A 95,912-nucleotide genomic window follows, 5' to 3' on the forward strand; every position below is an offset into this window, starting at 1 on the left:
TCAAAACCGGCACGCTCTACGACGAAGCGACCGCTTGGTCGCATCACGTCCAGAGTGCCACGGCTTGACATTAAAACTCCTGGGATGTCTTTCAGCGCTCGCGCTGGTGGCGGCGTCCGCGGCGCAGCCGGTGGGTACGGCGGGCGCGGCCACCGCCTCGGACGGGCCCGCCGCGTCTGCCACTGGGGCTCCCCGCTGGGAGACGCGGTGGAGTCCCAGCCCGTGGCGCGACGGCGTCAACGCGTTCGAGGCGCTCGAGGACGACCGGCGCGGCTCGCACCCGGAGGGACTGCCGCACGTGCACGCCGAGAAGGGCGTGTGGCGCTTCGACGCCCATCTCGCGGACCGCGACGGCTCCGACCGCATGCGCAACGAGGTACGCGGCATGCGCGCCTCCGACGGCAACCCGCTGGAGATCCGCAAGGATGAGACCTGGCGGATCACGTACCAGATGTACATCCCGGACACCCTCGACGCGACCACGAGCTTCACCCACATCTGGCAGCTGAAGAACTCCGACGTCGGCACCCCGATCGCGCAGATCTCGCTGCCGGTCGTGAACGGCGTGCAGAAGATCGCGGCCCGCTACTGGACGCTGGCGGACAACAAGTCACACGACTTCGCCACGGCAGACCTGGAGCCGATCCAGAACAAGTGGGTCACGACCACCATCGAGTTCAGGTCCGGAGACGCGGGCTACATGCGGTGGGTGCTGCGCGACGGGCTCCGGACGATCGTGGACCAGCGGGTCGGCGACATCGACCTCTGGTGGACGCAGGAGCAGTACAACCGGCCCAAGTGGGGCATCTACCGCAGCATCAAGAGCGCCGGGCTGCAGGAGACGTACCTGCTGGTCAAGGACCTGAAGGCGGAGCAGCTCGGGTCCGCGACGCCGCCGGTGAAGCTACCGCCGCCGGACCGGAGCCCGGGGACGTACGAGGCCGAGCGGGCCGGGAACGTCTTCGAGGGCGCGGCCGAGCCCGCCTACTGCACCGTCTGCTCCGGCGGGCGGAAGGTGATCCTCGTGGGCGGCAACATCTACGACTACGCCGTCGTCAGGGGCGTGCTGTCGGAGACCACCGGGACCCGGCAGATGACCGTGCACGCGCTGGTGGACGGCTCGCAGACGTTCTCGGTCAGCGTCAACGGCGGCGACGCCGTCCAGGTGCCGATGACCGGCGCCAAGGACACGGTGACGACCGCGACGGTGCCGGTCGACCTGGTGGCCGGGGTCAACACGATCCGGTTCTTCGGCCTCACCGCCCGCGGGCCCGAGCTCGACAAGATCGTCATCAAGTAGGTGAACCATGGCACATGACCTCAGCAGACGGGCGATGCTCGCCGCGGGCGGCGCTCTTGCGCTGGCCGCCGCAGGTGCAGGACCCGCGAGCGCCGCCACGCTCTGGCAGTCTCGCCTTGTGCGCTACGACCGGCGGGGACGGCTCGTGTACGAGCAGGACGGGGAGGGCAACCGGATCCCGGACTTCAGCCACGCCGGCTACCGCAACGGCGAACGGCCGATCCCCCACGTGCCGGTCGTCAAGACGATCCGCCCGGTGGCGGGCGACAACACGGCCCACATCCAGTCGGCCCTCGACGAGGTGGCCGCGCTGCCCCGCGAGCGGCGCGGCGCCCTGCTCCTGCTGCCCGGGCTCTACCCGGTGGCGGGCACCCTGTACGTACGGGCCAGCGGCATGGTGCTGCGCGGCACCGGCGACGGCGATGACCCGGCGAGCAACACGATCATCAAGGCCACCGGCAACTCGCCCGAGGACCGCGACGTGATCGTGGCCGGCGGAAGCGCGGGCGGCGGCTGGGCGGGCGAGGTCCCCGGCACCCGCACCGAGATCACCACCGACTTCGTGCAGGTGGGATCGCGGGAGTTCGAGGTGGCGAGTCCCGGCGCGCTGCGGCCCGGCGACAACATCGTGATCACCCACCCCTGCACCGAGGAGTGGCTGAAGGCCATCGACTACGGCGGCCACGACGTGGGACCGGCCTGGAAGGTGGGCGAGCAGCCCATCATCTACAACCGGTACGTACGCGAAGTCTCCGGAAATGTCGTGAAGATCGACGTTCCGGTCTTCAACCACCTCAACCGCGCGTTATCCCCGTCCTTCCTCTACAGGTGGGACAGGGCGGGGCTCGTCACCCAGGTGGGCGTGGAGCGGCTGCGCGTGGGCATCGAGTATCACGGCGACCCGGAGCAGGACGAGGAGCACGCTTACAACGCGATCGTCCTGCTGCGCACCGAGGACTCGTGGGTGCGCGACTGCACCCTGCTCCACTTCACCCAGGCCGGGGTCGCCACCCAGGAGACCACCCGCGCCACGGTCGAGAACTGCCGCGCCATCGATCCGGTCAGCATCGTGACGGGGAGCAGGCGCTACAACTTCAACACCTACGTCTACTCCCAGCAGGTGCTCTTCCGCGACTGCTACGCGTACAAGGCCCGGCACGCGTTCGTCTCCAACGGCCACAGCACGGTCTCGGGGGTCGTCTTCCTGCGGGGCACGTCGGAGTACGCCCTGAACTCCAGCGAGGGCCACCGCCGCTGGTCGCAGGGCCTGCTGTTCGACGGGCACAAGGACATCGACCCGCACTACGACTACACGCTCGGCCTCTACAACAGAGGCCGCTACGGCACCTCGCACGGGTGGTCGGCGGCCCACTCGGTGGCCTGGAACTGCGACGTGTCGACCAGCAAGCTGATCGTGCAGAAGCCGCCGACCGCCCAGAACTACGCGATCGGCTGCAGTGGCACGATCACGGGCGACGGGCCGTTCCAGCAGCCGGCCGGATACATCGAGGGCGCGAACCAGCCCGGGCTCTTCCCGCCCTCGCTCTACCAGGCGCAACTCGCCGACCGCCGCCACCCCTGAACGGGACCGGGCGCAGCCGCTGACCCCCGGGCGCTCGAGCGGCTGCGCCTCCCCGCCTGGCGAGCGGTTCCGGCTGTGCGCACGCCGCATCGACGCAGCGCCGCCACCGCGTCCGGCCCGGTGGACGGAGGACGCATGGCGCCGGTCCGGTGGCCGGACGCGGCGTCAGCGCTCCAGCTGGAGCAGGCCGCCCTCAGGGACGGTGACCTGGGTGACGCCGGGGCGCAGGGTGAGGGTGCTCTCGCTGACAATCCGGCCCCGGCAGTCATGGATGGTGGCGCGGGCCGTACCGGCGTCGAAGACCTGGAGGAGCACGTCGGCGGAGGCGTCGCCGTTGGCCAGCCACAGCGTGCCGGTGGCGGGGACCGCCACGGGCACCGGCGCGTAGCGGGCGGTGATGACAGTGCCCTCCGCCTGGGCCGTCACCTGCGGATAGGCCAGATCGGGCCGGGCGGGACGGAAGGAGCCCCGCTGCAGCACCTCCGCGTGCTCGCGGAAGAAGCCCAGCCAGAAACGCAGCACCTCGGCCTGCTCGGGCGTCTGGGAGTTCAGGTCCACCGAGATCTGCGGCACCGCGAAGAGCACGTTGATGAGCTGGACGGCCACGCGCGAGGGCCGCTCGCCGGGATGCCACATCAGCATGTCCGCGTGCACGGCCAGCGGCCCGGCGATCAGCCGCAGGTCCACGGTGCGCTGCCGGTTGTGCGCCGGGCTGAGCGGGCAGTCCGAGGCCCGGACCATCGTGGCGAACGGCCACAGCCCGGGGCTCACGTACGGCTGGCGCAGCTCGACCAGGCAGTCGCGGGGCACCTGGGCCAGCAGCCTGCGCACCCCCTCGTTCACCGTCTCGCAGTCCGCCTCGGGACCGGGCGGCGGCGGGTCCGCCACGGCGAACTGGTCGATGAAGTCGATCTTGAGCCCGTCCATGCCCCACTCCGTGACCGCCCGGGTGAGGTGGCCCGCCAAGAGGTCGCGGATGTGCGGGTAGCGGGGATCGACGATGGCCGCGTTCATGTGCTCCTTGTACGCCAGCGTGTACGGCTCCACGCGATCCCAGAGCGCCGTGTGGCGGCCGACGAACGGCAGGGCGTACCAGAGCAGGTAAGCCAGCCCCTCACCCCGGACCTTGGCCACGTGTCCGGAAATATCGGGAAAAGTGGTCGGGGACGGCTCCCACTCGCCGACGTAGCCGTAGCCCCGCCCCCGGTCGTCGCTGTGCCAGCCGTCGTCCACGATGATCGCCTCGCAGCCCAGCTGGGCCGCCGGCCCCGCCTGCCGCTCCACGCTCTCGGCGCTGACGTGCTGCTGCATGGCGTACCAGGTCGAGTAGGCGGGCATCCGCGCCGCCCTCGGCACGTCGGCGACGGGGCCGTGCAGCGCGCGCCACCAGTCCGCCACGCCGGCCAGCGTCGCCGCGAAGTGCCGCCGGGTGAGGTCGAGCCGCAGCAGCAGCCCCGTCTCCGGCGTGGCCTCGTACTCCACCCAGAACCCGAACTCGCCGCTCTCCTCCACCACCCCGGTGCGCGTCCGTACCGGGCTGACGACCTCGCCCCCGGCGAACGTGCAGATGGCCACGTCACCGGCCCCCACCAGGCAGCCGACGGGCGCGTTCTTCTCCAGCGCCGCCGTGCGGGGACGGCGCCAGAACGGCGGCAGCCCCCGGTGCTCGCCGCCGTCGGCGGCCCAGAAGGCGGTCGCGTCCACACACGGCACCCGCCAGGCCACCCGCACCTCGGCCCTCCTGTCGGGGGTGACGCGGAGCTCGAGGAGACCGGGGGACGGCTCAGTGGCCGCCCAGGTGAGCGCGGCAGCGGCCGTGCACTCGAACTCGAGCCCCGCCGCCGCGAACCGCACCTCCTCCGGCTGCTCGAACGCTCGATCGTGGGGCTGCCAGATGCCGGGTGCCGCGGTCACTCATCCCTCCCGAAGGGTGAACTGCTGCTGGATGGCGACCGCGGCGGCGCCGCGGGCCCACTGCTCGAAGGACCTCGGGCGCAGCAGCAGGCGGCAGTCGGCCGCCGCCCCGAACGCCTGGGCCGTGAACGACCGGTTGAGCTGCTCCTCGAACAGCTCGTACGACAGCAGCCCGGGCACGTCACCGGTCACGATGATCCGCTCGGGCCCGAACAGGTTGGCCATCGCCGCCATGGCCAGGCCGATCGCGTGCGCCGCCCGGGCGAACACCTCCCGCACCGCCGCGTCCCCCGCGTGGGCGGCGCCGATGGCCGCGTCCACGGTCAGCGACCCGTCGCCGGACGCCGCGCGTGCGGCGGCCAGCAGGGGCGCGGTCCCGGCGATGGCCTCGACACAGCCGCGCCCGCCGCAGTGGCACTCGGGCTCGTCGCCTCCGACGGGAACGTGGCCGATCTCCCCGGCCACGCCGTGCGAACCGGCCACCACCCGGTCGTTCACCACCAGGCCGCAGCCGATCCCCACCCCCACGGTGACCAGCGCGAACGACGACGCGCCCACCCCGTCGCCGAACCACTGCTCGGCCACGGCGAGCGACTTGACGTCGTTCTCGATCGTGACGGTCAGGCCCGTCGCCTCGGCGGCCAGCCGGGCCAGCGGCACCTGACGCCAGTGCAGGAAAGGCGAGTAACGCACCATCCCGTGGGCCTTGTCGACGTCGCCCGACACGGCCAGGCCCAGCGCGTGGCAGCGCTCGCCGTACGCGGGGTCCGCGGCCAGCAGCTCGGACACCAGCTCGGCCAGCGCCGACACCACGCCCTCCGCCGACGTCGTGTCCAGCGGGCGGTGCGCCGAAATGAGCGGCTGGGCCCGCAGGTCGGTGACCACGCCGATGAGCTCCTCATGGGTGATCTTCATGCCGCAGAAGAACTCCCGGTCCGGCCGGATGGACAGGGGACTGGCCGGTCGCCCCGCACCCGGTGCCGTACGCTCGGTGGCCTCGAGCTCCTCCAGGTAGCCTGCCTCGATGAACGGCCGGGCGGCCTTGGTGACGGCGGCGGACGACAGCCCGCTCCGCCTGGCGATCTCCACCCGGGAGACCGGCCCCTGTGTCAGCACCATGGTGAACACGGTGGCCGCCGCCGGAGTCGTGGTGAGCCGAGCGTGCATGAGTGCAATAGTAGCAGTAATTAACTTCGTCAAGAATTGAATTCGGGAAGGGGCGTGCTTAGGCTCGCGGCATGCGATCGGTGACCTTCGACGCCTCCAGCCGCAGGTGGTTGCTGCGTACCCCGGCCACGAGCTACGTCGTCGCCCTTGCGGACGACGACGCCCCGCGCTGCCTGCACTGGGGGCCGGTGCTGACCGCCGAGCAGGTCGCCGCCCTGCCCGCGCCCGCCGCGTTCGGGGCCAGCAGCTTCGACAGCACGGCGGGGGAGGAAGAGCTGGCCACCGAGGCGGGTGCGCGCTTCGAGACGCCGTCGCTGCAGGTCGTCTTCCCCGGCGGGGACCGGGGGATCGAGTGGCGGTACGAGGGCCACGACATCGACGGTGGCCATCTCACGCTGCGCTTCTCCGACCGCCGCCAGCCGTTCCTGATCGAGCTGCACTACCGGGTGCACGAGGACAGCGACGTGATCGAGCGCTGGACGGCGCTGCGCTCGCAGGTGCCGGTGAGCGTGCTGCGGTGCGACTCGGCGGCCTGGAGCGTTCCGATGCTGGGCGGCTACCGGCTCAGCCACGTCACAGGCGGCTGGAGCTCCGAGCACGCGCTGAGCCGTACCGAGCTGGTGGTGGGGGAGACGACGCTCACCAGCAGGCGCGGGCTGAGCAGCCACCACGCGAACCCCTGGCTCATGATCGACGGAGGTGACGCGGGCGAGCGGCACGGCGAGGTGTGGAGCTGCGCCCTGGCCTGGAGCGGGAGCTGGCGCGTCACGCTCACCCGCACGCCGTCCGGACGGGCGAGCTGGACCGGCGGGTTCGGCCACGAGGGCCTCACCTGGCGGCTGGAGCCGGGCGAGGAGTGGGTGACGCCGGTGTTCGCCGGCGTGTACGCGCCCGACGGGTACGGCGAGGCCAGCCGCCGCTGGCACGACCATGTCGCCAGGCACGTGCTGCCCGAGCCGGACGAGCTGCGCCCGGTCGTCTACAACGCCTGGGAGGCCGTCGGGTTCGACGTGAACGAGGCCAACCAGAAGGACCTCGCGCGGCTGGCAGCCCGGGCGGGCGTGGAGCTGTTCGTGATGGACGACGCCTGGTTCGGCGGGCGCACCGGCGACGGCGCGGGGCTCGGCGACTGGTGGGTCAACGAGGACCGATTCCCCGACGGGCTGAACCCGCTCATCGAGGAGGTGCACCGGCTCGGCATGCGCTTCGGCCTGTGGGTCGAGCCCGAGATGGTCAACCCCGACAGCGACCTCTACCGCGCCAAACCGGACTGGGTCCTGCACATGCCGGGCCGCGCACGCACCCTGCTGCGCAACCAGCTCGTGCTGAACTTCGCCCGGCCCGACGTCGCCGACTGGGCGCACAAGTGGCTGCACCGGCTGGTCTCCGAGCACGCCGTCGACTTCCTGAAGTGGGACTTCAACCGCGCCTTCACCGAGGCGGGCCGGCCCGGCGAACCGGACCAGGACCGGCTCTGGATCGACCACGTCAGGGCCGTCTACTCGATCATGGACCGGCTCCGCGCCGACCACCCGCACCTGCGCATCGAGGCGTGCGCGGGCGGCGGCGGCCGTACCGACCTGGGCATCCTGGCCCGCACCGACCAGGTGTGGACCTCCGACAACACCGACGCCCACGACCGCATCGCGATCCAGCGCGGCTTCAGCCAGATCTACCCGGCCCGCGTCATGGCCGCCTGGGTGACCGACAGCCCCAACCCGCTCACCGGCCGGTCCGTCCCGCTGCGCTTCCGCTTCCACGTGGCGATGGCCGGGGCACTCGGGCTCGGCGGCGACCTCACCCGCTGGAGCGAGGCCGAACTGTCCGAGGCCGCCGAGCTGGTCGCCGTATACCAGGACATCCGGCCGGTCGTGCAGCTCGGCCGGCTGTGGCGGCTCCCGTACGGGGTGCAGTACGTCCACGGCGACCGGATCGTCGTGCTCGCCTGGCACGGTCCCGCCGCCTTCGGCACGCCACTGCCTCCGCTGCGGCCGGCCGGGCTCGACCCGCTGGCCCGTTACCGCGACGAGGACACGGGCGCGGTGCACCACGGCGCGCTGCTCATGTCCCGCGGCCTGCCGCTCGACCTGCGCGGCGACTACGCCAGCGCCCTGGTCCGCCTGCGCGCCTGCTGAGGCCCCGCCCGCTCCTGGAACAGGTAGAACAGGTGGATGGGATTCGGCGTACGGGAGTTCGAGCTGTCCTTGATGCACCGGATGCGTGACCTCAACCCCGAGCGGGTGGAGGAGGCGCTGGGCGACATGGGCGCGTCCAGGGCGGAGCTGCGCGCCGCCCACGCCCAGTGGACGCGGATGCTCCACTCGCCTCGGCCCCCGAAGGGACTGCGCAGGCTGCTCGGCCCCCCGTCGTACGCCGGCACGACCGCCATGGGCAGCCTGACCTGTGACGTGGCCCGCTGGGCCCTGCCCGCCTGGCCGGGGCTGGAGTTCGAGGTCCTGACCGGCCCCGGCGGGGAGATGTGGAACCAGTGGTTCGTCCGCCCCGCGGGCCCAAGGGCGTTCTCCTTCGACGAGCTGACTCCCTGGGGATGCGTCGTCGGCGACGTCGGCGCGAGCTTCCCCGGCGCCGTCCACCTCGAAGGTCAGGCCCCGCACCACTGGGCGGTCGACTTCACCCACGACGGCGCGACCTACCGCGCCCGCTTCGTCTACGGCCTCTGCCAGCGCGTCGACGTCCTGTAGACAGCTGGCGGGGCCGGATGATCGATCGCATGATGATGTTGCGAACCCGCCGTCCCGGCCCCACGGGGGCGGGACGCTTTCATGCCCCGGTCAGGAAGGTGACGAGCATGCCCCCCAAGCCAGAGTCCCGTCTTCCCCGCTGCCTCGCCGTCGTGGCGGCCGTGATCTCGGGAGTCCTCGCGTTCTGGGGACTGTCCCCGGCCGCCTCCGCGCAGGAGGACCTCGTCTGCGCGCCCGAGGCGACGGTCTGCCAGGAGATCCGGGGAGTCCCCGCCGACTACCGCTATTGGTTCATGATCCGGCCCGCGCCGGTGACGGCCACCTTCTCCTTCACCGTCAACGACGTCCCCACCCCTGGCTCCCTGGACACGACCGTCGCCGGCACGGCGTTCGAAGGGGACTTCCGGCCTGCCGTGGTGCTGGTCAGCGGGGACCGGGTGTGCATGCGCCACAGCGGCGGCACCGGCGAGTACTGCGCCACCACGCCATAGCCGTTCTTTACTGACCTGTACAGAATGAGCTAGCCTCCTGCCATGGGCAGGCCGCGTGAGTTCAGCGATGAGGCAGTCGTCGACGCCGCGATGGCGGTGTTCTGGGAGAAGGGGTACGAAGCGACCAGCACTCAGGATCTGTGCGAGCGCACCGGTCTCGGCCGCGGCAGCCTCTACAACGCCTTCGGCAGCAAGCACCGCCTGTACGAGGAGGCGATCCGCCGCTACGCCGAGACCAAGGCCGAGGCGCAGCTGGCGATGCTGGCCGAGACCGGGTCGGTGCGCGAGCGGCTCAGGGATCTCATGCTCGGCGTGATCGACGCCGACATGGCCGACCCCGGGCGGCGCGGGTGCCTGGCGCTCAACGCCGCCACCGAGTCCAGCGGGCGCACCACGGCCGTCGCGGGGCTGGTGCGGCGCCAGTTCGCCGACCTGGAGCAGGCACTGTGCCGGCTGGTGGAGATCGGCCAGAGCACGGGCGAGCTGTCATCTGAGCGGGCGCCGCTCCAGGTGGCGCGCGCGTTCCAGTGCGCCTACTACGGCCTGCGCGTGCTCGCCAAGGTCACCGACGACAGGAACGCCCTCCTGGACGTCGTCGAGGGGGCCATCGCCGCCCTGTAGAGATCCGGCCGCGGTCCGTCGAGCCGCGGCCATTTTTTGCGCCCTCATTTTGTACTGATCTGTAAAGAAGGAGAGAGTGACAGGCTGATGAGACCCACCGTGCCGTCCCTGATGCTGTGCGTCTTCGGGATCACGACTGGCGAGTTCGTCATCGCCGGGATCCTCCCGGACATCGCCGCCGACCTGGCCGTCTCGATCCCGGCCGCAGGGCTGCTGGTGACGGCGTACGCCATCGGGATGATCGTCGGCGGGCCCGTGCTGACGGCGCTCACCGCCCGCTTTCCGCGCAAGCCGCTCATTCTGGTCATGCTCGGGATCACCGTCGCCGGCAACCTCGCCTCCGCGCTCGCGCCCACGTACGGCGTGCTCTTCGCGGCCCGGATCGTCACGTCGCTGGTGACGTCCACGTTCTTCGCGAACGCGATCGTCATCGCGGTGTCCACCGCCCCGCCCGGCAAGCAGGCCTCCACGGTCTCCAAGCTCGTCTTCGGGATGAACCTGTCGATGATCCTCGGCGCGCCCATCGGCACGTTCATCGGCGCCGACCATGGCTGGCGGGCCACGTTCCTGGCCGTCGCGGCGTGCTGCGCGGCCGGGTTCCTACTGGTGTGGCGGGTGGTGCCGGACGTGCGCGACGCGGTGGCCGGGACGTCGGCCGTGGCCGAGCTGCGGGTGTTCCGCGCCCGCGACGTGCAGCTCGCCATCGCGGTCACGGCCGTGGGCAACGCGGGGCTGTTGATGGTGTTCACCTTCTTCGCGCCCCTGGTCACGGACGTCACGGGCTTCCCGGCCGCGGCGGTGGCCGTCCTGCTGCTGGCGTACGGGGTCGGCGCGGCCGCCGGCAATTTCGCCGGCGGCCGGCTGGCGGATCGGGCGCCGATGCGGTCGCAGCTCGGGCTGCTGGGTGTGCTCGCGGCGGCACTCGTCCTCATGTGGGCGGTCAGCGGCAGCATGGTGATCACCGCGGTGATGGTGTTCGTGCTCGGCGCGGTGGGGTTCGCGGTCATTCCCGGCATGCAGGCGCGCGTCCTGTCCACGGCCTCGGCGGCGCCGACCCTGGCCATGGCGGTGAACGCCTCCGCGTACCAGCTCGCCGCGGCCTTCGCCGCCTGGCTCGGCGGCCGTGTCATCGACGGCGGGCTCGGGTTGCGCTCCCTCTACGTCGTGGGGGCCGCCGTCACGCTCGTGGGCATCGCGGTGAGCGCGTACGCCTGGCGCCGCGCCCGCGTCCCGGCCTGACCGCACCCGCGCGGCGCTGGCCTGATGGCGCCCCGCGCCCGATCAAGGTGTGCGGAAGGCCGCCTGCACCGCGTCGGCGATCTGGCGCTGGATCGGGTCCGCGTCCGGGCCGAACAGGAGCTCGTCCACCCCGGCCACCGCCTGTTGCGCCGCCTCGAGCAGCCGCGCGCCCTCGGGCGTCACCTCGATCGTCGAGGCCGACCCGGCGCGGGCCGTGCTGTCGCGCACCAGCCCCGCGCCGGCGAGCGCCTTGACCGCGGTGTGCACGCTCTGCACCGTCGTCCCCGACATCCGCGCCAGCTCGCTGAACGACACCCCTGGCACGCCGGAGATGTGACCGAGCAGCGCCAGCCGGCTGACCGTGAGATCGAGCGGGGCCAGCGCGGCGCCCAGCTCGGTCTCGATCCGGCGTGCCAGCGTGAGCAGGATGATGGAGGTGCTGGTCACGGGCGGGCCGGGGCGATCGTCGTTCTCGATGGTCACCCCGCTAGTCTCCCGCACCGGCGGCTCGCGGCCACACCACCTGGTGTTTCCGGAAATGTTTCGGCGGTGGGCATCACTGAGATGGGGCCACGTACGCGGGAGAACGCGAATGACCGATTCGGCAATGGTGCGGCATTACAGGGACAACGGTTACCTGCTGGTCAAAGGGCTGCTCGGCAAGGGTGAGGCGCGGACGTACCGGGAGGAGTGCCACGGGGTGCTCGCGCGGTTGCGCCCGACGGACCCGACCTGGGGGAGCGCGCGGCAGCTCGGCGGGGGCGCGACCGAGCTGCGGCACTGCCACGACGCGCAGTTCTACTCGGCGGCGTTCGCCCGGCTCATGGTCGATCCGCGCTTCACCGACGTGGCGGCGGCCCTGATGGGCTCGGAGAACGTCCAGCTCCACCACACCAAGATCTTCGTGAAGCCCGCCGAGAAGGGCTCGCCGTTCCCCATGCACCAGGACGCCGCCCACTTCCCGCACACCCGCCACACCATGGGCGCGGCCATCTTCCACTTCGACGACGCGCCCGAGGAGAAGGGGTGCGTGCGGGTGGTGCCGGGGAGCCACAGGAACGGGCCGCTGCCGCACATCGAGGAGGGCGGATGGCACCTGCCGCTGTCGGAATGGCCGCTGGAGTCGGCTGTCCCGGTCGAGGCCGAGGCGGGCGACGTGCTGTTCCTCAGCTACCTCACCGTGCACGGGTCTGGCGTCAACCGGGCGGACGAGGCCCGTACGACCCTGCTCATCCAGTACCGCGACCCGCAGGACCTGCCCGCCGACGGCGTGCACCGCTCCAGGGGGCAAGGGATGATGCTGCGCGGGGTCGATCCGGCGCGCTACGCCTGAGCTCAACGCGCGCCTAGACATGGCGCACTTATTGCGAGCTTCTTGCAATAGCGAGATATGCGCCTTAAGGTCGCCTGCATGAGGCGAAGATCGGCCCTGTTCGGGGTAATTGTCCTGGCGTTGACGGCGTGCTCAGCTCCCTCGCAGCCCGTGGCGGCGCCCGCGCAGGACACGGCCGTGCTGGGGCTGGGGTCCGAGCCCGACTCGCTCAACCCGGTGCTCGGTTACGCCCCGGACGGCGGGGCGCTGGTCTTCGACGGCCTGGTCCGCCGTACGCCCGACCTGGAGCTGGAGCCCGCGCTGGCCGAGTCGCTGCCTCCGGTGGACGGCGAGAAGGTCACCTTCACGCTGCGCCAGGGTGTCACGTTCCACGACGGCAAAGCGCTGACCAGCGCCGACGTCGTCTACACCTACGAGCAGGTGTTGAAGCCCGCCAACAACTCGCCGATCAGGGGCGACTACGCCGCCATCGAGAAGGTGGAGGCGCCCGACCCGCGCACCGTCGTCTTCCACCTCAAACACCCCTACGCCCCCATCCTCCAGCGGGCCACGCTCGGCATCGTCCCCGACGGCTCCGCCCTGTCCGGCACGCCCGTCGGCACCGGACCCTACGCGTTCGTGTCCTGGACCAAGGGCGACAAGATCACGCTCAAGGCCAACGAGCGCTACTGGGGCGACGCCCCGGCGATCAAGAACCTGGTCCTCGCGTACACCTCCGACGACAACGCGCGGGCGACCAGGATGGCGGCGGGCGAGTTCACCGCCACCGAGCTGCCGCCCAAGGCGGTCGCCCGGTTCAGGAACCAGCAGGGGATGACCGTCCACGAGGTGCCGACCGCCGACTACAGAGGGGTGATGTTCCCGCTCGAGCAGCCCGTGACCGGCGACCTGGCCGTCCGCAAGGCGCTCGGACTGGCCGTGGACCGCGCCGCGATGGTGTCGGCGATCCTGGCCGGCGCGGGCAGGCCGGCGTTCGGGCCCGTCGCGCCCGATACGAGCTGGCACAACCCCGCCGTGGCCGGCTCGCCCGCTCCCGACCGGGCCAGGGCCGTGGCCACGCTGGAGCAGGCCGGATGGAAGGCGGGCGCGGACGGCATCAGGGTGAAGGACGGCACGGCGGCCAGGTTCACGCTCATGTACCCGGCGGGTGACTCGCTGCGCAAGGAGCTCGCGCTGGCCGTGGCCTCGGACGCCAAGCAGGTCGGCATCGACGTGCGGCTCGCCGGGCTCGACTGGGACGCCATCGACCAGCGGCTGTCGAAGGACGCGCTGATCATGGGCTGGGGCAGCCCGTTCGACCCCGACTACACCAACTACGAGCTGTTCCACTCGTCCTTCTCCGGCCAGGGCTACTTCAACCCCGGCCACTACAAGAACCCCGACGTGGACCGCCTGCTCGACACGGGCCGCCGCTCCTCCGACCAGACCGCCCGCAAGAAGGCCTACGACGAGGTGCAGAGGCGCATCAGCGACGACGCCGTCTGGCTGTACCTGGTCTACCTCAAGCACACCTATGTCGTACGCGGGAACTGGACCGGCCTCACGCCAGGCGTCGAGGCGCACGAGCACGCCACCGGCGGCCTGCTCGGCACGGTCGTGAGCTGGAAGCCCGCCTCGTGACCTGGGTCAGGATCGTGGCCTGGCGGCTGGCGTTCGCCGTGCCGCTGCTGCTGGCGGTGACGTTCGGGATGTTCGCGCTGGCCAAGGCGTCCCCGTTCGACCCCGTACGGCAGTACCTGGGCGAGCGGGCGATGGTCACGAGCCCGCAGATCATGGCCGAGATCAGGGCGAACTGGGGCCTCGACCAGCCCCTCGTCGAGCAGTACGTCACCTGGCTCGGCAACCTGCTCGGCGGCGACCTCGGCGAGTCCCGGTCGCTGCGGCTGCCGGTCGCCCAGGTGATCGGCGAGCGGCTGGGCTGGACGCTGCTGGTCGTCGGCTGCGCGCTCGTGGTGATGCTGGCCGCCGGCCTGGTCGTGGGCACGCTGGCCGCCTGGCGGCGCGACTCGTGGCTGGACCGGCTCGTCACCGGGACGGCGTTCACCAACGAGGCGGCGCCGGTCTTCTGGGTCGGGCTGCTGGCGATCTGGGTGTTCTCCGTGACGCTGGGCTGGCTGCCCGCCGGCGGGCTCACCGACGCCGCCTCCGCCACCGTCACCCTGCCGGACCTGCTGCGGCACATGGTGCTGCCGGTGGCCGTGCTGGCGTTCTCGCAGTCGTCGTGGCTGCTGCTGTTCGTGCGGGAGTCGGTCATCGGCGTGCTGCGGGAGGACTTCGTGACCGGGGCCAGGGCGCGTGGGCTGCGCGAGCGCACCGTGCTGCTGCGGCACGCGCTGCGCTCGGCGCTGCTGCCGTTCATCACGATCGTCGGGGCCCGGGTGCCCGAGCTGGTGACCGGGGCGATCCTGGTGGAGTCGGTGTTCTCCTGGCCGGGGGTGGCGGGGACCACGATCAAGGCGGCGCTGGCGGTGGACTTCCCGCTGCTGGCGGCGCTCACGCTGCTGGCCACGGTCGCGGTGGTGGCCGGGAACCTGCTGGCCGACCTGGCCTACACGGTGGCCGATCCGCGCGTACGCGTGCTGGGGGTGGGCTGATGACGCCGGGTCGCCGTCTCGCCGTGGGGACGATCGCCGTGCTGGTCCTGGCCGTGGTGCTGGTGCCGCTGGCCGTACGGCTCGACCAGCAGCTGGTGGACCTGCGGTCCGCCGGGCTGTCGCCTGCCCCCGCCCATCCCTTCGGCACCGACGAGGTCGGCAGGGACGTGCTGGTCCGCTCGATCTACGGGCTGCAGGTCTCGCTCCTGGTGGGGCTGGTGGCCGCCGTGGCGAGCGTGACGATCGGCGGGCTGGTCGGGCTGGTGGCGGGCGCGGCGGGCGGGTTCGCGGACCGCCTGCTGATGCGGGTGGTGGACGGGTTCAACTCGCTGCCGCACCTGCTGTTCGGGATCTTCATCGTGGCGCTGTTCGCGCCCAGCACCACCGCCGTGGTCGTGTCCGTGGCCGTCACTCATTGGACGACGGCCGCCCGGATCGTCCGCTCCGAGGTGCTGTCGCTGCGTGGCCGGCCGTTCGTGGACGCGGCGATCTCCGGCGGGTCGAGCCGCCTGCGGATGGTGCTCCGGCACTTCCTGCCCAACCTGGCGCCGCAACTGCTGCTGGCGACCGTGCTGATGATCCCGCACGCGATCTGGCACGAGACGGCGCTCAGCTTCCTCGGGCTGGGACTGCCCGCCCACCTGGCCTCCCTCGGGAACATGATCAACGACGGCCGGCGGTCGCTGCTGGCGGGCGACTGGTGGTCCAGCCTCTTCCCCGGGCTGCTGATCCTGGTGCCCACGCTGGCGGTGTCGGGGCTGGCGCAGCACATACGGGACCGCGCGAACCCGCGCTGGAGATCGGAGCTGGCGCTGTGAACCTGCGCGTGGACGGGCTGTCGGTACGTTTCCGCATCCCCGGCGCGGTCGTGCACGCCGTCACGGACGCCCGGTTCGAGCTGCGCGAGGGGCGCTGCCTGGCGGTGGTGGGCGAGTCCGGATGCGGCAAGTCCGTGATGGCGCACGCCCTGCTCGGCCTGCTCCCCGGCAACGCCACCGTCACGGGTCACGCCTGGCTCGACTCGCTGGACCTGGTGGCCGCACCGGAGAAGGTGCTGGCCAGGCAGGTGCGCGGCCGGTTGATCGGGCTCGTCCCGCAGAGCCCGGCGGCCCACCTCACCCCGGTGCGCACGGCCCGCGCCCAGCTCGCCGAGACCCTGCGCGAGCTCGGCCGCGCCGAGACCCCGGACGCGCTCGCCGAACGCGCGGGCCTGCGCCCCCAGGACCTCGACCGCTACCCGCACCAGCTCTCGGGCGGCATGGCCCAGCGCGTCGCCAACGCACTCGCGCTGGCCGGCGACCCGCCGCTCATCCTGGCCGACGAGCCCACCACCGGCCTGGACCGGCCGCTCGTGGACGCGACCATGGCCGAGCTGCGCCGCCTGTGCGACGAGGGCCGCGCGGTGCTGATCATCACGCACGACCTGCGCGCCGCCGAGCAGGTGGCCGACGACATCGCGGTCATGTACGCCAGCCGCATCGTCGAGCGGTCCGAGGCGGGCGCGTTCTTCGCCGGGCCCCAGCACCCGTACGCGAAGGGGCTGCTGGACGCGCTGCCGTCACGGCGGTTCGCGCCGATCCCCGGCCAGCCGCCCGAGCTCACCCGGCTCCCGGACGGCTGCGCCTTCCGGCCCCGCTGCCCGCTGGCCACGCCCGCGTGCGAGGACCAGCCGGACATGAACGAGAAGGGAGTGGCCTGCCACCATGCTTGACGCCACCGACATCACGCTCTCGTTCGGCCGCCGCCGGGTGCTCGACGGGGTGTCGCTGTCCGTACGGCCCGGCGAGGTCATCGGCCTGGCGGGCTCCAGCGGCTGCGGCAAGTCGACCCTGGCCCGCGTGCTCGCCCTGCTGCTGCGCCCCTCGGCGGGCACGGTCACCGTCGACGGCGAGGCCGTGACCCGGTGGCGGCACCGGGCGCCGCAGCGCACCTCGATCGGCCTGATCTCCCAGCAGCCCCGGCTCGCCGTCGACCCGCGGTTCACGCTGCTGAACGTGATCGCCGAGCCGCTGCGCGCCGCGCGGCGGCCGGTGGGCAGGGCGTACCGGCTGGCGGAGGAGATGGGACTGACGCCCGAGCTGTACGGCCGCCGCCCGCACGAGGTGTCGGACGGGCAGCTCCAGCGGGCCTGCGTGGCCCGGGCGCTGGCTCTCGAACCGCGCTACCTGATCTGCGACGAGATGACCACGATGCTCGACGCCTCCACCCAGGCCCACCTGGTCACCAGGATCGAGGCGTACCGGAAGGACACAGGGGCGGGCGTGCTCGCCATCAGCCACGACGCCGAGCTGCTCGAACGTTGGACAGGCGGGAACGCGCTCCTCGTCCCGGGCACCGCGTAACTCATTCACAGTGTTACTCATGCCACGGACCCGGCGGAGGGCCGCCGTACACTGACGCGCCGCCCTCCGCCATCGCGCGCTCAGCGTCGTCGGGTGGACATGAAGCCGAGCGCGGCGCAGGCCAGGCCGGTTGCGAGGATGATCGCCCCCGTGATCACATTGCTGACGATGGAAGCGGTGCTGGCCGAGTGTGGAGGCAGCACCCATGGGGCGATGACGGTCCAGACGCCGATGATCGGCATGACCCAGGTGATGCCATGTATACGGCCGTAAGCCGAGGCGATCCCGGCCCCCACCAGCGCCACCGCGATTCCGGTGACGAGGTTGTTGACGGTCAGGGTTGTGTGGCCGAACATGCCCACCACCCATGGCGAGATGGCCAGGTAGAGGCCGCTCAGGAAGGCGAGTCCGCTGACGGACTGCCCTGAAGGTCTTTGGGAAACCCAGTCGTAGCGAGCGCGGAGCGCGGCTATGTCAGGGTGCTGGTCCATGTCGAACGTCGGACGCGTCGGCTGGTCAGCCATGTCGCACACCACCTTTCTCGTCTCGAAGAGAGGTGTGGATATTGATCACCTGCCCGCTCCGTCACGCCAACACCCCTGGTCGGGTAACGTTTCTTTAAATCATTCCTCCACATCCGCGACCCCCGCGGGAGCCTGCCTCAGAGCTCCAGCACGTGGTCCAGGAGCGACTGCAGCGTGACCGCCCCCACCAGCCGCTCGCCGTCCACCACGGCCACCAGCGGGCTACGCGTACGGGCCATCAACGCGGCCAGCTCCAGCACGGTGGCCTTCATGTCGGCCACCGGCAGCTCCCGTGGCTGCTCGGGCAGGCACTCCCGCACCGTCCTGCCCCCGAGCCGCCGCAGGAACAGGTCGGCGTGTGCCTCGTCCACCACCCGGGCCAGCGCCGGATCGTCCTGGCAGTAGGCCGGGACCGCGAGGCGCAGCACCTGGGTGCCGGGCAGGATGCTGAGGGGGCGGCCGTCCTGGTCGACCAGGATGAGCCCCGGCAGGTCCTGCTCGGCCAGCAGCTTGGCCGCCTCGAGCGCCGGGGTGTCGAGGGTGACCGTCGGGAACTCGACGGCGAGATCGCGTGCGCGCATCAGTGGCCTCCGTGATCCACCCTACTTCGCCGCCCTCTTGTCACTGGAGGGCGTAGAGAAAGAGTGGCTTTCGCGTCAAGGAGGCGTAAGTGCGCTGGCGCCGCCCGGGCCTGTTACGGTAGTGCGCGGTGCGCCGGGAAGTCTGGTCGGCAGGGGTTGCCGGCTGGAGTTCGACGGGGGAGGCGTTCTCGATGCGAGACCTGTGCGGCTGGGCCCGGTGATGAGCGTGCTGCCGCCGTTCTTAACCCGTTTCCGGCACCCCGCCCAGGTCGTGGCCGCCGGGTTCGGGCTGGCCATCACGCTGGGCACGGTGCTCCTGGCCCTGCCCGTCTCCACCACCGAGCGCGATCCCGCGGACTGGGTGGTGGCCCTGTTCACCGCCACCTCGGCCGTCTGCGTCACCGGGCTGGTGATCGTGGACACCGAGTCGCACTGGTCGGTGTTCGGCGAGGTGGTGATCGCCGGGCTGGTGCAGGTGGGCGGGCTGGGCATCATGACGATGGCCACCCTGTTCACGCTGCTCGTCTCCGGCCGGCTGGGGCTGCGGGCCAGGATCGCGGCGCAGGCGGAGACCAAGACGCTGAGCATGAGCGACGTGCGCCGCGTCGTGCGCAAGGTGGTCATGTTCAGCCTCGCCTGCGAGGCCGTCGCCGCCGTCCTGCTCACCGGCCGGTTCATGATCGGGTACGGCGAGCCGCTGGGCCGTGCCGCCTACCTCGGCGCGTTCCACTCGGTCACGGCGTTCAACAACGCCGGCTTCGCCCTCTGGCCGGACAACCTCATGCGGTTCGTCACCGACCCGTGGATCTGCCTGACCGTCGCGATCGCGGTCATCGTCGGCGGGCTGGGCTTCCCCGTGGTGTTCGAGCTGGCCCGGACCTGGCGGCGCCCGCACAAGTGGACGGTGCTGACCCGGGTCACCGTGGGCGTGACCGTGACCCTGCTGGTGCTGGGCACGCTCGTCTTCCTGATGACCGAATGGCGCAACCCCAGGACACTGGGCGCGCTCGACGATCCCGGCAAGCTGCTGGCGGCGTTCTTCACCGCGGTCATGCCACGCTCGGCCGGGTTCAACACGCTGGACATCGCCCAGATGTACCCGTCGAGCTGGCTGGCCACCGACCTGCTGATGTTCATCGGCGGGGGCAGCGCGGGCACGGCGGGCGGGCTCAAGGTCACCACACTGGGGCTGCTGGCGTTCGTCGTCTGGGCCGAGATGCGCGGCGAGAGCCGGGTGAACATCGGCCACCGCAGGCTCCCGGAGGCCACGCAGCGCCAGGCCGTCACGATCACGGTGCTGGGCGTCGCGCTGGTCGCCGTCTCCACGTACGTGCTGCTCGCCCTCACCCCGCACGGCCTGGACCAGGTGCTGTTCGAGGTGGTCGCGGCGTTCGGCACGGCGGGCCTGTCCACCGGCATCACCGCGAGCCTGGGCACGGCCGGCCACCTGCTGCTCGCGGTGCTGATGTTCATCGGCAGGATCGGCCCGCTCACCATGGGCTCCGCGCTGGCCCTCAACCGGCGCTCCCGCCACTACGAGCTACCCGAGGAGCGAGTCATCGTTGGCTGAGAACAACCCTGTGGTGGTCATCGGCCTGGGCCGGTTCGGCACGTCGCTGGCGCTGGAGCTGACCCGGCGCGGCACCGAGGTGCTGGCCATCGACCACCGGGCCAAGATCACGCAGAGCCTGGCCGGGCGGATCACCCAGATCGCGACCGCGGACGCCACCGACATGGAGGCGCTGCGCCAGCTCGGCGTGCCGGACTTCTACCAGGCGGTGGTGGCCGTCGGCGGCGACATCGAGGCCAGCATCCTGACCACGTCGCTGCTGGTCGAGCTGGAGATCAACGACATCTGGGCCAAGGCGATCAGCACCCAGCACGGCCGCATCCTGAGCCGCATCGGCGCCCACCACGTGGTCTTCCCCGAGCACGACATGGGCGAGCGGGTGGCCCACCTGGTGAGCGGGCGGATGCTCGACTACATGCAGGTGGACGAGAACTTCGCGCTGGCCAAGACCAGCCCGCCCAAGGAGTACGTCGGCGTCCCCCTCGGCCGGTCCAACCTGCGCCGCAAGTACGGCGTCACGATCGTGGCCGTCAAGCCGCCCGGAGAGGAGTTCACGTACGCCACCGCCGAGACCGAGCTGTCCTACGGCGACGTCGTGCTCGTCTCCGGGCGGACCGAGGAGGTCGAGCGCTTCGCCGAGCTGCCCTGAGCGCCGTCAGGTCAGTGACCGGAAGAACTCCCGCAGGTCGGCCACCAGCACGTATGGCGTCTCCAGCGCCGCGAAGTGGCCGCCCTGGCCGAACTCGGACCAGCGCACCATGTTGTGCGCCCGCTCGGCCAGCGGCCGCACCGAGAAGTCCGTGGGGAAGACGGCCACCGCGGTGGGCACCGTGCCGCGCTCCCGCGGCCCCCACATGCTGAAGTCGTTGAACCGCTCGTAGTACGTGTGCGCCGTCGAGCCCGCCGTCTGCGTGAACCAGTAGATGCTGACGTCGGTGAGGATGCGGTCCCGGTCCACGGCGTCCTCGGGCAGCTTCGCCGCCGGATCCGTCCAGTCCTTGAACTTCTCCACGATCCAGGCGAGCTGCCCGGACGGCGAGTCGTGCAGCGAGGCGGCGATGGTCTGCGGCCGGGTCCCGTGCAGCTGCATGTACGCCCCGAGCTTGTCCTGCCACTCCTTCATCCCGGCCAGCCGCGCCTGCTCGGCCTCCGTCAGCGACCCCATCACGGCCGGGTCCGGGAAGGTGAGCAGCCCGTTGACGTGCACGCCGATGACGTGGTCCGGCGCGGCCCGCCCCATGAGGGGCGCGATGAAGGCGGAGACGTCCCCGCCCTGCACGCCGTACCGGTCGTACCCCAGCCTGGACATCAGCTCGACGAGCGCGGCGGCCGTGCGGCCGTCCGTCCAGCCGGGGCCGGGCAGCGGGCCGGAGAAGCCGTAGCCGGGCAGCGACGGGATCACCAGGTGGAAGGCGTCGGCGGCGGAGCCGCCGTGCGCCGCCGGGTCGGTGAGCGGGCCGATCAGGTCGAGGAACTCGACGACCGAGCCGGGCCAGCCGTGCAGGAGCAGCAGCGGGGTGGCGTCCTGCACGGCCGAGCGGACGTGCAGGAAGTGCACGCCGGCGCCGTCGATCGCGGTGGTGAACTGCGCGTACGCGTTCAGCGCCGCCTCCTCGGCGCGCCAGTCGAAGCCGTCGGCCCAGTACTCGGCGAGGGCACGCAGGTAGCCGGTGGGCACGCCGCGCTCCCAGCCGGTGCCGGGCAGCTCGGGGGCCCAGCGCGTACGCCGGAGCCGGTCGCGCAGGTCGTCGAGGTCGGCCTGGGGGATGTCGATGCGGTACGGCGTGATGGCGGTGTTCGTCATGTCTGCGACAGTAGGAGGGATTGGTGACAGGTCCTGGCACCGATGGCGGGCAGAATGGCCGTCATGTTGGAGACTTCGGCGCGGCTGCTCCGCCTGCTGTCCCTGCTCCAGTCGCGCATGGACTGGACCGGCGCCGAGCTGGCCGAACGGCTCGAGGTCGGCCTGCGTACCGTGCGGCGTGACATCGACCGGCTGCGCGAGCTCGGCTATCCCGTCAACGCGACCCCCGGCGTGGCCGGCGGCTACCGGCTCGGTGTCGGGGCGGCGCTGCCGCCGCTGCTGCTCGACGACGAGGAGGCGGTGGCCGTGGCGATCAGCCTGCGGACGGCCGCGACCGGCAGCGTGGCGGGGCTGGGGGAGGGGGCGCTGCGGGCGCTGGCCAAGCTGCAGCAGGTGCTCCCGTCGCGGCTGCGGCACCGGGTGAGCGCGTTCCAGGAGGCCACGGTGCCGCTCGCGGGCGCGGCGGCACCGCCGGTGAGCGCCGACGTGCTCACCGGTCTCGCCGCCGCCTGCCGGGACCACCGCCGCCTGCGGCTGCGCTACCGGGGCCGGGACGGGGTCGCGACGCGCGAGGTGGAGCCCCACCGGCTCGTGCACACGCCCCGCCGCTGGTACCTGCTGGCCTGGGACGTGGCCAAGGAGGACTGGCGGACGTTCCGCGTGGACCGCGTCGAGGGCCCGCTGGGGGAGCAGGGCGCGCGGTTCACGCCGCGTCCGGTGCCGGAGCAGGACGCGGCCACGTACGTGTCGCGCGCCATCACCTCCGCGCCCTACCGCTACCAGGCCCGCATCCTCTTCCACGCGCCCCTGGAGGCGGTCGCCCCACGCACGTCGCCGGGGGCGGGGCGGCTGGAGGCGGTGGACGCGGGGACGTGCCTGTTCCTCGCGGGGTCCAATTCGCTGGACGAGCTGGCGATCTGGATCGCGGTCAAGGGCTTCGACTTCGAGGTGCTCGACCCGCCGGAGCTGGTGCCGGTGCTGCGCGAAATCTCCGAGCGCCTCGGGAGAGCCGCCTCGTAGGGTATGGCCATGCTCCCCATGACCGTTACGGAGGACGGCCACACGTACGCCTCGGCCGAGCACTACATGATGGCGCACAAGGCGTGGCTGTTCGGGGACGCGGAGAGCGCGGACAAGATCCTCGCGGCCGGCCACCCGAACGAGGCGAAGTCACTCGGGCGGACGGTGCGGGGCTTCGACCAGGCGACGTGGGAGGCGCGCAGCTTCGACATCGTGGTGCGCGGCAACGTCGCCAAGTTCGGGGCGCACGAGGAGCTGGCGGAGTTCCTCCTCGGCACGGCGGGCCGCGTCCTGGTGGAGGCGAGCCCCGTGGACCGGGTGTGGGGCATCGGCCTGGCGGCCGCGGACGAGCGGGCGGCGTCCCCGGCGACGTGGCGCGGCGCCAACCTGCTCGGCTTCGCGTTGATGGCCGCCCGCGACACCCTCCTCGCCCGGAGTCAGGAGGGGAACCGGAGGTAGCCGGGCGGCACGTGATCGGCCAGCCACACCCCGTTGGCGCTGACGTGGAACACGTGGCCGTCGGCGTGCATCGCCCCGGCGGCCACCACCAGCACCACGGGGACACCCCGCCGGGCGCCCACGCGGGTCGCGGTCCGGCGGTCGGCCGACAGGTGCACGTGGTGCCGGTTCATCGGCCGCAGGCCCTCGGCCCTGATCGCCCCGACGACCCGGCCCACGGTGCCGTGGTAGAGCACCTCGGGCGGCTCGACGGCGGGCAGGCCGAGGTCCACCGGCACCGAGTGCCCCTGGTTGGCCCGGATCCGGCCGTCCTCGATGGCGTAGCGCCGCTTGTCGTTGGACTGGACGACCTCCCACAGCTCCGCGGCCGTGATCGGGAACCCGTGCTCGGCGGCGGCCCGCAGCAGCACGTCCACCGGCACCCACCCGTGGGCGTCCAGCGTGAGCCCGATGCGCTGCGGATCGTGCCGCAGATGGCGGGCCAGATATTTGGAAACACGCACCATGCGCCGCTCGTCCATCACCGCCATCATCCCGCCCCCGTCAACCGGTTTCCTGAGCCCGGACCAGCACGTCGCCGGTCTCCGTGCGGTAGTAGAGCACCGAGCGGCCCGAGCGTCTGCGGCCCACGAGGCGGGCCTCCAGCAGGACTTTCAGATGGCGGCCGACCGAGCCCAGGCCCTGGCCGGTGAGGGCCACGAGCTGGGTCGTGCTCTTCGGGGAGTCCAGCAGCACGAGGACGCCGGCCCGGGCGGGGCCCAGCAGGCGGCCCAGCGCCTCGGGCGGCCGGGCCGGTGTGTCGGCCAGTGTGCCCGAGCACGGGTACACCAGCGCGGAGCGGCCCGAGTCGTCCCATGAGCTCCACGCCTGGCGGGGCGTGACCGGGACGAACATCAGCCGCGCGCCCGAGAGGTCCCGCGGCGGGTAGTCGTAGGCGTTGATGCGCAGCCGCCCGTCCCCGAGCCAGCGCATCCCGGGGCGCAGGCCGTCCAGGGCGGCGGCCCAGCCGCCCCGGCTCAGCCGCGCCGTGCGGGCGACGACGTCGGCCTCGAGGACGCGGCGGCGCCGCGGCCAGTAGGGCAGCACCGACTCCCGCCACACCCACTCCACGTGGCCGGCAAGGCGTTCCGGCAGGTCGGACCGGTGCAGGGCGGGCGGGAGCGGGCCACCGAGCGACACGGTCAGGTTCTCGCGGGCCTGGCCGGGCGGCGTCTCGCGGATGCTCGCCAGCTCCTCCTCGAAGGGGGACTCCTCGCCGGTGGGCGTGGGGGTGAGGAAGTCTGCGTTCCAGGTGGCCCCCAGCGCGGCCCGTACGAGCAGGGCCGTGATCGGGTCGGCCGCCAGCCGCGCCCGGTAGGCGGGCAGGTGGGCGTCGAGCCACGCGCGCTCGCCCGGGTGCGCGGCCGTGCCCCGCTCCAGCGCCTTCAGGGTCGCGATGGCCTCAGCCAGTGGCGAGACGACGAAGCGTCCGTTCGCCAGCGTGTCCGCGCTGATCTGCCAGAAGCCCAACGATGTTTCGCCTCCCCGCGAAACATTACCGGCCCGGCCCCGCCGCCATCGAGACTCCCGGCCTATGCGCACATATCGGGAGTTGTTCGGCACTAAGGAGTTCACGCCCCTCTTCGTCTCCTCCGCGGCCCAGGTGGCGGCTCAGACGGTCAGCGGGCTCGCCCTCGGCACGCTCGTCTACTCCGCCACGGGGAACCCGCTGCTGTCCGGGCTGGCGATGTTCGGCCCCTCCCTGGCACAGGTGGCCGGGGCGGCGACGCTGCTGTCGGCCGCCGACCGGTTACCACCGCGCGCCGCGCTGGCCGGGCTGGCGCTGGTCCTCGCGCTCGGCACCGCCGCCCTGTCGATCCCCGGCCTGCCGGTGTGGGCGATGCTCGTGATCCTGCTGGCGCAGGGCTTACTCGCGTCGCTGGGCGGCGGCGTCCGGTACGGCCTGCTCAACGAGATCCTCGCCGGCGGCGGTTACCTGCTGGGCCGCTCCGCGCTCAACATGGCCAACGGGGCCATGCAGATCGGCGGGTTCGCCGTCGGTGGCGTGCTGGTCTCCGTCCTGTCGCCGCGTGGCACGCTGCTGACCGGCGCCGCCCTCTACCTGGTGGCGGCCGCCGCCGTGGCCGGGCTCAGGAGACACCCGCCCCGCGCGACAGGACGGCCCTCGCCCGCCGAGACCTGGCGGAGCAACGCCCTGCTGTGGTCGTCCAGGCCGCGCCGCCGCGTCTACATCGCCCTCTGGTTGCCGAACGGGCTGGTCGTCGGCTGCGAGTCGCTCTTCGTCCCGTACGCCCCCCAGCACGCCGGCCTCCTGTTCGCCTGCGCGGCCGCCGGCATGCTGGCCGGCGACGTGCTGGCCGGGCGATTCATCCCGCCGGCGTGGCGGGCACGCCTCGTCACCCCGTTGCACCTGCTGCTCGCGGTCCCGTACCTGATCTTCGTCCTGAGCCCGCCGACCCCGGTCGCGGCGGTGGCCGTCACGCTCGCCTCGGTCGGGTACGCGGCGACCCTGCTGCTCCAGGACCGCCTCATGGAGCTGACCCCGGACGAGCTGAGCGGGCACGCGCTCGGCCTGCACTCCTCCGGCATGATCGCCATGCAGGGCGTCGCCGCGGCCCTCGCCGGCGCGCTCGCCCAGCGGACCTCGCCCGCGGCGGCGATGGCCGTGCTCGCCGTGGCCTCCGTCGCCGTCACGGTGTTCCTTCCGGCACGCCCTGAGCCGTCCCCGGGTGTCGCATCCGGACCGCGACGCCGCTCAAGCGGGGCCGAGGGCTGAACACCCTGTTCCCAGTCCCACACCACGGTGTGGGACTGGTGTCGTTCGGGTCAACCCTGGCCGTGCCTGCACCGGGGCGGGGCTCTGCCGGGAGAGATTGGCGGACGTAGTCGGAAATACCCTCCCGAGGAGCCCATGGAGTCGCTGCTGGTCCTGCACGCGGTGGCGGCGGTCTGCGCTCCCTGGCTGGTCAGGCGCGCGTCCCTGGCCGTGCTCGCGCTCCCTCCCGCCGCCGCCTTCCTCGTCACGGCGCTGGGCCTGCCCGTGCGGGAGAGCCGGACCTGGGCGCCCTCGATCGGGCTGGAGCTGGCCTTCCGCGTCGACGCGCCGGCCGTGCTCATGATGTCGCTGGTCACCGGCGTGGGCGCGCTCATCATGATCTACAGCGCCCGTTACTTCCCCCGGGGCGACGAGGGGCTCGGGCGCTACGGCGTCTTCATGTCGGGCTTCGCCGGCTCGATGCTGGGGCTGGTGGCCGCCGACAACCTGCTCCTGCTGTACGTCTTCTGGGAGCTGACCACCGTCTGCTCCTACCTGCTCATCGGATACGACCCCGGGAGCAGGGCGAGCAGGCGGGCGGCGATGAAGGCGCTGTGGGTCACCACGTTCGGCGGGCTCGCCATGCTGGCCGGGTTCGTCCTGCTCGGGCAGGCCGCGGGCACCTACCGGATCTCGGACATCGTCGCGCACCCGCCCCACGTGAATCCCGTCGCCGTCGTGCTCATCCTGGCCGGCGCGCTGTCGAAGTCGGCGATCTTCCCGTTCAGCACGTGGCTGCCGGCCGCCATGGCCGCCCCCACGCCCGTCTCCGCGTACCTGCACGCGGCCGCCATGGTGAAGGCGGGCGTGTACCTGCTGGCCAGGCTGGGGCCCGCGCTCGGCGATGTGGCGCCCTGGCGCGAGGTGGCCGTGCCGCTCGGCGTGGTCACCATGCTGCTGGGCGGGTGGCGGGCGCTGCGCGAGACGGATCTCAAGCGGCTGCTCGCCTACGGCACGGTCGGTCAGCTCGGCCTCCTCACGGTGCTGTTCGGCTCGGGGACCGGCGGCGCGGCGCTGGCCGGGGCGGCCATGCTGCTGGCGCACGCGCTGTTCAAGGCCGCCCTGTTCCTGGTGGTGGGCATCGTCGGCCACATGGCGGGCACCCGCGACCTGCGCGAGCTCAGCGGCGTCGGCCGGTCGATGCCGTGGGTGTGCGCGGTCGCGGTGCTGGCCGGGGCCTCGATGCTGGGGCTGCCGCCGCTGGCGGGGTTCGCGGGCAAGGAGGCCGCGCTGGAAGCGCTCGTGGACACGCCGCTCGCGCTGGCGGGCGTGGTGGCCGGGTCGGCGTTGACGGCGGCGTACACGCTGCGGTTCCTGTGGGGCGCGTTCTGCGACAAGCCGGGGGTGGCGGCGCGGGAGACGCGTCGCGTGCCGGCGGCCATGTTCGCCCCCGCCGCGCTGCTGTCGGTGCTCGGCCTGGCGCTGGCGCCGTTCGCGCCGTGGTACGGCCGCGCGCTGTCCGGATATATCGCTACTTTTCGTGAGCAGGGGCACGTCACGCACCTTGTGCTGTGGGGCGGCTTTTCCTGGCCGCTCCTGCTGTCGGCCGGGTCGGTCGCGGCCGGAGTGGTGCTGTTCCTGGCCAGGGAGCCCGTGGCCAGGGCCGGGGCGGCGCTGCACGTGCTCGACTCCGGGCAGGTCTTCTGGTCGCTCGTACGCCGGCTCGACCGCTTCGCCATCCAGCTCACCGGCTTCGTCCAGCGCGGATCCGTGCCCGACTACCTCATGCTCACCCTGCTCGCCGCGATCGGCGTCGGCGTGTTCTCCCTCGTGTCCGGCGGCCCGCCCCGCCTCGACGTGCCCGTCGTCGCCTGGCAGCGCCCCGAGCAGCCCGTCGTCGCCGGGCTCATCGTGGCCTCGGCCGCGCTGGCGCTGTTCGCCCGCCCGTACATACTCCTGGGCGTCGTCGTGGGCCTCATCGGGTACGGCACGGCGCTGCTGTTCCTCGTCCACGGCTCGCCCGACCTGGCGCTCACCCAGTTCCTGGCCGAGACGGTCAGCCTGGTCGTGTTCGCGCTGGTGCTGCGGCGGCTGCCGATCGGCCCACCGGTCAGGGGGCGGCTGCCGTTCTGGTTCAGGATGGGGCTCGGGCTGGCCGTGGCCGTGGTGGTCACGGGCGCCGGCATGCTGGCGATGGGCGCGCGGAGCGCCCAGCCGATCGGCGCGCTCATGGGGCCGGCGGCCGAGCAGGCGGGGGCCAGGAACATCGTCAGCGCCCTCATCGTCGACATCCGCGCCTGGGACACCATGGGCGAGAGCACGGTGCTCATCGTGCTGACCCTGGGCGTGACGAGCCTGGTGTTCCTGCGGCGCAGGTCGTACCACATCGAGCCGAGCCCGCACGTGCCCGCCGAGCGGACGCGCTGGCTGTCGGCCAGGCTCCCGCGCGGGCAGCGGGCGCTGGCCTTCGAGGTGGTGGCCAGGCTGACGTTCCACACCGTGCTCGTGCTGTCGGTGTTCCTGCTGTTCACCGGGCACAGCGCGGTCGGCGGCGGGTTCGCGGGCGGCATCGTGGCCGGGATGGCGATCACTGTGCGCTACCTGGCGGGCGGGCGGAACGAGCTGGCCGCCGCCGTCCCGGTGCACGCGGGCGTGCTCATGGGCGTCGGGCTCACGCTGTCGACCGGCACGGCGCTGGCCGGGCTGCTGTTCGGCCGGGCGGCGCTGGACCTGCTGGCCACGGACGTGACCGTGCCGCTGGCAGGACACCTGCACCTGAGCACCGGGCTCTTCTTCGACCTCGGCGTGTACGTGTCCGTCGTCGGCATGGTCCAGGACCTCCTGCGCGGCCTCGGCGCCGAGCTGGACCGGCAGATCGACGCCGAGGAGAGCGCGTGACCGTCACCCTGCTGCCGTTCCTGGCCTGCTGCGCGATGATCGCCACCGGGGTCACGCTGCTGCTGGAGCGGAGCCTGGTACGCGTGCTGGCCGGCGTCATCGTCCTGGGCAACGGCGTGAACCTGCTGATCGTCACCGCGGGCGGCGGCGCGGGCGGCCCGCCCTACGTGGGCGCGCGCGGGATCGCCGACCCGCTGCCGCAGGCCATGGTGCTGACCGCCATCGTGATCACCCTGGGGGTGACCGCGTTCCTGCTGGCCCTGGTGCACCGGTCGTGGCAGCTGTGCGGGAGCGACGAGGTCCAGGACGACACCGAGGACCGGCGCGTGCGCCTGCGCGCCCGCCGCGGCGAGCTGAGCGACGCCGTACGCGCCAGGCAGAACGCCTACCGGCGGCTGCTCGCCGAGCAGCGGGCCGAGCTGGCCCGGCTGGAGGCCGAGCAGGCGGAGCGGGAACGGCTGCAGGAAGCCGACCTGGAGCGGCGCATCGACAGGGTGCACACCGAGCTCGAGCAGTGGATGCGCGACCGCCGGCAGGAGGGGCTGTCGGAGGAGGACCTGCACCGGCGCCTCGAGGAGGCCGGGCTCCGGGACGACACGGTCATGGACAACCTCGAGCGCATCGAGGAGCTGCGGGAGCAGTACACGCGGGGGCGGGAGGAGCAGGCGGCCAGTGAGCGGGCGCTGCGGAGGAGGCTAAAGGCGCGCCAGCGGGATGCGCGCAGGCAGATGCGGGCGGCCATCAGGGAGGAGCGGGAGCGCCAGGCTCTCGCCCGGGACCCCGAGCTGGAAGGCGAGGACTGACCCCATGCACCGGGGGAGGAGGGGCGGGAGTGCGCGGCCGGTCGCGCACTGCGCGCTCTGCAAAGGGCCGCGACCCGCGACGGCGGGCGAGTGCGCATCCCGCCGTGAGGGGTCGCGGTGGTCTGGAGGGCCGGTGGGGCGGGGGTGATGGAGAGCCTGGTGTGCGTGCCCGTGCTGCTGCCGCTCCTGGCCGCCGGCGTGAAGCTGGCGATCGGCGGGCGGCTGCGCCGGTTGCAGTCGCTCATCAGCCTGGCCACCCTGGCCGTCTCGGTCGTCGTGTCCGCGCTGCTGCTGGCCGCGGCCGAGGCGCGCGGGCCGCTGGTCACCGACCTGGGCGGGTGGCCGGCGCCGATCGGCATCTGCCTGGTGGCCGACCGCCTGTCCACGCTCGTGCTGCTGGTGTCGTCGGCGGTGACGTTCTGCGTCATGGTCTACTCGGTCGCGAACGCCTACGCCGAGCAGGAGCACGACGCCCCCATGGCGATCTTCCACCCGGCCTTCCTGGTCATGGTGGCCGGGGTGGCGGACGCGTTCCTGTCGGGCGACCTGTTCAACCTGTTCGTGGCCTTCGAGCTGCTGCTGAGCGGCTCGTATGTGCTGCTCACGTTCGGCGGCACCGAGTCGCGGATCCGGGCGGGCGCCACGTACACGCTGATGGCCCTCGCCTCGTCGATGCTGTTCCTGATCGCGCTGGCCGTCACATACGCCGCCACAGGGACCCTGTCGATGGCGCAGCTCGCCGAGCGGTTCGCCAGGCTGCCCGGCCAGGTGGCGATCCTGGTGGAGCTGATGCTGCTGCTGGCCTTCGCGATCAAGGCGGCGATCTTCCCGATGTCGGCCTGGCTGCCCGACTCCTACCCCACCGCGCCCGCCCCGGCCACGGCCGTGTTCGCCGGGCTGCTCACCAAGGTCGGCGTCTATTCGATCATCCGGCTGGAGGCGCTGCTGTTCCCGGGCGGGCCGGTGTCCACGCTGCTCATGTGGGTGGCGCTGGCCACGATGCTGACGGGCGTGCTGGGCGCGGTCGCGCAGACCGACCTCAAGCGGATGCTCTCGTTCACCCTGGTCAGCCACGTCGGCTACATGGTGTTCGGCGTGGGCCTGTCCACGGTGGCCGGGCTGGCGGGGGCGATCTTCTACATGCTCCACCACATCACCGTGCAGACGAGCCTGTTCCTGGTGACCGGGCTGGTCGAGCGGCGCACCGGCACCACGTCGGTGTCGAGAATGGGCGGTCTGATGACGACCGCGCCGCTGCTCGCCGTGCTGTTCTTCGTGCCTGCCATGAATCTGTCGGGCATCCCGCCCATGTCGGGCTTCCTCGGCAAGCTGCTGCTCGTGCAGGCGAGCCTGGCCGACGGCCGCCCCCTGCCCGTCGTGTTCGTGGTGGCGGGCCTGGTGACCAGCCTGCTCACCCTGTACGCCGTCGCCAAGACGTGGGGCAAGGCGTTCTGGCGCGGCCCGCGGGCCGAACGGGTGGGCACGGTCGTGGAGAGCGAGGAGTACACCGGCGAGGACGCGACCGTCACGACGACCGCGCTGCCGGTGGCGCTGTCGGCCGCGGTGGCGGCGCTGGTCGCGATCGGGCTGTCGTTCACGGTGCTGGCCGGGCCGCTGACGGCGCTGACGCACCGGGCGGCCGTCGAGCTGTCGGCGCGCGAGCCGTACATCGCGGCCGTGCTCGGGAGGCGGCCGTGAAGCCCCGGCTGGCGCTGGTCGCCTGGCTGGCGGCGGTGTGGGTGACGTTGTGGGGCGACCTGACGGCCGGCAACGTGCTCGGCGGCCTGGTGGCCGGGCTGGTGGTGACGTCGCTGCTGCCGCTGCCCGTCCTCGACCCGGGCATCAGGATCCACCCGGTGGCGCTGGTGGGCTTCCTGCTCTGGTTCGGGCGGGACCTCGTGGTCTCGACCGCGCGCGTGGTGCTCTGGGTGGTGCGGCCCGGGGTGCCGCCCACCCAGATCGTCCGGGTACGGCTGCGCACGTCGTCGGAGTCCATGACCGTAGTGATCATGATCGCGCTGTCCACCGTGCCGGGCAGCCTCGTGGTGGAGGCCTATCCCGCGGAGCGCGAGCTGGTGCTGCACGTGCTGGGCCGCCCGGGCGACGTCACCGAGGCCGTGCGGGCGGACGTGGCCGGGCTGGAGTCGCGCGTCGTGGCGGCCTTCGGCACCTGGCGCGACAGACAGGAGCTGCCATGACGGCGGTGTACGCGGGACAGGCGGGAGCGGCCATGACGGCGGCGTACGGGGACGGGCGGGAGCTGCCATGACGGCGGTGTACCTGGTGACGCTCGGGCTGCTCGGGTGCGGGGCGCTCGCCACGCTGTACCGGGTGGGGCGCGGGCCCACGATGCTGGACCGGGCGGTGGCGTTCGACGTGCTGACCTCGCTGTCGATGTGCGTCGTCGGGGCGTTCGCCGTGGTCATGGACGACTATTCGGACCTGCCGATCCTGCTGGTGCTGTCGCTGCTGGGCTTCGTCGGGTCCGTGTCGCTGGCCAGGTTCTTCTCGGGGCGGTCACGATGAGGCGGTCACGATGAGGCGGGCACGATGAGGCGGGCACGATGAGGCGGAAACGGTGAGCGCGCTCGACGTGGCGGCGGCGGCCTGCCTGCTGCTGGGCGCGGCGCTGGCGCTGTCGGCCGGGGTGGGGCTCGTCCGCTTCCGCACCACCTTGGACCGGATGCACGCCGGCACCAAACCGCAGGTGCTCGGCGTGCTCCTGGTGCTGCTGGCCATGTGGCTGCACAGGCCCACCTGGGCGAACGCCGGGCCGCTGCTGCTGGCGGGCGTCTCGCAGGTGATCACCGTGTCGGTGGCGGCGTACGTGGTGGCGCGGGCGGCCTACTCGCGCGAGCGGGCCGACGACGACACCGAGCTTCCGCCCGAGGACTGATCCGCTCCGTCGCTCCCGCCCGAGGACTGATCCCCTCCGTCCGACCGGTTGAGCGCCGCCTGGCCGAACCAGGTCCACAGGGCCAGCGCCGCCAGGATCCCCGCCGTGGTCCAGCTCAGCGCCGGGCCGAACAGGTAGTCGATCACGAGCATGGTGGCCGTGGTCATGGAGATCGCCAGCGCGAGCGCGCCCACGATGCCGTAGAAGTTGGAGCGCCGTACCAGCGTCTCCTTGCGCCCCTGCCTGAACAGCACGCGGTGCTGCGCGGTCGGCGCGATGTAGCAGATCGACGCGACAGCGGCGCTGACCAGCGCCACGTAGAACAGCCAGCGGTCGGCCAGGTCCAGCTTGGTGAATCCGGGCGAGAAGGGCACGGTCAGCAGGAATGCGAACAGCACCTGCACCCCGGTCACCGCCACGCGCGCGCCCTGCAGGAGTTCCACGAAGTTCCGGTCCGCGCGCTCCTGGTCCGACTCGTTCTTCACGCCGCCTCCCACCTCTGGAACGAGGGAATCCTCCTTCCTTGGTAAAGCGGGCTAAAACATCAGATCAAGAACCTTGGCCGGGGTGATCGGGAGGTCGCGCACGCGATGGCCGGTGGCGTGGTACACGGCGTTGCCGATGGCGGCAGCCGTGCCGACGATGCCGATCTCGCCGATGCCCTTGCTGCCCATGGGGTTGAGCCCGGCGTCCTCCTCATCCAGCCAGACCGCCTCGATGTCCGGCACGTCCGCGCAGGCCGGGACGTGGTACTGGGCCAGGTCGCGCCGGAGGAAACCGCCGAACTCCTCGTCGGTGAACGTCTCCTCCATCAGCGCCATCCCCATGCCCATCGTCATGCCGCCGATGAACTGGGACCTGGCCAGCTTGGGGTCCACGATGTGCCCCGCCGCGAACACGCCGAGCAGGCGCGACAGGCGTACCTCGCCGGTCACGGAGTTCACCCGCACCTCGGCGAACTGGGCGCCGAAGGCGTGCCTGGCCAGCTCCGCGTCCCGCTTGATCTCCTCGGTGGTGTCCGCGCGGCCCTCCGCGCCGTTGACCTTGAGCGCCTCGCAGGCGCGCACGATCGCCGTGCCCCACGAGGCCGTGCCCATGGAGCCACCCGCGAGCGGCGCGTCCGGCAGGTCGCTGTCGCCCAGCTCGACGTGCACCCGTTCGGGCGCGACGCCCAGCGCCTCGGCCGCGATCCCGGTCAGCGCGGTACGCGCGCCGGTCCCGATGTCGGCGGCGGCCAGCTGGACCAGGAAGTCGCCCTCCCGCATGGTGACGCGGGCCTTCGACGGCCGGCGCACGGCCGGGTAGGTGGAGGAGGCCACGCCGGTGCCGATCATCCACTCGCCGTCCCGCCGCAGCGCGGGCCCCGCGTCGCGCCGGTCCCAGCCGAAGCGGCGGGCCCCCTCGCGCAGGCAGGCGACCAGGCTGCGGGAGCTGAACGGCCGGCCGCTGTCCGGCTCCGTCTCCGGATCGTTGATGACGCGCAGCTCGATCGGGTCGAGGCCGGCGGCGTAGGCCAACTCGTCCATGGCGGACTCCAGCGCGTACATGCCGGGGCACTCGCCCGGGGCGCGCATCCACGACGGGGTGGCTACGTCCAGCCGGACGAGCCGGTGCGCGGTGCGCAGCGCGGGCGTGGCGTACATGACGCGGGCCGGGGTCGCGGTCTGCTCAGCGAACTCCACCAGCGTCGAGCTCTGCTCGTAGGCCACGTGCTCCACCGCCGTCAGACGGCCCTCCGCGTCGGCGCCGAGCCGCAGCCGCTGGATTGTCGGCGTACGGTAGCCGGTCACGTCGTACATCTGCTGCCTGGTCAGCACGATCTTGACCGGGCGGCCGACGGCCCTGGCGGCCAGGGCGGCCAGCACGGCCTGCGGCCTGGTCGTGCCCTTCGAGCCGAATCCGCCGCCGACGTGCCTGGACACCACGCGGACCTGCTCCCTGGGCAGGCCGAGCGTCTTCGCGATGAGGTCGCGGCTCGAGGACGTGCCCTGCGCGGTGTCGTACACCAGCAGCCGGCCCTCGGCGTCCCACACCGCCAGGGCGGCGTGCGGCTCCATCGGGTTGTTGTGCAGGACAGGGGTCGTGTAGATCACGTCGATGCTGGTCTCGGCCGCGTCGAGCCCGGCCTCGACGTCGCCTTTCACCGTGTCGCACGGGAAACCGGGGTTGACGGTCTCCGGCTGGTACAGGTTGGGGTGGTCGGCGCGCAGGGTCACGTCGTGGAGGTCCTGCTCGTACTCGACGACGATCGCGTCCGCGGCGGCGCGGGCGTTCTCGTACGTGTCGGCCACCGCGGCGGCCACGAACTGGCCCCGGTAGGCGACGTCGCGGCTCTGGAACAGCGCGAGCTCGCCCTCCGCCTCGCGGGCCAGCCGGGGCGGGTCGTCGCTGGACAGCACGGCCAGCACGCCCGGCATGGCGAGCGCGTCCCGCCCGTCGATCCTCTTGATCCTGCCCTTGGCGATCCGCGACTGCACGGGATAGGCGTAGGTGACGCCCTCGACCGGGTATTCGGCCGCGTACGTGGCCAGCCCGGTGACCTTGACGCGGCCCTCGATGCGGTTCACTGTGCCAGCTCCTCGAGCGTGCGGACGATCAGGTTGCGGGCCAGGGGCACCTTGAACGCGTTGCGCGGGAGCGGCCGCGCCTGCTCCAGCTCCGCCTCGGCGGCGGTGAGGAAGGCCTCACCCGTCGGGGGGCCGCCGATCAGCACCTGCTCGGCACGCTCGGCCCGCCACGGCGCGTGGGCCACGCCGCCGAGCGCGAGACGGCAGCCGGCGACCACGCCGTCGCGCACGTCGAGCACGGCGGCGATCGACACGAGCGCGAACGCGAACGACGCCCGCTCGCGGACCTTCCGGTAGATCGAGGCGCCCGCCGGCGGCGCGGGCAGCTCCACGGCGGTGATCAGGTCGCCCGGCTCCAGCACGGTGTCCCGCTCCGGCGCGTCTCCCGGCAGCCGGTGCAGCCCCGGGATCGGGATGATCCGGTCACCGCCCGGGCCGGTGACGTGCACCTCGGCCCCCAGTGCGGCCAGCGGGACCGCCATGTCCGACGGGTGGGTGGCCACGCAGGCGTGCGAGGTGCCGAGGATGGCCAGGTTCGTGTGGTCGCCCTCGATGGCCGGGCAGCCGGAGCCGGGCTCGCGCTTGTTGCACGGCCTGGTCACGTCCTGGAAGTACGGGCAGCGGGTGCGCTGCAGCAGGTTGCCGGCGACCGTCGCCATGTTGCGCACCTGGCCGGACGCGCCGCTCAGCACCGCCCGCGCCAGCATCGGGTAGCGGGAGCGCACCAGGGGATCGGCCGCCAGATCGCTGTTGCGGACGGCGGCGCCGACGCGGACCCGGTCGCCGACCTCCTCGATCGTGTCGAGCGGCAGCCTGCTGACGTCCACCAGGTGGTCCGGCTGTGCCACTCCCAGTCGCATGAGGTCCACCAGGTTGGTGCCGCCGCCCAGATACATGGCGCCCGGCCCGAACCTGCGTACCGCGTCCGACGGGCTCTCGGCGCGGGCGTACTCGAACGTCTTCACGGCGCGACCTCGGCGATCGCGCTGACGATGTTGACGTAGGCGCCGCACCGGCACAGGTTTCCGCTCATCCGCTCTCTGATCTCCTCCGGGGTCAGTCCGGGGTCGGCGCGCATGTCGTCGGTGATGGCGCTCGGACCCGGCTCGCCCAGCATCCCGGCCGCCGAGCAGAGCTGCCCCGGCGTGCAGTAGCCGCACTGGAACGCGTCGTGCTCGATGAACGCGGCCTGCAGGGGGTGCAGGTCGTCCTCGTGGCCCAGCCCCTCGACGGTGGTGATCTCCGAGCCGTCCACGGCGACGGCCAGCGCCAGGCAGGAGTTGGCGCGCCGCCCGTCGATCAGGACCGTGCAGGCCCCGCACTGCCCGTGGTCGCAGCCCTTCTTGGCGCCGATCAGGGCCAGTCGTTCGCGCAGCAGGTCGAGCAGCGACATCCGGGGGTCCACGTCCACAGCGCGGGACACGCCGTTCACCTGCAGGGTGATGTCCATGGCGCACGCCTACCCGAGGTCCAGACGGGACAACCCCTGACGGGAGTAAAGCGGGCGCCCCGGGTTTCGTCCCGTTTTGTGGCTTCGTCGGCGGGTAGCCGAGCGGGCATGAGCCGGGCGATCGACGAGCAGGTGACGGAGTCGGCGGCGGTGCTCACCGTCAACGCCGGCTCGTCGAGCCTACGCCTCGACCTCGTGGAGGGCGGTTGCGTGCTGGACAGCGCGCACGCCGAGCGTGCCATCGACCCGGGCTCGGCCAGGGAGGAGCTGTCGGGGTTCCTCGGCGGGCATTTCGGCCGCGACATCCGTGCCGTGGCGCACCGCCTCGTGCACGGCGGCGACCTCGTACGCGCGCCGGTCGTGGCCGACGACGAGACGGCTGCGGCGCTGCGCGGCCTGACCAGCCTGGCGCCGCTGCACCTGCCGCCGGCGCTGGCCCTGCTGGAGGCGGCCCGCGAGGAGCTGCCGGCCGTGCCGCACGTGCTCTGCCCGGACACCGCTTTCCACGCCGGGCTGCCGGAGGAGGCCGCGCTCTACGCGCTGCCGCTCTCCTGGCGGGAGCGCTTCGGGCTGCGCCGCTACGGCTTCCACGGCCTGTCGTACGCGTGGGCGGCCGACCGGGCGGCCGAGCTGATCGGCAAGCCGCTGACCGAGCTGGACCTGGTGCTGACGCACCTGGGCGGCGGATGCTCGGTGTGCGCGGTGTCGGGCGGGCGCAGCCTGGACACCTCCATGGGCTTCACGCCGCTGGACGGGCTGCCCATGAGCAAGCGCTCGGGCAGCGTGGACCCGGGGATGCTGCTGTGGCTGCTCTCCGCGGGCCATCTGACGCTGGAGGAGCTGGGCGAGGGGCTGGAGCGGCGCTCCGGCCTGCTCGGGCTGTCGGGCGGACTCTCGGGGGACACGCGCGACCTGGTGGCGGCCGCGCGGCAGGGGAACGCCGCGGCAGAGCTGGCGCTGGGCGTGTTCAGCCACCGGGTGAGCAGGGAGATCGCCGCCGCGGCCACCGCGCTGGGGCGGATCGACGCGCTGGTCTTCACGGGGGAGATCGGCTGGGACCAGCCTGAAGTACGCGAGGCCGTCTGCGGCCGGCTGGGCCTGCTCGGCATCGAGCCTCCCGCCATGGGCAACCGCCACGACGACGGGCCGGTCAGCGCGTTCGGCGCGGCCGTCCCCGTCATGGTGATCCAGGTGCGGGAGGAGCTGCAGCTGGCCCGCGAATGCCTGCGGATGCTCGCGGAGGAGGACGAATGACGGTTCTCGACGAGGTACGCCGGTCGGCGGTGCCGCTGATCGGCCCGGGGGACCTCGACCCGCTGCTGGAGCGCGTGGGCGAGGCCAGATTCGTGCTGATCGGTGAGGCCAGCCACGGCACGCACGAGTTCTACGCCTGGCGGGTGGAGCTGACCCGCCGCTTGATCGCCGAGAAGGGATTCGGGTTCGTCGGGGTCGAGGGCGACTGGCCCGACTGCGAACGGGTGCATCAGGCCGTAACCGGCGACACCGATCCTTTCGAGGCGCTCTACGCGTTCCAGCGCTGGCCGACGTTCATGTGGGCCAACCACGAGGTCGTGGAGTTCTGCCGGTGGCTGCGGCGCTGGAACGCCGGTTTCCCGCCGGAGGAACGCTGCGGCTTCCACGGCCTGGACGTCTACAGCCTGTGGGAGTCACTGCGCGCCGTGCGCCGCTACGCCGCCGCCCAGCTGCCGGACGAGATGGACTCCATCATGGACGCGCTGTACTGCTTCGAGGCGTACGGCCACGACCCGCAGCAGTACGGCCTGGACACCCGGCTGATCCCGGAGACCTGCGAGGACGAGGTGGTGGCCCTGCTCAAGTCGGTGATCCGGGCGGCTCCCGAGGACGAGCAGGGATTCAGCGCCCGGCAGAACGCCGAGATCGTGGCCGGGGCCGAGCGCTACTACCGGGCCATGGTGCGCGGCGGCCCCGAGTCCTGGAACGTCAGGGACGTCCACATGGCCGACAGCATGGAAAGGCTCGCCGACTTCCACCGCGCCAAGGGCGTGGTGTGGGCGCACAACACGCACATCGGCGACGCCCGCGCCACCGACATGGCCGCCGCGGGCATGACCAACCTCGGGCAGCTCGCCCGGGAGCGGTACGGCGAGGACGCCGTGCTGGTGGGGTTCGGCACCCATCACGGGTCCGTGGTGGCCGCCGACCGGTGGGGCGCCCAGCACCACGTCATGCGGGTGCCGCCCGCGCGTCCCGCGTCCCTGGAGTCGCTGCTGCACGAGGCCGCCGCCGCGCCGGAGGCCCTGTTCGTGGTGCCGCCAGAAGGATCCAGGGCCGATTTCTACGACGAGCCGATGGCGCACCGGGCGATCGGCGTCGTGTACCACCCCGAGCGGGAGCGCTGGGGCAACTACGTGCCCACGGTCGTCGGCCGCCGCTACGACGCCTTCATCTGGCTGGACGCGACCAAGGCGCTGCACCCGCTGCACGGCGAGCCATGGGGCGACACCGAACCGGAGATCTATGGTGGACCGCGTCCAGCGGTCCACCACAGGTAGCGGAGGCGCACACTATCCGGTTGCCGTGTGACCGTTTGTCGGCGGTGGGTGGTTGGATCTCTCGTGTGGAGGCGTCGGTCGAGCAGCTCGTCTACGTCCGCGAGGACGAATACACCGTCGCGCGCATGAGCGCAGACGGCGAGCCCGACTTCGTGGCCACCGGGCGGGCGCTGGCCGGCGTGCAGCCGGGCGAGACGCTGCGGCTGTTCGGCGAGTGGGGCAGGCATCCGCGTTTCGGCCGCCGGTTCGCGGTGAGCGGGTGCGAGCGGGTGGCGCCCTCGTCGGTGCGGGCCATCCGGATCTACCTGGGGTCGGGGCTGATCAGGGGGATCGGGCCGCGGCTGGCGTACGCGATCGTCGACCACTTCGGCGAGGCCACGCTCAAGGTGATCGACAGCGAGCCCGCGCGGCTCACCGAGGTCGTCAACATCGGGCCGCAGCGGCAGGGCCAGATCGTCCAGGCGTGGCAGGAGCAGAAGGCGATCGCCGCGCTGATGGTGACGCTCCAGGGGCTCGGGGTCAGCCCGCTGCTCGCGGCCAAGATCTACCAGGCGTTCGGGCAGGACGCCGACGAGGTCCTGGCCACCGACCCCTACCGGCTGATCGGGCGGGTGCGCGGGATCGCGTTCCGCATCGCCGACAAGATCGCGCTGCAGTCGGGGGTGCCCGAGCGCAGCCCGCAGCGGGTCAAGGCGGCGCTGCTCGACCGGCTGGAGGCGGCCGGCAGCCGCGACGGCCACTGCTACGTGCCGATGTCCACGCTGGTCAGGGAGACGGCGGAGCTGATCGAGCAGGACCAGGCCCTCGTGCGCCCGATGATCGACGCGCTGGTCGCCGACCGCAGGGTGGTCGTGGAGGCCGGCCCCGACCAGGCGGGCACGCCGGTGGTTTACGCCAAGCACGTGCACAGCCGCGAGGTGGCGCTGACCGAGCAGATCACCCGGCTCATGCGGGCCCGCTCGACCCTGCCCCTGCGCTCCTTCCGCGACGACCCAGCGCTCCACGACGACCAGCGCGCCGCCGTCAACATGGCGTTGACCAGCACCGTCTCCATCATCACCGGCGGCCCGGGGTGCGGCAAGAGCCACACGGTGAAGGCCATCGCGACCACGGTCAGGGCCGCGGGCGGCACGGTGACGCTCACGGCGCCCACGGGCAAGGCGGCCAAGCGCCTGTCCGAGCTGACCGGGCTGCCCGCGATGACCATCCACCGGATGCTCGCCCAGCAGCCCGACCCCGACCCCGAGACGCTGTTCGACGAGAGGCCGTCGCAGGCCGATCTGATCGTGGTCGACGAGGCGTCCATGCTCGACCTGCACCTGGCCACCCGGCTGGCCGCGGCCGTGCCGTCCGGGAGCCACCTGCTGCTCATCGGCGACAGCGACCAGCTGCCGAGCATCGGGCCCGGCGACGTGCTCGCCGACCTGCTGCGGGCCGAGGCGATCCCGCGGGTGCGGCTCACCCACGTCTTCCGGCAGGCGGGCGGCAGCGGCATCATCGACGCCGCCCACCGCATCCGCGCCGGCCGGCTGCCGGTCCGCACGGCGGGCGGCGGGTTCTGGTTCGAGGAGCTCGACGATCCCGCCCAGGTCGCGCGGCGCGTGGCCCACCTGGCGATGGTGGCGATCCCGCGCAAGCAGAACGTCGAGCCCGGTCAGGTGCAGGTGCTGTGCCCGATGCGCAAGGGCGAGACGGGCGCCACGGCGCTCGGCCGGCTGATCCAGGACCAGCTCAACCCGGCGGCCGACGACAAGCCGGAGCACTGGTCGGGCGCGTCGGTCTTCCGGGTGGGCGACCGGGTCATGCCGATCCGCAACAACTACGACAAAGGAGTCTTCAACGGGGAGACCGGCACGGTCACGGCGGTCGTGCCGGAGGAGCGCATGATCGAGATCCTGACCGACGACGGCGAGAGCGTGCGCTACGGGTTCGACGAGCTCGACGACCTGACCCACGCCTACGCGATCAGCGTGCACCGGTCACAGGGCAGCGAATACCCGTTCGTGGTGGCGCCGATCGTCGCCGAGTCCGGCGGGATCATGCTGCGCCGCAAGCTCCTTTACACGCTGGTGACCAGGGCCAAGGCGTGGGTGGTGCTGGTGGGCCAGCGGGAGGCGCTGGAGATGGCGGTCCACCGGCTGGGCCACCGCAGGAACACCGGCCTGGCCCGCCGCCTCACGCTGGCTCTCGACGACTAGCCCGGCGCAGCCCCAAGAGCCGGGCGGGTCTCCGCAAAGGCGGGCTCAAGCCGAAAGGCGCCTGGCCACCTCGTCGGCCAGGCGGTCGAGTGAGCGGTCGAGCAGCTCGCGCACCTCGTCGGCCCGTGCCCCCGAGTCGGGCTCGTCGAGGAGCGATATGTGCACGGTCACCTCGCTCGTGCCGCCGGCCGCGTCGGACACCTGGAGCCAGCCCGCGTAGTCAGGGTGGTCGCGGCCACCCCACTCCACCCGAAGCTGCTCCTCGGAGGCGCGGAACAGCCCCTCGTGCGGCCCCGGTCCTGGCACCAGATCGCCGGCGGCCTCCAGGGTGCCGGGGCCGGCGTCGGCGACCGAAAGGCCCTGTGGGAGCCATCTGTCCATGATGTCCACATCGGACGCGACGCCGTACACGATTGTGCTGTTCGCGGGCATGCCACGCGTCGCCTCGAACTCCGCCACCCCAAGCCCCCTTCCAATGCCACCGCCGTACCCGTGTGATCTGCTCGCAAACCGTGGCCGTCGCGCGGGGGCTTCCCGCTATGGTGCGCGCGTGGCAATCGTGCGGCGAGGGGAGCGGGTCGATGGCTGAGCAGCCACGGGTGCCGCCGGAGATGTTCCGGTTCGCCACCACCGAGCGGGCCGACCTGCACACGGCGGTGCTCTACGCCTTCGGCGAGGCCGGCGAGCGGCTCGAGACGGCGCTGACGGTGGACGAGGTGCGGGACCGGCTGCGGACGGTGGGGTGGTACGCGCCGGTCGGCGAGCAGGAGCTGACCGGGACGCTCAAGCAGCTCGCGGGGTGGGGGCTGCTCGACGTCATCTTCAACCACGCGGGCAGCTTCGCCACCGCGGAGGAGTACGAGCGCAAGAACCTGCAGTACGCGCTGACCAGGCGGGGCGAGGCGGCCTTCGCCGGAGCGCGGCACGCGATGGCCGTGCTGACCTCGTCCGGAGCGCTGCAGACCGCGGTGCTCGACGCGATCGCCGACCGGCTGGGAGAGCTGGACGGGCTGCTGCGCGATCCCGACCCCCGGCGCAACCGGCGCATTTTCGCCGCCCTGCAGGAGCTGGAGTGCCACCTCGACGGGCTGCGGGACAACACCAAGTGGTTCAACGGCGAGCTGCAGCGGCTGCTGCGCGTCGAGGCGGCGGAGCTGAGCACGTACCACGAGGTCAAGGGCGCCACCGTGGCCTACCTGCAGGAGTTCGCCGGCAATCTGGAGCAGCGCGGCGACACCATCGCCGCCGCCCTGGACGCGGTGGCCGGGCACGGCGTCGACGTGCTGCACGCGCGGGCACTTGACGGCGCCGATCTGCCGCAGGCGCCCGGCACGGACCACGCCACGGCGTGGCTGGCGGCCAGGGCGGCCAGGTGGGAGGGGCTGCGGCAGTGGTTCGCGCCCGACGACGGCGGGGTCCCGCGGGTGCGGCTGCTCCATGACGTGGCGCGGCGGGCCATCGTGTCGCTGCTGCAGGTGCTCGACCGGATCACCGACTCCCGCCGCCGCTCCTCCAGTGCCGCGGCCGACTTCCGTACGCTGGCCCGCTGGTTCGCGGGGGCGCCCAGCGAGGACGACGCGCATCGGCTGTGGGACGCGGCGTTCGGGCTGGGCTCGTCCCGGCACGCGCACCTGGGGCACGCGGACGCCGAGCTGATCCCGGCAGGGGTGCCGTGGTCGGAGGCCGAGCCCGTGGAGGTGTCGGCGCTGCTGCGCGCACGCGGGCGCAACGAGCGGATGGGACGCACGGGAAGGGTGCGCGACGTCGACTGCTTGCGGGCCGAGCGCCGGGCACGGGCCGAGAAGGAACGGGCGGAGCTGGAGGCCGCCTGGTCGGCGCTGGCCACCACCGGGGCCATGCGCCTGTCGCAGATGGGCGAGGTCGACCACGACACGTTCGGGCGGCTGCTCGATCTGCTTGGGAGGGCCCTGGCCGAGCGGCCCGACTCGACCGGGTTCCGGCGGGCGGTGACCTCCGACGGGCGGGTGGAGATCGTGCTGCGGGCTCCCGACGACGGGGCGGTGGCGGTGTTGCGCACCTCTGATGGGTGGTTCCGGGGACCCGACTACCTCATCGACGTGCGCTCGCTCGAGGGGGCCCGCGGCCGGATGTCCGAGGAGCATGGCCGGCCGCCGCGCAGACGGGCGGCGGGCGCATGAGCAGCCTGGCCAACCAGCTCGTCAGGGCCGAGAAGGAGGAGATCGCCCGGGCGATCAGAACCCTGCTCCGCCGGCCCCTCGTGTCCCAGCACGACGACCCCGCCGCCTTCGACCTGATCACGAAGCGGCGGCAGCCGCTGATCCAGTGGTTCGACTACTTCTGCGGCTGGCGGCTGGTCGTGGAGCCGCGCCAGGGGTACGCCCGCCTGGTCAAGGTCAGGTCCGAGGCCGACGCCACCCGGCCCGCCCGGCGCCACCGCGCCACCAGGGCTCCGTTCGACCGCCGCCGCTACACGCTGCTCTGCCTGTGCGCGGCCGAGCTGCTCACCTCGCCGGTCACCACGATCGGCATGCTGGCCCAGCGCGTCGTCCAGGCAGCCGCGGTGGAGGCGGAGGTGCCCGCGTTCGACCCGGTCAGGGGCGAGGAGCGGGCCGCGTTCGTGGACGCGCTCAAACTGCTCGAACACCACGGCGCGATCATCGCCATGGACGGCGCGACCGACGCCTACCTCGACGACGAGGGGGCCAAGGTGCTCTACCGCGTCGACACCACCCGCGTGATCAGGCTCCTCGCCGCCCCGGTGCCTCCCACCAGGATCGCCTCCGGGGAGGGGGACCGCTGCGGCGCGCTCACCACCGAGGCGCGGTACGGCGGCGAGGAGCCGACAGAGACCCAGCGCAACCTGTGGGCCAGGCACTCGCTGCTCCGCCGCCTGCTCGACGAGCCGGTCGTCTACCGCGACGAGCTGACCCCCGACCAGGCGGCCTACGCGGCCTCGCTCACCGGTCGCAGGCTCATCCGCCGAGCCGCGGAGGAGGCCGGTTTCGTGCTGGAGGAACGTGCCGAGGGCCTCCTGCTCGTCGACACCGACGCCACCGCCACGGACACCAGATTCCCCGACGACGGCAGCCACGCCAAGGTGGCCGCCCTGCTCATGCTCGACCTGCTGGTCTCCGCCGGACCCGTCACCGCCGCCCGCCTCGACGCCGAGGCCACGGAGCTGCTGCGCCGCTTCCCGCTGTGGGCCAGGGCGTACCAGTCCGACGAGGGCGGGCCGCGGCTGGCCGGGGACGCGCTGGAGGTGCTCACGATGTTCGGGCTGGCCCGCCGTACGGGCGACCGGATCGCCGCCCTGCCCGCCGCGGCCCGCTACCGGGTCGACCCGGCCGTCCAGGAGGATTCATGACAGTCACCGAGCTCACCGCCGCCGCCCGCGCCGCGCACGGAATGGACGCCCGCTGGGTCCCCGTACGCGCCGGCATCCTCAACGTGTGGCGCTACTACGACGAGGTGTTCGAGTTCCACCGGGGCAGGCTGCTGCTGCGCGGGCCCAACGGCAGCGGCAAGTCCAAGGTGCTCGAGCTGCTGTTCCCGTACGTGCTCGACGCCAGCCTCAAGCCGAGCCGGCTGTCCACGTTCGGCGGCACCGAGCGCACCATGCACTGGAACCTGATGGGCGACGGCGCCGGCGGCACCACCCGCGTCGGCTACGTGTGGCTGGAGTTCCGGCACGCCGACGGCCGCTGGTTCACCTGCGGCGCCCGGCTTCAGGCCACCATCCACACCAAGAACGTCACCGCCGTCTACTTCACGACCGAGGCCCGCGTCGACGCCCCCGACGGCATCAGGCTCACCGGCGAAGGCGGTCAGCCCCTGACCAAGGCCCAGCTCATCGAGGAGCTCGGCACGTCGGGCACGGTCCACGAGTCCGCCGACGCCTACCGCGCCGTCGTGCGGCAGACGCTCTACCCGGCGCTTAACGAGCAGCGCTACGACTCGCTGCTCACCGCGCTGCGCCAGCTGCGCACTCCCAAGCTGTCCGAACGCCTCGATCCCGGCCTGCTGTCCGACCTCCTGTCGAGCGCCCTGCCGCCGCTCGGCGAAGGGGAGATCCACGAGATCGCCGAAGGGTTCGAGCGGCTCGACCGGCAGCGCGAGGAGCTGCGGCTGCTCGAGCGCGAGGTGGAGGAGGCCGACCGGCTCGCCACCCGGCAGCGCGGCTACGCCCAGCGCGTCCTGCGGGCCGCCGCTGCGGCGGTGACGTCCGCAGGAGACGCCCTGGACTCGCTGGCCGCCGAGGCCGAGGCGAAGCGGGAAACGCTCAAGGAGGTCGAAGGCGAGCTGGCCGCCACGACCGCGCGGCTGGGCGAGGAGGAGGCGCAGGAACTGGCGCTGGCCGCGCAGATCGACGGGCTCAAGGAGAGCCAGGCGTACCGGACGGGTGCCGAGCTGCACCGGCTCCGTACGGAGGCGCAGGCCGCCCACGAGACGGCCGCCCGCCTTCGCGACCAGGCGGGCGCGGCGGCCCGCGCCGCCGCCGCCAAGCAGGAGCTCGCTTCCTCGGCCGACGCCGCGGCCCGCACCGCCGCCGCCCTCGCCGACCGCGCCGGAACGCAGGCCCGCCACGCGGCCGAACGCGCCGGCCTTCTCGCCGCCCACGAGGAGTCCGAGCGAGCGGGCTCCACCTGGGCGACCGGCGACCCCGACGGCGCCCACCCCGAGGATCTCCCGGACGCGCCCCGGCCCGGCGTCACACAGGCCGGACCTGGTGGCGCGCAAGCCGGTGCCACCGGAGCCGCCGCGCCGGACGTCGGCCGCGCTTCCGAGGGCGGCCGCGCTTCCGACGGCGAGGACGCCGTGCATCGGGCGCGGGAGCTGTTGCGGGCCGCCGTCACCAGCCGGGCCGCGCAGATCCGCGAGGTACGGGCCGGAGCCGTCGAGCACCACGAGGCGATCAAGCGCCGCACCGCCGCCGAGCAGGACCGCGACCGCGCCCGAGACGCCCACGCCGCCGCCCGTACGGCCCACGACCAGGCGGAACGCCTGCGCGACGAGCGAGCCCGCGACCTGGCCGCCGCCCTCACCGACTGGGCGGGCGGCTGCACGCAGCTCAAGCTCGACCCCGAAGAGCTGGCGGGCACGGCCGAACTGCCCGAGCAGGCCGACGAGCTGGTGGCCGCCGCCCGCACGGCGGCGGCGGTCCGGCTGGCCGCCCGCGAGCAGCACCTGATCGGCCTGCGCGACAAGCTGCTGGCCGAGCGCACCGAGCTGACCCGCGAACGCGAACGGCTCAACGACCAGGGCGTCGTCCAGCCACCGCCGTCGCACGCCCGGGACACCGCCGCCAGGGAGGGCCGCCCCGGAGCCCCGCTGTGGCGGGCCGTGGCGTTCAGGTCGGGCCTCGACCCGGTCGCGCAGGCGGGCGTGGAGGCGGCGCTGGAGGCGGCGGGCCTGCTGGACCTGTGGCTGCGCCCGGACGGCGGGTTCGACGCGGGGGAGCATGACGCGTTCGCCGTGTCGGCGCTGGCCAAGCCCGCACCCGGCTACAGCCTGGCCCACGTGCTGCTCACCGAGGCGGACTCGCCGGTGCGGGCCGACACGGTGCTGGCGGGCATCGCGTTCGCGCCCAGCGCGATCGGCGTCGACCATCCCGCGGTCGTCGGCGCCGACGGCACCTGGCGGCTCGGGCCGGCGGCGGGCCGCTGGGTCAAGCCCGAGCCCTCCTACATCGGCGCCACCGCCCGGGAGCGCGCCAGGCGCCGCCGCATCGCGGAGCTGGACGACCGGCTCGGCGACCTCGCGGGCACGATCGCCGAGTGCGACCACCTGCTCGCCGTGGTCGACGCCGACCGCGACACGCTCTCCGCCGAGCTGCGGCGCAGGCCCGACAGGCGGCCGTACACCGGCGCGGTCGAGGCCCTCGACGGCGCGGTGAAGAAGGTCGCGCTGCTGGAGGACCAGCTGCGGGCGTACGAGCAGCGCCTGCACGAATGCGAGAAGGAGGTCGGCCGTTCGCTGCGGCGGCTCACCGAGCTGGCGGCGAGCCACGCCCTGCCCACCGCGCCGGCCGCGCTCGACAACCTGGACGAGGCGCTGCGCGCCGCCGAGACGGCCGGCGCCGCCTGGCACGACCGCCGGGCCGACGCCCGCGCCGCTGGGGAACGCGCCCGGCACACCGCCGGCACCGCCGCCGAATACCAGGACCTCGCCGTCAGAGCCGTCGAGCGCGCCGAGAGCGCCGCGGCCGCCGCCGTGGTGGTGGCGGAGAAGCTCGCGGCCGTCGAGTCCGCGGTCGACGCCGAGGACGCGCGCGTGCTGGAGCAGCTCCAGGAGACGCAGCTCGCGTACCAGGCCTGCCGCCGCCTCATCCGCTCCGTCAACGACGACCTGGCCCGGCTCAACGCCCGGCTCGGCCGCCTGCGGGGCGAGCTCGGCACGGTCGCGGAGAAGCACGCCGAGGCGGGCCGCGTGCGGGAGGAGGTGTCGCAGCGGTTCCGCCGCCTGATGGCCGGGCACCTGCCGGCGGACGCGCGGGTGACTGCCGGGCCGGTGCGCGACACCGGGGTGCGGGCCGTGCTGGAGTCGGCCAGGGCCGTGGCCGGGCAGCTCGCGGCGGTGCCGTACGAGCACAAGAACGTCAAGGAGGCCGAGGCGCGGCTGCAGGACGCCTTCCACCACGCCAGGGAGATCCTCGCCGGCCGGGCGGACCTGGAGCTGGCGCCCGACGAGGACGTGCAGGTGCTGACCGCCACCGTCGGCGGCGTCCGGGCGGGGGCGGCGGCGCTCAGCGAGGCGCTGCGGAAGGAGCGCGACGAGCGGCGTTCCGACATCACGGAGGCGGAGCGGGACCTGTTCGACCGGACGCTGGCCGGCGACACGCGGCGGCACCTCGCCGACCGGATCAGGCAGGCGACCGCCCTGGTGGAGAGCATGAACCAGCGCCTGGAGCGCGTCCGCACCGCCTCCCGGGTCGCCGTCCGCCTGGTCTGGCAGGTCGATCCCACCCAGCCGTCCGGCACGCGGGCCGCCCGCGACCTGCTCCTGCGCGACCCGGCGGGGCTGAGCGAGGCCGACAAGGAGGCGCTCTACGCCTTCTTCAGGGACCGGGTGGAGGAGGCCAGGGCCGGCGACTGGTCGGCCGGCTGGGAGGACCAGCTCATGAAGGTGCTCGACTACACGGCCTGGCACCGCTTCGTGGTCAAGCTCGACCGCGGCGACGGGCAGGGATGGCAGGAGCTCACGAGAAAGCTGCACGGGGCGCTGTCCGGCGGGGAGAAGGCGATCGCGCTGCACCTGCCGCTGTTCGCCGCGGTGGCCGCGCACTACCAGACCGATCCCGCGTGCCCGCGGTTCATCCTGCTGGACGAGGTGTTCGTGGGGGTGGACAAGGCGAACCGGGGGCAGGTGTTCGACCTGCTGGTGGACCTGGGGTTGGACCTCGTGCTCACGTCCGACCACGAGTGGTGCGAGTACCGCGAACTCGACGGGATCGCGGTCCACCAGCTCATCACGGGCGACGGGGACGACGCGGTGACAACCGCCCGTTTCGTGTGGAACGGCTACCGAATGGTGCCGTCGGAATGACCGCTCCCGAGCCTGGCTGTCGCTATTACCTCCTAATCACGGTGAATGATCACACTTCGGGTCTGCCCCATGTCGTCGATGTCCAGGGTGGCGTCCAAGCGGTAGGCCGCGAGAAGGCGCCGGATGTCGTTGTCGCCTCCGGCGCCGCTGGGATCGATGAGAACGCTGAGTCTAGCCAGGGCCGGCGAATTGTCTCCCGCCAGCCTGAACAGCAAGGAGACGCCGGGCGCGCCGGCATAGGTCTCGGGCTCGGTCAGCCAAGGGATCTTGGCGGTGAGTTCTGGATGCGCGAACAGCACGGCCGCCATCGCGTATGGGTCAGGTCTCCTGCCGCGGCCGATCCGGGCCATCCACTCGACGACGTCCGCCGCCGAGTCGGTCGTCAGCATCCGGCTGCACTGTTTGAGCAGCATCGCCAGCCGATTCAGCACCTCCGCGAGCTCTTCGTCGTCGACATCGTCGTCCGGGTCGACCAGCAGCAGGCTTCCCTGCCAGTCGGAGGGCATGTTGAGCAGCGCGATGACGGAGCTCTGGATCACGTCGGCCCATGAGTCGCCAGGGCTGGAATAGAGCATGCCCCGGGTCGAGCTGTGGCCGAAGCGAAGCCGCCGCTCCAGATCGTCGTCTCCGACGAGGCGTGCGTACATGACATCAGGGGCGTCCTTCGCCAGATGCACATTGGGGTCCGGCGAAATGCTGACTCTGCTTCGGCGGAAGCTCAACGTGCTGAGGATCGACTGCCTTCCGGCTGTGTCGAGACCTGACATCCACAGCGTCACCATGGATCGCCACTGGACCAGGGGGGCATTGCCCAGCCAGAGATCGTCGAGCCACACCTCGTCCTCCAGCACGATGAGGAGCGTGAAGAGGTTGGCCGAGTAGGCCGCCAGCTGCCGCACCCTGTCGGTCGGGGTCGGCCGGTAGTCGGCGTACCGCTCCGAGCCGAACCTGCAGCGATGGTTCTCGATGAGCGTCGAGAGGGCGCGGATGATCCGCCGCCGCTGCTCCCGGGGCAGCTCGCGGGTCAGCTCTTGCAGGAACGTCAGGATGGTCCGCCGGTTCGTCAGCGGCTCGTGTGACAGCAGCGCGAAGGCCAGGTTGTCGTTCAGGTCACGGGATCCGCGCCGCGCCGTGCTCTCCAGGGCCAGTTCGGCGAGGAGCTCGACGGCCTGTGCGGCCATCAGGTACTCGCCGAAGGTGGCGTGCAAGAACTCGAAGCTCTGCCGCGTGTCGCCCTCGCCGGGCATGCGTGCCTCGGCGGCGTGGACGAAGAAGAACTGCCCGATCAGCCGCCTGCCGAGCTCGTCGATACGGCTCGACGACGAGGGCTCCTCGTCCAGCGCCAGGAGGTCAGCCCCCAACTCGGTGTCCGTGATGTTCTGCCGGCCGCGGTTGAACATCGCGAACGCCGCCACGGTCAGCCTCCAGAGCTGGTCCCGCACGAGGTCCTCGCGCCGGTGGTCGGTCAGCCGCTCGTTGGTGCGTTCGATCTCCCGGCGGGCGAAGGTGTCCAGCAGCCGCCTGTAGAGATCGGCGGTCGAGAGGCCCTCGTCGAGCGCGGGCGCGCCGGGATCGGCGGAATACAGCGCGAGCATGAGCAGCAGCAGCGGCTGCCTGGCCAGCTCCGCCTGCCGCATGGCCACCTCGGGGGTCAGCGCGCGGACGGCGCCGGAGGCGATCGCCTGGCTGTTGGCGGAGTTCCACACCCTCAGCCAGGCCGCGATCTGGTCTTCGCCGAACTCCTCCAGCTTGACGGCCACCGTCCCCTGCGGGACCGTGATCTGGTCGGCGACCACCGTGCGCGAGGTCACGATGACCATGACAGGCCGCCCCTGGTCGGCCTCCTGCCGCTGGAAGGTCACGACCTCCTGGAGGTAGCCGCCGCGATGGCCGGCCGCCTGGAGCAGCTCGTCGAGGCCGTCCAGCAGGACGACGCGGATGGTGGAGCGGCTCTGCTCGGCCAGCTCCCACCAGTTGACCCGGCGGTGGGTCGCCAGGTCGAGCGCCTCCTGGATCTGGTCGTGCACCGGGGCCACAGCATTGACCCTGCGCAGCGGGACCCGCACCGTCGTGAAGGCGGAGGCGGGCAGTCGCGCGGCGAGCATCTTGGTGAGGGAGCTCTTGCCCGCGCCTGGATGGCCGAGCAGCAGCATCGGCGCTCGGGTGGCTCGGGGCGAGGTGAGGTGCGCCGCGAACAGGAGATCGAGATCGCCGGACACCGGCTGGTCCCGCCACCAGTTCTCGCTGGCCAGCCGCTCGTCCCCGCCGCCCCCGCCGACCCGGTACCGAGGATCGATGAAAGCCTCCTCGAGCGTGGGGAAGGCGAGCTCGGGGCTGGCCCGCACGGCGTTCTCCGCGACGATGTGCTCGCGTAACACTCCCCGGTTGGCGCGGCTCATGACCGCGCACAGGTCGGGCTCCGCACGCCGGTCGCCAGCCATCGACTCCAGCACCCGTTCCAGGCGCGACAGGGCGGCCGAGTGGGTGTCGAGCGCGGCGCGGACGTCTTCGCGGACCCCGGTGACCTCGGTCCTCGTGGCAGCGTGCTCACCCAGGCTCGCCCAGACGAGGAACTCCGGCACGGTCGCGCAGAGCGACAGGTAATGGGACCGGTAGCGCTCGGCCGCGGAGATGGGTACCAGCGCCAGGAGCTCATTCCATTCCCGGCCGCCGTCCCTGCTTCGCAGGAGGTGCAGGAGGCGCCCGGTGAGCATGGTCAGCCACGCAAGCACCTCACCGTGGTTCTCCTCGAATCCCCGCGCGGGGGACGGGGTGGGGACCTCGGAGTTGTACAGCAGTTCGATCAGGTTCTCGTGACGATCAGGCGCCTCCCCTGTGACGAGATGCTCCTTGTCGGCCTCCGTGAGGCGGAGCTGCTTGCCCACAAGCTCCTGGAGCGTCTCGAAGAAAGCCGCCGCCACGATCGTGGTGTGCGCGGCGCAGATCAGCTGGTGCCGTTCGTAGCCGGAGGTCTTCAGCAGCCGGTCGGTGGCGCTGTCCAGGGCCGAGCGCAGCAGCGAGATCGCCTCGTTCTTCTGGTCCACCCAGCCCCAGACAGCCGCGAACGCCGCCAGCGGCGCGAGGGCCGTCCCGCCGAGAGCCGCTGCCCCGGCGGCCAGGATGACGCCGCCGAGGAGCTTGTCCAGCCGGGCGATCCGGGGGCGGTCGTGGTGGCCGAGGATCGCCAGTGCGCCCCGGTAGGTCAGGCTCGGCTCGCGGTTCATGCCACCTCCACTGGCTGCATGGGCCAAGTCTGGCCGATCTTCGACCGCTCCGCCTCCCGGAGAGCCCGAAGGGTCAGAGCGCCGCGGCCCAGGGCGGGTTGGCGCCCGCGACCGAGCAGGTCAGGGCCGCCACCCTGGCCGCGAACTCCGCCGCCTCCGCCGCCGTCTCCAGGTCCAGACCGTCCAGGCGGCCGCCCAGGAGGCCCTTGGCGGAGAGGCTGTGCAGGAGGCCGGCGGTGAAGGAGTCGCCCGCGCCGACCGTGTCCACGACCTCGACCTTCGGGGCCCGTACCAGGGCTCGCTTCCCGTCCAGGGACACGAGCGCGCCCGCCGCGCCCCGCGTGATGACGATCAGGCGGGCTCCGGCGGCGTGCCAGATGTCGCAGGCACGTTCCATCGGCACGCCAGGCAGCAGGAAGTCCAGGTCGTCGTCGCTGAGCTTGAGGATGTCGGCCCACTCGCACCAGCGGGAGACCGGGTAGTCCTCCCGGGTGGCGAGGCTGGGGCGGACGTTCGGGTCGATGGAGATCGTGACCTGCCCGGCGGCCTCCCTCACGAACGCCTCCACCGCCGTCCTGCCCGGCTCCCTGACCAGGGCGAGCGAGCCGGTGTGCAGGCAGGCGACCGGGCCGAGCCGCGTCAGGTCCAGCTCGTACGGGCTCCACTGCCAGTCGGCGGTGCCGTCGGCGTAGAAGGTGTACTCGGCCTGGCCTACCGGGTCCAGGGCGGCGACGGCGAGCGTGCTGGGCTCCTTGGCCTCGACGGACGCCGAGAGGTCCACGCCCGACGAGGTGAGGTGCCGGCGGAACAGCTCGCCGAACACGTCACCGGAGATGCGGCCGAGGAACCGGGTGGGGGTGCCGAGCCGCGCCAGCGCCACAGCCGTGTTCGCGGGCCCGCCGCCCGGCAGCACCTGCAACGCCAACCCCGCCGTGCCGCTGGACGAAATCGGGGAGCCGGGGGTGAGGACGGGGGGAGCGCCGGGGGTGGTGGGGCGGGGGCCGAGGGGGTGGTCGCCGGGGGAGCGGGTGGTGAAGCCGTCGGCGACGCACTCGCCCAGGACAGCGATCATCGAGCCTGCCTTTCAGGCAAGTTGCCGATTTGTTACGGCATGGGGGCATTGACGTTTCTCGGATCGGAGTCCATCATCGCAGCACAGCGGATGTCAACGTTGACATATGTCAACGATGACATCGGGTCCCCCCTGATAGGAACCGCCCATGAATGCAAAGCTCTCGGCCGGACTCCTGGCCGCCGCACTTCTCATCACCGGCTGCGGCGGCGGCAACGGAGGCAGTGCCCAGAACGGGTCGTCCACCCCCAAGGTCGGCCTCATCACCAAGACCGAGACCAACCCGTTCTTCGTCAAGATGAAGGAGGGCGCGCAGAAGGCAGCCCAGGCCAACGGCATGGAGCTGATGAGCGCCGCCGGCAAGTTCGACGGCGACAACGCCTCCCAGATCACGGCCATCGAGAACATGGTCGCCGCCGGGGTGAAGGGCATCCTCATCACTCCGAGCGACACCAAGGCCATCGTCCCCGCGATCAAGAAGGCCCGTGACGCGGGCGTGCTCGTCATCGCCCTCGACACCCCGACGGACCCGCAGGACGCCACGGACGCGCTGTTCGCCACCGACAACCTCAAGGCCGGCGAGCTGATCGGCCAGTACGCCAAGGCCGCCATGGCCGGCAAGCCCGCCAAGATCGCCACCCTGGACCTGGCCCCCGGCGTCACGGTCGGCCAGCTCAGGCATGACGGCTTCCTGAAGGGCTTCGGGATCAAGGAGGGCGACCCGTCCGTCGTCTGCTCCCAGGACACGAGGGGAGACCAGGCCAAGGGCCAGACCGCCATGGAGAACTGCCTGCAGAAGGCCCCCGACATCAACGTCGTCTACACGATCAACGAGCCCGCCGCGCTGGGCGCGTACACGGCGCTGAAGGCCAAGGGCCGCGAGAAGGACGTGCTGATCGTCTCCGTGGACGGCGGCTGCACGGGCGTCAAGGCCGTGCAGTCCGGCCAGATCGCCGCCACGAGCCAGCAGTACCCCCTCAAGATGGCCGAGGACGGCGTCAAGGCGGTGTCCGAGTTCGCCAAGAGCGGTAAGAAAGTCTCCGGCTACACCGACACCGGCGTCACACTGATCACCGACAAGTCCGTCTCCGGCGTCGAGGCCAAGGACACGGCCTTCGGCCTGGCGAACTGCTGGGGCTGACATGGCAGTGATGGAAGCGACGCTGCCGCGCCGCCTGATTACCACACCCGTCGCGGGCCCGCTGGCCGCGCTGCTGCTGGCCTGCCTGTTCTTCGGGCTCAATACCGACCAGTTCTTCACCGGCCCCAACTTCTCGCTGATCATCCAGCAGGTCATGGTGGTCGGCACCCTGGCCATCGGGCAGACCCTGATCATCCTCACCGCGGGCATCGACCTGTCGAACGGCGCGATCATGGCGTTCGGCGGCATCGTGATGACCAAGCTGGCCGTGGACAGCGGCCTGCCGCCGCTGCTGGCGCTCGCCGCCGGGCTCGCGATCTGCGCGGGGTTCGGGCTGGTCAACGGGCTGCTGGTGACACGGATCTCGTTGCCGCCGTTCATCGTGACGCTCGGCATGCTGAACGTGGTCTTCGCCCTGACCCACATCTACTCCAACGAGCAGACGATCACGGACCTGCCTCCGCTGCTGACGTTCCTGGGGCAGACGTTCCAGGTCGGGCAGACGAACGTCACCTACGGCTCGCTGCTGACGATCCTGCTGTTCCTGCTGTTCGCCTACCTGCTGGGCTCCACGGCGTGGGGCAGGCACGTGTACGCGCTCGGCAACAGCCCCGAGGTGGCCCGCCTGACCGGCATCAGGACGCGCCGACTGACCGTCGGCGTCTACACCCTGGCCGGCTTCGTGTACGGCATCGCCGCCCTGCTCCTGGTCTCGCGTACCGGAGTGGGCGACCCGCAGGCCGGCCAGACCGACAACCTGGACAGCATCACCGCGGTCGTGCTCGGCGGCACGAGCCTGTTCGGCGGGCGCGGCCTGGTGATCGGCACGCTGGTCGGGGCGCTCATCGTGGGGGTGTTCCGCAACGGCCTGCAGCTGATGGGCGTACCGTCGATTTACCAGACGCTCATCACGGGCATCCTGGTGATCCTCGCCGTCGCCGTCGACCAGATCTCGCGCAGGAGGAACCGATGACGACCCCCGTCCTCCAGGCCCGCGGCCTGATCAAGAAGTACGGCCACGTCACGGCACTCGACGGCGCCGACTTCGACCTGATGCCCGGCGAGGTGCTCGCCGTCATCGGCGACAACGGCGCCGGCAAGACCAGCCTCATCAAGGCGCTGACCGGCGCGCTCCAGCCCGACTCCGGCGAGATCCTGCTCGACGGCGAGCCGGTGCGGCTCCGGTCCCCGATCGACGCCCGCAGGCACGGCATCGAGACCGTCTACCAGGACCTCGCGGTCGCGGCCTCGCTCGACATCGCCACCAACATGTTCCTCGGCCGCGAGCTCCGCAAGCCCGGCATCCTCGGCAGCATCTTCCGGCTGCTCGACAAGAAGCGCATGCGCGAGGAGTCGGCCAGGCACATGGCCGACCTCAAGATCGGGCTGCGCTCGCTCACCCAGCCGGTCGAGTCGCTGTCCGGCGGCCAGCGGCAGGGCGTGGCCGTGGCCAGGGCCGTGGCGTGGGCCACGCACGTCGTGGTCATGGACGAGCCCACCGCCGCGCTCGGCGTCAAGGAGTCCGGCCAGGTGCTCGACATGATCAAGCGGGTCCGCGACCAGGGCACGCCGGTGGTGCTGATCAGCCATAACATGCCGCACGTGTTCGAGATCGCCGACCGCATCCACGTCCAGCGCCTCGGCCGCCGGGTCGCCCAGATCAAGCCGGGCGACCACAGCATGGCCGAGGTGGTGGCCATCATGACCGGCGCGCTCCAGGTCTCCGAGGGCAAGGCGGTAGTGACGGATCAGGGTGCGGCGGAGGCGATCGGGTTGTCCTGATGAGCGGCCACTAACATGGGCGCAATGCGGCGTCCGACGATGACAGATGTGGCGCGTGAGGTGGGCGTCACGGCGAAGACCGTCTCGCGGGTGCTCAACGACGACGGCCCGGTCGCCGTCGAAACCCGCGAACGCGTCATGGCCGCCGTCAGGAAGCTGGGCTACCAGCCCAACCTGATGGCCCGCAACATGCGGGTCGGCGCGCGCGACGCCGCGATCGGCCTGGTCATCCCCGAGATGGGAAACCCGTTCTTCGGCACGGTCGCGGGCGGCATCGAGAGCGCCATCCGCGCCCGCGGGCTCACCCTCATCGTCGGCAACTCCAGCGAGACGGCGGACCTGGAGCAGTCGCTGATAGCGACGTTCCTGGCCCGCAGGGTGAGCGCTCTCATGGTCGTCCCCTCGGCCACCAGCGACCATCGCCACCTGCGCAACGAGCGCGTGGCCGGCCTGCCGATCGTCTTCCTCGACCGCCCGGCCGTCGGCCTGACGGCCGACAGCGTGGTCAGCGCCAACCGGGAGGGCGCCAGGGCCGGCGTCGCCCACCTGATCGCGCACGGTCACCGCAGGATCGGCTTCGTCGGCGACGTGCCCGCCACCCTCTACACCCGCCGCGAGCGGTTCCAGGGCTACCGCGACGCCCTCGAGGCCGCGGGCCTGCCGTTCGAGCGGTCCCTGGTGGAGACGGGCCACGACCAGGAGGCCGCGGCCCAGGCCGCGATGCGCCTGTTAGCGCTAACCAATCCGCCGACGGCGCTGTTCGCGGGCAACAACCTCGCCTCCACGGGCGCGGTGGTGGCGCTGTCGCGGGCCCGCCGCAAGGACGTGGCGCTGGTGGGCTTCGACGACCTGCCCCTGGCCGAGTGCCTGGACCCGCCGCTGACGGTCGTGGCCCAGGATCCGGCAGGGATGGGGGCCGCGGCGGCGGAGCTGGTGCTGTCGCGGCTGGACGGCGACAGGTCGAAGGCGCGCAGGATGCTGGTGCCCACCCGGCTGGTCGTCCGGGGCTCGGGCGAGCTGCCCGCGCCCCGGTGAGCCAGCCGCCGGATTCAGCGCGGGTAGGCGCCGCCGTCGAGGTTGAGGACCTGGCTGGTGAGATAGCCGTTGCGCAGGACGGCCAGGGCCAGGTCGGCGACCTCCTCCGGGCGGCCGAACCGGCCGACCGGCAGGAGGTGCGGGTCGGCCGTGGCCGGGAGCATGGCCGTGTCCTGGATGAGCGCGGGCGCCAGGGCGTTGACCGTCACGCCGCGCGAGGCGACGTGCGAGGCCAGGAAGTGGAGCATGCCGTGCAGGCCCGCCTTGGAGGCCGCGTAGTGCGGGCCGACGATGCCGCCGGTGAAGGCCGCGATCGACGACATGAACAGCACCCGCCCGAACCCGCGCTGCGCCATCCCCGGCAGCGCCCGCTGCGCCAGCAGGAACGGAGCCCGCAGGTTGACGGCGATCGTGCGGTCCCACGTCACCGCGTCCACCGCGGTGTAGTCCTGCTGGATGGCGTAGCCGGCGTTGGAGATCAGCACGTCGACGGGGCCGAGCGCGTCGGCCGTGGCGCGGAGCAGGGCGGCGGGCACCTGGGGGTCGGCCAGGTCGCCGGGGAGCGCGATCGCGTCCACCCCGGCCTCCCGTGCCTGCGCCACGAGGTCGTCGGCGTGTCCGGAGCGGGTGCCGTACGTGAACGCCGTCCTGACTCCCTCGGCGATGAGCCGGCGTCCGATGGCCTGCCCGATGCCGCCTGACGCGCCGGTCAGCAGGGCCACGCGCCCGTTGAGATCGGTCATGGTCATCTATCTTCCACGTGACGGGCGCGTCGAGGGGAGGTTGGAAAGGGGCGTTTCCGTACGTCTTTCACTGTGTGCTCAGGTGTAACTCGCGGTCCACCTGCGTGGTCTACGTTGCGCGCATGACCATGCGCAGGTTACTCGCGAGCGTCCTGGCCGGTGTCGTCGCCGGCGGTACGGTCGCCGTTGTGCTGACCCAGACGACCCCCGCCACGGCAGAGCGCCGCGGCCACGCTCCCATTGTGATCGGCCACCGGGGCGCGAGCGCCCACCGGCCCGAGCACACCCTCCTGTCGTACGAGGCCGCCATCGCGATGGGCGCCGACTACATCGAGCCCGACCTCGTCTCCACCAAGGACCACGTGCTGGTCGCCAGGCACGAGAACGAGATCTCCGGCACGACCGACGTGGCCGCGCGCCCCGAGTTCGCCGGGCGGCGGACCACGAAGACCGTGGACGGGCGGCCGGTCACCGGGTGGTTCACCGAGGACTTCACGCTGGCCGAGCTGAAGACGCTGCGCGCCAAGGAGCGCGTGCCGGACCTGCGGCCGGACAACACGGCCTTCGACGGGCTGGCGGAGATCCCGACGTTCGAGGAGGTCGTGAAGCTCGCGCTGGAGCACGGCGTCGGCGTCTACCCCGAGACCAAGCACCCGACGTACTTCGACTCCATCGGCCTGTCGCTGGAGGAGCCGCTGCTGGACGTGCTGAACCGCTATCGCGTGCGCAAGGCGTACATCCAGTCCTTCGAGACGGCGAACCTGCGCGACCTGCGCTCCAAGACGAGGCTGCCGCTGATCCAGCTGATCACGTTCGGCGGCGCGCCGTACGACTGGGTCGCCTCCGGGAGCACCCGTACCTACGACGACATGGTGACGCCGGACGGGCTGCGCGAGGTCGCGGCTTACGCGAACGGGATCGGGGTGGACACGCGGCGCGTGGTGCCCCAGGACGCCTCCGGCAGGACCGTCGAGCCCACCACGCTGATCGCCGACGCTCACCGGCGGCGGCTCGCCGTGCACGTGTGGACGGTACGGAACGAGAACTCGATGCTCCCGGCGGACTACCGGCTGGGCAACCCGGCCAGCCCCGTCTACGCGCGGGCCACCGGGAACGTGATGGGGTGGCTGTCGAGGCTGGTCGAGCTGGGGATCGACGGGGCCTTCTGCGACGATCCCGGCATGGGCCGGGCGGTGGTGACCGGACGGTCGGCGTAGGGACGTCGGGCCCTCGGTCGCCGCGCCCTCGAGCGCAGAGCGGCGACCGGGGTCCCCTGGCCCTATTCCCCACCTGATCAGTAGGTACATAGGTACATTGGTCCGGTGACCAACGACCAGCATGGCCTGGCGGTGACCGGTGCCGGCGCCGCCGCGGTACGGCACTACGACCGGGCGATCGACGAACTGCTGCACTTCCGGGCGGAGGTCGACGCCGAGACCGGCGCGGCGCTGGCCGAGTCGCCGGACTTCCCGATGGGCAACGTCCTGGCGGCGTACCTGGGGCTGCTCACCACCGAGGCGGAGGACGCGCGGACGGCGCGGGCGCGCTTCGCCGCGTTCCGCCGCAGGACCGACGAGGCGTCGCTGCTGCCACGCGAGCGCGCGCACGTGGCAGCCGTGCAGGCGCTGCTCGACGGCGACTGGCTGACGTGCGGGCGGCTCCTCGGCGAGATCACCGTGGAGCATCCGCGCGACGCGCTGGCGCTGGCCGCCGGGCACCAGGTCGACTTCTTCACCGGCGACGCGCGCTCGCTGCGCGACAGGATCGGCGGGGCACTGAACGCCTGGCGGGAAGATGACCGGCATTTCGGTCATGTTCTGGGGATGTACGCCTTCGGCCTCGAGGAGGCGGGACACTACGACAGGTCGGAGGAGGTCGGCCTGCGCGCGGTCGAGCTGAACCCGCGCGACGTGTGGGGCATCCACGCGGTGGTGCACACGTACGAGATGCAGGGCCGGTTCGGGGACGGCGTGCGTTACCTCGACGCACGGCTCCCGGACTGGTCGACCGGCACGTTCTTCAACATCCACAACTGGTGGCACTACTGCCTCTACGCGCTGGAGTCGGGCGACGAGGCGCGGGCGCTGGCCATCTACGACTCGGTGCTGGCCGGCGGGCAGTCCTGCATGGAGCTGCTGGACGCCGCCGCCCTGCTCTGGCGCCTCCACCTGGAGGGCTCCGGCCGGCCGGAGCTCGACGGGCGCTGGCGCGCCCTGGCCGACGCGTGGCCGGTCAGGGTGGGGGAGCCGTTCTACGCGTTCAACGACATGCACGCGGTCATGTCGTACGTGGGCGCCGGGCGGATCGGGGAGGCGGAGAAGCTGATCGCCACGCGGGAGGCGTACGTGCTGGATCCGCGTCCCGGCGTCACCAACCAGGACATGACCCTCCGGGTGGGCCTGCCGGTGTGCCGTTCCCTGGTGGCCTTCGGCAAGGGCGACTACGACGCGGTGGTGGATGCGCTGTACCCGATCCGGCACCGGGTCAACGAGTTCGGCGGCAGCCACGCGCAGCGGGACGCCGTGCAGAAGACCCTGCTGGAGGCGGCCCTGCGGGCGGGGCGGCGCGACGTGGCACGGGTCCTGGTGAGCGAGCGCGTCAACGTGCGCCCGTGCAGCCCGTACAACTGGCTCAAGCAGGCGGCCCTCGCCGAGACCCTGGGCGACCGGGGCGCGGCGGCGGCCGCGCGTCTGCGCGCCGGTGAGCTGGCCCGCCAGGGCGGCCAGGTACAAGCAGAGGCAGGAGGCGGAACTGTCGGGGCCTGCGGGTAGTGTTTCGGCCCATGGATCGGCAACTCACCCTCATGGTCGTACACGCCCACCCCGACGACGAGTGCCTGAGCACCGGCGGCATCCTGGCCCGCTATACCGACGAAGGCATCCGCACGGTCCTCGTCACCTGCACCAACGGCGAGCAGGGCGACGACCAGGGCGGCGTGAAGCCGGGCGAGGCGGGCCACGATGACGCGGCGGTGGCCGAGCGGCGGCTGGCCGAGCTACGCGAGTCCGTGGCCCACCTGGGCATCGACCATCTGGAGCTGCTCGGCTACCGCGACTCCGGCATGCAGGGCTGGGACGCCAACGCCCACCCCGACGCGTTCGCCAACGTGCCCGTCGAGACGGCCGCCGCCCGGCTGGCCGCGCTGATGGAGCACTACCGGCCCCAGGTCGTGGTCACCTATGACGAGACGGGCGGCGGCGGTTACGGCCATCCCGACCACGTCCAGACCCACCGCATCACGGTGGCGGCCACCGAGTCGACCGGCATTCCCGACAAGCTCTACTACACGGCCATTCCGCGTTCCGCCATCAAGCGGATGTTCGAGCTGATGCGCGACAGCGGGGTCGACCTCGGCGGCTTCGAGCCGTCCGACGACTTCGGCACGCCTGACGAGCGCGTCACCAGCCTCGTCGATGTCGCGCCTTTCGTCGAGCGCAAGCTCAAGGCGCTCAAGGCGCACGAAAGCCAGGGGGAGAACATCTTCCTGCTCCGCATGCCCGAGGAGGCGCAGCAGCAGGCGTTCGCGCACGAGGCGTTCGAACGGAAGCTGTGCAAGGTGGACGCGCCCGACCACGAAGAGGACCTGTTCGCGGGCCTGCGTGACAGCTAGCCTCGCAGCTCTCGCTCCAGATCGTCACCGAGCCCGGCGCCGCCCTCGAACGGGCGGCCGCCGGCTCGGCGGCGATGGTGCGCGGCGGCTGACCTCCCGCGCTGGCCGGGGTGGTGGGCCAGCTCCCCTCGGAGACAGGGCGGGCCGCCTGCGGTGTGGTGGCCGCCGTCCTGGCCGCGCTGGCGGGGGCGGTGACCGCGTTCGAAGCGCTCATCGGCTTCGCCACGCAGATCTTCCGCGTGGAGAACGGCCAGTGGGGTCAGCTGATGATCGGGGAAGCACACCAGCCGCCGCCGTCCGCGCAGACCGTGCCCGGCGAGAGCGGATCCTGAGCACAGGCCCGCGGTCGCGGGATCAGGGTGCGCCGTCAGACTCCCTGGCCTGTTTCCACAGCTCGTCGAACTGGCCCAGCCAGTGCGTGTACCAGCGCTCGTCGACGTCGCGGGTGAGCTCGATGTGCATGCGCGCGGCCACCGTCTCGTTGCCGACCCCGTGAAACTCCACGATCATCTTGCCGTTGCGCTCGCCGGGGTCGACCGCCACCAGGCTGAACCCGGGGTTGTAGGGGAACATGCGGAAGTCGAAGGAGCCGGCGACCTGCCAGCTCCTCATGTTGCGCAGCTTGCCCGCCACCTGCTCCAGCGCCGTGGCGAACGGCTGCAGCGGCGGGTCCAGACCGTCGTCCAGCTGGCGACCGGCCACAACGACTCCCTCCCGTACCCCGGGATCGAGTACGACGATGCGCAGCACGCCGTCGGGCCGTGCCAGCACCGTGCGGCGTAACAGCTGGCAGTTCTGCTCGGACAGCAGATTCACGCCCGACGGGGCGAAGATCCACACCTGCTTGGCGTCCCCGAACAGCTTGGCCGGCGGCACGGCGTCGAAGGCCGTACGGTCGTGCAGCGCCACCTGCCCCCAGGCCGAACCCTCAGGGACGGTCATGCGGAACACCAGCAGGCCCACCCCGGCCAGCACGCCGGCCCATTTGAGCTGCTCCGGCACGACGTCGCCGACCACCGTCAGTACGGCCAGCACCAGCGCTACCGCCGAGGTCGCGTACGCGTCGATGTTGCGGCCGCGCCTGAGGTCATGAAGGATCCGCTTGATCGTTCACCTCCGATGAGCCAGGAAGCGCCGGGCCTGATCGAGCAGCCTGGGCGGCAGCCGTCCCGCCGCCGTCTCCGCGGCTCGGAGCACGGCCTGCGCCGCGTCGCGGTCGCCGCCGTACCAGTGCACCCACATCGACCGCAGCACCGTGAGCGGGCTGTCGGGGTCAAGGCTTATGGCCAGGTTCAGCTCCTCCTGAGCCTGCCGCGGACGCTCCTCGATGGCGAGCGCCTGGGCGCGGGCCGCGCGGACCTCCGCCTCCACCCCGGTGCCGAGCGGCCGCGTCAGTGCCTTGTCCAGATCCGCCAGCGCCGCCTGGTACTGATGTAACTCGACCCGCGCGAGCCCGCGTCCGGCGTGGACGGCCGGATGCCCGGGGTTGGCGTCGAGCGCCCGGCCGAAGGTGGCCTCGGCGTCGGCGGGAGCGCCGCTCATCCACTGCGCCCGCCCCAACCCGGCCAGCACGTCCGGATCGCCCGGCGCGAGCTGCAGCGCCTCCCGGTACAGGTCGGCGGCCGTGGCGGCGGCGCCGCGATCCAGCTCCAGCTCGGCCATCGCCATCAGCACCTGCGCCCTGCCGTAGGTGTCCTCGATCTGCACAAGCGTGCCCAGCGCCTGCTCGAAGTAGTCCTTCGCCCGATCGGGCTCGCCGCTGACCCGCGAGATGTCACCCTGCAGGACGAGGGCGCGAGCGCGCTCGCGGTCGGCGTAGCCGGCGACGGCCTGCCCGGCGTACTCGTGGGCGGCCTCCAGGTCGCCTCTGGCCAGTGCCGTCTCCGCGGCGTCCCGGTAGTCGCCGGGACCGCGGGGCGGCGGGGCGGGCTCGGCGCGGCCGGAACGCTCCCGCCACTGCGCGTTCGCGCGTTGCAGCGCGGTGACCAACCGGTCGTGGCTGAGCTGGTACCAGGTGAGCCCGGCACGGTACTCGGGGGTCAACACGCCCGCCTCGACCAGGTCGCGGATGGCTTGATGCGCGATGCCCGCGACGTCGAGCGGCCCGCCGTACACCATGGCCCGCGTGCGGTAGGGCGTGATGAACGCGGTCTCCAGCCGGTCGCGCAGCACCCCCTCGTCCACCTCGCGCCGGGCGGCGACCCGGGCGATGACCTCGTCGGAGAAGGCGGTGATGCCGTGGTCCACGTCCCCGTGCCGCCGGACGTCCGCGTCGGTGATGGTGCCGGTGCTCTCCCGCCAGAGCCGCAGGCAGGCGATCTGGAGATGAAGGGGCTGGACGTGGCTCTCGACCAGTGAGACCGGCGTGCCCAGCCGGTCGGTGAGGGCGACGGCGCGCAGCTGGTGGACCAGCAGGCGGGCGGCACCGGAGGCGAAGCCCCGCCCGGCGGCGGACGCCGGCCCGGTGACGGCCTCCTCGGCCGCCTCGGGGTCGAGCGCGCTCAGCCGGAGCCGGGGCAGCGGTTGGTTGCCGAACAGGTCCTCGTACGACGTGAGCGTCCCGAGGTGGTCGTCGCGGACCACCAGCAGCAGCCGCAGCGCCGGCACCGCGGTCAGCGCCTCGGCCAGGGCCGCCATCAGCCGGTCGGCGCTCTCCCGCTGCCAGGGCGGCCCGGTGAACAGGTCCTCCACCTGATCGACGGCCGCCAGGATGGAGTACGGCTGGTCGCCCGCCGTCGGCGGCGGACGGCGCGTGCTGAGGAACTCCGTGAGCGAGTCGCCGTGTCCGCCCCAGCTGCTGAGCAGCGGATAGGCGGGATCCCGCGGCGGGGCCGCCAGGTGCGCCGCCGACAGGTGGCTCAGCCGGCCCACGGGCAGCAGATCGACGTCCGGCAGACCGGCCACGCGCGGCAGCACGCCGGCGTGCAGCAGGGAGGTCTTGCCGGAGGATGCGGGGCCGTGCAGCACCGATATCCGTTCGGCCTGCCACACCGCCGCGGTGTCCCTCGACTCGGCGCTCCTGCCGAAGAACCGGTCGGCCTCGTCGGCGCGGAACGGACGCGGACCGACGTATGGCTCGCTCATCCCGCTGCTCCCCACATGCGCCTGGCCAGCTCCTTGGTGAAGTCCTCGGTGCTCTTCCAGAAGACCGTGATGTTACGCCGCCGGAAAGACTCTTCAAGGTAGTTTCTGGCAGACTCCTCGTTCCCCGTGGTTCTGGGCGTGAGCTGGACACTCACATTCCACGGACGCTGCGTCTCGTCGAGTCCCCGTAACAAGGTCCGGAACAGGACAAGGAATGTCCAGTCGGCGATGGAGTATCCAATGAAAAGGATGGATTTCTTGCGTAAAGCCATGTTTACCACCGGAGGCACCAAGCTTCTCTTGGATGAGGTACGGCTGTCGCCCCCGAGACGGATCAGATATTCGATGTAATCGTCCTCTGCCACAACCATGGATTCGGGCTGTCGATAATGGCCGTGAAGGTGATAGACCAGCGGGCTCTTCGGCGTCGGGGTGTAGTCCTTGGGAAGCGGCGAGCTCACTGAACCTGCGTACCACGGACTGATCTGCTCGTGTGGATCCTTGTTGTGAACCTTCAGGGATCGGGTCAGGAAATCGTCATAGTTGGTCGTGACATAGAGCGGCAGGTCGCATCGCGCGAGCAGGGAGTGGATCTGGTGCTCCGCGCCGAAGTCCGGCAGTCGCGTCCGGTGGAAGACCTCCTGCACCAGGTGCTCCTTCAGCAGGGGGAGGTCGCCGTTGAACTCCATGACGGCGACGTACTGCATGACCCTGGCCAGGTTGGCGTCGTCCTCGAAGGGGTAGCCGTATCGCTCCGCCCAACGGCGAGCGAGCTCGGGACCGAGCGGCAGAAGTCCAGCGCAAGCGCCAGCGCCCAGGAATGGTATACAGCGTCCCTTTTGTAGGTTCGACACCAGGAGGTTCCAATTGCGCTCCTCTGTCACCTGACGACAGTGGCCGAAAAACCGGCGCCAAGTCAAGATCAGGCACCGTGCGAGACGTCCACCAGCGCCGTAGAGTGAGCTTGCCGTAGAGTTCACAAGCGTCTGGAAGCGGGTGCCGCAATGGAGCGATCGCAATCGGATGGGCTCGCCGAGGCTTCGCGCCCGATGCGTCGTTTCCCGCAAATCATGGGGCGGGAGGTGCCGGTGCGAAACCGGCATTTCACTGGCAGAGAGGTCGAGCTCCGCCAGCTGCGAGACCAGCTCGTGGCGGCGTCCTCCGCGCTGATCAGTCAGCCGGCCCAGGCTCTTTTCGGTTTGGGTGGCGTCGGAAAAACGGAAATAGCGGCTGAATATGCTCATCGATGGGCAAGTGACTACGAAGTCATCTGGTGGGTACGCGCGGAGCAGGAACACACCATCCGCAACTCCATCGTCGCGCTCGGACGGCGCATGGGCCTGCAACCGGACCTGGTCGGCAACCGGCGCGACTACTCCAGCCAGGCAGTGCTCGACGCCCTGCGGCTCGGCGAGCCGTACCGCACATACCTCCTGGTCTTCGACAACGCGATGCACCCAGAGCTCGTCCGCAAATATCTGCCGCAGGGGGCGGGACACGTGATCATCACCTCGCGCCTGCAGAACTGGCGGCAGGCCCTGCGCTCGGACGGGATCCAGGTCGCCCAGTTCACGTTGGGGGAGACCGTCGAGTTCCTCCGCAAGCGGGTGCCCGCCCTGGCGCCCGGCGAGGACGCCGAGGAGGAGGCCGGCCGGCAGGCCGCCGCCGAGGAGCTCGCGAACACCCTCGGCAACCTGCCGCTGGCCGCCGAGCACGCCGCGGCCTACCTCACCCAGACCGGTGCCACGGTCAAGGAGTACATCGAGCGGTTCCACCAGAACGCCCACCTGCTGTTCGGCGAGAACGTCGACATCTACTACCCCGACGTCGTGGCCACCACCTGGAGCGTGTCGCGCGAGCGGATCTCCGAGGAGGCCGACGCCCTCTTCGGCCTGCTCGCGTTCTTCTCGCCCGAGCCCATCTCCGAGGCGCTCATCGCCCAGCCCGGACGCGTGCCGGACCTGCCCGGGCCGCTCAGCAAGGTGATCCACAACCTGACCGACTTCCGCCGGGCGGCCCGCGAGCTCGCCCGCTTCTCGCTCATCCAGATCGACGGCATGCGCAACATCGTGCAGATCCACCGCGTGGTGCAGGCCGTCACGAAGAGCCGCATCGAGCAGGAGGACCCCGAACGCGCCCGCGAGCTGCGCGACGCGGTTCACGCGCTGCTGGCCGCCTCCAACCCCGGCGAGCCGGAGCTGGAGGAGAACGACACGAAGTACGAGCGTTCCCGCCAGCACCTCATCCCCTCGGGCGCGCTCGACAGCGACAACTCGCACCTGCGCAACCTGGTGATCCAGCAGGTTCGCCGGCTGGCGATCCGCGGCGGCAACGCCGAGGCGCTCGCCCTCGGCGGGCAGGCGCTCGAGCGGTGGCAGGTCAAGCTGGGGCCCGACCATCTCCAGGTGCTGTCGCTGGCGGCCGAGGTGGCGAGCGTCCTGCGCGAGCTGGGGCGCTACCAGGAGGCCTATGAGCGCAACGCCGAGACGGTGGAGCGGGCCCGCCGCGTCCTGGGCGAGGAGAACGAGGTCTACCTGCGCTGCGCCCGCAGCCTCGGCACCGACCTGCGCATTCTCGGCCGCTACAACGAGGTGCTTGACCTGGAGATGCAGCTGTTGCCGCTGCACGAACGCGTGCTGCGGCCCGAGCACCGATACTGCCTGATCATCCGCAACAACATCGCGCTGAGCCTGCGGTGCCTGGGGCGGTTCGAGGAGGCGCTGGAGTGGGACGAGCACGTCCGTGCAGAAAGAGAGCGCCTCTACGGTCACGATCACCTGGAGACCCTGGACTCCTGGTTCGCCGTCGCCCGCGACTACCGCCGGCTCGGCCGTTACGAGGACTCACTCGACTACATCCGCGAGGTGACCGAGGCCATGGCCCGCACCGGCCAGCCGTGGCACCGGCGCAGGCTGCTCGCCGAGGCCGACCTCGCGGTCGCGCTCCGCCGGATGGGCTTCCACGCCCAAGCCCGCGAGCAGGCCGAGGAGGTCCTGGAGCGCCACCGCGCCCTGCTCGGCGCCGAGCACCGGCAGTCCCTGCTCGTGGCGACCAACACGATCATCGATCGCAAGCTCACCGACGACCTCGCCGCCGCCCAGGACCTGGGTGAGCAGACAGTGAAGGCATGGGAGCAGGCCGCCGGGGCCGGCCATCCCAACATCCTCGCCGCCAAGGCCAACCTCGCCACCGTGCTGAGACACAGGCGCAATCCGCTCGGGGCCAGGCAGCTCAACGAGGACTGCCTGGCCGGGTTCACCGCCGCCTTCGGCGAACTGCACGTCAGCCCGCTGGTCGTGATGACCAACCTGGCCAGCGACCTGGCCGCGCTCGGCGAGGTGCGGCAGGCCAGGGAGCTGGGGGAGCAGGTGCTCCGGCTGGCCAAGCAGGTGCTCCACGAGCGGCACCCGGTGACGCTGGCGGCGATGTCCAACCTGGCGCTCGACCGCCGGGCGGTCGGCGAGCCGGACGCCGCCGACGAGCTGTTCCAGGAGGCCATGGAGGGCTACCGCGAGTCGCAGCTGTCGCTGGAACGCTGGGACGCGAGGCAGGCCATGCAGCGGGGCCGGCTGGACGTGGACATCGAGCCGATGTCGTTCTGACCGGGGCGGGGTGAACGTTGGCATCGAGCCGATGTCGTTCTGGCCACGCGTTCAGGACCAGCTGTCCAGCAGCCGCCGCGCCTCCTCCACGATCACCTGCCCGGCCTCGGTGAGCGCGCCGCTGGCCGCGAGGGTGGCCGTCGCCGCCGCGGTGTCGGCGTAGGCGCCCTCGAAAGCGGCCGTGTCCCGGCCGCCGCGCCAGAACGCGGCCACCGCCAGGTGCGCGAAGCAGCCCTGCAGGACGCCGTCGATCGGGCGGGGCTCGCGCCGCCAGGGCGAGGGGTAACGACGCGCGGCGGGTGCCCGGGTGAGCGGCACCTGGTCCATGATCGCGCTCAGCACGAGGTGCCTGTGCTCGTGAACCAACGACTCGGCCAGCCGGCTCGGCTCGGCGCGAGAGACGGGCAGTCCGATCCCGACCGTTCCGAACGCCCAGCCGGAAGTGGCTCCGCCCGGTCTGGCCGCCAGCGGGACGATCCGGTCGACGGTCACGCTGATGCCCTCGGCCATCCGCCGGTGCCGCGTCACCAGCAGCCGCCAGGCGGCATCCAGCTCTCGCTGCCACAAAGCCACGTCGAGCGGCTCCGCGGTCAGACCCAGGCGCTCCAGGCACGGGTCGCCGGCGTCGAGCGTCACCTCCAGCGCGAGGTCGTCCGCCGATGACCGCAATCTCGCAGGTGCCCGGCCATGGAGCAGGTCGCCGACGTTCACGGGGTCGCCCGCGTCAAGGGCTGCCAGAGCGCCGGCGCACCAGGCGCCGACGCGCCCGTCGGCCACGTCGTTCAGGCTGCTCAACGCCTCTTCGAGGTGGGCTGCCGCGCTGGTGGGACGCTCTCTGCGCACGCGCCGCCGAACGAGCTCCAGCAGCAGTTTGTGCTTGCTCACCTCGCCCCTTCGCAGGCGGACGAGCAGCGCCGGATCGGTCTGCGGGTGCGTCAGGCCACGCAACTCGGCAGCGGACAGCTGGTGCGGGGCCAATGCCTCGATCATCAGGCGGGCGGATCCTGTTGCCACAGGCGCATCGCGTTGCCGTCCAGTGGAGTCAAGACATGGGTGAGCGCACTCTCCAGGGCGGCGTCGTCCAGTTCGGCGAGATCGGTCAATAAGCTTGCCGCGACATCGAGCAGCGGTGAATCCATCAGGCCCCTTCCGGGAGCAGTCTGGACTTTCAACGGTCTATCATCCGAAGAATGTAGGCAAGTGTCCCAATAGTGCGCGTATTAGAGATTATTGCGGCCCTTACTTGTCTTTGAAAGCATGCGCGCCGAAGAGCCGTACGCCTACTCTGCGAAGTCGGCTTCGCCGGCTCGCTCAACCGCGGCGTAGATGGCCGTGCCCATTCGCTGGCTGACTGTGGCCAACCGGTCCGCCGCTGCGCGGACTTCTTCGGCGTCGGCGCTTGCCATGGTGGTCTCGAGGTCCTCGAGAGCGCTCCGCACGTCGGTCACGATGTCGCTGGGGATCTTGTCCGCGTTCTCATGAAGGAACTTCTCCGTCTGGTAGGCCAGTGCGTCGGCGTTGTTGCGGATCTCGGCCGCTTCGCGGCGCTTCCTGTCCTCCTCGGCGTACGACTCGGCGTCGCGCATCATCCGGGCATACTCGTTGTCCGGGGTCACATAGTCGTCGATGCCGATGCGGTCGATGTCCTCTTTCGGCAAGTACGAGGTACTGGTTGAGATGTGACCGAAGACGGTCATCGTCTGCTTCTTGCCGGTGCCCAGGTCCCTGGCGGAGACGTTGACGATGCCGTTGGCGTCGATCTCGAAGGTGACCTCGATCTGCGGAATGCCGCGCGGCGCCGGGGCGAGGCCGGTCAGCTCGAACGTGGCCAGCTTCTTGTTGTACGCGGCGATCTCACGCTCGCCTTGGTAGACCTGGACCTGCACTGACGGCTGGTTGTCCTCGGCCGTGGTGAAGACCTCGGAGCGCTTGGTCGGGATCGTCGTGTTACGCTCGATGATCTTGGTGAAGATGCCGCCTTTGGTCTCGATGCCCAGCGACAGCGGAGTCACGTCGAACAGCTGAATGCTCCTGCTGTCGCCGGTGAGCGCAGCGGTGTGCAAGGCGGCGCCGAGGGCGACGGCCTGGTTGGGCGACATGCCCTTGACGCTGTGCCGACGGCCCACCAGTTTCTCGACCAGTTCGCCGAAGGCGGGCATCCGGGTCGCGCCACCGACGAGCAGAACATGTGCGATGTCGGAGACTTTGACCTTGGCGTCCTTGATGACCTGGCGGAAGGGGGGCATGCAGCGGTCGATGAGGTCGGCGGTCCACGCCTGGAACTCTGCCCGGGTCAGCGTTTCGCTCAAGTGCAGGGGGCCTTCGGACGTGGCCGTGATGTAGGGCAGCTCAATGGTGGCGCGATGCAGCGTCGACAGCTCGATCTTGGCCTTCTCCGCGGCCTCCCACAGGCGTTGGCGTGCCATCGCGTCGCGAGCCAGGTCGACACCGTGGGCGGATCTGAAGCGCTGGACGAGCTCGTCGACGATCCGCTGATCCCAGTCGTCGCCACCTAGGCGGTCGTTGCCGGAGGTGGCTTTGACCTCGACGAAGCCCTCTCCGCCCGTCTCGCCGACGCGGAGCAGCGAGACGTCGTAGGTGCCGCCGCCGAGGTCGAAGACCAGAACGGTCCCGCCCACCTCCCCTTTCAAGCCGTAGGCGATCGCGGCTGCGGTGGGTTCGTTGATCACGCCCAGAATGTTGAGGCCCGCGAGTGAGCCGGCTTCCTTGGTCGCCTGCCGCTGGGCGTCGTTGTAGTAGGCCGGGACCGTGATAAGGGCATCGGTGACCTTCTCACCTAGATACGCCTCGGCGTCCCGTTTGAGCTGCTGCAGCAGTAAGGCGCTGATCTGCTGGGGCGAGAACGTTTTGCCGTCGATATTCTTCGACCAGTTTGTCCCCATCTCCCGTTTGATCGCACGGATCGTACGTTCCGGGTTGGTGATCGCCTGCCGTTTTGCTGGTTCACCCGTCAGGACCTCCCCGGTCCTGGCGAAGGCGACCACGGACGGGGTGGTGAGCGCGCCGTAAGAGTTCGGGATTACTCTGGGCACACCGTTCTCCAGGACGGCGACGACCGACTCCGATGTGCCGAGATCCAGGGCGACTATCCGTGCCATATCCCCATGATGACGTCTACCGGACCACTTCGGGATTCAGATCGGCCTGAATGAGGAAGTCGCGCTTTCGCGCTGCTTTCCAGCTGAATCCCCGGTCGACTCCCTCAATTCGGTCTAACCGGGCTAGCGCGCTGAGCGCGTCGAGCTCCGCCCACGGCAGCCGGGTGTGTACGGTCGCCAGGCGAAGCGCGTGCTCCGCATCGTCGCGTGCGCGTGCGAGCAGGCCGGCATCGTCGCGGGCGAGGGACATGTCGGCGCGGGCCAGCGCGCGCACCACCAGCGCCCTGGCCTGCGCAGGCACCAGACCGCGCGGGATGGTGAGCGTCTTGATCACGTCCCCGCACAGCTGCTCCGCCGTGTCGGGGTTGCCCGCGCGACGGTGGCATTCGGCCAGCAGCGGCAACGTCGCCGCGTACTCGACCAGATAGTCGCCGTCGCGGAAGATGTCGATGGCCGTCTCCAGTCGCTCCATCGCCGCCTCGTGCAGGCCTTCGGCCAGATCGCAGCCGGCCAGGGCCCGGCAGCAGCGTGCCAAGTCGGCGTTCCAGCCCTGCGAAAGGCAGATCTTGTGATTGGCCTCGGCCAGACGGCGCGAGGCCGCGGTGCGTGCGGTCCGCAGCAGGAAGTCACTCCACCAGATGCCATCCACCGAGTACAGGTGGCGCTCGTCGGCCTGTTGCTGGATGCGGTTGGCCTTGGTGAAGCATCCCTCTGCCGCAGCCGTCGCGCCTCCCAGATCGAGGGCGGCCGCGAGGCATGAAAGGGCGTTGCGGAGCTGTTCGGGGCGATTGATGTCCTTGATGGCCTCCAGCGCCTCATCGGCGGCCGCGCGAGCCTTTTCCGCCTCGCCCACCATGACCAGGGACCGTGAGAGATTGCGCAGAGTGATGCTCTTGGCCGTGTACGCGCCCTGCGTCTGGTAGACGGTCGCGGCCTTTCGCAGCAGCGGCACCCCTTGCGTCATGTCGCCGGCATGCATGGCGAACAGCCCGGCCTCGTTGAGATAGAAGCCGAGCATGTTGCCGGGCAGATACGAACGGCGCTGCCCCGACATCACGAAGGCGGAAGCGCACCGCTGTCCCAGTCGAGCGGCGGGCAGCCGCATCCAGACGTATCCGTTCTTGGTCCTGCTCCTGTAGAGCTCATCGGCGTCCCGCGCGAGCCCCACGTCCAGAAGGAGCTCGATCACCTCGATCAACCGCAGTGCCTCCGCTTGGGAGGCGACGGGGCCGTCGGGCAGGTCCTCCAAACTGAGGTCGGAGGCCAGGGTCGCGCTCCTGTCGGTGAGGACCATGGGCCGGAAGGCGGTGCGGACCAGCGGATGCGCCGAGACGGTGGCGTCAGAGTGCCAGGTGAGCAGCCCGCTCAGTCGCTGGCGCACTGCGGACTCGACGTCCTCCGGCGTCCAGCCACGCAGCGGGGCGCCCAGGTTCTCATTGCCGCCGAGCGCCAGGATCGTGGCTGTCCGTTTCGGCCGCTGGAACAGGGAGACGATGGCCACGAGCTGCTTGTCGGCGTGCGACAGGCGTTCGGCGTAGAAGCCCAACACGCGCAGGACCCTGCGGTCCGTACGGCCTGCCGCCTCCAGTTCCTCGCGCAGATCCACAAGATCAGGAGTCGGCGGGCGTTCGCGGACCGCCGCGGCCAGCGCGGCTACGGCGAGCACATGTCCGTCCACCGCCTCCACCAGGTCGGTGAGCTGCTGCTCCGGCAGCCAGGACGCGCCCAGCGTGCGTAGCAGCAGAGCTCCCTCTGCCGGCGTGAACGGCGGCACGTCGAGCATGCGTGCCCGGTCCCCGTCGAAGTTCTCCAGGTCGGCGAAAGGAAAGCGGCTCGTGAGCACCACGAGCCCGTTGTGCTCGATTTGGCACAGCCCCGTCAGAATGCTTCGCAGCACGCCGTCGAGCAGGTGTCCGAAGACTGTCCCGTCCTGTCCCTCTTGAAGGATCTCCACCCCGTCCAGGAAAAGCACCAGCGGTACTTGGCGAACCAGGTCCAGCACCTTCGCCGACAGCGCCTCCCGCTCTGGCCGGTGGCCGAAGTTGGTGGCCGCCCATGCCAGGAGCGCCTCGGCCCAGTTGTCCACTGAGGGGTCTTCATAGAAACTCCAGGCGAACACTCCGCGAGCCCCGTCCCGCCCGCCCGCGTCCTGCCGATAGAGCCACTCGGTCACCGTGGCGGTCTTGCCGGCTCCGCCCCACGCGGTGACACCGATGAGGCTGACGTCGGGGTCCTGGGCCCAGCGCGTCAGACGGCCGAGCTCCTCCTCCCTGCCGGTGAAGTCGGTGTTGCGCTCGCCACCGTGCGCCCAGCGTACGATCAGGCGCCCGTTCTCACCGCCGGGAAGAGAAGCGGGGCCGAGCGCGGGCGGACGTGCGGATGCGGCCTCGGCTGCCCGGTGCGGGTCCTGCGGTTCGGGAACGGCGGGCGTGAACCGCGGATCGGTGAGTCCGGCGAGCAGTGTGGTCAGTGCGCTGTGATCGCCGTCCAGCACGGGGTACAGCACAACGCGGCAGCCGAGTTCGATGCGCGCGAGGTCCTTCAGCACCTCGGGGGCGTGCTCGCGGCCCTCCGTCGTCGGATCCCACGGCATGACGGCGACGTGACGGGCATGGGTATCCGGCTCAAGCTCGGTGCCGGCGGCGTCCAGAACGGACTGGATGATGGATTTGATCCGCTGATCCGCGAAGCTGAACCCGACCCAGACCAGGTGACCGCCATCGATGAGGGTGGCCAGCACCTTGCCGAGCTTGCCCCGGTAGGCCCGGCGGTACTCGGTCGTCGACAACACCATGGAAGTCGGCTGGTTGTGGTGGCCGTGGGCGTACAGGATGGGCAGTTCGCCGCCCTGGAGGACATCGCGGGTGCGCCAGCGGTCCAGGGCATCGTCGTCGGTCCACGAGGCGAACCCGGTGCCGGACACGGAGGGTCTGATTGCCATCCTGGCATTGGCGATCCCTGAGTCGTAGTTGGTGGTTACGACACCCGCGAAGTTGCAGCGAACCACGAGCTCATGCGCCGATGTCCAGGTGCGCCCGGTGAGGGGGTCCCTGCGCACCCGGAAGGCCTCGCGCAGGACCTCGCGGTATTCGGCGGCGCCCAGGTCCCGGCGGATGAGCTCGACCACCGCGTCCGGGCTCTGCGAGGCCAGCGCACGACAGGTGGCTTGCGCGTCCTCAGACAGATGATCGGCGGCAGCGTCGAGGAGATCCTTGATCAGGCCCTGCCAAAGTGGATAGAGGGGAGCAGAGACACCGGCGCCGAGGAAGGCGATCGCCTCGCCGCCCGCGAGGTGGTCCCGCAGCGCCGCGAGCCCGGGCCGGTTGACCCGGGCAAGCCTCTCGCGCTGCCCTTCGGGTAGCCCGTCCAGGTACCGGTCCTCCATGTCCCAACTGTGCCAGCCGGGCGTGGTCGCCGCCAGCGCGTGCCCGTCCGGCGGCGACGCCGGGGTATCGCGCCGAGTCAGGTGTGCACGACGATTGTCGTGTCCGAGACCACCGCGATGGCGTAAAAGGTGTCGGGGGACAGGGCGTCAGGGGCGACCACGTCGTCCAGGGCTCGCGAGCGCTGCGCGGGCACGGTCACGCGGAACGGGCCGAGCGGCTTCTCGCCCTCCGCGCAGAACGTGAGCTCGACGTGGGCGTTCTCGGGGCTGACGTTGTCCACGTAGAGCCGGTCGCCGGGAATGCACCCCTCAGCGATCGCCATTTTGCGGGCCCCCACCACTGTGCTCATGCGCGACTCCCGTTCTCCGGCGACAGTTCTGGCCTACCCCGATAAGCCGGGCTCTATCCGGCGCGCTGGCCGCGCTCGGGACCGGTCCCGAGCGGTGGCCCGCACAATGAGCGTCGTCGTGGGGCGGACAACGGTCGGAGGAGTCCGATGGCCCGGGTGGAGGTGCCGGCGTGGCTGGAGGAGGTCGCCGATCGGGATCTGTACCGGCGCAACGCGTTCCGGATCAGCGGGCTTGCGGTGACCGCGACCCCGCGTGCGGTGCGGCGCCGGGTTTCCGAGGTGCGGGCGGCTGAGGCGCTGGGGGCTGAGCAAGCCGAGGGCGGACCGGCGCAGGGGCGCTGGCTACCGTTGGTGCCCGCGCCCGACCATGTCGCCGTACGGGAGGCGCTGCGCCGGCTTGAGGATCCGGTGCGGCGGGTCGTGGACGAGTTCTTCTGGTTCTGGCCGCTGCAGGAGAGCGACGGAACCGGGTTGATGGAGGCTCGGGAAATATGGCGACGGCTGGTCAAGTCTCCCGCCCGTGCCGACGCGGGGCACTCCGCCGACCCGGGCGCGCGCAGCATCGCCGTCCACAATCTCGCAGTGCTCCACCACGCCGAGACGTTGGAGGCCAACCAGTTCATCGGCAACGCCGGGGGCCGGACGCTGTGGCAGCGGGCCTACCGCCACTGGCGCATGGTGCTGGACGACGACGGCTGCTGGCGCTGGCTGGACGAGCGCATCCGCGTGCTCGACGATCCCCGGCTGCGCGCGGTGTCCGGCACCGCCTTCCGGGAGACGTTGCCCGCGGTGCTGCTGGAGATCCACGCGGGGATCGCGATGGAAGCGGCACAGCGGCCGGGGCGCGAGGAAGCCGCACGGCAGCACGTGTCGCTGATGCGGGACTTCGGGACGGACGACGGCACGGTCGACGCGGTACTCCGCCGGGCCACCGCGCCGATCGCCGCCGCCATCAGGCGCCGCAACGAAGCCACGCCAGGCCCCGGCGAGGACCCGGCGACGCTGGAGCGGGCCGCCGCGTCGCTGCTGGACGAGACGAAGCCCGACCTGCGGGTGCTGCGGGCTCTGCTGGGAGCGGGGCATCCCGTGACGGAGGGTGCGGCCGACGCGGTGGCGTCCGAGGTCAACGCCTGCGCGGTGGCCTGCGCGAACAGCGTGATGCGGGACGAGTCCGCCGTCCGCGACCCCAAAGTCACCCGGGCCATCGCCCACCTGCGGTCGGCCCGCGAGCTCGCGGCGAGCGGACACGTGCGCGCCCCGATCGAGCAGAACCTGGTCGTGCTGCTGAGCAACGAGATCCTCCTGGCCTGCAAAGAGGCCGTGGAACAGGGAGAGCGCTCGCCGAGTAAAGGCGCTCAGCAGGCGTCCCGGCTGCTGGACGACGCCCAGCCGCGCCTGCGCGAGCTGCGGGAGCTGCGCCGGGACGCCCCCGAGACCGACGAGGTCCATGACACGGTCGCCATGGCGGCCTGCCGGCTGCTCGGCGGGTACTTCAAGAGCACCCGTGACTTCGACAAATGCCTCACCGGCTACCGCAGGACACTGCAGGTCGCGGTGAGCGAACAGGGCCGATCGGTGATCCGGCAGAACATCGACACCCTGACACGGGAGAAGAACGCCCAGGCCTTCGCGGCGGAGGTCGTGCCGACGTTGCTGAGATCGAGGACGGTCTGGGGAGATGACCCCTTGTCCTGCATGCGTTGCGGCCGGCCCTTGCGTCCGTCGGACGGGCTGCCTGACGGACGGCCCATGCCGATCCCCCACTGCGCCGCCTGCAGAAGTGAAGTCCAAAGGCATTTCGAAGCGCTGGTGCGCGACCAGGCGCCGCCCCCGACAGCAGCCCGGTCACCCGGCGTGACCAAGCGCGCCCTCATCACAGGGGGCCTGGACTTCGCCGCGGCGGGCCTGGCCGTCAGCGGTCTGGCGGCGGGCCTCGGCAGCTCTGCCGGGAGGGTCCTCGTCTTCGTCGCCTTCCTGCTGGTTGTGATCCGAACCCTCATACCTGGTAAGCGCCGCTGATGGTTCAAGGGAGAGAAGTGATCTGATGTCGTCGATGCTGCCCGGCGCCGGGAGCAACGCCCCCGCGAACCGCGCGCTCGCCGCGCCCGTCGCGCTGGAGGCCGAGGCGCTGGTGGAGATCGCCACAGCCGTGTGGCGGCTGCGCAACAAGATCGAGTCGACCGCGGACACGCCCCTGGGCGTGCACCGCCACCTCCAGGCCGTCGTGGACGCCCTCGCGGAGAGCGGCGTCCAGACGCGGTCGTACGAGGGCACCGCGTTCGACCCCGGGCTGCGGATGCGCGTCCTGGCCTACCAGCCGATGCCTGGCCTGGAGCGCGAGGAGGTCGTGGAGACCGTACGGCCCGCGGTGTACCTGCGCGGCGCGGCCATCGCGCTCGGCGAGGTCATCGTCGGCACGCCGCCGGAGGACGAGGAGCCGGGGCACGAAGAGCCGGGGGACGCCGGCGAGAACGGAGGCGCGGGACGGTGAGCAGGACCACCATCGACGTCGGCATCGACCTCGGCACCACCAACAGCGCGGTCGCCCTGCTGCGCGGCGTGCAGACCGAGGTGATCAAGAACAACGACGGCGACGAGACGACGCCGTCGGCGATCTGGATCGACCGCCGGGACCGCCTCTTCGTCGGCCGGCCGGCCCGGGACCGGTGCGAGCGCGACCCGGACAACACCTGTGTCGAGTTCAAGCTGCGCATGGGCACCGCCGGGCAGGACAAACACTTCCCCGCCTCCGGCCGTACCATGACGCCCGAGCAGATGTCCGCCGAGGTGCTCTCCTCGCTGCGGGCCGACGTCGCGGCCCGGCTGGAGGAGGAGGTACGCGCCGCCGTGATCACCGTGCCCGCCGCGTTCGACCTGAGCGCGTGCGACGCCACCCGGCGCGCGGCCGGCCTCGCGGGCCTGGAGTTCACCCGGCTGCTGCAGGAGCCCGCGGCGGCCGCCCACGCGTACGGCTTCCAGGCCACCGACGAGAACGCGATGTGGCTGGTGTACGACTTCGGCGGCGGCACGTTCGACGCGGCCGTGATCCGGCTGCGGGACGGGGAGTTCTCCGTCGTCGGCCACTGCGGCGACAACTTCCTGGGCGGCAAGCTCGTCGACTGGCGCATCGTGGAAGAGCTGCTGATCCCGGCCGCCGTCCGCCAGGTTACGGACCTGGCCGGCCTGACGCGCGGCAACCCGCGCTGGCGCGCCGCCGTCGCCACGCTGAAGCAGGCCGCGGAGACCGCGAAGATCCGGCTGTCGCGGATGGAGACGGCCGAGGTCTACGTCGAACTCAGCGACGACACGGGCCGCAGGTACGAGTTCGACCACGAGCTGCGCCGCGCCGACGTGGAACGGCTCGCCGACCCCTTCGTCACCCGGTCGGTCAACCTGTGCCGCGCGGCGCTTGACGAGCTCGGCGTGGAACCTGGCGACATCGAGAAGGTGATCATGGTCGGTGGGCAGACCGCCATGCCCTTCCTGCGTGAGCGCCTGGCCGACCCGCGGCAGGGGCTCGGCATCCCTCTTGACTTCGGACACGACCCGATGACCGTCGTGGCCCGCGGCGCCGCGATCTTCGCCGGCGCCCAGCCGCTCCCCGACGAGTGGGCCGCGCCCGCGCCTGAGCCCGGCGCCTACTCGCTGCGCTGCGAGTACCCGCGGATCAGCCCCGACCTGGACCCGGTGGTGGTCGGCCGGGTGAGCGCGACCGACGGCACGTCCGCCGCCGGGATGTCCGTCGAACTGGTCAACGAAGCGTCGGACCCGCCCTGGCACAGTGGCCGGATCGCCCTGTCCGGGCGCGGCGAGTTCACCAGCACCCTGCGCGCCGAGCCCGGCCGGCAGAACACGTTCGCCGTCCTCCTGACGGACGCCACCGGGACGCGGCAGCGCATCACCCCGGACCGGCTCACGTACACGGTCGGCGCCGTCGAGACCGAGCCCATGCTCACTCACGCCATCGGCGTCGGCCTCGCCGACAACCACGTGCGCGGGCTCGTCGAGCGCGGCGCGCGGCTGCCGGTGCGGCGTACGGCGCCGCTGCGCACCACCGTCACCGTGGACCAGGGGCAGAGCGGCGGGCTGATCCGCATCCCCGTCCTGGAGGGCGAACGCGGCCGCGCCGACCGCAACCGGATCATCGGCCGCGTCGAGGTCGGTGCCGACCGGGTGAGCCGGACCGTCCCGGCCGGCAGCGAGGTACGGCTCACCATCGAGATCGACGCCTCCCGGCTGGTGACGGTCAGCGCGTTCGTGCCCCTGCTGGACGAGGCGTTCGAGACCACCGTCAGCCTCCTCAGCGAACCGGTGGTCGACCACGCCGAGCTGCGGCTGGACGCGGATGCGGAGCGGGCCAGGCACGCCGTGCTGCAGGCCCGGTGCGCCTCCCTGGACAACCCCGTCGCCGGCCTGCTGCTCCAGCGCGTGGCCGACGAGGGCATGCTCGGCGAGCTGGACCGCGCCGTGGAGGCCGCCCGGCACGCGCCGGAAGAGGCGGCCCGCGCCGCCAAGAACCTGCTCGACCTGCGGCTCGCCCTGGACGCGGTGGAGGACGAGCTGGCCTGGCCCGAACTCGTGCGCGCGGCCGAGTCCCTCATGACCGAGGTCCGCGACCTGGTCGCCGCGCACGGCAGCCCCTCCGACCGGGAGGACCTGCCGCTGTACGAGCGGGACATCGCAGAAGCCGTGCGCTCCCGCGACGCCGACCTGCTGCGCCAGCGCACCGAGCAGCTGCGCGAGCACGCCATGCGCGTACTGGACCGCGCCGGGGTGCTGCAACCGCTGGTCTTCGAGAACCTGGCCAGGTGCCGTGACCAGATGCGCCATCCGGCCAGGGCCGACCGCCTCATCCGTGACGGCCAGCGCGCCCGGGACACCGGCGAGCAGGAACAACTGCGCTCGATCAACATCGAGTTGCAGTCCCTGCTCCCTGAACCACCGCCGCCGCCCAACCTGAGCACGGTGCGGGCCACCTGAGCGTCGTCGCCGGGGGGCTTGCCGGCACGGCACGCCCCTCCCTTGACGCCTATTGTCGCGTTTCGCTCGCTTTCGACCCTCATCCGATGGAGATCCTTTAAGATCTCTAACGGGCTGTCAGAGAGGGAGTATGAATGGCCGAGCTGGAGCGGGCCCCTGCGGGGGTGGACCCGTCCGTGCCGAGTGTCGCCCGGATGTATGACTACCTGCTGGGCGGCAAGGACAATTTCGCCGCCGACCGTGCGGCCGCGGCGCGGATCATTCAGCTCTCGCCCAACGCGAAGGAGGTCGCGCAGGCCAATCGGGCGTTCTTGGGCCGTGCCGTCCGCGCGGTCGCCGAGAGCGGGGTCCGGCAGTTCCTGGACATCGGCACGGGGTTGCCGACTCAGGAGAACGTCCATCAGGTGGCGGGGCGCGTCTCTCCCGGCTCGCGGGTGGTCTACGTCGACAACGACCCGATCGTGCTGGTGCATGCCCGCGCTCTGCTGGCGGAGACCGCCGACACCATCGTGGTGGAGGGCGACATGCGCGACCCCAAGGCCATTCTCGGCCACCCGGAGATCACCCGGCACCTCGACTTCGAGCAGCCGGTGGCCGTGCTCATGGTGGCGGTGTTGCACTTCATCCCCGACGACGATCAGGCCCAGGCCATCGTGAGTTCCGTTCGCGAAGCCCTGCCCTCCGGAAGTCATCTGATCATCTCTCATGTGACCACGGGCGAGCTCGACAGCGACGCTGTGGGGGAGGGCCGCGAGGTCTACAGCAAGACCAGGGCGGGCAACGTGACCCCGCGCACGCGCGAGCAGATCGCCGGCTTCTTCGAGGGCTTGGAGATGCTGGAGCCGGGCCTGGTGTCGACGACCGACTGGCGCGCCGAGGACACCCTTGACTCGTCGCTTGCCGGCCCCGGTGGAGCCGACATGCTCTGCGGCGTCGCCCGCGTGCCCTGAGGGAGCTCCACGTTCTGCCGGCTTCCAGCTGACCGACCTGGCGAGGACACCACGGTCAAGGTCAACGAGGACCCTTCGATCGACGTGGTGTTACACCGCCGGGTTCTTCGCTTTTCAGCTGCACGGCGACTACAAGATGGACGAGAGCTGGCTCGGCGACTTCGGGATCGCCGTGCTGGTCGCCGCGACCGGGTTCTCATGGATACGCGGCTGCGCCGAGACCAGCCTGCAGGCGGAGCCGCGGACGGCGAGTCAGGCGCACGCGTTGCCAGGAAACCGCTGCTGAAAGAACTGTGCCCAGTCGCCGCTGTTGACGAAGTCCTGCAGCGTCGTCCGGAGGATCTCGCAGTCTTCGACGTCTCCCAGCGGGAGCCCTATACCGTATCTCTCCTGTGCGCCGAACGTGAGATTCGGGACGACATGCAACTTCTCGGCGGCTGTCTTGGCAAGCCCCGCAAGGAGCAGTTGATCCGTCGACACCGCATCCACGGACTTTCCGACCAGCAGACGCGTGACGCAGGCGTTCAGGCCTTGTTCCTTGGTGATGTTCATGTCGATGCCGGACTTCTTCAGCTGGGCAAGCGAGGTGGTGCCCGAGCCGGTGCATGCCGAGATGGTGGCGGCGAGTGCCAGCAACTGGGCTTCCCTGGGCGATCTGGACGCGCTCGCCGTACTGGAGGCCGACCACTCCCGGTGGGCCCGCTTCCTGGAGCACGAGGTGGCCGCCTGCCAGGAGCCGGGAGCCCTGGACGGCGGCACCCACATCCTGTTCGCCGCCCGCCACGCACCCGCCTGACATCGCCTTCGGCGCCCGTCGTCGCAACGGGGCCAGCGGCCAGACCGCCCACCTAGGGCCGGATCACCGCCACAGCTCATCGAGATGGCTGGTGAGGATGGCCAGAGCCGTCTCGCCCGTGCGTTGTTTTCCGAGCACGCTCGAGACGAGCCCGTTCGTCATGGCCAGCAGCCCGGCGGCTTTCACCTTGGGATCCACTTCGGCCGGCACCTCGCCGGCCTGCTGAGCGGCGCGTATCTGCTTGGCCAGGAACGCCTCCAGCGTGTCCGGCTGCGGGGTGCCGTGCTTCTCGGCGAACTGCGGATCGCTGAGGACGAAGGAGTAGAAGGCGGCGTACGTGCGGGCGATCCTGCGGCTTTCCGCGTCGATGGGCAGGATGTTGGTCAAGACGGCCGTCACGATGGTGCGCGGCGTGGGCGGAGCCTCGGCGGCGGCGATCGACTGCCTCATGCGGGCATCGAGTTGGGCGCTCAAGCGCTCCAGGGCGTCCACGAGGAGGGCGTCCTTGCTCTGGAAGTAGTACTGGACCAGGCGGAGCGATACACCGGCTTCTGCGGCGACGCCGCGCATGGTCACCTCTCGCAGGCTCTGGCCCTCGGCTATGCGCAGCACCGCCTCGGCGATCTGCTTCCGGCGCTCCTCGTGATCCACCTTCAGGGGCATGGCCGCTGACCTCCCTTTGTGATACGAATGTATCATGAACATTGGGCATTTCGTGGACGACGCCGCGAGGATCAAGTTCTACGACATCTATGAGCGGGTCTTGGCGCAGCTCTGGCCGGGATCGCCGGCGACGCTCGACGTGCCGACCGCGTTCGGGCCTACGCGCGTCTACCGCGCGGGCCGCGGCCAGGGCCCGCCGATCGTGCTGCTGTCCGGTGCGAGCGGAAACGCCCTGATGTGGCACCGCTACGTGCGGCCCCTCGGCGACAAGCACCCCCTGATCGCCATCGACACGATCGGGGAGCCTGGAGCCAGCGTCCAGCAGGCGCCGGTACGCGACGGCCGTGACGGCACGGCGTGGCTGGGTGAAGTGCTGGCCCCCGCCGGTTTCGCCCTGCCCGGGCCGCGCTTCATCGGATGGGCGCTCGCGGGCGCGCTGGCCGGTCTCGCGCCCCGCGCTTTACGTCCCCGTCTGGCGAAACTGGTGGCCAACGGCACGATCCTGGAGCCGGAGCTCATGAGTTTGATCCCGGCTGCCGCGCGATACCGCCGCCGCCTGCCGGTGGACCGCCCTGAGCTCGTGGCGCGACGCATCCTGCAGTTCGTCGCCGGAGCGTAGTCCCGATCAGTCGTACGGGTCGTAGTCCCGGCGCTCGTACCTGCGCTGCTCGTTGTCACGGGGCCGCTCGTGCCTGGGCTGCTGCTCATATCCCCGCTGCTCGTACGCCCGGGGCTGCTCGTACGTCCGGGGCTGGTCATAACCCCGGGGCTGGTCATATCCGCGTGGCTGCTCGTACGGGTACGGTCCCGGATCCGGCGCCTCCTCGATGGCCGTACGTCCGATCGACGCCAGCAGCGAGAGGATGGCGAGGCCGATGACCAGGTTGATCACGGCCGTGGTGATCTGCGGGATGAGGTCCGCCGACTGCATGAACGGCAGGAACGTGATGATGACCGTGCAGAGCCCGCCGATCCAGCTGAAGAACTTGGTCGGCTCCGGGGTCGACAGCATGAGGATGTAGAGCAGTAACGTCATGATGAGCGCGGCGCCGGCGGCCGAGATGGCGTAGCCCGTGGTCGCCGCGCTGCCGTACGCGGGTGCCCCGTCGGGAGTGAGCACGCGGATGCCGAGCAGCTTCTTGCTGATCATGACTCCGACCACCACGATCAGTGCGGCCACCACGGCGGCGGCCACGCCGCCTCCCCACACCCGCGCCGGATTGACCCTCGGCCGGGACGATGCCGGGCGGGGATCGTAGCGATCATGGGAGGGGTATGACATGCGAATCACCCTTGTCGCGAATGCTGATCAGGCACTTCGAGAACCTTACACGCGCCGTCAAGAGGGCGACGGCCGCCGCTCGCCCGGGATGTCACGGCGCGACGGACGGCGTCAGGTAGCCGTGGCGCACCAGCCAGATGGCCCGCTCCAGGTCAGGGGTCTGATAGCGGTCCTCGCCCAGAGGCGCGACATGCTCCCTGATCTCCGCCAGGAGGCTCCGCGTCACGGTGCCGAGCGTCAGGCCCGACATCTTCTGCGCGATGAGGTCGATGCCCTGGGCCGCCATCAGGTACTGGACCGCCAGCACGATCTCCAGCCGGTCGAGGTTCTCGTGCAGATGCCGGACGGAGGCCATCGCCATCGTGTTGTGGTCCTCCTGGCCGTCCTTGACCGGCCGGGACAGCGTTCCCGCCGGCGTGGCCCTGGCTTGCATCTCCGGGATCAGCGCCGCGGCGACCGTCTGCACCTGCACCATCCCGGAGTTCAAGCCGACCGTCCCGCCGGCGAGGTTCGCCGGCAGGTCGTAGCTCCACCTGGGCGACAGCAGCCGTCCCGACAGCTCCTGCGACAGCACCCCGATGTCGGTGATCTCCGCGTTCAAGGTGTCGGCGAGATGCCCCATGACGGAGCCGTCCCAGTTGCCGCCCATCACGAACTCGTACCCCGGACCTTCTTTCCTCCTGAAGATCAGCGGGTTGGAGGTCGAGGAGTTGGACTCGCGTACCAGAGCCTGGCGCGCGTCGGCGATCACGTGCCGCAAGCCGGCCATGATGTGCGGCGCCGCCCGCACCGAGACGGCGTCCTGGACGCGCGGGTGGTAGTTCGCCGGATCGAGGCGCTTGCGGCCCTCTTCCGTCATCCAGCCCGAGCCCTCCACCATCGCGCGCAGCCGCGCGGCGACCGCGTCCTCCTCGGGGATGTGGCGTTCCTTGTGGGTACGCGCGTCGAGCGATCCCCGCTCGGCCCTGGTCGCCTCCATGAACAGGGCGAAGGCGCCCTCCGCCTGGTCGGCGAGCACGGTGGCCCGGTGCACGGCGTTCATCAGCGTGGCTGCCAGTACGGTGCTGCCGCTGATGATCGGCAGGGCTTCCCCGGCCTGGAAGGTGAAGTCCCTGGGCAGCCCGGCCTTCGGCAGCATCTCGGAAGCGGGTCCCTCTTCGCCTCCGTACCGCACGGGCGCGTCCTCGCCGAGCGCCGCCAGCCCCGCCGCGGCCTGCGGTTGCAGGTCGCCGGTGCCCAGAGAGCCGACTTGCGGCATGCGTGGCACGACCCCGGCGTTGACCATGGACAGCAGCCGGTCGGGCACCTCGGGCCGCACCCCGACCGTTCCTCTGGCCATCTGGTTCGCCTTGAGGATGAGGGCCAGCCTGACCACGTTGTCGGGCAGGGGCTCGCCGACGCCCGCGGCGTGGGAGCGCAGGACGTTGCGCTGGAACTGCTCTGCCTGCTCGGGTGAGAGCGGACGGTCCTTCAGCGGCCCGAGCGCCTGGTTCCAGCCGTACACCCGCTGGTTGCGCAGGGCCGCGAGCGCTCCCGCCCGCGTTCTGCTCATGTTGGCCCGTGCGTCCGGTGCGATCCGCGCGGTCACGGGACGGCCCTCGAGGATCGCGAAGGCGTCACGGAGCGAGAACGAATCGCCGTCCAGCACCAGGTCCAGCACCGCCGGTGCCGCGGCCGGCCGCGTCGCCGTCCCGACGGGGGACAGCTCGGGATCGGCGACGGCCTGCACCGGCGGCACGCACAGGGCGGCGAGCAGGCCCACGCCGGCAGCCATTCGTCCTACTTTGCTCATCACGGCCCTCACTGTGAAGATCAATGCCGCTGCCATATAGCCACGGGACGGAGGAGCGCCGGAGACGGCGCGACACCGGCGGGACGAGTGCTGACGTGATCTCGACCGGTCCTATGACAGGCCCTTAGGGCTTGCAGAGCTTCTCTGTACTACCCTGTGCTACTGTATAGTGGTACTCGGTGCCACCGAGTACTAAGGCAAGCCAGGAGGACCAGGATGGACGGCCTGACGGAGATGCTGAAGGGCACACTCGAGGGCTGCGTGCTTGAAATCATCGGCAGCGAGGAGACCTACGGGTACGCCATCACGCGTCGGCTGAACGAACTCGGCTTCGCCGACGTCGTCGAGGGGACGGTGTACACCATCCTGCTGCGGTTGGAGAAGAACGGGCTCGTCCAAGTCACGAAACGACCGTCCGGGGTGGGCCCGCCGCGCAAGTTCTATGCGCTCAATGACGCGGGGCGCGAAGAACTCGCGACGTTCTGGGCGAAATGGGAGTACGTCTCATCACGGATCGACAAGCTCAAGGAGGGCGGGGAATGAACTTCTGGGAGACCATCACAGGCAGCGATCTCACCAGGGAATGGAAGACGTTCGAAGCCCGGGCCGCGGCATTGCCGGCCGACTACCAGGCGGCGTGGGAGAAGATCAAGGGGCATCTCTTTTCCTACTCGGACTTCACCGGCCGCAACCTGATGCCGATTCTCGACGGTGCTCTGGGGCTGCTCGAAGAGACAGCGGCCGATGGGCAGAGCATTCACGAGGTGCTGGGTGACGACATCGAGGGCTTCTGTGCGGCGCTGGCCGGCGGCGAAGGGGCCCGGAGCTATCGCGACCGGTGGCGCGAGCAGTTGAACAGGAACGTCGCAAGGAAATTGGGCCGGCTAGGAGGCTGACGTGGGCATCCAGGACATCATCGAGGGCAAGAAGCAGTGGCGAGCGCACATGGCCCGGGTCAAGGCGCTCCCGCCGGATTACCAGATCGTCTACAAGGAGATTCAGCGGTACTTTTTCAAAGTCGGGCCGGTCGGGCTGGCTGACGGGTCCCTGCTCTCGGGGATCGTCGATTTCTTCGAGGAGGGCGCGGCGGCCGGCAAGGGAGTCCTGGAGCTCATCGGCAACGACGTCGCGGCCTTCGCCGACGACCTGATCAAGGACTCGCGCACCTACGCGGACATCTATCAGGAATCCATCAGCGGGGAACCCGGTACGGCCGAGAAGTAGCGCCCGGCGACCCAAGGCGCCGGCGGGCGCTCCTTGACCACCGGGCCGCCCCTTTCTCCCGGGTCCCGGCCGGTCCCGTTGATCGGGTGCACGCTCATGCCACCGAGCGCGCGCCCTCATGTCGCTCGACGCCAGGTCGCGCAGGTGCCGGGTGACCGGCTCAACCTCGGCTCCGGCCGAGTCGATGACCACGACGGAGGGAGATTCCCAGCTGCGGTCGTGGCAGCGCCGACCAGCCCTTGCCGGCGTATTGGGGTGAAGTGGCACCGCCCCTACGGTTCTGGCGATCTGGCTCCGCGCAGGGCGGTCTCCAGGTACCGCCCCCAGCGCAGGGCGGCGCCGACGCACTCCTGTGTCCGCGGCGCGAGGCGGTGCTTCGGTCCGACGACCTGGACGGCGGCGACGACCTCGTCCCTGAAGTCGCGCACCGGTACGGCCACCGAGTAGAGGCCGGGTTCGGCCTCCTCGTCGATGATCGAGTAGCCGCGCGCGCGGGTCAGCTCCAGGCGGTGCAGGAAGTCGTTGAGGCCGGTGGGCGTGTTGGGGCCGTGCCGGACGAACTCGGTGCGGGCGAAGACCGCGGCCACCTCGTCGTGGTCGGCGTCGATCAGCAGGGCCTGCCCGCAGTCGCTGCAGTACGCGGGATAGGGGCGGCCGATCCACGATCCGAGCTGCCGGCTGCCGGGCGGCACCCGTTCGGCGATGGTCACGGTGGTGTCGCCGACCAGGAGGCCCAGATAACAGCTCTCGCCGGTCTCGGCTGCCATGCCCTCCAGGGCGGTCAGCCCGTCGGTGCGCAGGCGGTGCGCCGTGAGCTCCTGGGCGACGGCGTAGAGCCGCCAGTGGGGTGCGAACCCACCCGAGACGTCGTCACGCAGAACGAAGTCCTCCGCGGCCATGGCGCCCAGGCTGCGGGAGAGCTGGCTGCGGTCGCGGCCCAGCTTCCGGGCGAGATCCGAGACGGACGGCAAGGGGCCGTGTCCGCCCTCCGTCGTCAGGCGGGCGAGCTCTGAAAGGGCGTCCAGGCCCCTGGCCACGCTCGAGTCCACGAAGTCCTCCGCCGCTACGCCGCGCCCCTCGCCTCGGCGCCTGGCGTTCTCCCGTGAGCCTGCACTGTATCGCCTCCACTCCGCAACATTCTGCGGTGTGCATCATTTACATCTTGCCATGCATTTAATGCACGAATAGCATCTCGCGGCAGACACCGCTGACCGTCAAGGGGATGGATGCGCATGGTCACGACGACGCCAGAAGCCGCAGCACGAGCACCGAAGCCAGCCGGTCCGCCGGTCCGGCGCCGATGGGTCCGGACGATCAAGGTGTATTGGCCGGTCGCCCGGCAGACCCTGGCCTCGGCCGCGGCGGGCGAGCTCGACGCACTACGGTCCGACGAGACCCTCACGCCGCTGCTCGACATCCTGGAGACCTCACCCGAGCTGGGGGACTTCGGCGTGTACGGCGACGTCTTCGAGGCGTGCCTGGGCGTTGAGGGCTTCACCGTCCGTCCCGGCGCCCGCCCCTCCCACGGCGTGGTCGGCGGGCACTTCCTCTCCTCGACCCTCGCCATCACCACCTACGTCGACGCCTCAATGGACGACGACGAGCTTTCGCATGTCCTGACCCGTATCACGGACGTCCACCCGTGGGAGGTTCCGGTCGTCGAACTCTCCGCCCCCCTGGAACTGATCTCACGGGCCTGACAGTCCAGACCGCCGCCCTTCACGACCCGCCGCACGGAGCCGGCCACTCCCACCGCCTGCCTCCCCCCAAGGAGACCGCCATGTCAGTCTCAGCCGTACCGGAACACCCTCAGACATCCGCAGGATCCACTCCCCAGCCGTCCGGCGACGGCTTGCGCCGCTCCATGAGATCCCGCCATCTCATAATGATCGCGATGGGCGGCGTCATCGGCTCCGGGCTGTTCCTCAGTTCCGGCTACACCGTCTCCCAGGCAGGCCCACTCGGCGCCGTCCTGTCCTACCTCGTCGGCGCGTTCGTGGTCTGGCTCGTCATGGCCTGCCTCGGTGAGCTCGCGGTCGCCTACCCGGTCTCGGGAGCCTTCCACATCTATGCGTCCCGGTCGATCAGCCCCGCGACAGGCTTCACCACCGCCTGGCTTTACTGGCTGACCTGGGCCGTCGCCCTCGGGTCCGAGTTCACCGCCTGCGGGCTGCTGATGCGGCGCTGGTTCCCCGACGTCAGCGTCTGGATCTGGTGCCTGGTCTTCGCCGCCGTCGTCTTCGGGGTGAACGCCTTCTCTGCCCGGTTCTTCGGCGAGACCGAGTACTGGTTCTCCCTGGTCAAGGTCGTCGCCGTGGTCGCGCTCATCGTGCTGGGCGGAGCCGCCCTGGCCGGCTTCCACCCGCTGGCCCCGAGCGGCTCGCACCACCCCTTCCTGCTGGAGAACTTCAGCACCCCGCACGGCCTGTTCCCGAACGGCTTCTCGGGCGTGCTCGTCACCGTCCTGGCCGCGTTCTACGCCTTCTCCGGTTCCGAGCTGATCGGGGTCGCCGCCGGCGAAACCGAGGACCCGTCGAGGGCCGTGCCCAAGGCCCTGCGGGTCACCGTGGCGCGGCTGCTGGTCTTCTTCGTCGGGGCGATCATGGTCATCGCCGCTACCATCCCGTACGACAAGGTCGGGCTGGACGAGAGTCCCTTCGTCACCGTCTTCTCCGCCGTCGGCATCCCGTACGCGGCCGACGCCATGAACTTCGTGATCATCACGGCGCTCCTGTCGGCCGGCAACAGTGGCCTGTACTCCTGTGCCCGCATGTTGTTCTCGCTCGCGGAGGAGAAGCAGGCCCCGCAGGCCCTGCGCCGGCTGAGCAAGCGGGGCATCCCCCTGATCGCGCTGTCGGTGAGCATGCTCGGCGGCCTCGCCTCGCTGGTGAGCAGCGTTGCCGCACCCGAAACCGTGTACCTGGTGCTGGTGTCGATCGCCGGGTTCGCCGTCGTCGGGGTGTGGATGTCCATCGCCGCCGCGCAGTTCTTCCACCGGCGGGCCTTCGTACGCGAGGGCGGGGACGTGCGGATCCTGGCCTACCGGACACCGTTCTACCCGGTCGTCCCGATCCTGGCCTTCGCCCTGTGTGCCGTCTCGCTCGTCGGCATCGCGCTGGACCCGGCGCAGGCAACCGCCCTGTACTTCGGCGTCCCGTTCGTCGTGGCCTGCTACCTCTACCACTGGCTGCGGCACGGCCGCCGGTCCTCCAGGGCGGCCGTTTGAGGCCGGCCTGCATCCACCACGCCCGTTGAACTGTTCCGGGACGGGAGCCCAGAGACCGCCCGGAAAGAGAGGACTGACGAACCATGCCCCTGAACCCGGCCACGACCGCCGCCGCCGTGGAACCCCCGCTGTGGGCCCTGCACCGGGAATTGATCGACAAGACCGTCCGCACCGACCTCACGCACGCCTTCCACCCGGGACAGCCGCACTTCCCCGCCTTCCCGGACGAGGAGCGCGAGATGCCCTTCGACATGTCCCGCGGCGACGGCTTCAACGTGCATCGCTACACCATCGTCGGCCAGTGGGGCACCCACATCGACCCGCCGGTGCACTTCGTCGCCGGAGGGCGGCCCCTGGACGAGATACCCGTGGAGGAGATGATCCTGCCCCTCGTCGTCCTCGACATCAGCGCGCGCGTGGCGACCGACCCGGACGCGGTGCCGGCGATGGAGGACGTTGCCGCCTGGGAAGCGCGCCACGGCGCCGTGCCGGCGGGGGCGTTCGTCGCCCTGCGCAGCGACTGGAGCCGCCGCTGGCCCGACCCCGCCGCGATGGCGAACAAGGACGACGCGGGCGTGAGCCACTACCCGGGATGGTCGGCAGAGGTCCTGCGCTACCTCTTCGAGGAGGCAGGCGTCACCGCGATCGGGCACGAGCAGACCGACACCGACCCCGGACTGGCCACCTCCGCCGGTGACTTCAGCCTGGAGAGCTATGTGCTGGAACGGGACCGCTGGCAGATCGAGCTGATGGCCAACCTCGACCAGGTGCCGGAAGCCGGCGCGCTGATCGTCGCCACCTGGCCCAAGCCGCAGGGCGGTTCCGGCTTCCCGGCACGCGTCTTCGCCCTGCACCACTCGAGCTGAACCGCGATCCGGATCCCGGCTCCGGCAGCCGTGCGGCTGCCGGAGCCCCGGCGAAAACGCCCTCGCTATAGTGGTGGAGATGACCATGAACGCGCCCTCTCCCGGCCCTGCGGCCAAGTGGTCGGCCTCTTCCCTGCGGATGGCGCTGCGGGTGGTCAACACGGTGCTGGAGCGCGAGGCCTCCGGGCGGGCCGGCTTCAACGTCAGCAGGCTCGCAGACGAGGTCGGCATCGAGCGCAGCAAGGCGTCACGGACCACGCAGGATCTGTGCGAGAAGGGCTTCCTGGAACGCCGCGAGGACTCCACGCTGCGCGTCGCAGGCGAGTTCTTCTCCGTGGCCGCGTCGCTGAACCCGGGCCTGCTCCGCCGCAGCCGGGCCCTCCTGCGCCGGCTCGCCGTCGCCCACGACGCCAGCGCCCGTCTCTCCGTGCGCGACGGCGTCCAGGTCCGGCTGCTGCGCGCCGAGTCCGCCGCCGGGGTCGCGCCGCAGTGGCTCACTCAGGCGAGCCTGGTCACCCCCTGCTGGTGCACCGGCGCGGGGCGCGCGCTCCTCGTCGACCACACCGTCCAGGAGATCACCGCGCTCCTGAACGACTACGAGCTGATCGGCGTCGGTGGCCCCAACGCCGCACGTTCCGTCGAGGAGCTCGTCGCCGCCAACGACCGCGACCGCCGCAACGGGTTCATCGTGGCCCACGGCGAGTTCGAACACGGCGTGACCGAGTACGCCGTCCCCGTCCGCGATGCCGGTGGACACATCCGCGCCGCCGTGTCCGTGGTCGGTCGGCAGCACGACTTCATCCGGCACGAGCAGGTGATCAGGACGGACCTCATCGAGCTGGCCGCCGCACTCTCGGCTGCCATCGACGGCACGACCGGGCCGTGACCGCCCTGCGCCGTGGCTTCGCACATGCGCGCCCCGCCGGCAAGCCCTTGCTCCACCTTCGGCTCGGTGGGACAGAGGATGGTTTGCCGTCCTTGTCGGGGAATCTCCCTGGATTAGCGGCGAACGCGGTGAATGTGGTCCCCTGAGTGCCGGGGGAAGGCGCGTGAGCACACTGTTGCGCCGGTCGCTGCGGATACGGCTGGCACTGTTCGCCAGCATCGCCATGTTGCTGCTGAACATCGTCGTCAGCGCCTTTGTGCTGTACGGCCTCCGGAACGAGGTCGTCGACGCCGAGGCGCAGGAGATGTCCAGCAAGGCGCTGCGGGTGCTGCTCATGGTCAAGCGGAACCAGCTGCCCCAGCGGGTGATCTACGATGACCTCGACGGCATCCAGGTGGTCGACCCGGCCGGGCGCGTGGTCGCCTCGACGCCGAACCTGGCCGGCATGCCCCCGTTGACGAAGGCGATCCCCCGCCGAAACCAGGCCAACGACGCCGCGGAGCTCTGCGACCTGCGCGCGTTTCCCGGCCGGTGCGAGATCGCGGTCGCCATGCACGCCTACCAGTCGAACGGCGCGTGGATCATCTACGCCTTCGACCCGGCAGTGCCGTGGTACGTCCGCCCGCAAGTGATCATTTTTCAGATCTGCGTGACGACGCTGCTGGTGGCGCTGACCTGGTTCGGGGTGTCCCGCGTCGTGGCCAGGACGCTCGCGCCCGTCGACAGCATCAGGAAGAAGCTGGCCGAGATCACCGCGGGGGGCGGTGGGATGCGCGTCCCGGTGCCGGACAACGACGACGAGATCAGGGCCCTGGCCGAGACCGCCAACCATACGCTCGAGCAGCTGGAGGCGGCGATGGAGCAGCAGGAGGCCGCGATCGAGCAGCAGCGCAGGTTCGCCGGCGACGCCTCGCACGACCTGCGCAGCCCGATCACCGCGATGCGCGCCCAGGTCGAGGAGGCCCTCCTCCATCCCGAGGACACCGACTGGCCGGAGACGGGCAACGAGGTGCTCTCCAGCCTGAACCGGCTCCAGGCCATCGTCACCAACCTGCTCACGCTGACCAAGCTGGACGCCGGCGCTCCGGACCGCCGCGAGCCCGTGGACCTCGGCGAGCTCGCCGCCGCCGAGATCGCCAGGCCGCGCACCAAACGTGTCGTCCCCAATCTGCAATCGGGTGTGGTCGTCACGGCCGATCGGCTGCAGCTGGCCCGCCTGCTGACGAACCTGCTGGACAACGCCGAGCGGCACGCCGAGACGCACATCATCGTGACGGTGCGGCAGCAGGACGACGAGGCGGTGCTCGAGGTCCTCGACGACGGTGCGGGCATCCCGGACGACCAGCGCGAAGTCGTCTTCCAGCGCTTCACCCGCCTGGACGACTCGCGCAGCCGCGACGCCGGCGGCTCCGGACTCGGCCTGCCCATCGCCCGCGAGATCGCGAAGTCCCACTCCGGCTCTCTCGCCATCGAGGATTCCCACACCGGCGCCCGGTTCGTCCTCCGCATGCCGGCTAGGGAGGACTGAGCCGGTTTCGGCGACCTTAGGGTGACTCGCATGAGAAGAAATATCGCGTTCGAGCACCTGCACAACTTCCGGGATCTGGGCGGCTACCGGACCGCCGACGGCCGGACGGTGCGGTGGGGCCGGCTGTTCAGATCCGATTCGCTGGCCAAGCTGCGGGGCCCGGACTGGGATCGTTTCCTCGCCCTGGGCGTACGCACGGTGATCGACCTGCGCTACCCCTGGGAGATCGAGGCCAAGGGGCGGGTGCCCCACCACGACGGAGTGGCCTATCACAACTTGAGCATCGAGCACCGCCCGTACGACCAGGCGGAGATCGATCCGGACGTCGACCCGTGGCGCTTCCTGGCCGATCGCTACGCCGAGGTCGCCCTCGACGGGGTGGAGGAGCTGCGGCGGACCCTGGAGGTCATCGCCTCCGCGGACGAGCCTCTGGTGTTCCATTGCGCCTCCGGCAAGGACCGCACCGGACTGGTGGCCGCGCTCGTGCTGTCCCTGCTGCAGGTGCGGGAAGGCGACATCGCCGCGGACTTCGCGCTCACCGAGCTGGCCACCGGCCGGTTGATCGCCGACTGGCGGGCCGCCAACCCGGGCCGCGAGCTGAAGTGGCCCGGTTATGGACGAGCCCCCGCTGAAATCATGCGGCTCTTCCTGTCCGACCTGACGGCCGCCCATGGATCCGTGCAGGGCTACGTGACGGACCAGCTCGGGGTGCATGAGGAACTGATCTTGGGGCTCCGCAGCCGCCTCCTCCATTGAAATGGCGACGGAGCCGGATCAGCTGAGCACGACCCCGCCCAGCCGGACCGTCAGCACGGGTTCGTCCTCGCGCACCACCTCCAGCTCGACCCCCAGCGCGTCGAGCTGCCCCCGCACGGCGTCCGGCTCCGGGTGGCCCGCGGTGAACGACTCCAGCGCCACCTCGGGCAGTCCACGCTCGCCCGGGTGCTTCGTCGCGCCCCAGGAGATCAGGAACGGCACCACCGGGTCACCGAGATGCGCCGTCAACCGCCACTGGAGCACGTCGCCGTCCGGCGTGCGCCGCGACATCTCCCTCGCGGGACCGGGGTCGTAGCCCTGCGCCCGGGCCGCGGCGATGGTGGCGTCCAGGTCGGCCGGCCGTACGCACCAGGCCACCAGCCTCGGCTCGGTGAGCTCCGCGAGCCCGAACCACCGGGGCGCCACCCCCTGCTCGGGATCCGGCCCGATGATCTCCAGATACCGCTGTCCGCCCAGGCCCACCAGGTGGTTCCGGGTGCCCATCCCCTTGTGCCGGCCACCTTCGGCGGGGCGCACCCCCGTGCGGCGACCGAACTCCAGGACGGTCTCCTCCAGGTGCGGGGTGGCGTAGACGAGGTGGTCGAGCAGGTCACTTCTCATGCTGCAAAGGTACGGCCCTCCAGTTACTGATAACGGTTTCAGTCGGCCAGACCCAGTTGTGGGGCGAGGGTGGCCCTTGAGTTGGGAAAATGCCAGGATGTGTAACGAGTTGGAAACATGGCATTGACACTCCGTGGCCACATCCTGCCATCATCACTGACATCGATTTCAGTTTGGAGCTCACGTGGTCACCATCCATGACGTAGCAGCTCGCGCGGGGGTCTCTCCCGCCACGGTCTCGCGCTTCCTGCGGGGCCAGCGGGTGCGCTCGTACGAGGCGATCCAGGCCGCCATCGACGAGCTGGGCTACTGGCCGAGTGCCGCGGCGCAGTCGCTGAAGTCCGGGCGCACCAACACGATCGGCGTCGTCGTCCCGGACATCACGAACCCGTACTTCGCCGCGGTGGTCAAGGGCATGGAGTCCGTCACCCGTACGGAGCCCTACCGCATCCTGCTCGCCAACAGCGACGAGAGCAGCGAGCAGGAGGACGACGTGCTGGCGGACATGGTGCGCAGGGTCGACGGCATCATCCTCGCCCCCGCCACCGAGCAGGACGAGACGCCGCTGCACGTGCACGACGCCGACGTGCCCCTGGTGTTCGTGGACCGCGACCTGGCGGGCGGCGAGCGGTTCGACGCCGTGCTGGTCGACAACGACGGCGGCGGCAGGCAGGCGGCCGAGCACCTGCTCGCCCTCGGGCACACCCGGGTGGCCGCGATCAGCGGCACCCTGGACACCACCCCCGGGCGGCTGCGGCGCGAGGGGTTCGTCGGGACGCTCGCCAAGGCGGGCGTCGAGGTGCCGCCCGAGTACGACCTGGTCGGCGACTTCAAGGAGCACAGCGGCTACCAGCTCACGCTGTCGCTGCTGTCGCTTCCCGAGCCGCCCACCGCCATCTTCGCCGCCAACAACCTCATGACGCTGGGCGTGCTCAAGGCGCTGCACGACATGCGGATCGACATCCCCGGCCAGATCAGCCTGATCGGCTTCGACGACCTCGACACCGGTCCGCTGCTCAAGCCGCCCCTGACCGTCATCGACCGGCCGATGTTCGAGCAGGGCGTGCTCGCCATGCGGCTGCTCCTGCGCCGGCTGGACCCCGAGGAGAGCGGCGGCAGCGCCAGCCGCATCGTCCTGGACACCAAGCTGATCGAACGCGCCTCCACCGCCCCGCCGGGCGGCTGGCCGGCCCCCTCACGCACGAGAAAGACCCGATCGCGATGAGCGTTGCGACTACCTCGCTCGCGGACGTGACCTCTTCGGAGGCGGCGTTGCGAGCTTTCCTGCATGGCCTGCCCGGGGTTGACCGGGTGGGCGCGGATCAGC

84 protein-coding genes and 1 pseudogene are annotated in these 95,912 nt (G+C 71.3%); 55 read left to right on the forward strand and 30 right to left on the reverse strand.

The features are described 5' to 3' along the window. The first annotated feature begins 64 nt into the window (after window positions 1-64). Both ACIBVN_RS44885 and ACIBVN_RS44890 read left to right on the forward strand, forming a co-directional pair. Entirely contained in the window at window positions 65-1,300 is a 1,236-nt protein-coding gene (locus ACIBVN_RS44885) for a hypothetical protein (protein ID WP_397146410.1), read from the forward strand. A gap of 7 nt (window positions 1,301-1,307) precedes the next feature. Beyond that, window positions 1,308-2,882 (forward strand): hypothetical protein, encoded by a 1,575-nt coding sequence (locus tag ACIBVN_RS44890; protein ID WP_397146411.1) that lies wholly within the window; start codon window positions 1,308-1,310, stop codon window positions 2,880-2,882. A gap of 165 nt (window positions 2,883-3,047) precedes the next feature. Here the strand turns inward: ACIBVN_RS44890 and ACIBVN_RS44895 are convergent, their stop codons facing one another. Together ACIBVN_RS44895 and ACIBVN_RS44900 are read right to left on the reverse strand one after the other, a co-directional pair. Then, on the reverse strand, window positions 3,048-4,796 hold the full coding sequence (locus tag ACIBVN_RS44895) for a glycoside hydrolase family 36 protein (RefSeq protein WP_397146412.1): 1,749 nt from the start codon (window positions 4,794-4,796) through the stop codon (window positions 3,048-3,050). Further along, entirely contained in the window at window positions 4,797-5,963 is a 1,167-nt protein-coding gene (locus ACIBVN_RS44900) for an ROK family protein (protein WP_397146413.1), read from the reverse strand. Window positions 5,964-6,034: 71 nt separating this feature from the next. Here ACIBVN_RS44900 and ACIBVN_RS44905 point away from each other — a divergent pair, with 71 nt between their 5' ends. The 5 genes from ACIBVN_RS44905 to ACIBVN_RS44925 all read left to right on the forward strand — a co-directional run bounded on the left by ACIBVN_RS44905 (window position 6,035) and on the right by ACIBVN_RS44925 (window position 11,016). After that, on the forward strand, window positions 6,035-8,098 hold the full coding sequence (locus ACIBVN_RS44905) for an alpha-galactosidase (RefSeq protein ID WP_397146414.1): 2,064 nt from the start codon (window positions 6,035-6,037) through the stop codon (window positions 8,096-8,098). Window positions 8,099-8,134: 36 nt separating this feature from the next. Next, window positions 8,135-8,665, forward strand: coding sequence for a hypothetical protein (locus ACIBVN_RS44910; RefSeq protein WP_397146415.1), 531 nt, complete (start codon window positions 8,135-8,137; stop codon window positions 8,663-8,665). Between the two features lie 107 nt (window positions 8,666-8,772). Beyond that, on the forward strand, window positions 8,773-9,156 hold the full coding sequence (locus ACIBVN_RS44915; protein ID WP_397146416.1) for a hypothetical protein: 384 nt from the start codon (window positions 8,773-8,775) through the stop codon (window positions 9,154-9,156). Window positions 9,157-9,198: 42 nt separating this feature from the next. After that, the gene (locus tag ACIBVN_RS44920; protein WP_397146417.1) at window positions 9,199-9,777 is read left to right on the forward strand and encodes a TetR/AcrR family transcriptional regulator; all 579 of its coding nucleotides are present in this window, start codon (window positions 9,199-9,201) and stop codon (window positions 9,775-9,777) included. Window positions 9,778-9,864: 87 nt separating this feature from the next. After that, a complete protein-coding gene (locus ACIBVN_RS44925; protein ID WP_397146418.1) occupies window positions 9,865-11,016 on the forward strand; it encodes an MFS transporter in 1,152 nt (383 codons plus the stop codon). 42 nt (window positions 11,017-11,058) lie between these two features. On the opposite strand, the gene ACIBVN_RS44930 is transcribed toward ACIBVN_RS44925, so the two are convergent. Further along, a complete protein-coding gene (locus ACIBVN_RS44930; RefSeq protein ID WP_349457529.1) occupies window positions 11,059-11,499 on the reverse strand; it encodes a MarR family transcriptional regulator in 441 nt (146 codons plus the stop codon). Window positions 11,500-11,608: 109 nt separating this feature from the next. Here ACIBVN_RS44930 and ACIBVN_RS44935 point away from each other — a divergent pair, with 109 nt between their 5' ends. The 6 genes from ACIBVN_RS44935 to ACIBVN_RS44960 all read left to right on the forward strand — a co-directional run bounded on the left by ACIBVN_RS44935 (window position 11,609) and on the right by ACIBVN_RS44960 (window position 17,285). Beyond that, window positions 11,609-12,349, forward strand: a complete 741-nt coding sequence (locus ACIBVN_RS44935) for a phytanoyl-CoA dioxygenase family protein (RefSeq protein WP_397146419.1) — start codon at window positions 11,609-11,611, stop codon at window positions 12,347-12,349. A gap of 78 nt (window positions 12,350-12,427) precedes the next feature. Continuing rightward, the gene (locus ACIBVN_RS44940; RefSeq protein WP_397146420.1) at window positions 12,428-13,969 is read left to right on the forward strand and encodes an ABC transporter substrate-binding protein; all 1,542 of its coding nucleotides are present in this window, start codon (window positions 12,428-12,430) and stop codon (window positions 13,967-13,969) included. After that, complete coding sequence (locus tag ACIBVN_RS44945) at window positions 13,966-14,943, forward strand: ABC transporter permease (protein ID WP_397146421.1); 978 nt, start codon at window positions 13,966-13,968, stop codon at window positions 14,941-14,943. Before ACIBVN_RS44940 ends, ACIBVN_RS44945 begins: the two co-directional genes overlap by 4 nt. Further along, window positions 14,943-15,761, forward strand: a complete 819-nt coding sequence (locus tag ACIBVN_RS44950) for an ABC transporter permease (protein ID WP_397146422.1) — start codon at window positions 14,943-14,945, stop codon at window positions 15,759-15,761. The genes ACIBVN_RS44945 and ACIBVN_RS44950 overlap by 1 nt, the downstream gene beginning before the upstream one ends. After that, on the forward strand, window positions 15,758-16,654 hold the full coding sequence (locus ACIBVN_RS44955; protein ID WP_397146423.1) for an ABC transporter ATP-binding protein: 897 nt from the start codon (window positions 15,758-15,760) through the stop codon (window positions 16,652-16,654). The genes ACIBVN_RS44950 and ACIBVN_RS44955 overlap by 4 nt, the downstream gene beginning before the upstream one ends. Continuing rightward, entirely contained in the window at window positions 16,647-17,285 is a 639-nt protein-coding gene (locus ACIBVN_RS44960; protein WP_397146424.1) for an ABC transporter ATP-binding protein, read from the forward strand. The genes ACIBVN_RS44955 and ACIBVN_RS44960 overlap by 8 nt, the downstream gene beginning before the upstream one ends. An 80-nt stretch (window positions 17,286-17,365) precedes the next feature. On the opposite strand, the gene ACIBVN_RS44965 is transcribed toward ACIBVN_RS44960, so the two are convergent. Both ACIBVN_RS44965 and ACIBVN_RS44970 read right to left on the reverse strand, forming a co-directional pair. After that, entirely contained in the window at window positions 17,366-17,809 is a 444-nt protein-coding gene (locus ACIBVN_RS44965; protein ID WP_397146425.1) for an SPW repeat protein, read from the reverse strand. Between the two features lie 137 nt (window positions 17,810-17,946). Next, the gene (locus tag ACIBVN_RS44970) at window positions 17,947-18,390 is read right to left on the reverse strand and encodes a CBS domain-containing protein (protein WP_397146426.1); all 444 of its coding nucleotides are present in this window, start codon (window positions 18,388-18,390) and stop codon (window positions 17,947-17,949) included. A gap of 220 nt (window positions 18,391-18,610) precedes the next feature. Here ACIBVN_RS44970 and ACIBVN_RS44975 point away from each other — a divergent pair, with 220 nt between their 5' ends. Both ACIBVN_RS44975 and ACIBVN_RS44980 read left to right on the forward strand, forming a co-directional pair. Then, the gene (locus ACIBVN_RS44975; protein WP_397146487.1) at window positions 18,611-19,960 is read left to right on the forward strand and encodes a TrkH family potassium uptake protein; all 1,350 of its coding nucleotides are present in this window, start codon (window positions 18,611-18,613) and stop codon (window positions 19,958-19,960) included. Then, a complete protein-coding gene (locus ACIBVN_RS44980) occupies window positions 19,953-20,609 on the forward strand; it encodes a potassium channel family protein (RefSeq protein WP_397146427.1) in 657 nt (218 codons plus the stop codon). The genes ACIBVN_RS44975 and ACIBVN_RS44980 overlap by 8 nt, the downstream gene beginning before the upstream one ends. A gap of 6 nt (window positions 20,610-20,615) precedes the next feature. Here the strand turns inward: ACIBVN_RS44980 and ACIBVN_RS44985 are convergent, their stop codons facing one another. After that, a complete protein-coding gene (locus ACIBVN_RS44985) occupies window positions 20,616-21,764 on the reverse strand; it encodes an epoxide hydrolase family protein (RefSeq protein ID WP_397146428.1) in 1,149 nt (382 codons plus the stop codon). A gap of 63 nt (window positions 21,765-21,827) precedes the next feature. On the opposite strand from ACIBVN_RS44985, the gene ACIBVN_RS44990 reads away from it, so the two are divergent. Further along, window positions 21,828-22,784, forward strand: coding sequence for a helix-turn-helix transcriptional regulator (locus ACIBVN_RS44990; RefSeq protein ID WP_397146429.1), 957 nt, complete (start codon window positions 21,828-21,830; stop codon window positions 22,782-22,784). Window positions 22,785-22,793: 9 nt separating this feature from the next. After that, window positions 22,794-23,243 carry an NADAR family protein gene (locus ACIBVN_RS44995; protein WP_397146430.1) on the forward strand — a complete coding sequence of 150 codons (450 nt, stop codon included), beginning with the start codon at window positions 22,794-22,796 and terminating at the stop codon, window positions 23,241-23,243. Here ACIBVN_RS44995 and ACIBVN_RS45000 read toward each other — a convergent pair. After that, window positions 23,222-23,764 (reverse strand): RNA 2'-phosphotransferase, encoded by a 543-nt coding sequence (locus ACIBVN_RS45000; RefSeq protein ID WP_397146431.1) that lies wholly within the window; start codon window positions 23,762-23,764, stop codon window positions 23,222-23,224. The two genes, ACIBVN_RS44995 and ACIBVN_RS45000, sit on opposite strands and share 22 nt — an antisense overlap. Before the next feature lie 22 nt (window positions 23,765-23,786). Beyond that, window positions 23,787-24,752, reverse strand: a complete 966-nt coding sequence (locus ACIBVN_RS45005) for an ArsR/SmtB family transcription factor (protein ID WP_397146432.1) — start codon at window positions 24,750-24,752, stop codon at window positions 23,787-23,789. Window positions 24,753-24,816: 64 nt separating this feature from the next. On the opposite strand from ACIBVN_RS45005, the gene ACIBVN_RS45010 reads away from it, so the two are divergent. The 7 genes from ACIBVN_RS45010 to mnhG all read left to right on the forward strand — a co-directional run bounded on the left by ACIBVN_RS45010 (window position 24,817) and on the right by mnhG (window position 32,595). Next, window positions 24,817-26,019 carry an MFS transporter gene (locus ACIBVN_RS45010; RefSeq protein WP_397146433.1) on the forward strand — a complete coding sequence of 401 codons (1,203 nt, stop codon included), beginning with the start codon at window positions 24,817-24,819 and terminating at the stop codon, window positions 26,017-26,019. A 135-nt stretch (window positions 26,020-26,154) separates the two neighbouring features. Then, window positions 26,155-28,896, forward strand: a complete 2,742-nt coding sequence (locus ACIBVN_RS45015) for a Na+/H+ antiporter subunit A (RefSeq protein WP_397146434.1) — start codon at window positions 26,155-26,157, stop codon at window positions 28,894-28,896. Beyond that, window positions 28,893-29,699, forward strand: a complete 807-nt coding sequence (locus ACIBVN_RS45020) for a Na(+)/H(+) antiporter subunit C (RefSeq protein WP_397146435.1) — start codon at window positions 28,893-28,895, stop codon at window positions 29,697-29,699. The genes ACIBVN_RS45015 and ACIBVN_RS45020 overlap by 4 nt, the downstream gene beginning before the upstream one ends. A gap of 147 nt (window positions 29,700-29,846) precedes the next feature. Continuing rightward, window positions 29,847-31,397: a Na+/H+ antiporter subunit D gene (locus tag ACIBVN_RS45025; RefSeq protein WP_397146488.1), complete on the forward strand. Its 1,551-nt coding sequence runs from the start codon at window positions 29,847-29,849 to the stop codon at window positions 31,395-31,397. Next, window positions 31,394-31,897: a Na+/H+ antiporter subunit E gene (locus ACIBVN_RS45030; RefSeq protein WP_397146436.1), complete on the forward strand. Its 504-nt coding sequence runs from the start codon at window positions 31,394-31,396 to the stop codon at window positions 31,895-31,897. The genes ACIBVN_RS45025 and ACIBVN_RS45030 overlap by 4 nt, the downstream gene beginning before the upstream one ends. 67 nt (window positions 31,898-31,964) lie before the next feature. After that, window positions 31,965-32,225: a monovalent cation/H+ antiporter complex subunit F gene (locus tag ACIBVN_RS45035; protein ID WP_397146437.1), complete on the forward strand. Its 261-nt coding sequence runs from the start codon at window positions 31,965-31,967 to the stop codon at window positions 32,223-32,225. Between the two features lie 52 nt (window positions 32,226-32,277). Next, on the forward strand, window positions 32,278-32,595 hold the full coding sequence (gene mnhG / locus ACIBVN_RS45040) for a monovalent cation/H(+) antiporter subunit G (RefSeq protein WP_349457511.1): 318 nt from the start codon (window positions 32,278-32,280) through the stop codon (window positions 32,593-32,595). On the opposite strand, the gene ACIBVN_RS45045 is transcribed toward mnhG, so the two are convergent. Genes ACIBVN_RS45045 through ACIBVN_RS45060 form a run of 4 tightly spaced genes read right to left on the reverse strand, consistent with a single transcriptional unit; the run spans window position 32,544 to window position 36,612 of the window. After that, the gene (locus ACIBVN_RS45045; protein WP_397146438.1) at window positions 32,544-33,080 is read right to left on the reverse strand and encodes a DUF6328 family protein; all 537 of its coding nucleotides are present in this window, start codon (window positions 33,078-33,080) and stop codon (window positions 32,544-32,546) included. The genes mnhG and ACIBVN_RS45045 overlap by 52 nt on opposite strands. Window positions 33,081-33,131: 51 nt before the next feature. Further along, the gene (locus tag ACIBVN_RS45050) at window positions 33,132-35,162 is read right to left on the reverse strand and encodes a xanthine dehydrogenase family protein molybdopterin-binding subunit (RefSeq protein ID WP_397146439.1); all 2,031 of its coding nucleotides are present in this window, start codon (window positions 35,160-35,162) and stop codon (window positions 33,132-33,134) included. Then, entirely contained in the window at window positions 35,159-36,127 is a 969-nt protein-coding gene (locus ACIBVN_RS45055) for an FAD binding domain-containing protein (protein WP_397146440.1), read from the reverse strand. The genes ACIBVN_RS45050 and ACIBVN_RS45055 overlap by 4 nt, the downstream gene beginning before the upstream one ends. Then, window positions 36,124-36,612 carry a (2Fe-2S)-binding protein gene (locus ACIBVN_RS45060; RefSeq protein WP_397146441.1) on the reverse strand — a complete coding sequence of 163 codons (489 nt, stop codon included), beginning with the start codon at window positions 36,610-36,612 and terminating at the stop codon, window positions 36,124-36,126. Before ACIBVN_RS45060 ends, ACIBVN_RS45055 begins: the two co-directional genes overlap by 4 nt. 108 nt (window positions 36,613-36,720) lie before the next feature. On the opposite strand from ACIBVN_RS45060, the gene ACIBVN_RS45065 reads away from it, so the two are divergent. The 3 genes from ACIBVN_RS45065 (at window position 36,721) to ACIBVN_RS45075 (ending at window position 41,344) form a co-directional block, all read left to right on the forward strand. After that, a complete protein-coding gene (locus tag ACIBVN_RS45065) occupies window positions 36,721-37,866 on the forward strand; it encodes an acetate/propionate family kinase (protein WP_397146442.1) in 1,146 nt (381 codons plus the stop codon). Continuing rightward, the gene (locus tag ACIBVN_RS45070; protein WP_397146443.1) at window positions 37,863-39,146 is read left to right on the forward strand and encodes an erythromycin esterase family protein; all 1,284 of its coding nucleotides are present in this window, start codon (window positions 37,863-37,865) and stop codon (window positions 39,144-39,146) included. The genes ACIBVN_RS45065 and ACIBVN_RS45070 overlap by 4 nt, the downstream gene beginning before the upstream one ends. Window positions 39,147-39,211: 65 nt before the next feature. Continuing rightward, window positions 39,212-41,344: an ATP-dependent RecD-like DNA helicase gene (locus ACIBVN_RS45075; protein WP_397146444.1), complete on the forward strand. Its 2,133-nt coding sequence runs from the start codon at window positions 39,212-39,214 to the stop codon at window positions 41,342-41,344. A gap of 45 nt (window positions 41,345-41,389) precedes the next feature. Here ACIBVN_RS45075 and ACIBVN_RS45080 read toward each other — a convergent pair whose 3' ends face one another. Then, the gene (locus ACIBVN_RS45080) at window positions 41,390-41,803 is read right to left on the reverse strand and encodes an SRPBCC family protein (RefSeq protein WP_349457503.1); all 414 of its coding nucleotides are present in this window, start codon (window positions 41,801-41,803) and stop codon (window positions 41,390-41,392) included. A gap of 122 nt (window positions 41,804-41,925) precedes the next feature. On the opposite strand from ACIBVN_RS45080, the gene ACIBVN_RS45085 reads away from it, so the two are divergent. Genes ACIBVN_RS45085 through ACIBVN_RS45095 form a run of 3 tightly spaced genes read left to right on the forward strand, consistent with a single transcriptional unit; the run spans window position 41,926 to window position 48,868 of the window. Continuing rightward, window positions 41,926-43,503 (forward strand): TIGR02677 family protein, encoded by a 1,578-nt coding sequence (locus tag ACIBVN_RS45085; RefSeq protein WP_397146445.1) that lies wholly within the window; start codon window positions 41,926-41,928, stop codon window positions 43,501-43,503. Then, window positions 43,500-44,690, forward strand: coding sequence for a TIGR02678 family protein (locus ACIBVN_RS45090; protein WP_397146446.1), 1,191 nt, complete (start codon window positions 43,500-43,502; stop codon window positions 44,688-44,690). The genes ACIBVN_RS45085 and ACIBVN_RS45090 overlap by 4 nt, the downstream gene beginning before the upstream one ends. Then, window positions 44,687-48,868, forward strand: coding sequence for a TIGR02680 family protein (locus ACIBVN_RS45095; protein WP_397146447.1), 4,182 nt, complete (start codon window positions 44,687-44,689; stop codon window positions 48,866-48,868). The genes ACIBVN_RS45090 and ACIBVN_RS45095 overlap by 4 nt, the downstream gene beginning before the upstream one ends. Window positions 48,869-48,900: 32 nt before the next feature. On the opposite strand, the gene ACIBVN_RS45100 is transcribed toward ACIBVN_RS45095, so the two are convergent. Together ACIBVN_RS45100 and ACIBVN_RS45105 are read right to left on the reverse strand one after the other, a co-directional pair. Continuing rightward, window positions 48,901-52,092 carry an NACHT domain-containing protein gene (locus tag ACIBVN_RS45100; RefSeq protein ID WP_397146448.1) on the reverse strand — a complete coding sequence of 1,064 codons (3,192 nt, stop codon included), beginning with the start codon at window positions 52,090-52,092 and terminating at the stop codon, window positions 48,901-48,903. 73 nt (window positions 52,093-52,165) lie between these two features. After that, the gene (locus ACIBVN_RS45105) at window positions 52,166-53,164 is read right to left on the reverse strand and encodes a carbohydrate kinase (RefSeq protein WP_397146449.1); all 999 of its coding nucleotides are present in this window, start codon (window positions 53,162-53,164) and stop codon (window positions 52,166-52,168) included. Between the two features lie 148 nt (window positions 53,165-53,312). On the opposite strand from ACIBVN_RS45105, the gene ACIBVN_RS45110 reads away from it, so the two are divergent. Genes ACIBVN_RS45110 through ACIBVN_RS45125 form a run of 4 tightly spaced genes read left to right on the forward strand, consistent with a single transcriptional unit; the run spans window position 53,313 to window position 57,122 of the window. Continuing rightward, the gene (locus tag ACIBVN_RS45110) at window positions 53,313-54,305 is read left to right on the forward strand and encodes a sugar ABC transporter substrate-binding protein (RefSeq protein ID WP_397146450.1); all 993 of its coding nucleotides are present in this window, start codon (window positions 53,313-53,315) and stop codon (window positions 54,303-54,305) included. 1 nt (window position 54,306) lies between these two features. After that, window positions 54,307-55,278, forward strand: a complete 972-nt coding sequence (locus ACIBVN_RS45115) for an ABC transporter permease (protein WP_397146451.1) — start codon at window positions 54,307-54,309, stop codon at window positions 55,276-55,278. Beyond that, complete coding sequence (locus ACIBVN_RS45120; RefSeq protein WP_397146452.1) at window positions 55,275-56,087, forward strand: ATP-binding cassette domain-containing protein; 813 nt, start codon at window positions 55,275-55,277, stop codon at window positions 56,085-56,087. The genes ACIBVN_RS45115 and ACIBVN_RS45120 overlap by 4 nt, the downstream gene beginning before the upstream one ends. 24 nt (window positions 56,088-56,111) lie before the next feature. Further along, on the forward strand, window positions 56,112-57,122 hold the full coding sequence (locus ACIBVN_RS45125; RefSeq protein ID WP_397146453.1) for a LacI family DNA-binding transcriptional regulator: 1,011 nt from the start codon (window positions 56,112-56,114) through the stop codon (window positions 57,120-57,122). Between the two features lie 14 nt (window positions 57,123-57,136). Here the strand turns inward: ACIBVN_RS45125 and ACIBVN_RS45130 are convergent, their stop codons facing one another. After that, window positions 57,137-57,871: an SDR family NAD(P)-dependent oxidoreductase gene (locus ACIBVN_RS45130; RefSeq protein ID WP_397146454.1), complete on the reverse strand. Its 735-nt coding sequence runs from the start codon at window positions 57,869-57,871 to the stop codon at window positions 57,137-57,139. A 116-nt stretch (window positions 57,872-57,987) separates the two neighbouring features. Here ACIBVN_RS45130 and ACIBVN_RS45135 point away from each other — a divergent pair, with 116 nt between their 5' ends. The 4 genes from ACIBVN_RS45135 to ACIBVN_RS45150 all read left to right on the forward strand — a co-directional run bounded on the left by ACIBVN_RS45135 (window position 57,988) and on the right by ACIBVN_RS45150 (window position 61,807). Continuing rightward, window positions 57,988-59,082, forward strand: coding sequence for a glycerophosphodiester phosphodiesterase (locus ACIBVN_RS45135; RefSeq protein WP_397146455.1), 1,095 nt, complete (start codon window positions 57,988-57,990; stop codon window positions 59,080-59,082). 105 nt (window positions 59,083-59,187) lie between these two features. Further along, a complete protein-coding gene (locus tag ACIBVN_RS45140) occupies window positions 59,188-60,636 on the forward strand; it encodes a tetratricopeptide repeat protein (protein ID WP_397146456.1) in 1,449 nt (482 codons plus the stop codon). Window positions 60,637-60,647: 11 nt separating this feature from the next. Then, window positions 60,648-61,475: a PIG-L family deacetylase gene (locus ACIBVN_RS45145; RefSeq protein ID WP_397146457.1), complete on the forward strand. Its 828-nt coding sequence runs from the start codon at window positions 60,648-60,650 to the stop codon at window positions 61,473-61,475. A gap of 110 nt (window positions 61,476-61,585) precedes the next feature. Continuing rightward, window positions 61,586-61,807: a hypothetical protein gene (locus ACIBVN_RS45150; RefSeq protein WP_397146458.1), complete on the forward strand. Its 222-nt coding sequence runs from the start codon at window positions 61,586-61,588 to the stop codon at window positions 61,805-61,807. Window positions 61,808-61,829: 22 nt separating this feature from the next. Here ACIBVN_RS45150 and ACIBVN_RS45155 read toward each other — a convergent pair whose 3' ends face one another. The 3 genes from ACIBVN_RS45155 to ACIBVN_RS45165 all read right to left on the reverse strand — a co-directional run bounded on the left by ACIBVN_RS45155 (window position 61,830) and on the right by ACIBVN_RS45165 (window position 65,803). Further along, on the reverse strand, window positions 61,830-62,510 hold the full coding sequence (locus ACIBVN_RS45155) for a hypothetical protein (protein ID WP_397146459.1): 681 nt from the start codon (window positions 62,508-62,510) through the stop codon (window positions 61,830-61,832). Window positions 62,511-62,585: 75 nt separating this feature from the next. Next, window positions 62,586-64,559: a tetratricopeptide repeat protein gene (locus ACIBVN_RS45160; RefSeq protein ID WP_397146460.1), complete on the reverse strand. Its 1,974-nt coding sequence runs from the start codon at window positions 64,557-64,559 to the stop codon at window positions 62,586-62,588. Further along, window positions 64,556-65,803: an SIR2 family NAD-dependent protein deacylase gene (locus ACIBVN_RS45165; protein ID WP_397146461.1), complete on the reverse strand. Its 1,248-nt coding sequence runs from the start codon at window positions 65,801-65,803 to the stop codon at window positions 64,556-64,558. Before ACIBVN_RS45165 ends, ACIBVN_RS45160 begins: the two co-directional genes overlap by 4 nt. Between ACIBVN_RS45165 and fxsT the strand changes: the two genes are divergently transcribed. Beyond that, window positions 65,693-68,161, forward strand: coding sequence for an FxSxx-COOH system tetratricopeptide repeat protein (gene fxsT / locus ACIBVN_RS45170; protein ID WP_397146489.1), 2,469 nt, complete (start codon window positions 65,693-65,695; stop codon window positions 68,159-68,161). The genes ACIBVN_RS45165 and fxsT overlap by 111 nt on opposite strands. A 51-nt stretch (window positions 68,162-68,212) precedes the next feature. Here the strand turns inward: fxsT and ACIBVN_RS45175 are convergent, their stop codons facing one another. From ACIBVN_RS45175 to ACIBVN_RS45195, 5 genes and pseudogenes are all read right to left on the reverse strand, one after another. Continuing rightward, window positions 68,213-69,151 (reverse strand): aKG-HExxH-type peptide beta-hydroxylase, encoded by a 939-nt coding sequence (locus ACIBVN_RS45175; RefSeq protein WP_397146462.1) that lies wholly within the window; start codon window positions 69,149-69,151, stop codon window positions 68,213-68,215. Then, window positions 69,151-69,300: a hypothetical protein gene (locus ACIBVN_RS45180; protein WP_349457668.1), complete on the reverse strand. Its 150-nt coding sequence runs from the start codon at window positions 69,298-69,300 to the stop codon at window positions 69,151-69,153. The genes ACIBVN_RS45175 and ACIBVN_RS45180 overlap by 1 nt, the downstream gene beginning before the upstream one ends. Window positions 69,301-69,456: 156 nt before the next feature. Further along, a pseudogene (dnaK, locus tag ACIBVN_RS45185) lies at window positions 69,457-71,280 on the reverse strand (molecular chaperone DnaK); the annotation flags it as partial. A 16-nt stretch (window positions 71,281-71,296) separates the two neighbouring features. Further along, window positions 71,297-74,665 (reverse strand): SIR2 family protein, encoded by a 3,369-nt coding sequence (locus tag ACIBVN_RS45190; RefSeq protein ID WP_397146463.1) that lies wholly within the window; start codon window positions 74,663-74,665, stop codon window positions 71,297-71,299. Between the two features lie 77 nt (window positions 74,666-74,742). Further along, window positions 74,743-75,015: a sensory rhodopsin transducer gene (locus ACIBVN_RS45195; protein ID WP_397146464.1), complete on the reverse strand. Its 273-nt coding sequence runs from the start codon at window positions 75,013-75,015 to the stop codon at window positions 74,743-74,745. Between the two features lie 147 nt (window positions 75,016-75,162). Between ACIBVN_RS45195 and ACIBVN_RS45200 the strand changes: the two genes are divergently transcribed. The 4 genes from ACIBVN_RS45200 (at window position 75,163) to ACIBVN_RS45215 (ending at window position 80,945) form a co-directional block, all read left to right on the forward strand. Then, window positions 75,163-77,034: a hypothetical protein gene (locus ACIBVN_RS45200; protein ID WP_397146465.1), complete on the forward strand. Its 1,872-nt coding sequence runs from the start codon at window positions 75,163-75,165 to the stop codon at window positions 77,032-77,034. 25 nt (window positions 77,035-77,059) lie between these two features. Beyond that, complete coding sequence (locus ACIBVN_RS45205; RefSeq protein WP_397146466.1) at window positions 77,060-77,506, forward strand: hypothetical protein; 447 nt, start codon at window positions 77,060-77,062, stop codon at window positions 77,504-77,506. Then, window positions 77,503-79,995, forward strand: a complete 2,493-nt coding sequence (locus ACIBVN_RS45210; protein ID WP_397146467.1) for an Hsp70 family protein — start codon at window positions 77,503-77,505, stop codon at window positions 79,993-79,995. The genes ACIBVN_RS45205 and ACIBVN_RS45210 overlap by 4 nt, the downstream gene beginning before the upstream one ends. A 134-nt stretch (window positions 79,996-80,129) precedes the next feature. Further along, window positions 80,130-80,945, forward strand: coding sequence for an SAM-dependent methyltransferase (locus ACIBVN_RS45215; protein ID WP_397146468.1), 816 nt, complete (start codon window positions 80,130-80,132; stop codon window positions 80,943-80,945). Between the two features lie 252 nt (window positions 80,946-81,197). Here the strand turns inward: ACIBVN_RS45215 and ACIBVN_RS45220 are convergent, their stop codons facing one another. Then, window positions 81,198-81,497 (reverse strand): hypothetical protein, encoded by a 300-nt coding sequence (locus ACIBVN_RS45220; protein ID WP_397146469.1) that lies wholly within the window; start codon window positions 81,495-81,497, stop codon window positions 81,198-81,200. On the opposite strand from ACIBVN_RS45220, the gene ACIBVN_RS45225 reads away from it, so the two are divergent. Continuing rightward, window positions 81,496-81,741 carry a hypothetical protein gene (locus ACIBVN_RS45225; RefSeq protein WP_397146470.1) on the forward strand — a complete coding sequence of 82 codons (246 nt, stop codon included), beginning with the start codon at window positions 81,496-81,498 and terminating at the stop codon, window positions 81,739-81,741. The two genes, ACIBVN_RS45220 and ACIBVN_RS45225, sit on opposite strands and share 2 nt — an antisense overlap. Window positions 81,742-81,804: 63 nt before the next feature. Here ACIBVN_RS45225 and ACIBVN_RS45230 read toward each other — a convergent pair whose 3' ends face one another. Continuing rightward, the gene (locus ACIBVN_RS45230; RefSeq protein ID WP_397146471.1) at window positions 81,805-82,404 is read right to left on the reverse strand and encodes a TetR/AcrR family transcriptional regulator; all 600 of its coding nucleotides are present in this window, start codon (window positions 82,402-82,404) and stop codon (window positions 81,805-81,807) included. A gap of 34 nt (window positions 82,405-82,438) precedes the next feature. Here ACIBVN_RS45230 and ACIBVN_RS45235 point away from each other — a divergent pair, with 34 nt between their 5' ends. Beyond that, window positions 82,439-83,023 (forward strand): alpha/beta fold hydrolase, encoded by a 585-nt coding sequence (locus ACIBVN_RS45235; RefSeq protein ID WP_397146472.1) that lies wholly within the window; start codon window positions 82,439-82,441, stop codon window positions 83,021-83,023. 6 nt (window positions 83,024-83,029) lie between these two features. On the opposite strand, the gene ACIBVN_RS45240 is transcribed toward ACIBVN_RS45235, so the two are convergent. Both ACIBVN_RS45240 and hutH read right to left on the reverse strand, forming a co-directional pair. Beyond that, window positions 83,030-83,686 carry a DUF6069 family protein gene (locus ACIBVN_RS45240; protein ID WP_397146473.1) on the reverse strand — a complete coding sequence of 219 codons (657 nt, stop codon included), beginning with the start codon at window positions 83,684-83,686 and terminating at the stop codon, window positions 83,030-83,032. A 91-nt stretch (window positions 83,687-83,777) separates the two neighbouring features. Continuing rightward, window positions 83,778-85,460 (reverse strand): histidine ammonia-lyase, encoded by a 1,683-nt coding sequence (hutH, locus tag ACIBVN_RS45245; protein ID WP_397146474.1) that lies wholly within the window; start codon window positions 85,458-85,460, stop codon window positions 83,778-83,780. A gap of 234 nt (window positions 85,461-85,694) precedes the next feature. Here hutH and ACIBVN_RS45250 point away from each other — a divergent pair, with 234 nt between their 5' ends. Genes ACIBVN_RS45250 through ACIBVN_RS45260 form a run of 3 tightly spaced genes read left to right on the forward strand, consistent with a single transcriptional unit; the run spans window position 85,695 to window position 86,702 of the window. Then, window positions 85,695-86,021 (forward strand): PadR family transcriptional regulator, encoded by a 327-nt coding sequence (locus ACIBVN_RS45250; protein WP_397146475.1) that lies wholly within the window; start codon window positions 85,695-85,697, stop codon window positions 86,019-86,021. After that, window positions 86,018-86,374 carry a DUF1048 domain-containing protein gene (locus tag ACIBVN_RS45255; protein ID WP_397146476.1) on the forward strand — a complete coding sequence of 119 codons (357 nt, stop codon included), beginning with the start codon at window positions 86,018-86,020 and terminating at the stop codon, window positions 86,372-86,374. The genes ACIBVN_RS45250 and ACIBVN_RS45255 overlap by 4 nt, the downstream gene beginning before the upstream one ends. Window position 86,375: 1 nt before the next feature. Next, window positions 86,376-86,702, forward strand: coding sequence for a DUF1048 domain-containing protein (locus tag ACIBVN_RS45260; protein ID WP_397146477.1), 327 nt, complete (start codon window positions 86,376-86,378; stop codon window positions 86,700-86,702). 272 nt (window positions 86,703-86,974) lie between these two features. Here ACIBVN_RS45260 and ACIBVN_RS45265 read toward each other — a convergent pair whose 3' ends face one another. Then, entirely contained in the window at window positions 86,975-87,751 is a 777-nt protein-coding gene (locus tag ACIBVN_RS45265) for an IclR family transcriptional regulator (RefSeq protein ID WP_397146478.1), read from the reverse strand. Between the two features lie 270 nt (window positions 87,752-88,021). On the opposite strand from ACIBVN_RS45265, the gene ACIBVN_RS45270 reads away from it, so the two are divergent. The 6 genes from ACIBVN_RS45270 (at window position 88,022) to ACIBVN_RS45295 (ending at window position 93,964) form a co-directional block, all read left to right on the forward strand. After that, the gene (locus ACIBVN_RS45270; protein ID WP_397146479.1) at window positions 88,022-88,402 is read left to right on the forward strand and encodes a hypothetical protein; all 381 of its coding nucleotides are present in this window, start codon (window positions 88,022-88,024) and stop codon (window positions 88,400-88,402) included. Between the two features lie 185 nt (window positions 88,403-88,587). Beyond that, window positions 88,588-89,928: an amino acid permease gene (locus tag ACIBVN_RS45275; protein ID WP_397146480.1), complete on the forward strand. Its 1,341-nt coding sequence runs from the start codon at window positions 88,588-88,590 to the stop codon at window positions 89,926-89,928. Between the two features lie 83 nt (window positions 89,929-90,011). After that, window positions 90,012-90,794, forward strand: coding sequence for a cyclase family protein (locus ACIBVN_RS45280; protein ID WP_397146481.1), 783 nt, complete (start codon window positions 90,012-90,014; stop codon window positions 90,792-90,794). A 79-nt stretch (window positions 90,795-90,873) separates the two neighbouring features. After that, the gene (locus ACIBVN_RS45285) at window positions 90,874-91,680 is read left to right on the forward strand and encodes an IclR family transcriptional regulator C-terminal domain-containing protein (protein ID WP_397146482.1); all 807 of its coding nucleotides are present in this window, start codon (window positions 90,874-90,876) and stop codon (window positions 91,678-91,680) included. Window positions 91,681-91,843: 163 nt separating this feature from the next. Further along, window positions 91,844-93,208 carry a sensor histidine kinase gene (locus ACIBVN_RS45290; RefSeq protein WP_397146483.1) on the forward strand — a complete coding sequence of 455 codons (1,365 nt, stop codon included), beginning with the start codon at window positions 91,844-91,846 and terminating at the stop codon, window positions 93,206-93,208. A gap of 30 nt (window positions 93,209-93,238) precedes the next feature. Then, window positions 93,239-93,964, forward strand: a complete 726-nt coding sequence (locus ACIBVN_RS45295; protein ID WP_397146484.1) for a tyrosine-protein phosphatase — start codon at window positions 93,239-93,241, stop codon at window positions 93,962-93,964. An 18-nt stretch (window positions 93,965-93,982) separates the two neighbouring features. On the opposite strand, the gene ACIBVN_RS45300 is transcribed toward ACIBVN_RS45295, so the two are convergent. Beyond that, complete coding sequence (locus ACIBVN_RS45300) at window positions 93,983-94,585, reverse strand: VOC family protein (protein WP_397146485.1); 603 nt, start codon at window positions 94,583-94,585, stop codon at window positions 93,983-93,985. A gap of 184 nt (window positions 94,586-94,769) precedes the next feature. On the opposite strand from ACIBVN_RS45300, the gene ACIBVN_RS45305 reads away from it, so the two are divergent. Further along, window positions 94,770-95,810 carry a LacI family DNA-binding transcriptional regulator gene (locus tag ACIBVN_RS45305; RefSeq protein WP_397146486.1) on the forward strand — a complete coding sequence of 347 codons (1,041 nt, stop codon included), beginning with the start codon at window positions 94,770-94,772 and terminating at the stop codon, window positions 95,808-95,810. Window positions 95,811-95,912 lie beyond the last annotated feature (102 nt).

This window comes from Nonomuraea sp. NPDC049400 (genome assembly GCF_044466425.1).
Taxonomy (GTDB): Bacteria; Actinomycetota; Actinomycetes; order Streptosporangiales; family Streptosporangiaceae; genus Nonomuraea.

Bases quoted from the DNA above. Each gene is read 5' to 3' on its own strand.
- ACIBVN_RS45100 (WP_397146448.1), bottom strand. From the start codon at position 52,092: ATGAACCGCGAGCCGAGCCTGACCTACCGGGGCGCACTGGCGATCCTC.
- ACIBVN_RS45300 (WP_397146485.1), bottom strand. From the start codon at position 94,585: ATGAGAAGTGACCTGCTCGACCACCTCGTCTACGCCACCCCGCACCTG.
- ACIBVN_RS45010 (WP_397146433.1), top strand. From the start codon at position 24,817: ATGCGCACATATCGGGAGTTGTTCGGCACTAAGGAGTTCACGCCCCTC.
- ACIBVN_RS44900 (WP_397146413.1), bottom strand. From the start codon at position 5,963: ATGCACGCTCGGCTCACCACGACTCCGGCGGCGGCCACCGTGTTCACC.
- ACIBVN_RS45175 (WP_397146462.1), bottom strand. From the start codon at position 69,151: ATGATCGAGGCATTGGCCCCGCACCAGCTGTCCGCTGCCGAGTTGCGT.
- ACIBVN_RS44915 (WP_397146416.1), top strand. From the start codon at position 8,773: ATGCCCCCCAAGCCAGAGTCCCGTCTTCCCCGCTGCCTCGCCGTCGTG.
- ACIBVN_RS45090 (WP_397146446.1), top strand. From the start codon at position 43,500: ATGAGCAGCCTGGCCAACCAGCTCGTCAGGGCCGAGAAGGAGGAGATC.
- ACIBVN_RS45235 (WP_397146472.1), top strand. From the start codon at position 82,439: ATGAACATTGGGCATTTCGTGGACGACGCCGCGAGGATCAAGTTCTAC.
- ACIBVN_RS45125 (WP_397146453.1), top strand. From the start codon at position 56,112: ATGCGGCGTCCGACGATGACAGATGTGGCGCGTGAGGTGGGCGTCACG.
- ACIBVN_RS45190 (WP_397146463.1), bottom strand. From the start codon at position 74,665: ATGGAGGACCGGTACCTGGACGGGCTACCCGAAGGGCAGCGCGAGAGG.
- ACIBVN_RS45220 (WP_397146469.1), bottom strand. From the start codon at position 81,497: ATGAACATCACCAAGGAACAAGGCCTGAACGCCTGCGTCACGCGTCTG.
- ACIBVN_RS45160 (WP_397146460.1), bottom strand. From the start codon at position 64,559: ATGAGCGAGCCATACGTCGGTCCGCGTCCGTTCCGCGCCGACGAGGCC.
- ACIBVN_RS44960 (WP_397146424.1), top strand. From the start codon at position 16,647: ATGCTTGACGCCACCGACATCACGCTCTCGTTCGGCCGCCGCCGGGTG.
- ACIBVN_RS45280 (WP_397146481.1), top strand. From the start codon at position 90,012: ATGCCCCTGAACCCGGCCACGACCGCCGCCGCCGTGGAACCCCCGCTG.
- ACIBVN_RS44995 (WP_397146430.1), top strand. From the start codon at position 22,794: ATGCTCCCCATGACCGTTACGGAGGACGGCCACACGTACGCCTCGGCC.
- ACIBVN_RS44890 (WP_397146411.1), top strand. From the start codon at position 1,308: ATGGCACATGACCTCAGCAGACGGGCGATGCTCGCCGCGGGCGGCGCT.
- ACIBVN_RS45215 (WP_397146468.1), top strand. From the start codon at position 80,130: ATGGCCGAGCTGGAGCGGGCCCCTGCGGGGGTGGACCCGTCCGTGCCG.
- ACIBVN_RS45065 (WP_397146442.1), top strand. From the start codon at position 36,721: ATGAGCCGGGCGATCGACGAGCAGGTGACGGAGTCGGCGGCGGTGCTC.
- ACIBVN_RS44910 (WP_397146415.1), top strand. From the start codon at position 8,135: ATGGGATTCGGCGTACGGGAGTTCGAGCTGTCCTTGATGCACCGGATG.
- ACIBVN_RS45145 (WP_397146457.1), top strand. From the start codon at position 60,648: ATGGATCGGCAACTCACCCTCATGGTCGTACACGCCCACCCCGACGAC.
- ACIBVN_RS45070 (WP_397146443.1), top strand. From the start codon at position 37,863: ATGACGGTTCTCGACGAGGTACGCCGGTCGGCGGTGCCGCTGATCGGC.
- ACIBVN_RS44905 (WP_397146414.1), top strand. From the start codon at position 6,035: ATGCGATCGGTGACCTTCGACGCCTCCAGCCGCAGGTGGTTGCTGCGT.
- ACIBVN_RS45205 (WP_397146466.1), top strand. From the start codon at position 77,060: ATGTCGTCGATGCTGCCCGGCGCCGGGAGCAACGCCCCCGCGAACCGC.
- ACIBVN_RS44970 (WP_397146426.1), bottom strand. From the start codon at position 18,390: ATGCGCGCACGCGATCTCGCCGTCGAGTTCCCGACGGTCACCCTCGAC.
- ACIBVN_RS44985 (WP_397146428.1), bottom strand. From the start codon at position 21,764: ATGACGAACACCGCCATCACGCCGTACCGCATCGACATCCCCCAGGCC.
- ACIBVN_RS45095 (WP_397146447.1), top strand. From the start codon at position 44,687: ATGACAGTCACCGAGCTCACCGCCGCCGCCCGCGCCGCGCACGGAATG.
- ACIBVN_RS45195 (WP_397146464.1), bottom strand. From the start codon at position 75,015: ATGAGCACAGTGGTGGGGGCCCGCAAAATGGCGATCGCTGAGGGGTGC.
- ACIBVN_RS44935 (WP_397146419.1), top strand. From the start codon at position 11,609: ATGACCGATTCGGCAATGGTGCGGCATTACAGGGACAACGGTTACCTG.
- ACIBVN_RS45000 (WP_397146431.1), bottom strand. From the start codon at position 23,764: ATGGACGAGCGGCGCATGGTGCGTGTTTCCAAATATCTGGCCCGCCAT.
- ACIBVN_RS44965 (WP_397146425.1), bottom strand. From the start codon at position 17,809: ATGGCTGACCAGCCGACGCGTCCGACGTTCGACATGGACCAGCACCCT.
- ACIBVN_RS45060 (WP_397146441.1), bottom strand. From the start codon at position 36,612: ATGGACATCACCCTGCAGGTGAACGGCGTGTCCCGCGCTGTGGACGTG.
- ACIBVN_RS44925 (WP_397146418.1), top strand. From the start codon at position 9,865: ATGAGACCCACCGTGCCGTCCCTGATGCTGTGCGTCTTCGGGATCACG.
- ACIBVN_RS45285 (WP_397146482.1), top strand. From the start codon at position 90,874: ATGACCATGAACGCGCCCTCTCCCGGCCCTGCGGCCAAGTGGTCGGCC.
- ACIBVN_RS45085 (WP_397146445.1), top strand. From the start codon at position 41,926: ATGGCTGAGCAGCCACGGGTGCCGCCGGAGATGTTCCGGTTCGCCACC.
- ACIBVN_RS44940 (WP_397146420.1), top strand. From the start codon at position 12,428: ATGAGGCGAAGATCGGCCCTGTTCGGGGTAATTGTCCTGGCGTTGACG.
- ACIBVN_RS45225 (WP_397146470.1), top strand. From the start codon at position 81,496: ATGTCGATGCCGGACTTCTTCAGCTGGGCAAGCGAGGTGGTGCCCGAG.
- ACIBVN_RS44990 (WP_397146429.1), top strand. From the start codon at position 21,828: ATGTTGGAGACTTCGGCGCGGCTGCTCCGCCTGCTGTCCCTGCTCCAG.
- ACIBVN_RS45165 (WP_397146461.1), bottom strand. From the start codon at position 65,803: ATGAGCATATTCAGCCGCTATTTCCGTTTTTCCGACGCCACCCAAACC.
- ACIBVN_RS45250 (WP_397146475.1), top strand. From the start codon at position 85,695: ATGGACGGCCTGACGGAGATGCTGAAGGGCACACTCGAGGGCTGCGTG.
- ACIBVN_RS45200 (WP_397146465.1), top strand. From the start codon at position 75,163: ATGGCCCGGGTGGAGGTGCCGGCGTGGCTGGAGGAGGTCGCCGATCGG.
- ACIBVN_RS45240 (WP_397146473.1), bottom strand. From the start codon at position 83,686: ATGTCATACCCCTCCCATGATCGCTACGATCCCCGCCCGGCATCGTCC.
- ACIBVN_RS45275 (WP_397146480.1), top strand. From the start codon at position 88,588: ATGATCGCGATGGGCGGCGTCATCGGCTCCGGGCTGTTCCTCAGTTCC.
- ACIBVN_RS45130 (WP_397146454.1), bottom strand. From the start codon at position 57,871: ATGACCATGACCGATCTCAACGGGCGCGTGGCCCTGCTGACCGGCGCG.
- ACIBVN_RS44920 (WP_397146417.1), top strand. From the start codon at position 9,199: ATGGGCAGGCCGCGTGAGTTCAGCGATGAGGCAGTCGTCGACGCCGCG.
- ACIBVN_RS45230 (WP_397146471.1), bottom strand. From the start codon at position 82,404: ATGCCCCTGAAGGTGGATCACGAGGAGCGCCGGAAGCAGATCGCCGAG.
- ACIBVN_RS45180 (WP_349457668.1), bottom strand. From the start codon at position 69,300: ATGGATTCACCGCTGCTCGATGTCGCGGCAAGCTTATTGACCGATCTC.
- ACIBVN_RS44950 (WP_397146422.1), top strand. From the start codon at position 14,943: ATGACGCCGGGTCGCCGTCTCGCCGTGGGGACGATCGCCGTGCTGGTC.
- ACIBVN_RS45110 (WP_397146450.1), top strand. From the start codon at position 53,313: ATGAATGCAAAGCTCTCGGCCGGACTCCTGGCCGCCGCACTTCTCATC.
- ACIBVN_RS44975 (WP_397146487.1), top strand. From the start codon at position 18,611: ATGAGCGTGCTGCCGCCGTTCTTAACCCGTTTCCGGCACCCCGCCCAG.
- ACIBVN_RS45025 (WP_397146488.1), top strand. From the start codon at position 29,847: ATGGAGAGCCTGGTGTGCGTGCCCGTGCTGCTGCCGCTCCTGGCCGCC.
- ACIBVN_RS45295 (WP_397146484.1), top strand. From the start codon at position 93,239: ATGAGAAGAAATATCGCGTTCGAGCACCTGCACAACTTCCGGGATCTG.
- ACIBVN_RS45255 (WP_397146476.1), top strand. From the start codon at position 86,018: ATGAACTTCTGGGAGACCATCACAGGCAGCGATCTCACCAGGGAATGG.
- hutH (WP_397146474.1), bottom strand. From the start codon at position 85,460: ATGGCTGCCGGCGTGGGCCTGCTCGCCGCCCTGTGCGTGCCGCCGGTG.
- ACIBVN_RS45015 (WP_397146434.1), top strand. From the start codon at position 26,155: ATGGAGTCGCTGCTGGTCCTGCACGCGGTGGCGGCGGTCTGCGCTCCC.
- ACIBVN_RS45035 (WP_397146437.1), top strand. From the start codon at position 31,965: ATGACGGCGGTGTACCTGGTGACGCTCGGGCTGCTCGGGTGCGGGGCG.
- ACIBVN_RS45115 (WP_397146451.1), top strand. From the start codon at position 54,307: ATGGCAGTGATGGAAGCGACGCTGCCGCGCCGCCTGATTACCACACCC.
- ACIBVN_RS45105 (WP_397146449.1), bottom strand. From the start codon at position 53,164: ATGATCGCTGTCCTGGGCGAGTGCGTCGCCGACGGCTTCACCACCCGC.
- ACIBVN_RS45120 (WP_397146452.1), top strand. From the start codon at position 55,275: ATGACGACCCCCGTCCTCCAGGCCCGCGGCCTGATCAAGAAGTACGGC.
- ACIBVN_RS45135 (WP_397146455.1), top strand. From the start codon at position 57,988: ATGACCATGCGCAGGTTACTCGCGAGCGTCCTGGCCGGTGTCGTCGCC.